The organism is Ligilactobacillus sp. LYQ60, from assembly GCF_045033015.1.
In the GTDB taxonomy this organism is placed as follows: Bacteria; Bacillota; Bacilli; order Lactobacillales; family Lactobacillaceae; genus Ligilactobacillus.
On sequence record NZ_JBJFZV010000005.1, the window covers coordinates 1 to 115,343 of the forward strand.

At 47.2% G+C, this 115,343-nt stretch carries 96 protein-coding genes and 1 riboswitch (1 of these 97 running past the window's edge); of the genes, 81 read left to right on the plus strand and 15 right to left on the minus strand.

The window, feature by feature from the left end; all coding sequences use genetic code 11:
- Positions 1–217: glycerophosphodiester phosphodiesterase family protein (locus ACI3EZ_RS05480; protein WP_405025569.1), on the minus strand; the 217-nt coding region annotated here is incomplete at its 3' end.
- Between the two features lie 343 nt (positions 218–560).
- On the opposite strand from ACI3EZ_RS05480, the gene glpK reads away from it, so the two are divergent.
- The 18 genes from glpK to ACI3EZ_RS05570 all read left to right on the plus strand — a co-directional run bounded on the left by glpK (position 561) and on the right by ACI3EZ_RS05570 (position 24,931).
- Complete coding sequence (gene glpK, locus ACI3EZ_RS05485) at positions 561–2,084, plus strand: glycerol kinase GlpK (RefSeq protein ID WP_405024701.1); 1,524 nt, start codon at positions 561–563, stop codon at positions 2,082–2,084.
- A gap of 2 nt (positions 2,085–2,086) precedes the next feature.
- Positions 2,087–2,812, plus strand: a complete 726-nt coding sequence (locus ACI3EZ_RS05490; RefSeq protein WP_405025775.1) for an MIP/aquaporin family protein — start codon at positions 2,087–2,089, stop codon at positions 2,810–2,812.
- 56 nt (positions 2,813–2,868) lie between these two features.
- Positions 2,869–4,683: an FAD-dependent oxidoreductase gene (locus tag ACI3EZ_RS05495; protein ID WP_405025776.1), complete on the plus strand. Its 1,815-nt coding sequence runs from the start codon at positions 2,869–2,871 to the stop codon at positions 4,681–4,683.
- A 968-nt stretch (positions 4,684–5,651) separates the two neighbouring features.
- The gene (locus ACI3EZ_RS05500) at positions 5,652–6,449 is read left to right on the plus strand and encodes an MBL fold metallo-hydrolase (protein WP_405025830.1); all 798 of its coding nucleotides are present in this window, start codon (positions 5,652–5,654) and stop codon (positions 6,447–6,449) included.
- A 144-nt stretch (positions 6,450–6,593) separates the two neighbouring features.
- Complete coding sequence (locus tag ACI3EZ_RS05505) at positions 6,594–7,805, plus strand: S1C family serine protease (RefSeq protein WP_405025777.1); 1,212 nt, start codon at positions 6,594–6,596, stop codon at positions 7,803–7,805.
- A 311-nt stretch (positions 7,806–8,116) separates the two neighbouring features.
- Complete coding sequence (gene rlmH / locus ACI3EZ_RS05510; protein WP_405025778.1) at positions 8,117–8,596, plus strand: 23S rRNA (pseudouridine(1915)-N(3))-methyltransferase RlmH; 480 nt, start codon at positions 8,117–8,119, stop codon at positions 8,594–8,596.
- Between the two features lie 78 nt (positions 8,597–8,674).
- Positions 8,675–9,166, plus strand: coding sequence for a hypothetical protein (locus ACI3EZ_RS05515; RefSeq protein ID WP_405024695.1), 492 nt, complete (start codon positions 8,675–8,677; stop codon positions 9,164–9,166).
- Between the two features lie 171 nt (positions 9,167–9,337).
- Complete coding sequence (locus tag ACI3EZ_RS05520) at positions 9,338–12,004, plus strand: YfhO family protein (RefSeq protein WP_405025779.1); 2,667 nt, start codon at positions 9,338–9,340, stop codon at positions 12,002–12,004.
- 29 nt (positions 12,005–12,033) lie between these two features.
- Complete coding sequence (locus tag ACI3EZ_RS05525; RefSeq protein ID WP_405025780.1) at positions 12,034–13,050, plus strand: LacI family DNA-binding transcriptional regulator; 1,017 nt, start codon at positions 12,034–12,036, stop codon at positions 13,048–13,050.
- Between the two features lie 227 nt (positions 13,051–13,277).
- Complete coding sequence (locus tag ACI3EZ_RS05530; protein ID WP_405024692.1) at positions 13,278–14,636, plus strand: SLC45 family MFS transporter; 1,359 nt, start codon at positions 13,278–13,280, stop codon at positions 14,634–14,636.
- A 92-nt stretch (positions 14,637–14,728) separates the two neighbouring features.
- Positions 14,729–15,724 carry an aldose epimerase family protein gene (locus ACI3EZ_RS05535; RefSeq protein ID WP_405025781.1) on the plus strand — a complete coding sequence of 332 codons (996 nt, stop codon included), beginning with the start codon at positions 14,729–14,731 and terminating at the stop codon, positions 15,722–15,724.
- A gap of 91 nt (positions 15,725–15,815) precedes the next feature.
- Positions 15,816–18,089, plus strand: a complete 2,274-nt coding sequence (locus ACI3EZ_RS05540; RefSeq protein ID WP_405025782.1) for a glycoside hydrolase family 65 protein — start codon at positions 15,816–15,818, stop codon at positions 18,087–18,089.
- A gap of 27 nt (positions 18,090–18,116) precedes the next feature.
- Positions 18,117–18,785 carry a beta-phosphoglucomutase gene (gene pgmB, locus ACI3EZ_RS05545; RefSeq protein WP_405025831.1) on the plus strand — a complete coding sequence of 223 codons (669 nt, stop codon included), beginning with the start codon at positions 18,117–18,119 and terminating at the stop codon, positions 18,783–18,785.
- A 284-nt stretch (positions 18,786–19,069) separates the two neighbouring features.
- Complete coding sequence (locus tag ACI3EZ_RS05550; RefSeq protein ID WP_405024689.1) at positions 19,070–20,386, plus strand: aminopeptidase C; 1,317 nt, start codon at positions 19,070–19,072, stop codon at positions 20,384–20,386.
- A 154-nt stretch (positions 20,387–20,540) separates the two neighbouring features.
- Positions 20,541–22,547 (plus strand): KUP/HAK/KT family potassium transporter, encoded by a 2,007-nt coding sequence (locus tag ACI3EZ_RS05555; RefSeq protein ID WP_405024688.1) that lies wholly within the window; start codon positions 20,541–20,543, stop codon positions 22,545–22,547.
- A gap of 102 nt (positions 22,548–22,649) precedes the next feature.
- The gene (galE, locus tag ACI3EZ_RS05560) at positions 22,650–23,648 is read left to right on the plus strand and encodes a UDP-glucose 4-epimerase GalE (RefSeq protein WP_405025783.1); all 999 of its coding nucleotides are present in this window, start codon (positions 22,650–22,652) and stop codon (positions 23,646–23,648) included.
- A gap of 165 nt (positions 23,649–23,813) precedes the next feature.
- Positions 23,814–24,509, plus strand: coding sequence for a hypothetical protein (locus tag ACI3EZ_RS05565; protein WP_405025784.1), 696 nt, complete (start codon positions 23,814–23,816; stop codon positions 24,507–24,509).
- Positions 24,510–24,526: 17 nt separating this feature from the next.
- Positions 24,527–24,931 carry a hypothetical protein gene (locus tag ACI3EZ_RS05570; RefSeq protein ID WP_405024685.1) on the plus strand — a complete coding sequence of 135 codons (405 nt, stop codon included), beginning with the start codon at positions 24,527–24,529 and terminating at the stop codon, positions 24,929–24,931.
- A gap of 75 nt (positions 24,932–25,006) precedes the next feature.
- Here ACI3EZ_RS05570 and uidA (ACI3EZ_RS05575) read toward each other — a convergent pair whose 3' ends face one another.
- From uidA (ACI3EZ_RS05575) to ACI3EZ_RS05585, 3 genes are all read right to left on the minus strand, one after another.
- Complete coding sequence (gene uidA / locus ACI3EZ_RS05575) at positions 25,007–26,788, minus strand: beta-glucuronidase (protein WP_405025785.1); 1,782 nt, start codon at positions 26,786–26,788, stop codon at positions 25,007–25,009.
- A 102-nt stretch (positions 26,789–26,890) separates the two neighbouring features.
- A complete protein-coding gene (locus ACI3EZ_RS05580; RefSeq protein ID WP_405025786.1) occupies positions 26,891–27,766 on the minus strand; it encodes a LysR family transcriptional regulator in 876 nt (291 codons plus the stop codon).
- A 144-nt stretch (positions 27,767–27,910) separates the two neighbouring features.
- Positions 27,911–29,320: an MFS transporter gene (locus ACI3EZ_RS05585; RefSeq protein ID WP_405025787.1), complete on the minus strand. Its 1,410-nt coding sequence runs from the start codon at positions 29,318–29,320 to the stop codon at positions 27,911–27,913.
- Between the two features lie 218 nt (positions 29,321–29,538).
- Between ACI3EZ_RS05585 and ACI3EZ_RS05590 the strand changes: the two genes are divergently transcribed.
- The 28 genes from ACI3EZ_RS05590 (at position 29,539) to ACI3EZ_RS05725 (ending at position 63,099) form a co-directional block, all read left to right on the plus strand.
- The gene (locus ACI3EZ_RS05590) at positions 29,539–32,031 is read left to right on the plus strand and encodes a TIM-barrel domain-containing protein (protein ID WP_405025788.1); all 2,493 of its coding nucleotides are present in this window, start codon (positions 29,539–29,541) and stop codon (positions 32,029–32,031) included.
- 389 nt (positions 32,032–32,420) lie between these two features.
- Positions 32,421–34,157 (plus strand): beta-glucuronidase, encoded by a 1,737-nt coding sequence (uidA, locus tag ACI3EZ_RS05595; protein WP_405025789.1) that lies wholly within the window; start codon positions 32,421–32,423, stop codon positions 34,155–34,157.
- A 272-nt stretch (positions 34,158–34,429) separates the two neighbouring features.
- A complete protein-coding gene (locus ACI3EZ_RS05600; protein WP_405025790.1) occupies positions 34,430–35,866 on the plus strand; it encodes an MFS transporter in 1,437 nt (478 codons plus the stop codon).
- The gene (locus ACI3EZ_RS05605; protein ID WP_405025791.1) at positions 35,856–37,616 is read left to right on the plus strand and encodes a glycoside hydrolase family 3 protein; all 1,761 of its coding nucleotides are present in this window, start codon (positions 35,856–35,858) and stop codon (positions 37,614–37,616) included. Before ACI3EZ_RS05600 ends, ACI3EZ_RS05605 begins: the two co-directional genes overlap by 11 nt.
- Positions 37,617–37,629: 13 nt before the next feature.
- Positions 37,630–38,433 carry an HAD family hydrolase gene (locus ACI3EZ_RS05610; protein WP_405025792.1) on the plus strand — a complete coding sequence of 268 codons (804 nt, stop codon included), beginning with the start codon at positions 37,630–37,632 and terminating at the stop codon, positions 38,431–38,433.
- A gap of 17 nt (positions 38,434–38,450) precedes the next feature.
- Positions 38,451–40,088 carry a mannitol dehydrogenase family protein gene (locus ACI3EZ_RS05615; protein WP_405025793.1) on the plus strand — a complete coding sequence of 546 codons (1,638 nt, stop codon included), beginning with the start codon at positions 38,451–38,453 and terminating at the stop codon, positions 40,086–40,088.
- Positions 40,089–40,094: 6 nt separating this feature from the next.
- Positions 40,095–41,180 carry a mannonate dehydratase gene (gene uxuA / locus ACI3EZ_RS05620; RefSeq protein WP_405025794.1) on the plus strand — a complete coding sequence of 362 codons (1,086 nt, stop codon included), beginning with the start codon at positions 40,095–40,097 and terminating at the stop codon, positions 41,178–41,180.
- A gap of 28 nt (positions 41,181–41,208) precedes the next feature.
- The gene (gene uxaC, locus ACI3EZ_RS05625; RefSeq protein ID WP_405025795.1) at positions 41,209–42,636 is read left to right on the plus strand and encodes a glucuronate isomerase; all 1,428 of its coding nucleotides are present in this window, start codon (positions 41,209–41,211) and stop codon (positions 42,634–42,636) included.
- Between the two features lie 32 nt (positions 42,637–42,668).
- Positions 42,669–44,057, plus strand: a complete 1,389-nt coding sequence (locus ACI3EZ_RS05630) for a sugar porter family MFS transporter (protein ID WP_405025796.1) — start codon at positions 42,669–42,671, stop codon at positions 44,055–44,057.
- Between the two features lie 16 nt (positions 44,058–44,073).
- Positions 44,074–45,066 carry a sugar kinase gene (locus tag ACI3EZ_RS05635; RefSeq protein ID WP_405025797.1) on the plus strand — a complete coding sequence of 331 codons (993 nt, stop codon included), beginning with the start codon at positions 44,074–44,076 and terminating at the stop codon, positions 45,064–45,066.
- A complete protein-coding gene (locus ACI3EZ_RS05640; protein ID WP_405025798.1) occupies positions 45,053–45,700 on the plus strand; it encodes a bifunctional 2-keto-4-hydroxyglutarate aldolase/2-keto-3-deoxy-6-phosphogluconate aldolase in 648 nt (215 codons plus the stop codon). Before ACI3EZ_RS05635 ends, ACI3EZ_RS05640 begins: the two co-directional genes overlap by 14 nt.
- Before the next feature lie 164 nt (positions 45,701–45,864).
- Entirely contained in the window at positions 45,865–46,020 is a 156-nt protein-coding gene (locus ACI3EZ_RS05645; protein ID WP_405025799.1) for a hypothetical protein, read from the plus strand.
- A gap of 510 nt (positions 46,021–46,530) precedes the next feature.
- Positions 46,531–47,640 (plus strand): alanine dehydrogenase, encoded by a 1,110-nt coding sequence (locus tag ACI3EZ_RS05650; RefSeq protein ID WP_405024753.1) that lies wholly within the window; start codon positions 46,531–46,533, stop codon positions 47,638–47,640.
- A 24-nt stretch (positions 47,641–47,664) separates the two neighbouring features.
- Positions 47,665–48,693 carry a bifunctional threonine ammonia-lyase/L-serine ammonia-lyase TdcB gene (tdcB, locus tag ACI3EZ_RS05655; RefSeq protein WP_405024678.1) on the plus strand — a complete coding sequence of 343 codons (1,029 nt, stop codon included), beginning with the start codon at positions 47,665–47,667 and terminating at the stop codon, positions 48,691–48,693.
- An 85-nt stretch (positions 48,694–48,778) separates the two neighbouring features.
- Positions 48,779–50,107, plus strand: coding sequence for an APC family permease (locus ACI3EZ_RS05660; RefSeq protein WP_405025832.1), 1,329 nt, complete (start codon positions 48,779–48,781; stop codon positions 50,105–50,107).
- Between the two features lie 41 nt (positions 50,108–50,148).
- On the plus strand, positions 50,149–50,652 hold the full coding sequence (locus tag ACI3EZ_RS05665) for an ECF transporter S component (protein ID WP_405024677.1): 504 nt from the start codon (positions 50,149–50,151) through the stop codon (positions 50,650–50,652).
- A 90-nt stretch (positions 50,653–50,742) separates the two neighbouring features.
- Positions 50,743–51,477, plus strand: a complete 735-nt coding sequence (locus tag ACI3EZ_RS05670; RefSeq protein ID WP_405024676.1) for a deoxynucleoside kinase — start codon at positions 50,743–50,745, stop codon at positions 51,475–51,477.
- Positions 51,478–51,614: 137 nt separating this feature from the next.
- A complete protein-coding gene (locus ACI3EZ_RS05675) occupies positions 51,615–52,544 on the plus strand; it encodes a CPBP family intramembrane glutamic endopeptidase (RefSeq protein ID WP_405025800.1) in 930 nt (309 codons plus the stop codon).
- A gap of 103 nt (positions 52,545–52,647) precedes the next feature.
- The gene (locus ACI3EZ_RS05680) at positions 52,648–53,184 is read left to right on the plus strand and encodes a universal stress protein (protein WP_405024674.1); all 537 of its coding nucleotides are present in this window, start codon (positions 52,648–52,650) and stop codon (positions 53,182–53,184) included.
- Between the two features lie 280 nt (positions 53,185–53,464).
- Positions 53,465–54,556: a pyruvate dehydrogenase (acetyl-transferring) E1 component subunit alpha gene (gene pdhA, locus ACI3EZ_RS05685; protein ID WP_405025801.1), complete on the plus strand. Its 1,092-nt coding sequence runs from the start codon at positions 53,465–53,467 to the stop codon at positions 54,554–54,556.
- 2 nt (positions 54,557–54,558) lie between these two features.
- The gene (locus ACI3EZ_RS05690; protein WP_405024672.1) at positions 54,559–55,536 is read left to right on the plus strand and encodes an alpha-ketoacid dehydrogenase subunit beta; all 978 of its coding nucleotides are present in this window, start codon (positions 54,559–54,561) and stop codon (positions 55,534–55,536) included.
- A gap of 17 nt (positions 55,537–55,553) precedes the next feature.
- On the plus strand, positions 55,554–56,876 hold the full coding sequence (locus ACI3EZ_RS05695; protein WP_405024671.1) for a dihydrolipoamide acetyltransferase family protein: 1,323 nt from the start codon (positions 55,554–55,556) through the stop codon (positions 56,874–56,876).
- A gap of 3 nt (positions 56,877–56,879) precedes the next feature.
- Entirely contained in the window at positions 56,880–58,283 is a 1,404-nt protein-coding gene (gene lpdA / locus ACI3EZ_RS05700) for a dihydrolipoyl dehydrogenase (protein WP_405024670.1), read from the plus strand.
- Positions 58,284–58,402: 119 nt separating this feature from the next.
- Positions 58,403–59,416, plus strand: a complete 1,014-nt coding sequence (locus ACI3EZ_RS05705; RefSeq protein WP_405024751.1) for a lipoate--protein ligase — start codon at positions 58,403–58,405, stop codon at positions 59,414–59,416.
- Positions 59,416–60,537 carry a hypothetical protein gene (locus ACI3EZ_RS05710; protein WP_405025802.1) on the plus strand — a complete coding sequence of 374 codons (1,122 nt, stop codon included), beginning with the start codon at positions 59,416–59,418 and terminating at the stop codon, positions 60,535–60,537. Before ACI3EZ_RS05705 ends, ACI3EZ_RS05710 begins: the two co-directional genes overlap by 1 nt.
- Positions 60,538–60,608: 71 nt before the next feature.
- Positions 60,609–61,934 (plus strand): APC family permease, encoded by a 1,326-nt coding sequence (locus ACI3EZ_RS05715; protein ID WP_405025803.1) that lies wholly within the window; start codon positions 60,609–60,611, stop codon positions 61,932–61,934.
- Between the two features lie 17 nt (positions 61,935–61,951).
- On the plus strand, positions 61,952–62,527 hold the full coding sequence (locus ACI3EZ_RS05720; RefSeq protein ID WP_405024667.1) for a TIGR01440 family protein: 576 nt from the start codon (positions 61,952–61,954) through the stop codon (positions 62,525–62,527).
- 80 nt (positions 62,528–62,607) lie between these two features.
- Positions 62,608–63,099 (plus strand): nucleoside 2-deoxyribosyltransferase, encoded by a 492-nt coding sequence (locus ACI3EZ_RS05725; protein ID WP_405024666.1) that lies wholly within the window; start codon positions 62,608–62,610, stop codon positions 63,097–63,099.
- A 162-nt stretch (positions 63,100–63,261) separates the two neighbouring features.
- Here the strand turns inward: ACI3EZ_RS05725 and ACI3EZ_RS05730 are convergent, their stop codons facing one another.
- Complete coding sequence (locus ACI3EZ_RS05730; protein ID WP_405024665.1) at positions 63,262–63,567, minus strand: hypothetical protein; 306 nt, start codon at positions 63,565–63,567, stop codon at positions 63,262–63,264.
- A 278-nt stretch (positions 63,568–63,845) separates the two neighbouring features.
- Between ACI3EZ_RS05730 and ACI3EZ_RS05735 the strand changes: the two genes are divergently transcribed.
- From ACI3EZ_RS05735 to ACI3EZ_RS05790, 12 genes are all read left to right on the plus strand, one after another.
- Positions 63,846–64,889 (plus strand): aldose epimerase family protein, encoded by a 1,044-nt coding sequence (locus ACI3EZ_RS05735; protein WP_405025804.1) that lies wholly within the window; start codon positions 63,846–63,848, stop codon positions 64,887–64,889.
- Between the two features lie 182 nt (positions 64,890–65,071).
- Positions 65,072–66,136, plus strand: coding sequence for an AI-2E family transporter (locus tag ACI3EZ_RS05740; RefSeq protein WP_405024663.1), 1,065 nt, complete (start codon positions 65,072–65,074; stop codon positions 66,134–66,136).
- A 9-nt stretch (positions 66,137–66,145) separates the two neighbouring features.
- On the plus strand, positions 66,146–67,330 hold the full coding sequence (locus ACI3EZ_RS05745; protein ID WP_405025805.1) for a MalY/PatB family protein: 1,185 nt from the start codon (positions 66,146–66,148) through the stop codon (positions 67,328–67,330).
- Positions 67,331–67,409: 79 nt separating this feature from the next.
- Positions 67,410–68,096, plus strand: coding sequence for a 2,3-diphosphoglycerate-dependent phosphoglycerate mutase (locus tag ACI3EZ_RS05750; protein WP_405024661.1), 687 nt, complete (start codon positions 67,410–67,412; stop codon positions 68,094–68,096).
- 95 nt (positions 68,097–68,191) lie between these two features.
- Positions 68,192–69,310 (plus strand): exonuclease SbcCD subunit D, encoded by a 1,119-nt coding sequence (locus tag ACI3EZ_RS05755; protein WP_405024660.1) that lies wholly within the window; start codon positions 68,192–68,194, stop codon positions 69,308–69,310.
- Entirely contained in the window at positions 69,300–72,368 is a 3,069-nt protein-coding gene (locus ACI3EZ_RS05760) for an AAA family ATPase (RefSeq protein WP_405024659.1), read from the plus strand. The genes ACI3EZ_RS05755 and ACI3EZ_RS05760 overlap by 11 nt, the downstream gene beginning before the upstream one ends.
- A gap of 12 nt (positions 72,369–72,380) precedes the next feature.
- Positions 72,381–72,965 (plus strand): metal-dependent hydrolase, encoded by a 585-nt coding sequence (locus ACI3EZ_RS05765; RefSeq protein WP_405024658.1) that lies wholly within the window; start codon positions 72,381–72,383, stop codon positions 72,963–72,965.
- Between the two features lie 58 nt (positions 72,966–73,023).
- A complete protein-coding gene (locus ACI3EZ_RS05770) occupies positions 73,024–73,473 on the plus strand; it encodes a Fur family transcriptional regulator (protein ID WP_405024750.1) in 450 nt (149 codons plus the stop codon).
- Positions 73,473–74,222, plus strand: coding sequence for an SAM-dependent methyltransferase (locus ACI3EZ_RS05775; protein ID WP_405024657.1), 750 nt, complete (start codon positions 73,473–73,475; stop codon positions 74,220–74,222). Before ACI3EZ_RS05770 ends, ACI3EZ_RS05775 begins: the two co-directional genes overlap by 1 nt.
- A gap of 72 nt (positions 74,223–74,294) precedes the next feature.
- The gene (locus ACI3EZ_RS05780) at positions 74,295–75,062 is read left to right on the plus strand and encodes an AzlC family ABC transporter permease (RefSeq protein ID WP_405025806.1); all 768 of its coding nucleotides are present in this window, start codon (positions 74,295–74,297) and stop codon (positions 75,060–75,062) included.
- Between the two features lie 16 nt (positions 75,063–75,078).
- Positions 75,079–75,414 (plus strand): AzlD domain-containing protein, encoded by a 336-nt coding sequence (locus ACI3EZ_RS05785; protein WP_405024655.1) that lies wholly within the window; start codon positions 75,079–75,081, stop codon positions 75,412–75,414.
- A 163-nt stretch (positions 75,415–75,577) separates the two neighbouring features.
- On the plus strand, positions 75,578–76,390 hold the full coding sequence (locus ACI3EZ_RS05790) for an alpha/beta hydrolase (RefSeq protein WP_405024654.1): 813 nt from the start codon (positions 75,578–75,580) through the stop codon (positions 76,388–76,390).
- Between the two features lie 125 nt (positions 76,391–76,515).
- On the opposite strand, the gene ACI3EZ_RS05795 is transcribed toward ACI3EZ_RS05790, so the two are convergent.
- Positions 76,516–77,163 carry a phosphatase PAP2 family protein gene (locus tag ACI3EZ_RS05795; RefSeq protein ID WP_405024653.1) on the minus strand — a complete coding sequence of 216 codons (648 nt, stop codon included), beginning with the start codon at positions 77,161–77,163 and terminating at the stop codon, positions 76,516–76,518.
- Between the two features lie 99 nt (positions 77,164–77,262).
- On the opposite strand from ACI3EZ_RS05795, the gene ACI3EZ_RS05800 reads away from it, so the two are divergent.
- Positions 77,263–78,147: an RluA family pseudouridine synthase gene (locus tag ACI3EZ_RS05800; protein WP_405025807.1), complete on the plus strand. Its 885-nt coding sequence runs from the start codon at positions 77,263–77,265 to the stop codon at positions 78,145–78,147.
- A gap of 96 nt (positions 78,148–78,243) precedes the next feature.
- The gene (locus ACI3EZ_RS05805; protein WP_405024651.1) at positions 78,244–78,891 is read left to right on the plus strand and encodes a metal-dependent transcriptional regulator; all 648 of its coding nucleotides are present in this window, start codon (positions 78,244–78,246) and stop codon (positions 78,889–78,891) included.
- Between the two features lie 160 nt (positions 78,892–79,051).
- On the opposite strand, the gene yjeM is transcribed toward ACI3EZ_RS05805, so the two are convergent.
- A complete protein-coding gene (yjeM, locus tag ACI3EZ_RS05810; RefSeq protein WP_405025808.1) occupies positions 79,052–80,590 on the minus strand; it encodes a glutamate/gamma-aminobutyrate family transporter YjeM in 1,539 nt (512 codons plus the stop codon).
- Between the two features lie 112 nt (positions 80,591–80,702).
- Positions 80,703–80,876: riboswitch (Lysine riboswitch) on the minus strand.
- Positions 80,877–81,040: 164 nt separating this feature from the next.
- On the opposite strand from yjeM, the gene glmU reads away from it, so the two are divergent.
- The 3 genes from glmU (at position 81,041) to ACI3EZ_RS05825 (ending at position 84,046) form a co-directional block, all read left to right on the plus strand.
- Entirely contained in the window at positions 81,041–82,450 is a 1,410-nt protein-coding gene (gene glmU, locus ACI3EZ_RS05815; protein WP_405025809.1) for a bifunctional UDP-N-acetylglucosamine diphosphorylase/glucosamine-1-phosphate N-acetyltransferase GlmU, read from the plus strand.
- A gap of 69 nt (positions 82,451–82,519) precedes the next feature.
- Positions 82,520–83,500, plus strand: coding sequence for a ribose-phosphate diphosphokinase (locus tag ACI3EZ_RS05820; RefSeq protein WP_405024648.1), 981 nt, complete (start codon positions 82,520–82,522; stop codon positions 83,498–83,500).
- A gap of 48 nt (positions 83,501–83,548) precedes the next feature.
- Positions 83,549–84,046, plus strand: coding sequence for a GNAT family N-acetyltransferase (locus ACI3EZ_RS05825; RefSeq protein ID WP_405025810.1), 498 nt, complete (start codon positions 83,549–83,551; stop codon positions 84,044–84,046).
- 73 nt (positions 84,047–84,119) lie between these two features.
- Here the strand turns inward: ACI3EZ_RS05825 and ACI3EZ_RS05830 are convergent, their stop codons facing one another.
- A complete protein-coding gene (locus ACI3EZ_RS05830) occupies positions 84,120–84,482 on the minus strand; it encodes a HesB/YadR/YfhF family protein (protein ID WP_283582503.1) in 363 nt (120 codons plus the stop codon).
- A 178-nt stretch (positions 84,483–84,660) separates the two neighbouring features.
- Between ACI3EZ_RS05830 and ACI3EZ_RS05835 the strand changes: the two genes are divergently transcribed.
- Positions 84,661–85,365 carry a glucosamine-6-phosphate deaminase gene (locus ACI3EZ_RS05835; protein WP_405025811.1) on the plus strand — a complete coding sequence of 235 codons (705 nt, stop codon included), beginning with the start codon at positions 84,661–84,663 and terminating at the stop codon, positions 85,363–85,365.
- A gap of 124 nt (positions 85,366–85,489) precedes the next feature.
- Here the strand turns inward: ACI3EZ_RS05835 and ACI3EZ_RS05840 are convergent, their stop codons facing one another.
- On the minus strand, positions 85,490–86,455 hold the full coding sequence (locus ACI3EZ_RS05840; protein WP_405025812.1) for a biotin--[acetyl-CoA-carboxylase] ligase: 966 nt from the start codon (positions 86,453–86,455) through the stop codon (positions 85,490–85,492).
- Between the two features lie 224 nt (positions 86,456–86,679).
- On the opposite strand from ACI3EZ_RS05840, the gene ACI3EZ_RS05845 reads away from it, so the two are divergent.
- The 6 genes from ACI3EZ_RS05845 to rpoC all read left to right on the plus strand — a co-directional run bounded on the left by ACI3EZ_RS05845 (position 86,680) and on the right by rpoC (position 99,511).
- Complete coding sequence (locus ACI3EZ_RS05845; RefSeq protein ID WP_405024644.1) at positions 86,680–87,798, plus strand: YibE/F family protein; 1,119 nt, start codon at positions 86,680–86,682, stop codon at positions 87,796–87,798.
- Positions 87,785–88,561: a YibE/F family protein gene (locus ACI3EZ_RS05850; RefSeq protein ID WP_405024643.1), complete on the plus strand. Its 777-nt coding sequence runs from the start codon at positions 87,785–87,787 to the stop codon at positions 88,559–88,561. The genes ACI3EZ_RS05845 and ACI3EZ_RS05850 overlap by 14 nt, the downstream gene beginning before the upstream one ends.
- A 500-nt stretch (positions 88,562–89,061) precedes the next feature.
- Positions 89,062–89,529: a CtsR family transcriptional regulator gene (locus ACI3EZ_RS05855; RefSeq protein WP_405024642.1), complete on the plus strand. Its 468-nt coding sequence runs from the start codon at positions 89,062–89,064 to the stop codon at positions 89,527–89,529.
- An 18-nt stretch (positions 89,530–89,547) separates the two neighbouring features.
- A complete protein-coding gene (locus ACI3EZ_RS05860; RefSeq protein WP_405025813.1) occupies positions 89,548–91,941 on the plus strand; it encodes an ATP-dependent Clp protease ATP-binding subunit in 2,394 nt (797 codons plus the stop codon).
- Positions 91,942–92,184: 243 nt separating this feature from the next.
- Positions 92,185–95,811, plus strand: a complete 3,627-nt coding sequence (locus tag ACI3EZ_RS05865) for a DNA-directed RNA polymerase subunit beta (RefSeq protein WP_405024640.1) — start codon at positions 92,185–92,187, stop codon at positions 95,809–95,811.
- A 31-nt stretch (positions 95,812–95,842) separates the two neighbouring features.
- Positions 95,843–99,511: a DNA-directed RNA polymerase subunit beta' gene (rpoC, locus tag ACI3EZ_RS05870; protein WP_405024639.1), complete on the plus strand. Its 3,669-nt coding sequence runs from the start codon at positions 95,843–95,845 to the stop codon at positions 99,509–99,511.
- A gap of 78 nt (positions 99,512–99,589) precedes the next feature.
- Here rpoC and ACI3EZ_RS05875 read toward each other — a convergent pair whose 3' ends face one another.
- The 4 genes from ACI3EZ_RS05875 to ACI3EZ_RS05890 are packed head-to-tail and all read right to left on the minus strand — an operon-like array spanning position 99,590 to position 104,636.
- Complete coding sequence (locus ACI3EZ_RS05875) at positions 99,590–100,435, minus strand: hypothetical protein (RefSeq protein WP_405025814.1); 846 nt, start codon at positions 100,433–100,435, stop codon at positions 99,590–99,592.
- Positions 100,432–102,282, minus strand: a complete 1,851-nt coding sequence (locus ACI3EZ_RS05880) for an ABC transporter ATP-binding protein (RefSeq protein ID WP_405025815.1) — start codon at positions 102,280–102,282, stop codon at positions 100,432–100,434. The genes ACI3EZ_RS05875 and ACI3EZ_RS05880 overlap by 4 nt, the downstream gene beginning before the upstream one ends.
- Positions 102,260–104,011: an ABC transporter ATP-binding protein gene (locus tag ACI3EZ_RS05885; protein ID WP_405024636.1), complete on the minus strand. Its 1,752-nt coding sequence runs from the start codon at positions 104,009–104,011 to the stop codon at positions 102,260–102,262. Before ACI3EZ_RS05885 ends, ACI3EZ_RS05880 begins: the two co-directional genes overlap by 23 nt.
- A complete protein-coding gene (locus tag ACI3EZ_RS05890; protein ID WP_405025816.1) occupies positions 104,004–104,636 on the minus strand; it encodes a TetR family transcriptional regulator in 633 nt (210 codons plus the stop codon). The genes ACI3EZ_RS05885 and ACI3EZ_RS05890 overlap by 8 nt, the downstream gene beginning before the upstream one ends.
- Positions 104,637–105,023: 387 nt before the next feature.
- Here ACI3EZ_RS05890 and ACI3EZ_RS05895 point away from each other — a divergent pair, with 387 nt between their 5' ends.
- The 9 genes from ACI3EZ_RS05895 (at position 105,024) to ACI3EZ_RS05935 (ending at position 112,201) form a co-directional block, all read left to right on the plus strand.
- Positions 105,024–105,584 (plus strand): LemA family protein, encoded by a 561-nt coding sequence (locus tag ACI3EZ_RS05895; RefSeq protein ID WP_405025817.1) that lies wholly within the window; start codon positions 105,024–105,026, stop codon positions 105,582–105,584.
- Between the two features lie 13 nt (positions 105,585–105,597).
- Positions 105,598–106,497: a zinc metalloprotease HtpX gene (htpX, locus tag ACI3EZ_RS05900; protein WP_405024633.1), complete on the plus strand. Its 900-nt coding sequence runs from the start codon at positions 105,598–105,600 to the stop codon at positions 106,495–106,497.
- 313 nt (positions 106,498–106,810) lie between these two features.
- Positions 106,811–108,193 carry a UDP-N-acetylmuramoyl-tripeptide--D-alanyl-D-alanine ligase gene (gene murF / locus ACI3EZ_RS05905; RefSeq protein ID WP_405025818.1) on the plus strand — a complete coding sequence of 461 codons (1,383 nt, stop codon included), beginning with the start codon at positions 106,811–106,813 and terminating at the stop codon, positions 108,191–108,193.
- Positions 108,194–108,202: 9 nt separating this feature from the next.
- Positions 108,203–109,675, plus strand: coding sequence for a DEAD/DEAH box helicase (locus tag ACI3EZ_RS05910; RefSeq protein ID WP_405025819.1), 1,473 nt, complete (start codon positions 108,203–108,205; stop codon positions 109,673–109,675).
- A 21-nt stretch (positions 109,676–109,696) separates the two neighbouring features.
- Complete coding sequence (gene acpS, locus ACI3EZ_RS05915) at positions 109,697–110,074, plus strand: holo-ACP synthase (RefSeq protein ID WP_405025820.1); 378 nt, start codon at positions 109,697–109,699, stop codon at positions 110,072–110,074.
- On the plus strand, positions 110,071–111,189 hold the full coding sequence (alr, locus tag ACI3EZ_RS05920) for an alanine racemase (protein WP_405025821.1): 1,119 nt from the start codon (positions 110,071–110,073) through the stop codon (positions 111,187–111,189). Before acpS ends, alr begins: the two co-directional genes overlap by 4 nt.
- A gap of 72 nt (positions 111,190–111,261) precedes the next feature.
- Entirely contained in the window at positions 111,262–111,510 is a 249-nt protein-coding gene (locus ACI3EZ_RS05925; RefSeq protein WP_405024628.1) for a hypothetical protein, read from the plus strand.
- A 25-nt stretch (positions 111,511–111,535) separates the two neighbouring features.
- Positions 111,536–111,919 carry a type II toxin-antitoxin system PemK/MazF family toxin gene (locus ACI3EZ_RS05930; protein WP_405025822.1) on the plus strand — a complete coding sequence of 128 codons (384 nt, stop codon included), beginning with the start codon at positions 111,536–111,538 and terminating at the stop codon, positions 111,917–111,919.
- A gap of 66 nt (positions 111,920–111,985) precedes the next feature.
- Positions 111,986–112,201 carry a hypothetical protein gene (locus ACI3EZ_RS05935; protein WP_405025823.1) on the plus strand — a complete coding sequence of 72 codons (216 nt, stop codon included), beginning with the start codon at positions 111,986–111,988 and terminating at the stop codon, positions 112,199–112,201.
- Positions 112,202–112,205: 4 nt separating this feature from the next.
- On the opposite strand, the gene cbpA is transcribed toward ACI3EZ_RS05935, so the two are convergent.
- Positions 112,206–112,841 (minus strand): cyclic di-AMP binding protein CbpA, encoded by a 636-nt coding sequence (gene cbpA / locus ACI3EZ_RS05940; RefSeq protein ID WP_405024625.1) that lies wholly within the window; start codon positions 112,839–112,841, stop codon positions 112,206–112,208.
- A 150-nt stretch (positions 112,842–112,991) separates the two neighbouring features.
- Complete coding sequence (locus ACI3EZ_RS05945; protein ID WP_405025824.1) at positions 112,992–113,954, minus strand: L-lactate dehydrogenase; 963 nt, start codon at positions 113,952–113,954, stop codon at positions 112,992–112,994.
- Positions 113,955–114,180: 226 nt separating this feature from the next.
- Here ACI3EZ_RS05945 and pth point away from each other — a divergent pair, with 226 nt between their 5' ends.
- Together pth and mfd are read left to right on the plus strand one after the other, a co-directional pair.
- Entirely contained in the window at positions 114,181–114,741 is a 561-nt protein-coding gene (pth, locus tag ACI3EZ_RS05950) for an aminoacyl-tRNA hydrolase (RefSeq protein WP_405024623.1), read from the plus strand.
- 11 nt (positions 114,742–114,752) lie between these two features.
- On the plus strand, positions 114,753–115,343 hold the start of the coding sequence (gene mfd / locus ACI3EZ_RS05955; protein ID WP_405025825.1) for a transcription-repair coupling factor. It continues 2,931 nt past the right edge of the window; 591 of the gene's 3,522 nt are visible here — the first part of the coding sequence; it begins with the start codon at positions 114,753–114,755; its stop codon lies off the right edge, out of view.

Here is a 115,343-nt window from a genome sequence, read left to right on the forward strand (position 1 = left end):
CATTGAACATGATGTCCGTTAACGGCCCGCTTCCCGAAGTTGTCCGGTCAAGGTAGTCATCGTGCAACACCACGACGTGTTCATCCTTGGTAATGCCTAAATCGGTTTCAAGCCACCGTACCCCGTACTTAGTCAACAGCTCAAAGGCTGGCATGGTGTTTTCAGGGGCTAAAGTTGACATTCCCCGGTGGGCTAAAATGTTACGTGGACTAGCCATCAATACTGCATTCCGGGTGGCAGAAACCGAAATGCACACCTTCTTTCATATGAAATTACTTCCCACTGCCCCGGAAAGTGAACGGATTTCACGAAATTTCCCTAATGGAAACAAGCACTGCTTTTAGTGAAATCGCTTACAGGTATAGAATATCATAAATATAGTAAATGTCATCCGAAAGTTTTCCGGAGAAGTCCCGGTTAGTTCTGAGCTAAACGGGCGAGGGGAGCATTTTAGTGAAAGCAACACGATTTGTGAATTTGGGGATTTGCAAACTAAAAAACCGATGTTACAATGATTTGTGTAAGCGTTATCACAAAGCGATCATAAGGAGGCGAGGTTGATGAATCAACAGCAAAAGTACATTTTGGCGATTGATGAGGGGACCACGAGTACCCGGGCAATTTTGTTTGACCATGACGGTAAGAAAGTCGCAGATAGTCAACGGGAATTTAAGCAGTATTTCCCGCAGCCGGGATGGGTGGAGCACGATGCTAACGAAATTTGGAATGCGGTGCAATCCACAATTGCCAACGCCCTGATTAAGTCAGGCATCCGCCCGGATCAGGTTGCCGGGATTGGGGTAACTAATCAGCGGGAGACGACCATTATTTGGGATAAGAAGACGGGGCTGCCGATTTACCACGCGATTGTTTGGCAATCGCGGCAAACCGAAGAAATTGCTAACCAGCTGATTGCGGACGGGCATAGCGATGAGATTTACGAAAAGACAGGATTGCGAATTGACCCGTATTTCTCCGCTACCAAGATCCGGTGGATTTTAGATCACGTTCCGGGTGCCCAGGAACGAGCTGAGAAGGGGGAACTTCTTTTTGGAACAATTGAAACCTGGATTGTGTGGAAACTAACAGGTGGCGATGCTCATGTTACGGACTACACGAACGCCGGGCGGACGATGTTATTTAATATCCATACCCTGGAATGGGAAAAGAACATCCTTAAGATGTTGAACATCCCCGAACAAATGTTACCGGAAGTGCGGAGTAACTCTGAGGTATACGGATACACCAAGGATTACCATTTCTACGGTTACAACGCTCCAATTTGTGGGTTAGCCGGGGACCAGCAGGCGGCTTTGTTCGGTCAGCTGGCTTTTGATAAGGGGATGGTGAAGAATACCTACGGGACTGGGGCCTTTACCCTGATGAACATCGGAGAAAAACCGCAGCTTTCCAAGAACAACTTGGTGACGGATATTGCCTATGGAATCAATGGTAAGGTCAATTACGCTTTGGAAGGATCGGTCTTTGTGGCGGGGTCTGCCATCCAGTGGCTCCGTGACGGGCTGGAAATGATTAGCAATGCCGCGGAATCAGAAGATCTTGCTAACGATTCCCATAATGATAACGAAGTATACGTTGTGCCGGCCTTTACTGGCTTGGGAGCACCATATTGGAACTCTGATGCCCGGGGGGCCATTTTCGGATTGACCCGGGGGACTACGCGGGCTGACTTTGTAAAGGCGACGCTGCAGTCGTTGGCTTACCAAACCCGCGACCTGGTTGATACGATGGTGAAGGATTCTGGAATTGCCATTCCAGCACTGCGGGTTGACGGGGGAGCCGCCCGGAATAACGCCTTGATGCAGTTCCAGGCAGACATTTTGAATGTTCCGATTGTCCGTGCTGCTGACCTTGAAACCACGGCCTTGGGAGTTGCCTTCTTAGCTGGATTGGAAGTTGGTTTTTGGAAGGACATGGATGAACTTAAGACGTTAAACGCTGCGGGGACCCGGTTTGAACCGCAGATGGGCGATGCTGAACGGGACCGCCTGTATGCTGGGTGGAAAAACGCCGTTCAGGCGACGCTGGCATTTGTGCCTCAAAAAGACGGTAAAGGAGAATAGCCATGAGCGGATTTATCGGTGAATTTTTTGGAACGTTAGTTCTGATTGTTTTGGGAGTAGGTTGCTGTGCAGCTACCAATCTTAAGCAAACTTACGCTACCAAGCAAAACTGGACATTTATCTGTTTGTCCTGGGGGATGGCAGTTACCTTTGGGGTGTATGTGGCTGGGATGCTCGGTTCGCAGGGACACTTAAATCCGGCGGTAACCATCGGCTTTGCTTTATTTGGTTACTTCCCGTGGAGTCAGGTATTGCCGTACCTTGCAGGGCAGTTTCTCGGTGCCTTCATGGGCGCGGTGTTAGTCATTATTCAGTATTACCCGCACTTTAAGGCTTCCCACGGAGCAGAAGAGGGCAACGTTGTGAACATTTTCGCGACAATGCCGGCAATCAAGAATCCAGTGTTTAATTTTCTTAGTGAAGTAATCGCTACGGGTGTGTTCATCTTTGCGCTGTTAAACCTGGGAACATTTACGACCGGATTAAAGCCAGCGATTGTTGGACTTTTGATTATGGTAATCGGGCTGAGCCTTGGTTCTACCACCGGATTCGCGTTAAATCCAGCGCGTGATTGGGCGCCGCGGCTAGCGTACACTATCTTACCGATTCCGGGAAAGTCGAGTGCCCACTGGGAGTATGCGTGGGTCCCGATGCTTGGCCCGCTAGCAGGCGGAATCATCGCTGCGGGGTTACAGTTTATTTTGCAGGCGGTGAACTTTGTAAAGTAGTATTGTTTGAGGAAAAGTGGATTTAATTTAAAAGGAATAGAAGAGGGGTCTTTTCAATGGCATTTTCAAGTAAGACACGGAAGAAGGACATTCAGCGGTTGGCAAATGGTGAGGAGCTGGACCTATTGATCATCGGTGGGGGGATTACCGGTGCCGGGGTTGCGCTTCAGGCTGCTGCAACCGGTATGAAGGTTGGTCTGGTTGAAATGCAAGACTTTGGTGGTGGAACGTCTTCGCGGTCAACACGGTTAGTTCACGGGGGGATCCGGTACCTGAAGACGTTTGACGTGCAGGTGGTTTCCGACACCGTTAAGGAACGGGCAGTAGTACAGCACATTGCGCCGCACTGTACGTACCCGGACCCGATGATCCTGCCGATTTATGATGAGCCGGGGACAACGTTCACAATGTTTGAGTGCAAGGTGGCTATGGATTTGTACGATCACCTTGCTGGAATTAATGAAAATGAACACTTAAAGCGGTTTGCCAACTATACGTTGACCAAGGATGAGGTGCTTAAGCGGGAACCACAGCTGAATGCTGATAAGTTGGTCGGTGCCGGGGTTTACTTGGATTATCAGAACAATGACTCGCGGCTGGTAGTGGAAAACATTAAGGCAGCTGCCGATAAGGGAGGAATCATGTTGTCCCGGGTTAAGGCAAATGAGATTCTCCATGATGAGGATGGTACCGTTAACGGTGTTTCCGCGCAGGACATGATTGACGGGTTCCGTTTTGAAATTAAGGCGAAGGTTATTCTTAATGCGGCTGGGCCATGGTCTGACAAGGTTAAGGGTATCGATCACGATCTCCATGATGCCCCACAGATGCGGCCGACAAAGGGAGTTCACTTTGTGGTTGACCAGTCCCGCTTGCAGGTTCCGCAACCGACATATTTCGGTTCCGGAACGGATGATGGCCGGATGATTTTCACTATCCCGCGGGAAGGAAAGACCTACTTTGGAACGACGGACACCGACTACAAGGGGGATTACGAAGAACCGCACGTAGAAATGAGCGACGTGGAATACTTGCTGGGGATTATTAACAAGAAGTACCCAACAGCCCACTTAACAATTGATGATATTGAATCGAGTTGGGCTGGGTTACGGCCATTGTTAGGGGCGCCAGCAGGTGAAGAAGATGAGGACGAACCAGATGCCGTATCAGGAGCAAGTAAGGCACCGGATGCTTCCGCACCATCAGCGGTTTCCCGTGGAAGTTCCCTAACGATGGCAGATGATGGACTTATTACCCTGGCCGGCGGGAAGTTGACCGACTACCGTTTAATGGCCGCTGGTGCCATGGACATGATTCAGGATGTTCTTGATAAACGGTTTGGTGAACAATTTACACTCGTTGACTCCAAGGAATTACGGGTTTCCGGGGGTGACTTTGACTCTAACCATGTTGATGAGGCGCTCGAAGCGTTTGCTAAGGAGGGCGAGCAGCACGGTCTGAGCCACGATGATGCCCTCCGGATTGCCCGTGAATTTGGATCAAACGCTCCGCAGGTTTATGCCTTAGCGGACGAATTAGAGGCAGCACCGGGATTAAGTTTGGCCGAAACAATTACGTTACGGTACTCCTTAGACAATGAGATGGTCTTAACGCCAGTTGACTATCTGCTTCGGCGGACGTATCACGTTCTGTTTATGCGGAGCAGTCTTGACGGATTAATTGATCCGGTGATTGCCTATATGAAGGACTACCTGGAATGGAGTGATGCCGATGAGGCAAACTATCGGGAAGAACTTCAGGAAATTTTGGATGAATCAGATTTGAAACACTTGAAGGCTGAAGCTCATGCTGGTAATCAGGAAACAAGTGAATCGACTGATGCGGTGAGCGGGGCTAGCAAGCACGAATAGCTAGTTAGTTTAAGATAATAAAAGAGCGCGTGACTACTTGTCACGCGTTCTTTTGTACAAAAATTAGTTTCGTTTCCACAATGGCTTTAATCCTAGACTACCGCCGTCAAGCAGGACGAGGGTTTCTAAAGAGGAGCTCCACTTTAACCGTTCTCGTTGTGGGGAATTGGGAGGTTGTTTGTTTTTTCATGGCGCCCCCTTCTTTCGGGGGCTTTTTTGGTTTGTCACGAGGATCCTCTACCCCACCAACTGATTCCAAGCCGCCGTATGTAAAGATAGCATAAATCGTGAAGAGTGGGGATTTAAGCCGGGGTATGGCTTCATAAAAGCGGTAATGGTTTGAACTAGCCGGGCGAGGTGAAAATGGTAGGTAAATAAAATAGTAACGCTGGTAATGACTAACGCGGCATTCAGCACCATGACGGCGTGGCTTTCGCTCGTTGAAATCTTGGTGGCGGCGGAAGCCATTTCGTGGGATACAATTCACGTAATGGTAACTATCATCGGCATAAAAATGAGAGCAACAGTTACGGGAGCCTCATTCTGGTGGATTCCACGAACCCGTTGTGTTTATAACTAAATAACACAGTCGAAACCGTAATGCAGACTTTTATGAAGAAAAGCAAAGAAAAACGCAACCGTTACAGCTGCGTTTCGCTTTACTTGTAGATAAAAGAAATAATACTGACCCTTGGGAAGGGCTGTATTGAAAACGATGTACATGTAATCTAACAGGTTACACCGTAAGTGTATCTAATTAAAACATTATCGTCAAGCTTAAACCCCGTATTCTAGTGCGATTGTAATCGTTTGCTAATGTTTGAGGAAATACGTTAATGGGGTAAAAGGAATAGTAATGAACTGTAATTATTTGGCACGAATGAATACGGGTTTATTCGTGGTTGTGCGGGGGAAAAGCGTGCTATGATTATGAACGGATTGATAAGCGGGGTGATTACGTGGAAGTGATGGACGAGTTAAAAGTTAGTGTTCTTGCAAGCGGGAGTGCGGGAAACGCTACTTATGTTGAGACTCCCCGTGAGCGGATATTAATTGATGCGGGATTATCAGGCAAGAGGATTGAGGCCCTTCTTGCATCGATTAATCGGGATCCCCATGACCTAGATGGAATCTTTGTGACCCACGAACATACGGATCACTGCCGGGGCGTGGGGGTGCTTGCGCGACGTTACGGGGTAGACGTATATGCAAATACCGCAACGTGGGGAGCAATGGCCACTAAGATTGGCACCGTTCCAGAAGAGCAAAAGCATGCCTTTGAAATGGGAACAACGCTGGGGTTAGGCGATCTTGATGTGGAAAGCTTTGGGGTTTCGCATGATGCGGCGGCTCCGCAGTTTTATGAGGTTCATCACCGGGATCACGGCTTTGCGATCGTAACGGATACAGGATATGTTTCTGAACGGGTTGCAGGGGTAATTCGGGATGCGGATGGTTACTTAATTGAATGTAATCATGATCCGGAAATGCTTCGGATGGGGACCTACCCGTGGGCGCTGAAGCAGCGGATCCTAAGTGATACGGGACACCTATCAAATGCAGATGGGGCAATGGCCCTCATGAGTGTGATAGGAAATCGGACAAAGCATGTTTATTTGGGCCACCGCAGTAAGGAAAACAACGTTAAGGAACTTGCACACCTAACCGTGGCAACGATGATGAAGCAGCATGATTTTGGGGTTGACCAGGACTTCGCGCTGTTGGATACGGATCCTGATCAGGCTACCCCATTAACAGTGATTTGAAAAAACAATAAACGTAATGGATAGGCCCGCCGTTTTTATTTGTAAGGAACAAAACCTCATAATATTATTAAGCCCGGTGAAATGGGGTGCATTTTGGGAAATTTTCCATTTATAATGGTGGAAACTATTTAGGGAGGATTACGAATGACCAGTAAGCACGATGAACCAGTTAAGTTAACGGTCCGGCAAATTTTTGTAACGGGCTTAGTCGGTGGACTTTTGGGAAGCGGCCTGGTCGTGGGAGGGGTTGCTGCCTATCAGCACTTTAGTAATTCAGCTGTTACGCCGGATAATGCGGTAGGAACGACCCGTACGGCCCGGATGAAAGTTAACATTTCGACGCAAACTACCCGCGCATTTAATAAGGTAAAGGGAGCTGTTGTATCGGTAACGGCATATTCTTCGGGAAATAGTGATACCTTGCAGGCCCTTTTGGGCGGCGCTCAGGAGACTACGGAAAGTGAAGGCTCTGGGGTAATTTATAAGAAAGCCAACGGGACTGCTTTTATCGTTACTAATAACCACGTAATTCACGGCGCCAAGCAGGTGAACGTAATTTTAAGTAACGGGAAGAAGCTTCCGGCAAAGGTAGTAGGGGCCGATGGCGTGACGGATTTAGCCGTTTTAAAGATTAACGGACGAGACGTTCATCAGGTAGCAACGTTTGCGGATTCAAACGCCATTAAGGTCGGGCAACCGGCGCTAGCAATTGGGTCGCCGCTCGGGTCGAAGTATGCCACCTCGCTTACGGAGGGAATCATTTCAGCGAAAAAACGGACTATGACCGTTAAAAATGAAGATAACGGCCAACCCGCCCAGGCGACCGTTATTCAAACTGATGCGGCCATTAACCCTGGAAATTCAGGAGGTCCGTTAATTAACGTGGCTGGTCAAGTTGTGGGAATTAATTCTATGAAGCTGGCTAGTACGGGGAACGGAAGTGCCACCCCGGTGGAAGGAATGGGCTTTGCGATTCCGAGTAACGAAGTGGTGACGATTATTAACCAATTAACCACACACGGGAAGGTAATCAGACCAGCTTTGGGAATTGAAGCAGCTAATTTGAGCAGTGTTCCGATTAACCAGCAACAGGCGACCCTTAAATTACCGGATGATGTCACTAAAGGAGTGGTGGTTATGAAAATTATGGATAATTCGCCATTAAAGGGAGTAGGGATTAAATCCGGCGATGTGATTACTAAGATTGGAAATGCCAAAACTAGTGACATTGCGACCCTCCAGGAAGTGCTGGATCAGCACAAATTAGGAACGCGGGTTCCGGTTACGTACTACCACCACGGGCAGCGCGAAACGGTGACGGTGAAATTAACCCTTGAAAGTGATAATCACAACTAGGGTTATCCCCAGTGTGGGGATAAAAAAGTAAGCTGAATTGACTTAGAAGGGGGGTACATGCCCCAATGAAGCACAGTTTTTAAGACTTATCCTCAGATTTTGTGGATAAACTGGGGATTATGGGGCAAACCACAGTTATTTATCCCCAATGGTTGTGGATGATGTGGAAAAGTAGTGTTAAGGCCTCCTCCTTGAAAGCGAAAAACAGCCGAAATTGGGGATTTAGTGGATAATTTTGTGCAAAACATGCGTTCGTATGGGGTGCATAATTAGTAAAAATGGGGGATAACTTGTGGAAAAGGAGTAAAAGCATGAATATTAAGGTCGTGGTTGTGGGAAAATTAAAAGAAAAGTATCTTAAGCAGGGAGTTGCGGAGTACGCGAAACGGCTTTCGCGGTTTTGTAAGTTTCAGGTGGTTACGGTGGCTGATGAGCAGGCTCCGGAAAGCCTTAGCGCAGCGGAAATGGAACACGTAAAGGAGGTTGAAGGGACGCGAATCCTTGCGAAGATTAAGGCGCGCGAGTACGTTTATGCGTTGGCGATTGAGGGTGAGGAGCGAACTTCGCCGGAGTTCGCCCGTGAACTAGCTGACCTTACGACGTATGGGCATAGTGACATTACCTTTGTAATTGGCGGTTCGCTAGGATTGGGTCCTGTGGTAATGAAGCGAGCGGATGCGGCTATTTCGTTTGGTAAGTTTACCCTTCCCCACCAGCTGATGCGGCTGGTTTTAGCAGAACAGATTTATCGGGCCTTTATGATTAATGCCGGGGCGCCGTATCATAAATAGTTGTTTCTCCGAATAGTGGAAACGTTTTTTTGAATTAATGTTATAATAAAAGCGAGTAAAATAAAGGAAGCGGTTAAAATGACACTACGGAAGCTTAATATTGCGCTGGGACCAAAGCAGACCCTAACGGATATTCGAACGACGCACCCGGACCGGAAGATGATTATGCTGCGGGAAGCGGACGATCACGCCAAGTATGCACTGGTTGATCAGTCCGGGAAAGACAGTGTCTTTGCAACGGACCTCCATTTTCAGTTACTACGAACCCTCGATTTTCAGGATTGGCAGGGGTACATTGAATTTCGATACTTAACGCTTGATAACGATGAACGAAAGGTGTTTGATTCGCTTGTAACAACGTGGGATGATCCGGCTAAGCGGCCAGTGGGGTTACAGGGAGCTGCGGTTTTTGAACAGGATGATCATAATTACCAGTACCTGATGATTAACGAGTGGGAAAACGAAGCGGCTTACGTCACGTGGGCGAACGCCAGCGATAATCCGCTTGCCCGGTTCGGGTATTCAGGAAATAAACGTGCGGTGGTTAACCGGTACGAACGGGTTAGGTAAACGAAGAGAAAAAGATTAACAATCTTGGGAGAACCTGGGGTTGTTAATCTTTTTATAACGAAACGGGAAAGCATGTTTCTTTAACAATTTGTCCTGTGAAATGAATTATACTTATCTACAACCGTGATTTTTGCACTTAAAATCATGGAATCTATGAATGAGGAAGCATAAATGAGGGAAAAGATAACGCAGTTCTTAGGGCGCCACCGAGCGCGAATCGTTGATTTTATTTTGCCGGTGGTAGTGATGTTGACTTGTATGATCGCATTACGGATGACGCCGTTCGGCCCCAATACGTTATTAACGTATGATATGCAGGAACAATACGTTAAGTTTTATGCATTTTTCCGAACAACGTTTTTGCACCCAACGCAGTTCTTGTATTTCTTTGGAAAAGGACTCGGCGGCGAAACGATTGGCATGTGGGCTTACTACCTACTAAGTCCGTTTAACCTGGTACTACTATTTTTTAACAACCGTTTATTGCCGCTTGGAATTATGATTGTCATGCTCTTGAAGCAGGGGTGTGCAGCAATGGCGCTCGGAGCGTGGCTTGACCAGCAACACCACGTTGATGCTCCGTGGCGGATTATGCTTACGCTGGGATACGCGCTGATGGGCTGGACGCTTGCCAATGAATTGAACCTAATGTGGGTTGATGTTCTGATTGCCTTGCCATTCGTCTTATGGGGACTTGAACGGATCTATGACGACCATAAGGTATTACCGTTCTCTTTGGCTTTAGCGGCTCTGTTTTTCGTTAATTTTTACATGGGTTACATGGTGGTTCTTTTCTCAGTACTATACTTCTGTTGGCTGGCAATTCAGCGGTGGGTTAGCTGGCAAGAATTTGGTCACGCAGTACTGCGCTACGTTGGCGGTGGCCTTCTTAGCGGGGCCCTAACAGCCTTTTTACTGTTACCAACGCAGGCGGATATTGCGCAAAGTAAGGGACAGTTTATGGTGACGCAGTTGCCGTTAAATTTTGACTATACTCCATGGCATATGATTAGTAAGTTCATGATGGGGGCGTTAAATGACGCGCAAATTCAGGCGGGGATTCCAAATTTATTTATCCCAACATTATTGCTTGTCCTTGTAGTAGAGTACTTCCTAATGAAGCAAATCCCTATTCGGGAACGGATTGCATCAGGGTGTATTTTGGCATTCATGCTGTTTTCCGTATGTTATGCACCGCTTGATTTAGCATGGCATCTTTTCCAGCCTCCCGTATTCTATTCCTACCGGTTCAGTTATCTAGTTAGTTTTTGGCTCCTCTTTTTGGCAGCCCGGGCACTGATGCACGTCCGTGATATTCAAGGGTGGCAGATTGGTACAGGGTTTGGCATTGTTGGGGCAATCGTGGGGATTGTTTGGCTTAACTTGCGGCAATTTGACTTTTTGGATAAACCCAAAATGATCACAACGGCATTCTTCGTTGGGAGTTCACTTGTGTTAATCTTGTTGATGCGGTTCGTTGTTCCTGCGCAACGTAAGACTCTTTTGAGAGTATTGCTGCTGGTAACAATTGTACAGGTTGGCGCGAACGCATACATGACAATCAGGTTCTTTGGGTGGGAACCAGTTAAGACGTACCAACGGTTTGTTAAGATAATGGGAGAAAACAGTTCATTTTATACTGATAATGATCAGCCATACCGCTTAGAAACGACTTTCGATGATGGCTCGGAAAATAATAGTTTCCAGTTTGGTTATAAAACTGTTTCTGATTTTAGTTCAACACAACGGGCAACAGTTACTAACTTTATGAATGATTTAGGGCAGCCGACTTACACGGGAAAGGTTGTTTATCAGGAAGGAAACATTGTGACAGATTCGTTGTTGGGGGTTAAATACTACTTGGCACCAGCGAACCAGTTCCATAACCTGATAACCCAAGTCCTTCCGGCTGATAGTTACCGGCCAGACTTTAAGCAATACCGAATAGTTGCGAAAAACGGCATGGTTGAGCGGTATGAAAACCCGTACGTTCTCCCGATGGCGTTTGCTGCTAGTCAGCAAATCATGCAGCCGTTTAGCCCGAATCAGGCGACGGCAACGACGAACATTGAGACGGTGATGCAACGGTTAGATAACAAACCAGTTGATGGGTTGTTTATCCCCGTTCGTTATGCTGGCGTTCTCCAGCAAAGTTTATTGGTGGGCGGTAAAAATGGTTTGCTTACCCCTGACGGGGATAACAGTAGTGGAGGCGCAGCGTACAATATTACGCTTCGTTTAAAGACAAATGATCCGTACTACGTTCAACTGGGAAGTAATCTGTTAGGAACAGCTACCGTTTTAATTAATGGTGTTCAAATTCCGGCAGTTGGGAACTTAACGGAACCACTTCTACAGTGTGTGGGGGCTAGCCAGAAAGGGCACAAAGTGGTTATTTCGATTCAGCCGCAGGGGAACCAAAACGTCCCGTTGGATTCCGTACAAATTTACCGGCTTAACGTAAAAAAGGCGGAACGGCGGCTTCAGGGTCTTCAGCACAATGGGCTTCAGGATGCGACAGTGAAGGGCCTTCACCTGCGGGGAATAATCACGACTACCGCCCATAAATCAGTTATCATGACAACAATCCCGTATAACGAAGGCTGGCATGCTTACGTTGATGGCAAGCGAGTGCCGGTACACCAGGCCCTGGGGACGTTTGTTGCCTTAAAGGTTACCCCGGGGAAACACCGTCTTGTGTTATCGTTTTGGCCACCGTTACTTAACGTGGGATTATTGATTTCGCTTTTGGCATGGAGTTCTCTTGCTGGGTGGACCTACTGTCGGTACCATCGTTTTTCAAGAAAGCGTAAGCAATCTACCAGTATGCTAGAATAGGACAAGACGTTAAGTTGGGGGGACAGCAAATGGTAACCATTAAGGATGTTGCACGGTTAGCGGGAGTGTCGCCGTCAACTGCCTCCCGGGCCTTGCATAACAGCAGGTTAATCAGTGCGGCAACAAAGGAAAGAATTTGGGCGGCGATGAAGGAATTAGATTACTCGCCTAACTTCGCGGCGCAAAACTTGGCAAACCGTGAAGCGAATATTGTTGGGGTGATTTTTCCGCCCCGTGAAAGCTCAGTTGGAAACGATCCGTTTTTCGTACAGGTGATTCAGGGAGTCGAGGCGTTTTGCAGTTCCCGGTCATATTTAGTATCTGTGGCAACGGCGCCAACGGTTGATAAATTGATTCATAACATCGAAATTATGATTAAACAGGGGAGCATTACGAAGTTTATCTTTGCGTATTCCCAGGCGAACGATCCGGTGCGGGATTACGTGAGTGCGCAATCAGGCGTCCGGTACGTTGTGATTGGAACCCCGCCACAAAGCCATGATCACGTGATGTACGTGAATAACGACAATATTACAGCTGGAAGCGATGCAACGGCCTTTCTGATGCGTAAGGGGTACCGGCACCTTGCCTACGTTTCGACTAACTTACAGGAGTTTGTGCAAAACGATCGCTACCTTGGCTATCAGCGAGCGATGCGGGCAGCGGGATGCGAGCCGGTTGCGGTTCAACTTGAAACAGACCGCGCGCACGATCAGACGACGTTTGCGCATTTCCTTAACCAGAACCCACAAGTCGATGCGTTTGTGGTGTGCGATGATATTACCGGGCTACACGTTCAAAATATGCTGAAGTCGTTGCGCCGGGATAGTCGCGAGTACGGGATGATTGGGTTTAATAACTCTGTTTTTGCAGAGACGGCTAACCCAACGATGACTTCAGTTGAGATTTTCCCCCGGTTTCTCGGGAACGAAGCAGCCGTGCTGGTAATGGATAGTCCAGAAAAAGAAAAACAAAAATTAGGATTAAACAGCTCGATGGTAATAGTTCCGCATAAGATTGTGGAGCGAAACTCTTCACGGGGTTAGGTTAATTTTATAAGGAACAGGCTATTTGGCGTGAATGCCGGGTGGCCCGTTTTTAATATGTTTTACGCAACCGGTTGTTATTTATTTAAATAGAATATGTGGTAGAACGCTAAGATAATACGTAAAAAGTAAATGCAACCGGTTGCGGATGTTTGAGAAAGCGCTTATAATATGGGTGTAAGCGTTTTGCAATTATATTGGTTTTGATTTTAAAGGAGGATGCTTTCATGAATAATGGACAGCAGAAGGCGGGGCTTCCGAACCTAAATCCAAGTACAATTTGGATGATTAACTTCGGGTTTCTTGGGGTCCAAATGGCCTTCACGTTACAAAGTTCGCAGATGAGCCGGATTTTCCAGACTATTGGGGCGAACCCTAATAACCTGGGATGGTTCTTTATTCTTCCACCGCTAGCTGGGTTAATCGTTCAGCCGTTAGTAGGGTACTTTTCTGACCGGACTTGGGCACCTAAGCTTGGCGGCCGGCGGTTGCCATACCTGTTATTAGGGGCGATTGTTGCCGTTGTTGTTATGTGCTTGCTTCCAAACTCAGGGAGTCTTGGTTTGGGATACGCTTCTATGGCCGCAATGATTTTTGCTGCTGTTACCGTGGCGTTCATGGACTTATCATCAAACGTTGCGATGCAACCATTTAAGATGATGATTGGGGACATGGTTAATGATAAGCAGAAAAGTTACGCTTACGGAATTCAGAGTTTCTTATCAAACACTGGGGCTGTGCTGGCTGCCATTTTCCCGTTTGTATTGACGTGGTTGGGGGTTCACAATACTGCGGCTAAGGGTGTTGTGCCGATGTCCGTTAAGCTCTCGTTCTACATTGGGGCCGCAATTTTAATTATCACGAGTCTCTTTACGGTAATGCGGGTGCACGAATACGACCCGAAGACGTATGCTCAATACCATCAAATCAGTGAGGAAGACAACAAGGATAAGGTTGGGATGTTTACCCTGCTGCAAAAGGCCCCGAAGGCATTCTGGACGGTCACGCTTGTTCAGTTCTTCTGCTGGTTTGCATTCCAGTACCTGTGGACGTACTCTAACGGGGCCATTGCGTTGAATGTTTGGCACACAACCGTTGTTTCATCCCAAGGGTTCCAGGCTGCCGGTAACTGGTACGGAATTTTAGCCGCCGTTCAGTCAATTGCTGCTGTTGTTTGGTCATACGTTTTGGCTAAATTACCAAACACGTGGCACCGGATTGGTTACGCAGGAAGTCTAGTCCTCGGAGCAATTGGGTTCGCATCAGTCTTCTTTATCCATTCAAAGATGCTTTTGATTGTTTCATACACGTTGGCTGGGGTTGCATGGGCTGCCATGAACACGTACCCGTTGACCATTGTGACAAACGCATTATCAGGAAAACACATGGGAACGTACCTGGGATTGTTCAACGGATCAATTTGCTTACCGCAGATTATCGCTTCGTTGGCTAGCTTTATCCTGTTCCCGATGCTGGGACATAACCAGGCAACGATGTTCTTACTGTCTGGGGTAGTTATGCTGCTCGGGGCAGTTGCGGTTTACACGATTAAGGAAACTAGTGCAGAAGCCGCTCCTGAAGAATAAGTAAGCTAAGGTTATTAGTTTAATGGTGAGAGAGGGAATTGCCGGAATTGTTTTCGGAAATTCCCTTTTTCGGTATTCAAGGGAGGAATTTAATGATGAAATGGGGCACATATGATGGTAAGGCGGTCGAACGCTTTGTACTAACGAATGCTAAGAAAACACAAGTTGCGGTTCTAACTTTAGGTGGAATTGTGCAGGAATTTTCGGTGGTCCGTGATGGTCACCGTGAAAATATGGTGGTTAACTTTGATTCTGTTGAGGATTACGTTAAAAATCCGTATCAGGTTTGTAAGCAAATCGGCCGGGTTGCCGGTCGAATTGAGAACGGCCAGTTTATGATTAGCGGGCAGACAGTAAGCGTTCCAACTAATGAAGGTCCTAATACACTTCATGGTGGTGATCACGGGACGAGCACTCAACTTTTTGAAGGATATCAGACGGCAGACAATGAAGTGACGTTGTCATTGCGGATGAAGGCGGCCACGGATGGGTTTCCGGGAGATGCTGTTGTTAGCATCAATTATTTATTAACTGACGATGACCGGTTAACCTTGACGTATGACGTGACGGCACAGGGTGATACTGTTTATGATCCCACCCTTCATATCTATTGGCAGTTGCCGGAAGGCCTGCAAGACACTGATCTTCGGTTAAACGCTTTGCGGCACATGGTAGTGGACAGTGCTAAGCTGCCAACCGGTGAATTAGAACCAGTTAGGGGAGCGTTTGATTTTACTACAACGCGGTCGCTTAGTGCGGCGGTTGGTAACCTTCGGCAGGAACAAAATCAACAGGGATATGATGATGGGTTTAACGTTGAACCCAGCATGATAACGCCGATTGCCGAAATAACGGAACATAAGCGAAATTTAAAAGTTCAGGTCTTCAGTGACCGGAACGGATTAGTTATTTTTACTGCTGATCCTAAAAATGGGAATGATGATGCAGAAGGAATTTACAATTCGTTAGCAACGGAACCGCAAACCCTTCCGGATGCACTCCATCATCCAGAATTTGGTGAAATTCGGTTGCGGGCTGGTGAGCACAAAACGATACGGATGGCATTCCAAATAGTTGATGCAGAATAGGATTAGCATCTTGTCAATGCAACCGATTGCATATATAATATAAAGCGTTGATGAAATCGGTTACTCTAAACTTACAGGAGGGACGAATCACATGAAACGAATTTTTGAAATTGATCCGTGGAAGGTTGTTACCCATGAGTTTAACCCGGAAGATAAGCGGCTTCAGGAAAGCATGACCAGTATCGGAAACGAGTACATGGGAATGCGGGGAATGTTTGAAGAACAATACTCCGGTGACACTCACCAGGGGATTTACCTTGGCGGGGTATGGTACCCGGATAAGACGCGGGTTGGTTGGTGGAAGAACGGCTACCCGAAGTATTTCGGGAAGGTGCCGAACGCCATCGACTTTGTCAGTGTTGACATCAGGATTGATGGTGAATCCGTTGACCTGGCCAAGGATAAGTTTAGTGACTTTGAGCTGTGCCTTGACATGAAGCGGGGAGTGCTTGACCGGTCATTTATCGTTGAAAAGAACGGTCATCGGATCAAGGTTGAGTCCGAACGCTTTGTTAGTGTGGCCTTTAAGGAACTATACGCTAACAAACTGACGTTCACCAACCTTAGCAACGACAACGTTCAGGTTGAAGTGACATCCTTTATTAATGCCGATGTTTATAACGAAGATTCCAATTACGGCGAGCAGTTTTGGACGGTGTTGGACAAGCAAGTTGTTGCCGACCACGGCAAGCTGGTGGGGGAAACAGCACCAAACAACTTTGGAACGCCGCAGTTTACCACTGAAATGGCAATGGCGCACGTCACGGACCTTCAGCCGGCCGAAGCAGAAGAGACGGACAAGCACGTGGCCAACCGGTTTGGTGGTACGTTATCGCCGAACAGCCCGGTAACGTTTGAAAAGCGGGTTGTTGTGGTTACGTCCCGGGACTACGATACACGAGAAGCTCTCGATGCTGCCGCTGATAAGCTGTTAAGCCGGGTTCAGGAAAGTTCGTACGCTGACCTAGTAAAGGCGCAGGAAGACGGATGGACTGCCCGGTGGGAGAAGTCTGACATTACGATTGACGGCGATGATGCGGCCCAGCAGGGAATTCGGTTCAACCTTTTCCAGCTGTTCTCAACCTACTACGGGAACGATGCGCGGCTGAACATTGGGCCAAAGGGCTTTACCGGCGAAAAGTACGGTGGGGCAACCTACTGGGATACTGAAGCCTTCTGCCTCCCGGTTTACCTGGGAACGGCCAAGAAGGAAGTGCCGCGAAACCTGTTAATGTACCGGTACAACCAGCTTGACGGGGCGTACCATAATGCTCAGGAACAGGGCTTAAAGGGGGCGCTTTACCCGATGGTGACGTTCAACGGGGTTGAGTGCCACAACGAGTGGGAAATCACATTTGAAGAAATTCACCGGAACAGTGACATTGCCTATGCCATTTACAATTACACAAAGATGACTGGTGATGAGAGCTATGTTCTGAACGAAGGAAGCAAGGTTCTCGTTGAAATTGCCCGTTTTTGGGCTGACCGGGTTCACTTCTCTAAGAGGAACGGCCAGTACATGATCCACGGGGTTACCGGGGCTGACGAGTACGAAAACAACGTTGACAACAACTGGTACACCAATTTCATGGCCCAGTGGGAATTAAAGTACACGTTGGAAATTCTTGATAAAGTCGCTGCTAATCAGGCCGCTAATCTAAACGTTTCGGCGGACGAAAAGGCTAAGTGGCAGGATATTGTTGATAAGATGTACCTCCCAGAGGACAAGGAACTTGGTATCTTTGTTCAACACGATGGCTTCCTTGACAAGGATATTACGTTGGACGACCACAACAACCCAATTAACGAAATTCCGGCGGACGAATTGCCGATCAACCAGCATTGGTCATGGGACCACATTTTACGGTCACCGTACATTAAACAGGCTGATGTCCTCCAGGCAATGTGGTACTTCATGGACGAGTTTACGGCCGAGCAAAAGAAGCGGAACTTTGACTTCTACGAGCCGCTGACAGTCCATGAATCCAGTCTGTCCGCATCAATTTACGCCATCATGGCAGCTGACCTGCGGTATCAGAAAAAATCCGTTGAGTTGTACGAACGGACAGCCCGGCTGGACCTGGACAACTACAATAACGATACGGTTGATGGGCTGCACATTACGGCCATGTCTGGTGGTTGGCTGGCGATCGTACAGGGATTCGCTGGGATGCGGGTAGTTGACGGTCAGCTGCAGTTTAAGCCGTTTGTTCCGGAAGCGTGGAACGGTTACCACTTCCGGCTGAACTTCCGGGGGCGGCTGTTAAACGTTGCTGTTGATAAGACGGGAACGAAGATTGAATTACTGTCCGGTGATGACCTGGCAATCAAGGTTGATGGCAAAGACGTAAAGTTAAGCAAATAGTTAGGGACGAAGGGAATGATAATGATGATGAAGGGATGCGTATTTGACCTGGACGGGGTCATTACGGATACGGCGAAGTTCCACTTTGCAGCATGGAGTCAGCTGGCAAAGGAAAAGTTGAACCTAGAGCTTCCGGCTTCGTTTGAAACGGAGCTCAAGGGGGTTAGCCGGATTGACTCCCTTAACCGGATTCTGGAATTCGGCGGGGTGAAGGCCGATTACACGACCGAACAGGTGCAAGCGATGGCGGCTGAGAAGAACGGCTACTACCTGAAAGCAATTGAGAAGCTGACGCGGGATGACATCCTGCCGGGAATTAACGACTTAATTGCCCAGTTAAAAGAGCATCAGATATTGATGGCCCTCGCATCAGCTTCCAAAAATGCCCCAGCAATTCTGGAGAAACTGGGGTTGATGAATGCTTTTGATGCGATCGCTGATCCGGCGAAGGTTGCGCATGGCAAACCGGCTCCGGACATTTTCCTAGCTGGGGCGGCTGCCATTAACCTTGACCCGAGTGAATGTGTTGGGGTGGAGGACGCCGTTGCTGGGGTGCAGTCCATTAAGGATGCTGGCATGGTGGCCGTAGCTGTTGGTGATGCTCATGAGCTTGCTAAGGCGGACAAGGTTGTTCCAACTACGGCCGACTTTAGTTACGACCTGTTCGAAAAAACGTACGAGCAGGCGCACAAGTAGAAAATTCCATAACTAACAATTATTTCGTTGAAGCCGTTGGTAGGGATGCCAGCGGTTTTTATGTCAGAACAAAGAAAAGGGGCGTGATGGAAGGAGTAAACTGGACGAGGCATGAAGTCGTCGGCTGGTGAATTTTCGTTTAGTTGGTTGTTTTGGCGGCGGATTATGTGGATGTTCAGTGAATAAGTACATCATGACGCAAGTTAGTGGGCTAAGGAAGCATTGTCTTTAAATAAGAAAAGAATTAGAATATACTTAACCAAACAAAAGAAGAGGCGGATCAAATGACAAGGGACATTACACTAGAGGACCTTCGCCGGTTCCAGCAAGACTTTGACCAGCGTCCGGCTGCAGCCGTGGTTGCGCGGGCGGTCCAAAAGAACGGTGTGACTAGCACAAGTGAAAATTACGCAGCAAAGCGGCATCTCGACCCAACGTTTTCCGTTGAGGTGGAGACAGGAAAAGTTGCTAATCAAAAAAAGAGCGGTCGGTGCTGGTTGTTTGCAACATTAAACACACTCCGGCATGAGTTTGCCAAGAAGTACAAGATGAAGGACTTTCAGTTCTCGCAAAATTACCTGTCGTTTTATGACCGGTTGGAGAAGAGTAATAAGTTTTACGAGGATGTTCTTGCAACAGCCGATTTGCCACTCGATAGCCGTGAAGTACAGTTTCTGTTAAAGTGGGGGAACGGCGATGGCGGCCAGTGGGCAAATGGTCCAGCCTTAATTGAAAAGTACGGATTAGTGCCGCAGTATGTAATGCCAGAAACCCTAACGAGTGATAAGACGGCGGAGCTTAACCCAACGTTGAACTTAAAACTCCGAAAGGATGCTATGACGTTACGGAACCTTGTGGCGGACGGGGCTGATAAGGCAAAGTTACGCGAAACAAAGATGCACTTTCTAAACGAGATTTACCGGATTCTCGTTGATGTCTTCGGCCAGCCGCCGGTAAAGTTTGACTTTGAGTACCGGGACGATGAACGTAACTACCATATTGACCGCGACTTAACGCCGCAGTCGTTCTATCAGAAATATGTGGATTGGCACTTTGATGACTACGTGTGCTTGACGGATGCCCCAGATCATGAGCAGGGCAAACTGTACGGCTTACCAAGTCAAGACTACATCTTTAATGGCAAGAAGATTGAATTCTTAACGGTTGATACGCAGGCATTAAAGGATGCGACGATTAAACAGCTGCAGGCGGGTGAAACGGCCTGGTTAGGGTGTGATGTTCTCAATAAGATTGACCGGCAAAAAGGGATTCTGGATCCAGATTACTTTAAGGAAGACGAATTATTTGGGGTTGACCTGGAGATGAGCAAGGCGGACCGACTAGCTTCTGGTGAAGGGACGTGTTCTCACGCTATGACGTTTACCGGGGTTGACCTGGTTGACGGTCAACCAACGAAATGGAAGATCGAAAATAGTTGGGGCGAAAAGGTTGGTAAGGATGGTTACTTCATCATGACTGATGAGTGGTTTGACAAGTACATGTATGAGGTTATCATCAATAAGAAGTATTTGACGGATGAACAACGGAAGCTGCTTGACCAGCAGCGAGTTGACCTCAAGCCGTGGGATTCACTGGCATAAGTTTTCAAATTAATTTGAGGATGGGACGTTAGTTTCATCCTCTTTGTTATTTCCCGGGAAATTTGTCGTTTTGTAATACGAAATTAATGGTCGTTCGGGAGAATAAAGTGTATGATGGACCGTATTAGGTAGAAAAATCAATGAGGTGGCAAAAATGACGAAACACCGCAAGGGAATCCTGGTGGGGGCATTAATCACCATCGGGGTTGTATACGGCGATATCGGAACATCTCCGCTATACGTAATGAACGCGTTAATTGGGAACGCCGGGGGAATGAAGTATTTAACCCCTGATTACGTAGTCGGATGCTTATCATTAATCTTTTGGACGTTAATGCTGATTACGACGATCAAGTACGTATTGGTTGCTCTCCGGGCGGACAATAATGGTGAAGGGGGAATCTTTGCCTTATACGCCCTTGTTAAAAATAAGGCGAAATGGTTGATTCTCCCAGCGTTGATTGGGGGAGCAGCTTTGTTAGCCGACGGGACATTAACCCCGGCTGTGACGGTCACCAGTGCGATTGAGGGACTAAAGGGCGTGGCGTTTCACCATGCGGTTCCCGTACACGACCAAAACGACGTGGTGATCATCACACTTACGATTCTATTGGTACTGTTTTTAATTCAGCGCTTTGGAACAAGTTTCATTGGCCAGGCGTTCGGACCAATTATGCTGGTTTGGTTTGGTTTCTTGGCATTCTTTGGAATTTACAACATGTCTGGTAACCTTGGAATTCTTAAGGCACTTTCACCGGTTTATGGTTTGCGAGTGTTATTCTCACCGGTAAATAAAGACGGGCTCTTTATTCTCGGGAGTATCTTCCTGGCAACGACTGGAGCGGAGGCCTTGTATTCTGATATGGGGCACGTTGGCCGGCGGAACATTTACATCACTTGGCCGTTTGTTTTCCTAGCCTTAATTTTGAATTATTTTGGTCAGGGAGCTTATCTGATTCGGCATATGAGTGAGTTCCATCACATGTCCGGAGCAATTAACCCGTTTTATACAATGTTACCGGGGAAGTTTTACATGTTCGGGGTCATTATTGCGACATTGGCTGCCATCATTGCTTCCCAGGCGTTGATTACTGGGTCGTTCACCCTCGTTGAAGAGGCGGAAGGACTCAAGCTACTACCGCGGATGTTTGTTGAACATCCAAGTATGTCCCGTGGTCAGATTTATATTAAAGATATTAACTGGCTGCTGTGCATTATCACCTGCTCGGTTTTGTTGTTCTTCCGGACTTCGGAGCACATGGAAGCGGCGTATGGATTGGCCATTACGGTCACGATGTTAATGACGACCATGTTGCTGTTTAATTACCTCGAGGATACGATTAAAAAGGGCGGCGCGATTCTTTTCTGCGGCCTCTACGTTGTTATTGAAACAATGTTCTTTATCGCAAGTATGAGCAAGTTCATTCATGGCGGGTACGTCACCCTATTCATCATGGGGATGATTATTTTCGTTATGGTTATTTGGTATTACGGAAGTCAGGTGCGGAAACCAATCCGGAACGTGTCACAGAAGGTCTCGCTTAAGGATTACCTCGATCAATTGGTTAAGTTGGCAAATGATAATTCGGTCCAGCGGTATACGGATAATCTTGTGATGATTTCCCGGGTGAAGGACGATTACTCAATTGACCGGGAAACACTTTACTCGATTTTGGATAAGCACCCCAAGCGGGCCCGGGTATACTGGTTTGTAACGGTTAATCAAACGGATAAGCCGTTTACCAACTATTACACTGTCGATATGATGGGCACCCGGAACGTGGTTAACTTGCAGCTATATGTTGGGTTTAAGATGCGGCCGCGGGTAAACCTCTACATCCGGAAGGTGGTGCATGATCTGATGGATAAGGGCATGATTGACGAACAGCCGCAGACGTACACAACCACGCCAGGGCGGCGCGTCGGAGACTTTTGCTTTATTTTGATTCGGGAATTATTGCCCGCAAACGTCATGATTCCAAATTGGAAACGGTTCTTGATTTCGGCGCGGATTTTTCTGCAAAATCACCTTACTAACCTAGTGCAGTGGTTTGGGCTGGAATTCAGTGATGTCCGGGTTGAAAAGGTGCCGCTTTTCTTGAAGCAACGGCAGGATACTACCATTCACTTGCGGGAAGTTAAGAATTCCGCTGAAAAGTAAATAAGGAGTTATTTGTTCCACCGGTAGTAATTTGTGGTATACTATCGGTGGAATATTTAGTTAATGTTTACCTAATGTTTACTTAATAAAGGAGGAATCGTTATGGCGATTATGGTATTAGGGGGGGCCGGCTACATCGGTTCTCACATGGTTGACTGGCTACTAGATTACGGCGAGGAACCTGTAGTGGTCGACAATCTAGTAACGGGACACCGGGCTGCCGTTAACCCGAAGGCAAAGTTTTATGAAGGCGATGTAGCTGATAAGGACTTTATGCGGCACGTCTTCAAGGAAAATCCGGACGTGGATGCCGTTATTCATTTTGCCGCCTACTCACTGGTTGGTGAATCAATGGGCAAGCCGTTAAAGTACTTCGACAACAATGTTACTGGATTAATTAAGTTGCTCGAAGTGATGAAAGAAGTAGGTGTTAAACGGCTTGTCTTTTCATCATCCGCTGCAACCTATGGGATTCCGGACCACATGCCAATTAAGGAAACGGATCCGCAAGAGCCGATTAATCCGTACGGTGAGAGTAAGTTAATTATGGAAAAGATCATGAAGTGGGCTGACGAAGCATACGGTATTAAGTACGTTGCTTTGCGGTACTTCAACGTGGCTGGGGCTAAGCCGGATGGTTCTATTGGGGAAGATCACAATCCTGAAACCCACCTGATGCCAATTATTTTGCAGGTGGCTGAAGGAAAGCGTGATAAGCTCCAGGTTTACGGGGATGATTACGATACGCCGGATGGCACAAACATTCGGGATTACGTTCACCCGTTTGACTTGGCCGCAGCGCACATGTTGGCCGTTAAGTACCTGCGAGAAGGTCACGATTCTGACGCCTTTAACTTGGGGTCAGCCACTGGGTTCTCTAACTTAGAGATGCTGAAGGCGGCCCGGGAAGTAACGGGGAAAGAAATTCCGGCTGAAATTGCTGGCCGGCGAGGCGGCGATCCCGACTCACTGGTTGCCGCTTCGGACAAGGCCCGTAAGATTCTTGGATGGAAGCCGGAGTATGACGATGTTCACAAGATCATTGAAACGGCATGGGCATGGCACTCAACGCATCCGAATGGTTACGATGACCAGAAGTAGGATTGCTTGATAAAAAAGTAATAGGAACGGTCGCTAGGGAACTAGCGGCCATTTTTGTGTTACAACTTAAATGCGACTTAAATTATGCAAAAAATGCAAAAGCAAAATAAAATGCAAAAAATGCAAAAACAAATTATAATAAGGGCACAAGTGGAGGTGAGCGAGATGAAAGAGCGGTCGCCATTTAACCCTAATTTTGGGAAGGTTCCGCAGTTGTTTTTGGATCGGGAACGGATAATTACGGATTACGTTGATGAATTAACCAATGCGGGTGCTGAAATTGACACACCATATCAGACAACGATGATTTGTGGCGTCCGGGGATCAGGCAAGACGTCCGTTTTAACTGGGATTATTGGTCAGATTGAGCGGCATGATGATTGGGTTGTCGTGGATCTGTTAAATAATCAATTGATTGTTGATAACCTAATTGAAAATTTACAAATGCAGCCGGAGCTGAAATTAAAGAGCTTTTTCAGTAAGATTGATAAGGTCAAAACAAGGCATTTTAATTTTAAATTAGCTGCCGGAAACGCTACACAAATTGGGCTATTAATGGAAATATTTAAGCAGCTGAAGGCGCACCATAAAAAGGTATTGATTGCGATTGACGAAGTTTCGTCAACCCCGCAAATTCGGGATTTAGCAATGATTTATCAGCAGCTTATTCGGCAACGTTTTAGGGTTGCGCTGGTGATGACTGGCTTACCGGAGAATATTTCTGAACTACAGCATAACAAAGTGTTGACGTTTCTACTCCGGAGTAATCAGCTGGAACTTCCGTTTTTGCACGGAAAATCAATTGAACGGGCATTTCGAACAAACTTCGCGCAGGGGGGCGGCAAATTTCTGATGAAATAGCTACCCGGTTAACATTGATGACGCGAGGATATGCTTATGCTTTTCAACTATTAGGATACCTGGTTTGGAAAAGTACGGCACCAGGGGATGAAATTAGTGCTAATGTAGTCAACCAAGTGGTTAATGAGTATCAAGACACGTTGGCGAGAAAAGCATACGCGCTGGTTTACCAGCAACTAACTGCGGGCGATAAGGAATTTTTGCGTGCAATGGCCATGAGTGAAAGTGAAGGCGGACAGGTTAAAATGGCAGAGATTGCGCGGCAAACAGGGAAGCCTTCTAATTACTGGTCAACGTACCGGAAACGATTAATTAAGCAGCAGATTATTAGGGATAAGGCATACGCCTACGTAGCGTTTAAGTTGCCGTACTTTAAGGACTTTGTTTTGGAAGAACAAAGGATTGAGAAATACGATTTCTAAAGGAATATATGACTTCAAAAAGGACCCGACCGTAGGTGATGCGATCGGGTCCTTTTTGAATATTCGCGTTATTAATTACTTATGAGCCCAGCGTTCCCGGAGAAGTGGCACAATTTGCTTTGGTTGCCGGTCACGCGTAAAAACACCTTTCTTGTTGCCATCAACCCGAATAAGTGTTGGTGCGGTGGCAAAATCGGCAATGTTCCATAGATGCTCGCCGATGAAGTACGGGCACTCATCGAAGACTTCAAAATTAGCCTTGTAGTAATCGACCTGATATTCCTCAGAGTATGGGTCATGATAACGGGAATGTAGTCCAGGCTGAGTATCTGCCCCAAACTCGGTAAACATGATGGGTTTGTCGGGGAAGTGTTTGTGCCAAGTGGCTAAATCGTTCCGGAGCGCCTTTTGGGCTGCTTCTAGGTCGTTGTATTGGAGGTACCAGCCATAGTACCGATTAAGGCATAGCAGGTCAACGAGCGGCGCCACTTCGTCCTTTTCTGGAGTGGAGGAAAGGATGTTGGCAGAGACCCGTGGTCGGTGTTCCCAATCGAGTTTGTGGGCAAATTCAAACAACGGCTTAAAGTATTCGCCAGCGCCTGACTCGCTTGAAGCTGGTTCGTTGGCAATTGACCACATAATAACGGACGGGTGGTTCTGGTCGCGGGCGATGGTCTCCCGGAGGACCTGTTCGTGAGCTTGACTTGTCCTCATTACATCCCATGTGTTTGTTTGGGGAGTTGCGGTATCGTTGGTGAAATTGCTACTTACATCAACGTTCATGTTGGCGTATAACCCCACTGCGGGAACTTCGTCAATGACGATGAAGCCATCCCGGTCAGCAAGCCGCATTTCCTCTTCAGAATACGGGTAATGGGATGTCCGGAAGGAGTTGGCGTTTAAGTCCTTCATCAGGTTGTGGTCTAGGTTGGAAACGGCCATGTTCTGTCCTTTCCCGAGGACCGGGAAATCTTCGTGGCGACCAAAGCCCTTCAAGTAAACGGGGTGGTCGTTGATAAGGAGCTGGCAATCCTTAATCTCAATGGTGCGAATACCGAATGGCTCAGTATAGTCATCGAGGAGCTGACCGTGATTATCGAATAATTCAATTGTGAGGTTGTACAGGTAAGCATCCCGGACATTCCAGCGATGGGTTTTGTTAATTGTTAGTACTTCTCTGAGTTGATTTGCCGTGGCAACAACCCGATCATCTTCATCGGTAATGGTAACCTTTGCGCTGGCATAGTCCCCCTTGACCGTGATGTCAGGGTTAACGGTCGTTGTTTCGCCGGCAACGGTGTACTTAACGGTGATTTTTTCGGTGTACGTTGTTGCGGTGGAATACAGCTTAACTGGCCGGTGGATTCCCGCGTAGTTATAGAAGTCGAAATTTGGCACAACGACATCTCGGCCGTTAACTTGCGAATGGTTACCGACGGGAAGGGTGGAGTAGTCGAGAATGTTGCTTAACCGCACTTTAAGGTTATTTTTCCCGGGGTGAACGTAATCATTAATAACAAATTCAAAGGGGGTGAAACCGCCTGTATGCTGGCCGACTTCTTGGCCATTAATGTAGATCGTTGCACTATGGGTAGCTGAGCCAAACCGTAAAACAAGACGCCGTTTTAACAGGACTACGGGGACGGAAAAGGTTGTTTCATACCAAAAATAACCGGCGTGGTCACGGATAGCGTTATCAACGACCTGATCGTTGAATGAACCAGGAACAGCCATCGGGATTGGGGCGGGAAGTGGTTTTGTTGCCGATAATGGGTGACCTGGCTGTTCAATCTGAAAGTTCCAAATACCGCTGAGGTCGCTCAGCGTTCGGGTTGCCGTTTGTTCTGGGAAAAGCATAGAATTAACTCCTTTTAGTAAGCGTTTTCTTTACAATTGTAATTATATTATTATTCACAAGCATAAAAACAATATAATTACTAATAGATTGATAATAAATAATTATGATAGTTTTTGAGCCGCGGTTTGGAGTGATTTAATTACCGGTTTTAAACGTTTTGTGTTGGATGAACGCCAGCAAAGAAAAATTTTAACGCCAGATTCGAGATCATCAACATGTCTGAAGACTAGTTTATTAGAATATTTGCAAGTGTTCATATATTCAGGGATAAGGGTTACCCCTGAGTTAGTAAGTACAGCAAAGAGGACGGAGGTGTAATCTTTTCCGGTATGAATAATATTTTGTGAGCCAATAGATGTAGCGACTTCGTGTTGTTGTTTTCCGAATTCATTGGCAATGGTAAGAATATATTGCTGGTGGAGATCTGTTTTATGAATAACATCTTTTGTGGACAATGGATTATGTTTATTAATTGCGAGAACTAAATCGCCGGAATATAGTTGAAGCCGTTCGATTGATGAAGGGAAAACCTCTGCTTCTTCTTCGGTAGTGGTGATTAAATCGACCTTATTGTTGAAAAGAAGATCGACGGCTGTTAACGATGAAGCTGAGACGAAATTTACAGGAATGTCAAGGGTGTCAAGATCGCTGTGTAAAAGGAGTTGCGATAAAAGATCACCCTTAGCGCGTTGTGAATATCCGAGTTTAACAGCATTTGTATTGACGTCGCGAACATTACTTAATGCTTGATGATACGAATTAAGAATCTTGGTGGCATCATGATAGAAAACAGTTGCAGCAGTAGTCGCAGTAACGGGTTTTTTAGACCGGTCAAAGAGTTTAATGCCGAGTTCATTTTCGAGTTTAAGGATTTGTTGGCTGATAGCTGTTTGTGTAACAAAGTTAATCTTAGCTGCACGAGAAAAACTATGGTTCTCATATGTATCAATGAAGTACTTAAGCGTATTAAAGTCCACTGTGGTCCCTCCCTGAATTACAATATTTGCTTATGATTATAACATTAATACATGTTTTTTGTTTCACAAAGGGGCGCTTGATAATAGAAGATATACAAAAAGGCCGCATGAACAATGCGGCCTTAAAAATTTTAATCGGTAATGTTATTTATTTTTAGCGTTCTGAGCATGAATTGCTGCTAACTTCTCGGCATTTTCATTAACGCGTTTTTTGTTTAATGGGTAGACGAGTAACAGCAAGAAAGCAATGCTTGAACAAACTAGTGGTACTAATACGGCGATATCATACAATTTGTTGGCAACGGTGGCAGTTTGGACTACGCCCCCGGTTGTGGATGACTTGTATCCAATGATCGATAGCAAGAATCCGCCCGCACCGCCAGCAATCGCTTGAGCGACTTTCCGGGCAAATGAATTGATGCCGTAAACCACGCCGTCTTCGCGCGTACCCGTGATGATTTCGTGGTTGTCAGTAACGTCAGTAATGAATGCCCATACCATTAAGTTGAAAACGCCCATTCCAATTGTTCCGAAAAAGTTAAGGATGATAAACAACACAACGCTATGGGTATGCACTAATAGCAGAGCGCTGTAAAAAATAATCGCAATTACTAATCCCGCCATTGTACATTCTTTCCGACCAAATGTTTTGGTTAACCACCGGCTAAATGGAGCCAGGATAAAGGTAACGGCCGTATTGAGAATTAAGCAAAGTGAGAGCGCTGCCTTATTGTTGAAGTAGGTGTTAAAAAGGTACGTAAAGGTCGTTCCGTTCATCATTAAGCTAATAACAAGGGTCATATCAATCAGAATTAATGCAATCAATGCCCGGTCTTTGAGTATGCCTTTCATTAATCCGCGCAGAGGAACTTTTTCTGTTTTGTGTGTCCGAATCCGTTCGGTTGTGAGGTTAGTAGTAATCGTGTAACAGAAGTATCCCAAGACGGCACAAATAACGGCACACATGAAGAAGCGATTACCAGAAACTTGCTTGCTGACGCCAACGTAAATCATCATTGGAACGATGTATGATACGCACATGTTTCCTAAGGCCGATCCCATTGAACGGAACGTAGATAATGATGTCTTGTCATCAGGCTTATCACTAATTGCTGAAGCCATTGAACCGTAAGGGATATTAACTGATGAATAGAAAATTCCCCATAGGATATAAATGATGTAAACATAGCAAAGGCGAAGTGTTAACGCAAAATGGCGAATAAACGGGGCATACATCAAAATTACGGTAATGAGTAATGGCCATTTCATTCGATCCATCCACGGAGCGAATCGTCCTTTTTTATGAAGACTACTATTATCAACTAACCGGCCAACGGTGACGTCGGCAATTGCATCGACAAAGCGGGCGATTAAAAATGCGAGCCCGACCTGTGCACCGGTCAGTCCAAGAACATTAGTGCAAAAAATCATGAAGAACGAAGAAACGATAACAAATGTAAAGTTATTGCCAGTATCACCTAACATATATCCAATTCGATCACGGATATCAAATGGGTGTGTTTTAACGGTAACGGTTTGTTGTGAAGTTTCCATATCGTAAACACTCCTTTGCAAAAAAATATTGTGAAAATAAGTTCATATTCAGCTTAAATAAAATTGAATACGGTTTCAATATGCAGGATCGAATTTATCTTATCTTATCGTAATACGTGAATAATAAACACTTATAATGCCTATTTGTAGCCATTTGTAAGCGAATTAATTTGACTGAAGTTATCAGAATTATATAATTACGACAGGAGGCGATGATAGTGAAACGAACTACAAAGTTAGAAAAAATAAATAATAAGGGCGATTATCTCGAAGTAAAAACAAATGGAGCGCAGTTTCAGATTTATGTTCTTGACGAGAATATTATTCGCTTTCGCAGTACGTTTGCTGATGAATTTCCTCCGGAAGAATCGTATGCACTTGTTAAAACGGCGTGGAATGATCAAACGGATGATGTCTTGGCTGATGAGCGACAGCGGGTTAACCCTTTGCCGTTTACAATTTCGCCGACAGATATCGGATATGAGGTCGATGTTGGAGACTATATAGTCGTTATTCATAGCGATCCGTTTAGTTTTGAGGTTAAAGATCGAAATGGTAATGTGATTCGGCAGGATTTACCTGGAAGGGCTTTTGTTCAAGATAATAATGGACGGGTAATTCATTACAGTAGAATGCAAGACGGACATCACTTTTATGGCTTTGGAGAAAAGTCCGGTGAATTGGATAAATATAGACGGCGGATGCGGATGCATAACACTGATTCGTTAGGGTGGAATGCTAAGAAAACTGATCCATTATATAAAATGATTCCATTTTATATCGATTTTGACCCGGATAACAATATTGCGAGTGGGATGTTTTATAACAATGCTGCTGATTCTGTATTTGATATGGACTGTGAACATAGTAATTACTGGCTTCGATACAGTTACTTCCAGTGTGATGCGGGCGATATTGATGCGTTCTTTATTGGAGGCCCAACAATCAAAGATGTTGTTCGCCACTATACAGATTTGACAGGAAAGACGGTAATGATGCCTAAGGCTTCCCTGGGATATATGGGATCAACGATGTATTACACAGAACTAGATCAGGGATCTGATCGGGCAATTTTAGATTTTGTTGATGAATGCCGGCGTAATAATATTCCGTGCGATGGTTTTTTTCTATCGTCTGGTTATACCGCTCGGGATGACGGAAAACGATACGTCTTTAATTGGGATAAAAAGCGTTTTCCTAACCCGCGGAAGTTTGTAGATGAACTGAAGAAGCGGGGCGTATTGCTTGCGCCAAATGTTAAACCTGGAATGTTGACGACTCATCCCTTAACGCAGCAATTTTCAGCAGGAAATGCATATGTTAAAAACGCCTCTGGAGATGGCGATCAAGAAGATCGCTATTGGGGCGGAGCAGCGCACTTTGTTGATTTTACGAGTGCTGATGGTCGTAAGCAATGGATGAGTGCGATGAACGAGGCGTTGCTAAAATTCGGGGTTACGAGTATTTGGAATGATAATAACGAATATGAAATTAATGATGATTCGGCGATAGTTTCGGCTGACGGCCTTAACCGTCCAATTGGTGAACTGAAGCCGGTGGAGCCGACGATGATGGCAAAAACGGCGCACTTAGCGTTAAAGAAATACTCGCCGGGAATGCGGCCGTACGTAATTAACCGTGCGGGATTTGCGGGAATTCAGCGGTATGCTCAAACGTGGGCGGGCGATAATTATACGAGCTGGACCAGTCTCAAATATAATATTCCGACAATTCTTGGGATGGGGTTATCCGGAGTTGCGAATAACGGCTGTGATATTGGTGGCTTTGATGGCCCGCTTCCTGAACCGGAACTTTTCGTTCGGTGGGTTCAAAACGGTATTTTCCAACCACGGTTCTCGATTCATTCATGTAACAATGATAATACGGTTACTGAGCCGTGGACATATCCGAAGTATCTTCCGTATATTCGGGCGGCCATTCAATTACGGTATCGGCTAGTTCCGTACATGTATTCGCTTCTTGCTGAAGCGGCACGTACTGGTGATCCGATTATGCGGCCGTTAGTTTATGAGTTTCAAGATGATCCGCAAGTAGCGCAAGAAAGTTTTGAATTTATGCTTGGCCCTGCACTATTGGTTGCAAATGTTGTTGATAAGGGGCAAACGCATAAGGATATTTATCTTCCTGCGGGAACAAATTGGATTGATTTGACGACGAATAAAAGATACAGCGGAGGACAGACGGTTACTGTTCCTGTTGATCTTTCGAGTATTCCGCTCTTTTTGCGGTGCGGCGCAGTGTTACCGCAGTGTCCGGGACTGATGAATTTGCATCGGGATAAAACGGATCATCTTCGAATTTTGGTTGAACCAAGTGAGCCAACGAAATTTACGTTATATGAAGATGATGGGACAACGTTAGATTATCGTGATGGTAAGTTTTTGCGGACAACTGTACGAGTAAAGGCTAATGATAAAGGGATTAATATTGGATTTACAACTAATGGCGATTATCAGACCCAAGTGCAAAGTGTTGGATTAGCTGTATATTGTCCGGATAAGGCACCATTAAGTGTTATGTGTGCAGGTAAAATACTTCCGCAATTTTTGAATAAACAAAAATTTGACCAAAGTGATCGGGGGTGGATTTTTGATGGTGATTTGCGGCGGGTAATTATTAAATACCCTAACCCGGTGGGAAATTATGATTTGAAGCTAAATACCCAAGTAAAGGATTTGATTTCCATTTGAAGTATGTAATTATAAAAAGTACAACCAATAACTAAAGTTATTACTTCTTTAGAAATATATTGGTAGTGATATTTGGGATATTTCCGTGGAAAAATTTATAGCGGTGTGGTGATGATAAGTCAACCATAAGTTGATTTTATCGTCACTATGCTTTTTGTTTCTAGCTAGAAATCGTATGATCTTTCAGGTTGGTAATAGTAATCTAACGGTAAATGAAGCAGTGTTCGAATTATCATATTTCGTTAATTATCTTTAATTAAGAAGATATTGAAATTAGACGTTTTTGGTCAAGAGACTGACGTTATGCGGTATTGAAACAGTAAATTTAGTTTTAGAAAAATAATTAGTGTGAGATGTCTATAAAACATATATTACGAGGAGGAATTAAAATGTTAACACCCCAATCCACAAAGACACGTCTTATGATTTCGTTAAACGGGCGATGGAAGTTTAAAGTTGATGATGGCAATCAACAAGTAGATACTAAATTATCTAATTATAAGTGGGTAGCAGTTCCGGGTTCGTATAATTCGCAAATTATTGACGTTGATATTGATGAACACGTTGGTGATTTTTGGTATGAGACTGAGTTTCAGGTTCCTAAGGAAAATGATCGCCGTTATTTTATACATTTTGGGTCTGTTAGTCATAAAGCTATAGTATACCTAAATGGATATAAGATAGTCGAACATACGGGTGGTTTTACGCCGTTTGAAGCAGAAGTGACTGAGTATTTACGGGATGGTAATAATATATTGAAAGTTAAGGGTAATAATATTCTAGACGATACGACGTTGCCTAGTGCAGGGTATCATAACGGCAAAGAAGAATATCGCTTTGACTTTTTTAATTTTGCTGGGATTCACCGTTCGGTAAAATTATATGCAACAAATTTGACGCGGTTAAAACAAATTCACGTTAAGTATAAAACTGATTTAAGAAGCACAACTGTTATCCCAATTGTTTCGGTTGATGGGCCGTATGATTACTGTGAGTACACTATCTTAAATCAAGAAGGGAAGGCTGTGAGTGAAACCACTAATGGAGAGCCACTGAAGATTAAAGAGACACATTTATGGTGGCCAGGTAAACCATATATGTATTCACTTCTCGTTAATGTATACCGTGATGGGAGAATGGTGGACAGTTATACAAAGGACTTTGGAGTTCGCACCGTTGAAGTACGGAATAATAGTTTTTTGATTAATAATAAACCGTTTTATTTTAAGGGGTTTGGTAAACATGAAGATTTTATTGGGAGTGGTAAGGGATTAAATGAACCAGCAATAATTTTAGATCACGAAATTTTAAAATCTATCGGTGCCAATTCCTATAGAACGGCGCATTATCCTTATTCTGAGGAACAGTTGGACCAAGCGGATAAAGATGGAATCGTTATTATTGATGAAATGCCCGCTGTTGGTCTTTTTGTAGGTTTTAATGTTGATTTATCTCAGCGGGGAATGCAAACTTGGGATACGTTGAAGACTGGTGAAAACCATAAAAAGGTAATAAAGGAAGTTATTGAGCGTGATATGGATCATCCGTCCGTAGTCATGTGGTCGTTAGCAAATGAGACTGCAGGCCATGTTAAAGGAGCTCGGGAGTATTTCGAACCGCTCGTAAAGCTTGCTAGGAAATTAGATTTTCAACATAGGCCATTAACATGGGTAAGTATAGTAAACGATGATTATGATACGGATTTAATTGGAGATTTATTTGATGTGGTGTGTTTAAATCGGTACTATGGCTGGTACATAGATCATGGAGATTTAAATCAAGCAACTTGTGATCTAAGAAAAGATATACAAGGATGGCATAAGCGCTTCCCGGATAAACCGATTATCTTTACTGAGTTTGGCGCAGACACAGTTCCAGGGATGCATAGTTTGGAACACGCCCCGTATTCTGAAGAGTATCAAAAGGATCTGTACGAAGCTTATTTTAAAGTTTTTGACGAATTTTCTTATGTTGTTGGTGAGCAATTATGGGCGTTTGCTGATTTTAAGACGTCGAATAATTTGCGACGAATTGACGGGAATTTAAAGGGTGTATTTACACGCGATCGGCGGCCTAAAGCAGTCGTGGACCTTTTGAAAAAAAGATGGTTGACGACCTTAAAGTAATTATATGTTAGTAAAGCAAGGATAGCCTGTTGATGTGGATTAATCTGCATTAACAGGTTTTTATTTGATAATTATGAAATCAATCACAAATTGGATGGATATATTAATTATAATGCGGAATATTTTGGTTGTTTTTCTTCGATAAGAATTAACTATATGTATACAAGAAAGAGGAATCTCAAATTGATGGCTAATCATTGTTAGCGGTTACACGTTGGGTTACACTATCTTATGTGAGATAGTTATTAAAATCACAATGTGAGGTGTTAAGTATGGGTGGATCTCAACAAACTATCAGAGTGGCAACTCGCCCATTCGGATTACGAGATAAATTGGGATACATGTTTGGCGATGCAGGTAATTGTTTTTCGTTTATGTTGATCTCATCGTTTTTTATGATTTTTTGTACGAATGTTTTGGGGTTAACGGGTGCACAGGTTGGATTGGCATTCTTAATTGCCAGATTTGTTGATGCAATTGCGGACGTCTCTGTGGGGCGTTTCGTTGATAATAGTAAGTTGCATAAAAAAGGACGTTTTGCACCTTGGATGGATAGGATGAAATATCCGCTTTTGGTTTCGATTATTCTGTTGTTTATGCCTTATGTACGCGCTCTCAACATAACGTTTCGTTTATGTTATGTTTACGTTTTATATATTCTATGGGGAATCCTGTATTCTTCGGTTAATATTCCGTATGGTTCGATGGCATCGGTGATTAGTGATAATCCTGACGATAAAACATCACTTTCAACGTTTAGATCTGTTGGGTCGTCACTTGCTAATATGGTCGTTTCATATTTGTTACCGATGTTAATTTATGTCGGAGCAAGCAGACAGGTTTCTGGTAGTAGATTTTTATTGTGTGCAGTAATTTGTGCGTTGTGTGCATACTGTTGCTACACATTAACAACTACTTTAACAACCGAGCGTATACGTACTAATAAAACGAGTAAGGTTCCGCTAGGGCGCTTGTTAAAGGGATTTTTGAAAGACCCTGCCTTGGTTATATTAGTATTTATTGATATGTCACTGGTTGTTAATTTAATGATGTCAGGGACAACGAGCACGTACCTTTTTTCTGTTTACTTCCATAGTAAAGTGGCGTTGTCGATTAATATGATGTTGGGAACTGGAGTTACGTTTATTTTAGCTCCATTTAGTCGTTATCTTACAAAAACATTTGGAAGAAAAGAATGTTCTGCAGCAGGATTAGCTCTTTCAGTCATAGTTTATTTGGTTCTTTTCCTTATTCATACCCGGAGTATACTTGTTTTCATTATTTTAAACTTTATAGGCACAGTCGGTATGGGTATTTTTAACTTAATGGTATGGGCATTTATTACTGATGTGACGGATAATCATGAAATAATTACGGGTACTCGTGAAGATGGTGTTGTTTATGGAGTTAATTCATTTGCTAGAAAGGTAGCTCAGGCGATTGCCGGGGGTGCGGGTGGTTTTATGCTTTCGATTATCGGTTATAAATCATCTACGGTTGGAGCGATTGTTCAAAATGCAAGCGTTGCCAATAGGCTGTATGACATGGCTGTAATTGTACCGTTGGTTTGTTCGTTAATTGCTTGCATTTTACTTGTAATTTATCCGTTGAATAAGCAAAAAGTAACGGAGAATGCTAAGAAATTAGCAGAGATTCATGAAAACAATATGATAAAAACGAATGAAGGAGGAGACAGGAATGAGCGTTGATTTAACGGCCAAACCGTATTATTTAAATGAAGAACAAATTAAGTGGGTTGAGGATACAATTGCCGGAATGTCACTTGAAGAAAAGATTGGACAATTGTTCATCAACATGGGATCTTCGCGGGAAGAAGGATACCTTAAAGGGGTGTTGGACAATTACCATATTGGCGGAGTGCGGTACAACCCTGGAACAGCCGAAGAGGTGTATGACCAGAATAAGATTTTGCAGGAAAACAGTAAAATTCCACTATTGATTGCCGCTAATACGGAAGCTGGTGGCGATGGGGCCTGCACTGATGGCACCTACGTTGGTCATGAAATTAAGGTGGCTGCAACCCGTGATGAGCATTTGGCGTACCGGATGGGACAAATTGCTGGTGAAGAGGCAGCAGCAATCGGATGTAATTGGAGTTTTGCACCGATTGTTGGGTTGTTAAAGAACTGGCGTAACCCGATTTTGTCGGTGCGGACATGGTCAGATGACCCGGATTTGAACATTAAGTTGTCATTAGCATACATGAAGGGAATTCAAGAGTTTGGCATTGCTCCGGCGGCCAAGCATTTCCCGGGTGACGGTTCTGATGAACGTGACCAACACCTGTCGTTTGCTCCTAACCACAGTACGGTTGAGGAGTGGGACAACAGCTTTGGGAAAGTTTTCCAGGCACTGATTGATGCGGGAGTGCCGTCCATTATGGCGGGGCATATTGGTCTTCCAAGTTACGTGCGGTACTTTAAGCCGGACGCAACACTGCAAGAAGCCAACCTCCCAGCAACGTTAAACAAGTACCTGATTACGGATCTTCTCCGGAAGAAGATGGGCTTCAACGGAGTAGTGGTTACCGATGCCAGTCACATGGTCGGGATGACCGGAACGATGAAGCGGCGTGACCTGTTACCAACGGCGATTGCTGCTGGTGTTGATCTTTTCCTCTTCTTTAACGATCCGGATGAAGACTTCCAGTGGATGATGGATGGATACAAGAATGGGGTTATCACGGACGAGCGGTTGAACGATGCGCTTATGCATATTCTGGGACTAAAGGCTCATATTGGACTAAATAAGGGCTTTAAGTTCCTGGAGCACCCCAAGAAAGAACAACTTGCGCATGTTGGTAAGCCGGAAAACAAGCAGGTTGCTCGGGAAGTGACGGATAAGGCAATTACGCTGGTTAAAAACAAGGAGCACATTTTCCCAATTAGTCCGGCTAAGCAGAAGCGGGTGCTTTTAGTGGACGTTAAGGGGCATGAAGGTGGTTTCGGGATGATCATGGGTGGCGCAAGTAAGCGGCCGGTCGACGTCATGAAGGAACTCCTGGAAAAGGAAGGCTTTACGGTTACGATTTGGCAATCACTTGAGGATCAGATTAAGGACCTTCCGCCGGAGAAACGTCGGGCTGCAGTGGCAAATGTCTATGCCCAGAAGCGGCCAATCGCTGAATTAACGGATAACTATGACCTGATTATTAACATGGCAAAGGTGGTTCCGAATACGGACCAACGAATTCAGTGGCCTGCTTCCAAGGGAACGCCGGATATTCCGTTCTATGTTCATGAAGTACCAACCATCTTTGTTTCCGTTAACAGTCCGTTCCACCTGGCAGATGTGCCTCAGGTGCAAACGTATATTAACTGTTACGACGATCAGCAGGGCACCCTAGAAGCGTTGGTTGATAAGATGCTTGGGCGGTCCGAATTTAAGGGGCAAAGCCCAGTTGATGCATTTTGCGGCTTTGAAGACACCCGGTATTAATGGGGTGAATAAGATGACAAAAAACATCGTATGTATTGACTCGGACGGCTGTGCGATGGACACCATGACCCCCAAGCACCAGCAGTGTTTCGGCCCGGATCTGGTGGACGTGTTTGCAATTAAGGACCGAGCGGAATTTCTGAAATACTGGGATCAACTTAACTTGTATTCTCGCACCCGAGGGATTAACCGGTTTAAAGGATTGGCGACGGCGCTCGAGCACATTAATTATCCGCACTTAACGGCATTGAAAAAGTGGGTTGAAACTACTCCAGAATTTTCAGAGCAGTCGTTGGAAGCAGCAATTGCTAAGGAACCGGATGACCAAAATCTCAAGCGGGCATTAACGTGGTCCAGAAGGGTAAACAGTGACATTGCAGCTAAGAGCGCTTCCTTTAAGGCGTTTGCCGCAACGAAGAAGAGCCTTGCTGCGATTAGTAAGGTTGCTCAGGTGGTAATTGTGAGTTCGGCCAATAAGGCGGCGGTACTTGCGGAGTGGAAACGAAACGGACTACTTGCATTTGTCGATACCGTTTTTGGTCAGGAAGATGGTAAAAAGGCAACTTGCTTGGCTCGCTTATCCCGACAGGTGCCTGCGCACCGAATAATGATGGTGGGTGATGCGGTGGGTGATTATCAGGCTAGCCAAAAGGCCGGTACCCTGTTTTTCCCTATTCTTGTTACCAAGGAAAATGAGTCGTGGCAGGTATTGGAAGAGATTGCGTTACCAGCGTTTGTAGCTGGGAAGTACCAACCGCTGCAGGTTGATTACGTAGCACAGTTCAATGCCAATTTTGAAGAATTAGCGGCACGTTAGCAAAAAGGAGGATTACAATGGTTAGTTTAAACGATGACTATTTAACGGCGGCGCAAGCTTTTAATGCAGCAGGAATTCAGGTTCCAACTTACAGTCAACGGCAAATAACGATCGAAGGAACTAAGCACCCTCGGTGGGTGCACTTCGGTGGGGGAAACCTTTTTCGGTGTTTCCATGCGTTGATTGCGCAGGATCTCATTGCACAGGGTGAAATGACCGGCGGGGTCATTGTTGCCGAAACCTACGATGATGAAGTCATTAGTGACATGTACCACAAGTACGGGAACCGGTTTGTGGACGTTATTATGAACAATGACGGAACGTTTGATAAGCAGTTAGTGGCAAGTGTTGCGGAAAGTATCTACTACAACGCTGCAAATAAAGCTGGATGGCAGCGGATGACCGCAATTTTTGAAAATCCGGAACTACAGTTGGCAACGATGTCGATTACCGAAAAGGGATACGCTCTCCATAACATTGACGGTTCGTTAACTGCCATGGCGGCGGCTGACATTAAAAATGGCCCAGAAGCGCCTAAGACGAACATGGGTGCCATTGCCCACCTTTTATATGCGCGCTACCAAGCAGGGGCCTTTCCAATCGCGATGGTTAGCACGGATAACTTTTCGCAAAACGGGAAGACGTTCCAGGACGGTGTAATGACCATTGCTAACGGATGGCAAAAGCAGGGGTTGGTTGATGACGGGTTCATTGCTTACTTAAATAATCCGCAAAAGGTTTCCTTCCCGTGGACGATGATTGACCGGATTACGCCTAACCCTGCGGAAAACGTCGGGGCTAATTTGAAGAAAAACGGGTTTATTGATACGACAATTTTGCACACGACAAAGCATACAAACATTGCGCCGTTTGCTAACACTGAGGAGGTTAAGTACCTTGTGATGGAAGACAGCTTCCCAAACGGTCGGCCGGCTTTTGAGAAGGCGGGCGTTATGATGGTTGACCGGGAAACGGTGAATGATGCCGATCAGATGAAAGTGACGGCGTGCTTAAACCCACTACACACTGCGCTGGCCATTTATGGCTGTCTGTTGGGGTACACCTCAATTTACGACGAAGTGCAGGATGACGATGTGGTTGCACTAATTAAGAATTTGGGGTACGGCGAAGATTTACCGGTTGTTAAGGATCCGAAGGTAATCAACCCGCGGAAGTTTTTAGCCGAGTTCATTGATGAACGGCTTCAAAATAAGAACGTACCAGATATGCCGCAGCGGATTGCAACGGATACTTCCCAGAAAATGAGCGTCCGTTATGGGGTTACGCTCAGCCATTACATTGATGACCCGCAACGAAATCCGGAAACGCTTGAGTTCATCCCATTTGTAATTGCTGGGTGGTGCCGGTACCTGACGAGGATTGGAGATAACGGTAAGCCATTCACCCTTAGCCGTGACCCGTTAATGGATCAGCTTCAGGCTTCCTTAAAGGGGATTGAGTTGGGAGCAACACAACCGGCAATTCACCAAGCGTTACAACCAATCATTTCTAATCAGGAAATTTTCACGTACGATCTTTATGCAATTGGCTTGGGTGACAAGATTGAGCGTGATTTTGAGCAATTAATTGCGGCTCCGGGCGCAGTGCGGCAGACGCTTCATGAAATGGTAACAACGAAGAACTACTCATTCTAGGGGGATATGACGATGAAGAACATGGGATTTCGGTGGTACGGCTCCAAGTCGGACGCCATTAAGTTAAAGGATATTCGGCAAATTCCAGGGACCACGCAGGTTGTTGGGGCGTTATTTGACATTCCAGTTGGAGATGTTTGGCCGGAAAGCGAAATTAAAGCGCTGAAGGATGAAGTGGAAGAAGCAGGGTTAAAGCTTGAGGTAATTGAATCGGTCAATATCCATGACGACATTAAGATTGGGTTACCTACTCGTGATAAATACATTGAAAACTATAAACAGACCATTCGAAATTTGGCAAAGTATGGGATTAAGGTCATCTGTTACAACTTCATGCCAATCTTTGACTGGGTGCGCACAAACCTGCATTACCCGCTTGCTGACGGGTCAACGGATTTGGCATTTGAACACAAGATGGTAGAAGGTTCTCCGGAGGACATTATCAAGTCCGTTGAGGACAATTCTAACGGGTATGTTCTTCCGGGATGGGAGCCTGAGCGGTTAGCGGAAGTTAAACGGCTTTTCAAGTTGTATAAGGATGTGGATGCTGAAAAGCTGACGGCAAACCTGAAGTACTTCTTAGACGAAATTATTCCGGTGTGCGAGGAATGCGATGTGCGGATGGCGATGCACCCGGATGACCCGCCACGGCCGCTGTTCGGCCTTCCCCGGATTTATAAGAACCGGGAAGACATGTTGAAAATTGAACAGCTTCACGAATCTAAGTATAACGGGTTTACGATTTGTACCGGAAGTTTAGCGGAAAATCCTGAAAACGACGTTCCTGCATTGATTCGGGAGTTCGTCGGTAAGGACCGTGCACCTTTTATCCATGCCCGGAATATCAAATTCTTTGGCAATGAAGGCGATTTTCACGAGGCAGCCCACCTTTCAAGTGAAGGAGATCTCGACATGTATGAAGTAATGAAAGCTTTGCATGATGTTCATTTTGATGGCTACATTCGGCCGGATCACGGCCGGGACATTTGGGGTGAACAAGGGCGGCCAGGGTACGGGCTGTATGACCGGGCCCTGGGGATTACCTATCTGAATGGCTTATGGGAAGCAATTGATAAGGAGGAACGGGCATAACCTGTTCGGTTAATTAGGGGGGAGACAAATGGTTTTACTAAATGATGATTTCTTGTTAACAAATGAGCCAGCAAAACGGTTATTTCATGACTACGCGGAAGGGATGCCGATTATTGATTATCATTGTCACCTAGTTCCGAAGGACATTTATGAAAATAAAAACTATCCAAATATTACCCGGATTTGGCTAAACGATGGGTTGTACGGTGACCATTACAAGTGGCGGCTCGAACGGGCGAATGGTGTTCCCGAGGAATTAATTACCGGCGACGGGGATGAATATGAGAAGTTTCTTGCTTGGGTCAAAACGATTGAAAAAGCCATTGGAAGCCCGTTATACGAGTGGACTCACCTGGAATTGCGGCGGTTTTTCCATTATGACAAACCGTTAACGGAAAAGAATGCTCGCGAGGTGTGGGAGAAGGCTAATGCCCTCCTGCAAACGGATGATTTTAAACCCCGGGCATTGATTAAGCGGATGAACGTTAAGGTAGTTGTTACTACCGATGACCCCGCTGATGACTTACATTACCACCAATTACTGCGGCAGGAAGAGGCAACCAACGGGTTTAAGGTTTTACCCGGATTACGGCCAGATAACCTCGTGCGGATAAACGAGGGTGACTTTGGGGCGTATGTTGAGCGGTTAAGTACAGCAGCTGATGTTCGGATTACTGATTACGAATCGCTTGAAGAAGCTTTAGACAAGCGGTTTGCTTATTTTGCCCAGCTTGGAGGAAAATTATCCGATCACGGATTAAACAGTTACACGTATGAGCAAATTACCGAGGAAGAATTTAACTCAATTCTTCAAAAGGCTATTCGGGGCGGTGAACTTAGTGCACACGAGGTAAACGGCTATCAGACGTTATTGATGGAAATGCTGATGAAGCTTAATAGGAAGTACGACTGGACGATGCAGTACCACATGAACGTTTTACGGAACGCCAACGGCCCACAATTCCGGAAATTAGGCCCAGATACCGGATTTGATTCGATGGGGTCCGAACCAGGAATTGCCGGCGAAATCATGAAATTGTTTGCCGACGCCGTAGAGGAGGATTTAATTCCCAAGACAATCCTGTATTCGACTAATCCGAACGACTGGATGGAACTAGCTACTGGGATGCAAAGCTTCCAGGAAGCCGGGATCAAGCAAAAGATGCAACTAGGATGTGCTTGGTGGTTCAACGATACGCGTGAAGGGATGCATGAGCAGCTGCGAATTATGGCCCAACAGAGCTTACTGGGGAACTTTGTTGGAATGCTGACTGATTCCCGGAGTTTCCTTTCATATCCGCGGCACGAATATTTCCGGCGGGTGCTGTGTGACTTAATTGGCGAGTGGGTCGTCCGGGGACAGGTTCCGGAGGACTACGACTACCTTGGTCAAATTATTCAGGACATTTGTTATAACAACGCCCGGGAGTATTTTCAATTTGATAGTAAGGGATAGGTAGGAGTGACTTAGGTTAGGGGGACTTAATGATGGGTGATGAAAAAATTCATGCGAACCGTTACTTAATATGGATTATCTTCGCAGCGGCCTTTGGTGGCTTGTTATTTGGATACGACCAGGGAGTAATGTCCGGAGCAATTAACTTTATCGGACATACTTTTAAGATGACGAGTGGTTTGGAAGGGTTTATTTCAGGGTGCATTCCCTTAGGAGCGGTTGTTGGCTGTCTCATTGCGGGGTGGTGTGCTGATAAACTTGGCCGCAAAATCGTCCTTTTTATCTCAGCATTGCTATTTACGATTTCGACGTTGGGGTGTGGGTTTGCCCCGTCAATCGGAATTTTAGTGACGTCCCGGTTAATCGGTGGTTTAGGGGTTGGAATGTGTTCCACTTTGGTGCCATTGTACATCGCTGAAATTTCGCCGAAAGAAATCCGGGGCCGATTCGTTGGGAGTTATCAGTTAGCCATTGCCACCGGGATTTTCATTGTTTATCTGGTAAATGCATTAATCACCAATACACATTCGGCGGCATGGAACAACGATGTTGGTTGGCGGATGATGTTTTTCGCCGGTGCCATTCCGGGAATTCTGTTCTTTATCATGATGTTCTTTATCCCGGAAAGCCCCCGGTTTTTGGTGAGCCAGGGAAAGGTCGATGCAGCTAAGCAGATCCTGTTAAAGGTTACTGGTAATCAGGAACAGCGGGTGTCGGCTACGCTTGGTGGTATTCAGCATACCGTGAGTGAAGAACGGAACAATAGTGCTGGCTGGGGCGAGCTCTTTAAGAAGGGGGTTCGCTGGGCTTTGTTCGTTGCAATTATGTGCTCGGTATTCCAACAGTTAACTGGAATTAACGCCGTTGGGTATTATGCTCCAATCATTTTTCGGAATGCGGGGGCTGGGATTCACGCGGCAATGATTGAGACAATTGGTATTGGGTTTGTTAAAGTGATCTTTGTGGCCTTCTTTATGGGGTTGATTGATAAACTTGGCCGGAAGCGGCTTCTTGTTTGGGGCGGATATGCCATGGCGGCATGTATGTTTCTCCTGGCATTTGCCTTTGATCAGACAAGTATTAGCCGGTTATTCGATATCTTTATTTTTGCACTAATCATTATTCATACGAGTGCATTTGAAATGTCCTGGGGTGGCGGTACCTGGGTCTTAATTTCTGAAATGTTCCCGAACCGGATTCGGGGGCGGGCTTCATCAATTGCATCAGCAGCGTTGTGGGCCGCAACGTATGCTGTAACGCAGCTATTCCCAATGATGCTTGCCCATCTTGGTGATGTGTGGACGTTTATTATTTTCGGAATTTGCTGTGTTACTATGGGGTTGTTTGTTAAATTCTGTTTCCGTGAAACGGCTGGTAAGTCCCTCGAGCAGATTGAGGCTGATACCGTTCGGGATGAGTAACGAGTAGGTGAAGAAAATGAGTGAAATCTTAACGATGGGCGAACCACTTGCTGTTTTGGCATCAACGGAAAGTGATGTGCGGTTAGAAAACGTGACCCACTTTGATCGCTACCTTGGTGGTGCGGAATTAAACGTTGCGGTTGGTGCCCGGCGGTTAGGGCACAGTGTCTCTTACGTTTCACAAGTGGGAAATGATCCGTTTGGCAACTTTGTCCGGAATCAAATTCAGGCACAGGGAATTGATGATCAGTATCTGTTTGTTGATCCGGATCACTGGACGGGGCATCAAATTAAGGACCACGTAACCCACGGTGACCCAGCGGTGTATAATTATCGGTCTGACTCAGCCGCATCCCATTTTAAATTAAAAAACGTTGACCGGGTGAGTCTCAGAAACGTTACGGTAGGACACTTAACAGGAATTTTTCCGGCAATTTCGATGGCAGCAAACTGCGCATTTACGGCTTTATTAGATCGAATGCAGCGCGAGGGTGTTTTTATTACGTTTGACACTAATCTTCGCCCTGCGTTATGGGCAACCCGGGAAGTGATGCGCTTGCAGGTGAATGCGTTTGCTCGTCAGGCAGATATGGTTCTTCCAGGGGTTACGGAAGGAAGGCTGTTAGTCGGAACTGATGATCCGGAAAAAATTGCTGACTTCTACCTTAAAGGACGGCCGCGAATCGTCATCGTTAAGGTTGGTGCCCGGGGAGCGTTTGTAAAAACGAAGTCCGGGGAAAAGATGATGGTGCCCGGTTTTGCCGTTAAGCACGTTGTTGACACCGTTGGTGCAGGTGATGGGTTTGCATTGGGGGTGATTACGGCATTGCTTGAAGGAAAAACGTTGCGAAGCGCTGTTATGCGGGGAAACGCAATTGGTGCAATGCAGGTGCAGGTTGCTGGTGACGAAGGGGGATATCCGTCCCCGGCAGAGTTAGCGGCCTTTTACCGGGCGGAAGGTGTTCAGGAAGAAGTTTTTGAAGGAGGAGAAGAGAATGAAACGTGTTGACGTGTTAAATCAAGTTGTTCAATCAGGAGTTGTTGCGGTAGTTCGTGGAACTCGGGAACAGGCCTACCAAACGGCAAAGGCATGCATCGCGGGGGACGTTAAGGCAATTGAATTGACATTTACGGTTCCGGAGGCTGATAAAGTAATTGCTCAGTTGAATGAGGAATATGGCGATGACGATGAGGTAATTATTGGTGCTGGAACCGTCATGGACGCAATTACTGCGCGAATTGCGATGATTGCAGGCGCTAAGTTTATCGTTAGCCCGACCTTTGATAAGGAGACGGCGTTGTTGTGTAACAAGTACCAAGTGCCATACATGCCAGGGTGTATGTCCGTTACCGAAATTCAAACGGCCATGGAGTATGGTTCAGACATTGTCAAGGTCTTTCCTGGGAGTGTTGTTGGGAACGGGTTCGTTAGCGCTGTGAAGGCCCCAATTCCGTACGCAAACATTATGCCAACCGGGGGAGTTGCCTTGGAAAACATGAAGGACTGGTACGCAAAGGGTGTTGTTGTTGTCGGGGCTGGAAGTAACCTGGTTGGACCTGCTGATCAAGGTGATTATGCCGCGGTTACCGCTAATGCTAAGAAGTACCGGGCCGAGATTCAGCGGATTAAGGGGACAAAATAACCCTTAGTGATAGTAGAATAAGATATTAATGTAGTAACCGTTTTATTGAAAGTCAGGGTAACGTCCCGGGCTTTTTTTATGGCTATCAGTAGGATGCTTTTCTTAAGTATGGGTGGTAGAATAGGCGACCGTAAGAGAGTTTAGTTTAAAAGGAGGAAAGAGAATTGTTACACCGGTTATTTGCATTAATTGCGGTTTCAATGACCCTGCAAGCGGCACCGGCTGGGGTGGTTCTTATAAACTACGGCCACACGCACTGGTCACCGGTTGACCAGGCACAATTGCGGGAAATCAAAAACCATCACCATCATCGGAAGTAGATGGACGGTTTTATGTTTGATTCCATTGACATGGTTGGTTACTGAACTATGTTGGTGGAATCTTATTGGGTAATAGTATAGAAAAGTGCAATTTTGAAGTTTTAGTGGTTGTGCTACCGGGGATTGTTTTTACGATAGTTACAATATTAATTGCATGATTAACATCGTATTAGTTTGGACTATCGTCATAGCTTTGGCTAAGGTGCATCGCGGGTTTTCCGTGATGTGCTTTTTAAATTGAACCATTTTAAATGACATTTTAGCATGATTTGATAATTATTTCACATATAAAAATAGGCGATTTAGATTTACATTTTGTAAATTCAATCAACATTATTAGTACGCTAAATCACTCGTTAATAAAATTTTGCCGCTGATTGATTTATTTTCCAGAAAACGCTTGCACGTATATATATATATACTGGGGTTGTAGGCATGTAGACGACTTTTGGATCCAGATAAATTTGCAGCCTAAAAGTAATTGATTATGCGGGAGTGATTACTATGAGTATGACTATTTCGGTCATTAAGGAGCAAAAAGAGGGAGAGGCTCGTGTTGCTGCTACCCCCGAGAATGTGAAAAAAATGGTAAACTCTGGGAACACTGTCTTAGTAGAAAAAGATGCTGGTATTGGATCGGGTTTTTCTAACCAGGAGTATGAAGAAGCTGGCGCCAAGATTGTGAGTCATGCAGAGGCATGGAATCAGGGTAATTTGATGATTAAGGCTAAAGAACCAGTTGAAGAAGAGTACAAATACTTCAAGGAAGGAAAAATTGTCTGGGGATTCCAGCATTTAGCGTCAGCTCCACAAACTGTAAAGGCGATGATGGATGCTAAGATGACCGCTATTGGGGCAGAAACCGTTGTGCATAATGGAAAACTTGAATTATTAGCGCCAATCAGTAGGATGACCGGACAACGTTCTGTGATTATGGGGGCGTATTATCTAGAAGCACAACACCAAGGTGAAGGGATTCTTATTACTGGGTTAGACGAAGGCGATATTCATATTCCTGCCGGTCGGGTAGTAATCTTTGGCGGTGGTAATGCGGCTGAAGGCGCCGCTCAAGTTGCCCTTGGATTAGGAGCATCTGTTGTAATTATTGAATTAAATGATGACCGGATTAAGGAACTGCAGAACATGTATGCCGGTAAGGATGTTCGGGTGGTTAAATCAAACGAGGAAAATCTTGCTAGGGAGATTAAAGAAGCAGATATCTTTGTTTCGACTATCCTTATTCCGGGGGCTCGGCCACCAAAGCTGGTAAAGGAATACATGGTTAAATCAATGAAAAAGGGATCGGTGATTGTTGATATGTCGATTGACCAGGGGGGGTCAGTTGAAACCATGCATGCAACGACGATTGATGATCCGGTATACGTAAAATATGGTGTTGTGCATTATGGTGTTCCTAACCAACCGGGTGCTGTTCCCCGGACATCTACCATGGCACTCGCTCAAGGTAATTTGCCATATCTGTTGGAGATTGCGGATAAGGGAATTGATGCAGCAATCCGTGAGGATGGATCACTACGTTCAGGCGTGAATGTATACAAGGGTGATGTAACTAATAAAGGGTTAGCGGATTCATTGAATTTGCCATACACAGAATTATAAAGATCAAATTTGGGGGGATTTGAAATGAGTAATTCTTTGGTTGAAAAAACCGCAAAGTACTGTAATATTAAAGACATCATGGATGCACGGGCACACATTAGTAAGTATGCCCGGCGGACGCCCTTGTTACGCTCGTGGTTTTTGGGCGAAGAGGTAACTGGTGGAGAGGTATACCTTAAGCTTGAAAATATGCAATTAACTGGGTCGTTTAAGTTCCGTGGTGCTAATAATTTTATGCAGCATTTATCATCAGAGCAAGCAAAGCGTGGGGTAATTGCAGCCTCAGCTGGTAATCACGCTCAAGGGATTGCACTTTCTGGCTCAATGTTGGGAATTGAAACGTATATTGTAATGCCGGAAGAGGCGCCGCAATTAAAGCGGGACGCTACAGCAGGATACGGTGGACACGTTGATATTCATGGTGCAACCTTTGATGATGCGCATGAGTGGATGTTTGAACGTGCAAAAAAGGAAGGACTAACCGTTGCCGATCCCTTTAACGACCGCCTTGTAATCGCTGGTCAGGGAACGATTGGATTAGAAATCTTAGATGATCTGTGGGATGTCGATACAGTGATTGTTCCTGTTGGTGGTGGCGGATTAATGTCGGGGATTGCAACTGCTATAAAATCGTTTAATCCGGATGTTCACGTGGTAGGAGTTCAGTCGGAGAATGTTCACGGAATGGCCCGTTCGATTGACAAAGGTAGTCGGACATATCATCATGATGACTTTACCATCGCTGATGGAACGGATGTTGCAATGCCAGGTACAATAACATTCCCAATTTGTCAGAATCTAGTTGATGAAATGGTAATCGTCAGTGAAGAGGAAATTGCGCGTGCAATGAAAGATTTGTTAGTGCGGACAAAAATCCTTGCAGAAGGTGCTGGGGCATTGCCAACTGCTGCGCTCGAAGCGCATAAAATTGATGATAAATTCATCAAAGGAAAGAAGGTTGTTGGTTTGGTTTCAGGAGGAAACGTTGACCTTGAACGTGAAGAACAGGTTATTGATTTCTTCTCGAACCCAAATAGTAAAGTTAAGTTTTAAACAACTTGTCTATTGGAAATGTACGGGATGAAGGAGTACTAATTAATCGGTTAGTACTCCTTTTTAAGAAGGAAGGTTAATAATGATGGCTGGTAAGACACAAAGTGGGATGAAAAAGTCAATTGGTAGTGTAGCAGCGCTTGCAACCGTTGCTGGTACTGTAATTGGTTCGGGAGTTTTTTTTAAGGCGGGTGCTGTTACAGAATATACAGGTTCATCAAGTTTAGCGATGTTTGTGTGGCTTCTCGCGGGGTTCATTACTATTTGTGCTGGATTGACGTGTGCAGAGTTAGCGGCGGCATTTCCTGAAACGGGCGGATTGACGCGTTATATTGAACACTCATATGGGAGCTTTTGGGGTTTCTTAGCTGGCTGGGCACAAGCGATTATTTACTTTCCGGCGAACGTAGCGGCGTTAGCGATTGTTTTTGGGACGCAGTGCGTCAACTTATTGGGAATATCGGCGGTTTACATTATTCCAATCGCATTTATTACGGCTGCTTCAGTTTTTCTTCTTAACTTTGTTAGCGCCAAAGTTGGTGGAACAATTCAAACCATAACGTTAATTATTAAACTTATTCCGCTGATATTAATTATTGTATTTGGATTTATGCACAGTGGGCATACGGGGTTTTCGTTGTTTCCAATTGTTCCCGGTGCTCATAAGGGGTTAGCAACTGCGATTGCAAATGGGTTACTTGCAACGATGTTTGCGTATGACGGGTGGATTCATGTTGGTAACATTGCTGGCGAAATGAAGAATCCTGGCAAGGATCTTCCACGAGCTATCGCTGGTGGCCTTGGCATTGTCATGGCTGCATATTTGTTAATTAATGCTGTCTTTCTTTTTGTTCTCCCGATTAGTGTAGTGATGGGAAACCTTAATGTGTCTGCAGCGGCAGCGACTAAGATTTTTGGTGGAATGGGTGGCAAGGTTGTCACAATTGGCATTTTAATTTCGGTTTACGGAACGTTGAATGGCTATACGATGACCGGGATGCGTATTCCATATATTATGGGAAAGGAAAAGAAACTACCATTTGCTGACTTTTTTGCTAAGTTAAATACTGCCGGAGTACCTTGGGCATCGGGTGTAGTGCAATACGTGATTGCAGGGATTATGATTTTATCGGGTTCATTTGACGCCGTCACTAATATGTTGATTTTTGTCATTTGGTTTTTCTACGTAATGGCATTTATTGGTGTGATTAAACTACGGCGAACGATGCCTAATTTAAAACGACCGTATAAGGTTCCTGGGTATCCGGTTATTCCAATAATTGCAATTTTAGGTGGATTATTCATTCTTGTAATGACCTTATTTACCCAGATGGTAACTACCCTGATAGGAATTGTAGCAACTTTAATCGGAATACCGTTTTATTTATATCTAAAGAATAAATATTCTTTTTAGGTTAACTTTAAGGGTGTTGTTTATTATGTGGAGGTTGGTCTATGAAGCGCAATAAGATAAGAAAAATAATTTTTTTAGCAATTTTCACAGCACTAAACGTTGCAATAAGTCGAATAATTCTTATCCCTGTGCCTTTTACGCATGGATATATTAATTTATGCGATGCGGGGATAATGTTAATTGCTGCTCTTGTTGGACCGGAAGCGGGGTTATTAGTCGGAGGTTGTTCGGGATTTTTGCTCGATCTGATATCAGGGTACGGTCAGTTTATGTTGTTTTCATTAGTAGTCCACGGATTAGAAGGATATCTCGTTGGAAAATTATATAATAAGCAACATTATTGGTGCTTATTATTGGCTAACCTTAGCGGAGCGGTGATTATGGTATTGGGATATTTCATCGCTGATATCGTTTTATACGGAATAACAGCAGGGGTCCTCGGGATTTTTACTAACGTTGTGCAGGGAATTGCCGGTTCAATTATTGCTGTGGTATTAGTTCGTGTCTTAAAGGACGTTAAGTTTAGGAGACGGCCAGAATCATGAGTTTGTTTTGTAAATTCTGCTCGTTCGCTCCCCCAACATGTGGTAGAATGGGAAGGCACAAACCACAATAGAAAGGATGCTTCAGTCATTTTGATTACGTTATCAGGGATTATTGGTTCGGGGAAGACAAGCCTAACCAAGTTATTATCCGCGGAGTTAGGATCAACGGCTTTTTACGAGCCGGTCGAAGATAATCCGGTACTTCCGTTATTTTATAAGGGAAATGAAATTGCTGCGAAGAAACGGGCAGCAGGTGACAAGGAAGCGACTAATCCGTATGCTTACTTACTTCAGACGTTCTTTCTTAACCGGCGCTTTAAGATGATTAAGCAGGCGATGCGGGAGGATAATAATATTCTCGACCGGTCGATTTATGAGGATGAAATCTTCATGAAAATGAACACTGAGATGGGGAACGCTACGAAAGTTGAATACGATATTTATAAGAGCCTTCTTAATAACATGATGGAGGAACTCCCGATGGCGGCACATAAAAAATCCCCGGATTTGATGGTTAACATCAAGGTTTCATATGAGACGATGATGACCCGGATCCGGAAGCGTGGCCGGGATTACGAACAGATTGAGCAGGATCCGTCGCTAGTTGATTATTACCACCGTCTTCTTCGTCAGTATGATGAGTGGCGGAAGACGTATGATGCTTCCCCGTTATTGATTATTGATGGTGACCGGTACGACTTCATGGCTAGTTCACAAGATCGGGTAACTGTTTTGGAAGCCATTGAGCAAAAACTAGTTGACCTTGGGAATCTCGATGAAGCAACGATGGTAAATCTCCGGAAGAAGCACCAGCAGACTTTGTAGTAATAGTTTATTATTCGTCCTCAGCGCTAATTAAGGGGTGCTGGGGACGTTTTATTTGGGTGGAGGATTAATAATGTTTTTCTTGCGAAATTATTGCAGTCCAGTATAATAAACTTACTATAATTAGGAGGAGAATTATGATGGGCGAAAGAGAACGACAAGTACGTCGAACTATGAGTAAGGCTGGCTGGGGCGCAATTGTTTACATTTTTGCGTTGAACATCGGGGTGTTCCTTATCACGACAATAATAATGCTGCTTCGCGGGCAAGCTTTTTCGATGCGGGCGGTATTGTCTGCGGTACTCAGCAACGGTTGGGCGTACATGATTGCTGTGGGAGTGGGGGTTGGAATTTTGATTTTGGGATCGAATCATCAACTCCGCCACCAGTACCTTCATGCACACGAAACGCAAATGACGTTGCGGGCAGGGGTGGTGATCATTGCAGCCAGCATTGCGATTCAATTAATTATTGGAATCTATGGAGTGGGAATTGAAGCCATATTGAACCAGCTAGGCTTATCTGCAATGGATCAGATAAAAGAGGCTAGCCAGCTGGGAATGCGGTCGGTAAGTATGCTGCTGTATGCGGGATTGTGTGCCCCGGTTTGCGAGGAACTTGTTTTCCGTGGATTTGTGATGCGGCGGCTCCAACCGCTTGGAGCAAAGCTAGCAATCGTAGTATCAGCCGTATTGTTTGCGTGCGCTCATGGGAATATTATTCAAACCCCGTTTGCGTTTTTAATGGGACTGCTGTTGGGTTACATTGCCTTTCGTTACGGAATTAAGTGGTCAATTGCGGCCCATATTTTCAACAACTTGGGGCTAAGTATTGGTTTACAGCTAATTGAGCGGTTGCACATTCCGTTCTTTATGGTGGCTTTTACGTTATTGAGCGGTATAGCGCTAATTTGGATAATTGTTCGTTACGGCCGGCGGGCAATCTCCTGGTGGCGAGGGGAGCGGATTCAGCGTGGTAACTTACTGGCTGCTTTAAGTCGACTGCCCGTGATTATAATGTATGCTTACGCCCTTGCGACGATTATCGGAGGAATTCAGGTAAAGTAATCGATTTTTTTGAATTTATTGGGGGAAATCGCCGACCATCCCTTGAAGTATCATTGTGAAAACGTTATCCTAAAAGTAGGTAAAAGAAAGATGGTGAGTCGTGATGGAAGAACAAACGTATGACCGGATTTTGGTTTGTATTGATGGTTCGGACAACTCCTTTGTTGCCCTCAACACAGCGATTGAGACGGTAAAACGGACAGGGGCCGTCCTGGACGTTTTGCGGGTGTTGGACTTGAATGCCTTGGAATACGGCGGGGCAGGGATTGCCCTTGACGGGGAAAAGGTATACGAGATTGAGCACCGCAACGAGGACTTCATGACAAAACTTAAACGGATTATTGTGGAGAAGCGGGGCCTTGATGCCGATAAAGTTCATGTTCATTTGCGGTTTGGGAATCCTAAGAACGTTATTGTGAAGGATTTTCAACCAGAATACCAAAATGACCTGATTATTGTTGGAACGAGTGGGAAGACGCTTATTCAGCGGATTGTTGTTGGATCGGTGGCTTCGTACGTGGTGCGAGCAGCGCGGTGCGATGTGTTGATGGCGCGGACAACCAATGCTGATTACCAGCAGGTTCGCCAGCAGGTTGATGAGTTAGAGGATGACTTGGACATTGAGCACAAGCGGCGGTAAACGTAAAAGCAGATATTGATGGAGGAGCTACAATCTAGGTTGTGGCTCCTTTAATTTATGTAATTAAATTAGTAAGACTTAAAAGGAAGATGTGCTAATTATCACAAATTATGGTTAAATCATCTTTTTATGCTATGAAAATCCCTATAATTGTGTATTTTTGTTGAAAATAGAAATGAAGAAAATTCACAAAATTTACGAACACGAAGAAGCACGCTATAATTAGGATGTAAACGGTTACTCAATAAAAGGAGTTTCACATAGACGAGGAGGCAGTCAGATGGCAAAACTTGATTTTGATAAACTCAACGTTTCCCCAGAGATTAAGACCTACCAGGTGTTAGACAAAGAGGGAAAAGTAGTTAATCCAGATTTAATGCCCGACTTAACTGACGAGCAGTTGGTTGAATTATATAAGCAAATGTTGTGGTCGCGAATTTTAAATGACCGTTCCACTAAACTTAACCGGCAAGGACGATTAGGCTTCTTTGCGCCGACTTCAGGAGAAGAAGCTAGTCAAATGGGATCGAACTTTGCGATGGAAAAGGAAGATTTCTTGCTCCCGGCATACCGGGATGTACCGCAGTTAATTCATCACGGTCTACCGCTTGAGAAGGCCTTTTTGTGGTCGCGGGGGCACGTTGTTGGAAATGAGTATCCGGAAGGCCTTAACGCAATGCCGCCGCAAATTATCATTGGAGCCCAATACGTCCAGACGGCCGGGGTTGCTTTGGGAATTAAGAAGAATGGGAAGGCAAACGTTGCTTACACCTACACCGGTGATGGTGGGACCTCACAAGGGGACTACTACGAAGGAATGAACTTTGCGGGAGCATTTAAGGCGCCAGCAGTTTTCATTGTTCAAAATAACGGGTACGCAATTTCCGTTCCGCGGAAGAAACAGACAGCTGCGAAGACATTAGCGCAGAAGGCCGTTGCTGTCGGAATTCCTGGTGTTCAGGTTGACGGAATGGATGCCCTGGCTGTTTACGCCGTGACAAAGGCTGCCCGGGATTGGTCAGCAGCTGGGAACGGGCCGGTATTGATTGAAACGTTAACGTACCGGTATGGACCGCATACGTTATCTGGAGATGACCCGAAGCGGTACCGCTCAAAGTCTGAAGAGGATGAGTGGCATAAGAAGGATCCGGTTATTCGGATGCGGAAGTTCCTTGAAAGCAAGAAACTATGGGATGATAAGCAGGAGGCCGCTTGGAGTGACGCGGTCAACCAACAGATTGATGCTGCGATGGAAAAGGTTGAAGCTACTCCGGCGCAGAAGATCAGCGAATTCTTTGAGAATGAATACAATGATGTTCCTGCTAGCGTTCAGGCAGAAGCGGACAAATTCAAAGCAAAGGAGGCCAAGTAACAATGACGAAGACAACGATGATTAAGGCGATTACTCAGGCGCTTGACCAGGAAATGGCGCGGGATGATAAGATTTTAGTTTTCGGTGAAGACGTTGGGAAAAACGGCGGTGTGTTCCGGGCCACTGAAGGGTTACAGGCAACGCATGGTGAGGAGCGTGTTTTTGATACACCGTTAGCCGAATCAGGAATTGGCGGTTTGGCCTGTGGCTTGGCTCTTCAAGGATTCCGGCCAGTTCCAGAGATCCAGTTCTTTGGGTTTGTTTATGAAACAATGGACGAAATCGCTGGTCAAATTTCCCGGGAACAGTTCCGGATGGGGGGAACGCGGAAGATGCCAATTACCATCCGGTCACCGTTTGGTGGAGGGGTGCACACACCAGAACTGCACTCCGACAGTTTGGAAGGATTAGTTGCTCAGTGTCCGGGATTACGGGTGGTTATTCCAAGTGATCCATACGATGCGAAGGGATTGTTAATTTCTTCCGTACGGTCGGATGATCCGGTTGTTTTCTTGGAACACATGAAGTTGTACCGGTCATTCAAACAGGATGTTCCGGACGAAGAGTACACTGTTCCGCTGGACAAGGCAGCCGTTAAGCGCGAAGGAACGGACGTTTCCATTATCGCGTACGGTGCAATGGTGCGGGAAGCCTTAAAAGCAGCTGACCAGCTTGCGAAGGACGGGATTAACGCCGAAGTTGTAGACCTGCGGACGGTTGCACCATTGGATGAAGAAACAATCCTTGCATCAGTTAAGAAAACAGGCCGGGCTGTATTAGTTCAGGAAGCTCAGCGACGTGCAGGAATTAGTAATCAGGTCGCTGGGTTAATTGCTGAAAAGGGAATTCTGTCATTATCAGCCCCGATTGCTCAGGTTACGGCGCCAGATACTCCGTACCCGTTCGGTGAAGCAGAGGGTGCGTGGATTCCAAATACCCGGGATATTGTTGCCCAGGTTAAAGAAACGGTGAATTTCTAGAACTGAGGAGGAACGATATGAGTAAGTATGAATTTAAGCTCCCTGATATTGGGGAGGGAATCGCCGAAGGAACAATCGGCGAGTGGCATGTTCAGCCAGGCGACAAGGTCGAAGAAGATGGTGACCTAGTTCAAATCGAAAACGATAAATCTGTTGAGGAAATTCCGTCACCAGTGAGTGGGATTATTAGTAAGATTTTGGTTCCTGAAGGAGATACTGCCAGTGTTGGTGACCCGTTGGTTGAAATTGAAATTGATGGGGATGTTCCAGAAGATGCCGCTCCAGAAGAAGACGATGCGTCATCCGCGGCACCGGCCGTAGAAGAGTCAGCATCGTCCGCACCTGCGGCACCGGCTGCCGAACAACCAGCAGTGAAGCCGGCGGCATTTGTAGCCCAGGACCACAGTTTACCGGTTTTGGCAATGCCCGCTGTTCGGGCCTTTGCACGCGAGCATGACGTTGATATTGCCCAGATTAAGGGAACCGGAAATCATGGTCAGGTTCTAAAGAGCGACGTGGAAAACTTCTTGCAGAATGGTGGGGTTCCACAACCGGGAGCTGCTAAAGCTGCTGAAAGTGCTCCGGTAGCTACAGTTTCGGCATCACCTGCACCACAGCCGATTGCAACTGATGCTGACTGGCCTGATCACCGGGAAAAGATGTCCGGTGTTCGGAAAGCAACCGCTAAGACAATGGCAGCCAGCTGGTCCCAGATTCCACATTTCCACTTGTACGATGATGTAGTGGTTGATAAACTGTGGGATCACCGGAAGAAATACAAGGAGATGGCCGCTGACCGAGGAATTCACCTGACATTTATGGCCTACATTACGAAGGCGTTGGCAATTGTAATGAAGGAATTCCCGGTATTAAATGCGTCCCTTGATCTGACAACTAACGAAATTGTTTATCACGACTACGTTAACGTTGGAATCGCAACGGATACTGACAAGGGGTTATTCGTACCAAACGTTAAGGATGCGGATAAGAAGAGTTTGTTTGCCCTTGCACGGGACATTGCCGATAATGCCACGAAGGCCCGGGATGGCAAACTGACGTCAGGTGACATGGCCCACACAGGAATGTCAATTACAAATATTGGCTCTCTTGGTGGTGGCTTCTTCTCACCACTGATTGCACCGCCGAACGTTGCAATCCTTGGGATGGGAAAGATTGTTAAGGAACCGGTTGTAGTGGATGATCAGATCCAAATTGCCCGGGTACTGAAACTCTCGATGGCCTTTGATCACCGGATTATTGATGGTGGAACGGGTCAACGAGCAATGAACCGGCTGAAGGAGTTACTGAGTGACCCGGCACTGCTGTTAATGGAGGGATAGATAATGGTTGTTGGTGATTTTGCAATTGACTTAGATACAGTTGTTATCGGAGCGGGCCCCGGCGGCTATGTCGCTGCTATTCGGGCCGCCGAAATGGGCCAAAAAGTCACGGTTATTGAACGTGAATTTTTAGGTGGTGTTTGCTTAAACGTTGGGTGTATTCCATCTAAGGCACTTATTGAAGCTGCTCACCGTTATCAAAGTGCCATGCACTCACAGGATATGGGATTACGGGTGACGGCTGCTGAATTGGATTTTTCAAAAACCCAAGAATGGAAGCAGTCTGTGGTTGATAAAATGACCGGTGGTGTTGGAATGCTTTTTAAGAAGCACAACATCGACGTAATTTGGGGCAATGCTTACTTGAAAGATAACCACAGTCTCCGGGTAATTACGGATGACAAGGCGCAAACGTACACGTTTAATAACTTGATTATCGCAACCGGAAGTCATCCAATTGAAATTCCGCACTTTAAGTTTGAGGGACGGGTTATTGATTCAACTGGCGCCCTGAGTCTTCCAGAAGTGCCGAAGGAATTGGTTGTTGTTGGTGGGGGTTACATTGGAAGTGAACTAGCCTCCGCATACGCTAACTTAGGGGCTCACGTAACGATTCTTGAGGGTTCGGATAGTATTCTTGCAAACTATGAAAAGGACCTTGTTAAGGTGGTTGAGCACCATTTCAGCAAGCAGGGAGTTGACATTTATACGAACGCTCTGGCAAAAGATGCTGATCAAGATGACGCCAGCGTTACCGTGACAGCCGAAATCGACGGTGAGGAACGGGAATTGAAGGCGGACTACTGCATTGTATGTGTTGGGCGGAAGCCAAATACGGCTGATATGGGAATTGAACAGGTTGGTATTCAGTTAGATGACCGGGGCCTAATCCCTGTTGATAACCAGGGGCGGACAACGATTCCAAACATTTATGCGATTGGGGACGTTGTTAAGGGCTTTGCGCTTGCTCACAAAGCTAGCTATGAAGGCAAAGTTGCGGCTGAAGCAATCGCCGGGAAGAAAACGACGGTTGATTATCATGCAATGCCGGCGGTTTGTTACACGGATACGTCGATTGCAACCACTGGATTGACGGCCGATCAGGCCCGGGAACAGGGCTTAGACGTTAAGCAAGCGAAGTTCCCGTTAGCTGCCAATGGTCGGGCAGTTGCAATGGACGCTCAAAATGGGTTCATGCGGCTTGTTTACATCAAGGGAAGCGGCATAATTGTCGGTGCCCAAATGGTTGGGGTTCATGTCAGTGAAATCATTAGTGAAATGACACTGGCGATTGAGTCTGGGGCCACGGTGGATGACATTGCCCTGACGATTCACCCACATCCAAGTGTTAGCGAATCCGTGCAGGATGCAGCGGACGTAGCAACGGGTTACCCGACAAATATTTAAGAAGGTGCGAACCATAAAAAAACCTGATTAAGGGCGCACCGCACCGAAGCATTAGAACAGTAACCGGGGAGCTCAGGATGATCCTGGGCTCCCCTTTAGGAATGGAGGAACTAACAATGATGCAATACTTAGCAATGGATACCAACGATATTCGAACCAACCTTGCAACTGAACAGTACTTGATGAACAGTGATCGGATGACCCCTCCGTTTATGCTGTTTTATATTGAGGACCCGTGTATTATTGTAGGCCGCAATCAAAATACCCTTGAAGAAATTAATAAGCAATATTGTGAGGAACATAATATTACCGTAACCCGGCGATTATCTGGTGGGGGAGCCATGTATCAAGATCGCGGGAATATGTGTTTCAGTTTTATTGTTCCCGCCAATGATGCGCAGTTTGGTGATTTTAAGAAGCTGGTTCAACCGGTCGTTGATGCGCTTCACCGGATGGGCGTAACGGGCGCAACTGTTACGGGGCGGAATGATATTGTGGTTGATGGTAAGAAGTTTTCTGGTAATGCGATGTATACCCGGGACGGCCGGACGTTTTGTCACGGAACGTTAATGTATGATGTTGATACATCAGCGGTAGCCGACGCCCTTCATGTACCGGAGGATAAAATTAAATCCAAGGGAATTAAGTCGGTTCGTAGTCGGGTAACGAACATTAAACCATATCTGAAGCCGGAGTACCAGAACCTCACAATGGAGCAGTTCCGTGATGAGTTAATTAAGCAAATTTGGGGCGTGGATACGTTAGCGGAAGCGCAAAAAAATGAATATCACCTTACGGATGAAGACCGCAAGGCAATTCAAAAGATTGGTGATGACTTGTATTATAACTGGGATTGGGTTTACGGGAAATCACCTGAGTTTACGGATAAAAAACGGCGCCATTTTACCGGAGGAACGATTGATGCGCGGTTCTTTGTAAAGGCGGGCCAAATTAAGGACGTAAAGATATACGGGGACTTCTTTGGGACGGCGGAAGTAACTGAAATTGAAGATGCACTTCGTAATCAGCCGTACACAATGGAGGCGATGCGGACCGTCCTGGGTAAATTTGATCTCACCAAGTATTTTGTGGGGATTGACCCCCAAGAAATTGTCCGGCTATTGGTTGGCTAATGGGGGCGAAGCAAACAGACGGGTGGCAGGTTGCTTGGCAGAAAACAAGCAGTGATTTTACTGCGTTACCATTTCAAAGTGACCAACTCGTTCAGGTGATTAAGGTAACCCCGCAATTAACGGGAATGGCGTTTAGCTTGGAGTTGAGTAACCGGTTTGGTTCGCAGGCGGTTGTTTTTAATCACGTGTGGGTTGCGCGGGATGCACGGTTTCAACATGAGTGCATTGCCGTTACCCAATGTGGAAACCAGCAAATTGTTCTTCCCCCGCACACGGTTAGTTGGTTGGACGACATGACTTATCCGGTCACGGCCGGTGAACCAATATACGTTCAGCTGGTTGCAACCCGAGCGCAAACGTACGTTGATTATAATTTCACGATTTTGCCTGGCTTAGTGAATGCCGCAATAGCGCGAAGGAGGGTGATCCCATCGCTCTCATCCCGAACAGGACGAAAAAACTGGTATTGTCTTACGGGACTGGCGGTTAAGGGGGCTTTCCGGGCAACAACCGTGATGGGGGTTGGCGATTCTGTGATTGAAGTGGGGACAATTACGGATGCATTAATTACCCACTACATGCATCGTCCAGTCGTGGTGACTAACGCTGCGACTGCGGGACGGCAGTTACTTGCTGACGCTCTTCCTCTTGGGAAAGTGCCCCGAACATTCGGAGAGAGCCTATTGCATCAGCTTCGCCGGTTAACCGCTTGGCCACCGGTAATGTGGTGTTCAATTGGAGCGAATGACCTAATGCTACAGGCGATTGCTGGAAATCAAGTGCCAACTAGCCAAGCGTTAATTGCGGGATTAAAGCGGATTCAAATACTCGCCCAACAGCACGCCACGTGGCTAATAATGAGCACACTACCACCGTTTGTAATTGACCGACGGCGGGTCTCACTGGCCGAGCAACGGCAGTTATGGCACATTCAGTCCCGGGTTAATGAATGGTTACGTAACCAGCCGCATACCGTGGATGTTTTTACGCTTCTTGCTGATCCGCAGACGGGGCGGTTACGCCGGGAATATGATCTAGGCGATCGTTTGCATCCAAATAAGGAAGCAGGCGAACGGGTGGCAGCTGCAGTGCAGTTTGTTCTTGACCAATACCTTTCATGATGAAAAATTAGTTGTTTTGTAGCAAATAAAGGGGTAAACTACGGGAAAGAATTAGTGAACGGAGAAAGAGAATGCCAGAAATTAAACGTGACATGCAACAATCAATTGGTGGAATGGCCGCCCTCGCAACCGTTGCGGGAACGGTTATTGGTGCCGGGGTCTTTTTTAAGGCTGGCGCTGTGACGGCAGCTACGCACTCCCCCCTCTTAGCCCTCGGGGTTTGGCTCTTGGCGGGAATTATTACTGTCTGCGCGGGGTTAACCTGTGCTGAGTTGGCTGCTGCATTCCCGGAAACGGGCGGTCTGATGAAGTATATTGAGCATGCGTATGGTCGTTTCTGGGGATTTTTAGCGGGCTGGGCCCAATCATTCATCTATTTTCCGGCAAACATTGCGGCGATAGCTATTGTTTTTAGCACCCAACTTGATAATTTAATGGGATGGTCGTCACGGTGGATTGTTCCCGGGGCGATAGTAACTGCAGTGATTGTTCTGGCGATTAACTTGGTTAGCGTGAGGGCCGGTGGGATTGTTCAAACGGTCACGTTAATTGTTAAATTAGTCCCCCTGGCATTAATCGTAGTGGTTGGTTTGACACACGGGCGGGATTTATCCTTTGCCCAGCTTGGGACGCCGGCCCACGCCGGTCATCATTCATTGGCCACTGCGTTGGCGAACGGTTTATTAGCGACAATGTTTGCCTATGATGGATGGATCAACGTCGGCAACATCGCCGGTGAGATGAAGCGGCCGGGGCGGGATCTCCCGCGGGCGATTGGTTGGGGATTAACCCTCGTTACGGCAGTGTATGTTATGGTTAATTTGGTTTTTCTGCTGGTTCTTCCATTTAGTCTAGTAACGGGGAACCTGAATGTTGCGGCCTTGACAGCGGAACGATTATTTGGCTCTTTGGGTGGTCGAATTGTGACGGTAGGTATTCTGATTTCGGTGTATGGTGCGTTGAATGGGTATGTTATGACGGGGATGCGGGTTCCCTATGTTTTAGGTCAGGAACGGCGGTTGCCTGGAAGCAGTTGGTTTGCCCGGCTTAACCGTGGAGGAGTGCCGTGGTTTGCTGGAGTGATTCAGCTGGTGATTGCTGCGCTGCTTGCCCTATCTGGCTCATTTAACGCGGTGACAAATATGTTGATATTTGTCATTTGGATCTTTTATCTGTTAGCGTTTTGTAGCGTAATTAGGTTACGCCGGACCCAACCAACGTTGGCTCGACCATACCGTGTTCCCGGATACCCGATGATTCCATTGGTTGCGATTGCAGGGGGCTGTTTCATTCTTGGGATGACGCTCTTTACTCAAACACAGATAACGGTATTGGGGATTTTAGCAACGTCTGTTGGAATTCCAGTTTATTGGTGGTCCCGGCGAGTAAAGCAGTGAGTATCAAAGGGGGAAAAATGATGGATGTTCGGGCTGATTTGCAGCGGGTGCTGGACGATTATTTTAACAACGAGAAGTTTACCCTTCAGGCAGGCTCCTTATTTGTCGTGGGATGTAGTACGAGTATGATTCGTGGTGAGTGGATGGGAACCGATTCCGCGTTGGCGGTTGGGGTAACCGTTTACGAAACGGTAATGGCGTACTTGCGTCCCCGTCACATTGACTTGGCTATTCAGGGATGTGAGCACATTAACCGGGCATTACTAATGGAGCGAGACGCAGCGGTGCGGCATGGTTTTGAAATTGTTTCGGTGTGTCCGACGATGCATGCCGGTGGGGGGACCCAGGTCGCTGCTTACGAGCGAATGAATGATCCGGTTGAGGTGGAGCACATCATTGCGGATGGTGGCATTGACATTGGCGGAACGGCGATTGGGATGCACATCCGGTTTGTTCAGGTGCCAGTTCGCTTGTCTCATCACACGGTCGGTGCAGCAACGGTTACTGGATTATACTCCCGCCCAAAGTTGATCGGTGGTCAGCGGGCACGGTATACTTTTACCGCTCAGAATAAGGTTGATACTTGGAAATAGGTATTAATTATGATGATTATGTTGTTATTGTTCATGTGCTCATGTACAATAACAACATAATTTAGTTGGAGGATAAATAATTGGCAAATGAATTACCGGGTGCACCCGTCCGGGCATATATCGGGTGTTGTTGGTTTAACGAACAGCAGCAGGCCCACATGAAAGCGGGACTCGCTGCGATTGAGGCAAATCCAACCGTTTCACGAGAGTTATCGCATTATCCGCTTGACTTTGCGTATAACGGGATTGACGTTACTAAGCATCCCGAAGCAATGAAGGAGGTTGAGTGGCAAGCGCGAACTTATACCGCTGACATTGAGGGAATTATGGGGGCTGATTTGGGCATTATGCTGTTTACCCCTCAGTGTCCGGACGATGGGATGGCATTTGAGATGGGGTACCTGCGGGCATGCCATAAGCAAACCGTATTGGTTATCCCGGATGAGGACCAGAAGACAACGTTAAACCTGATGATTGCTTACGGGGTGAGCCGGATTATCCCATTATCTGAACTGGCAACGTTTGATTTTCGGCACGTGGTAAGTGGAACGTACCACGGAACGGTAATTTAATCCTTAAAAAAGAAGGCGGGACACAGGGTCCCCCTTCTTTTTTATATAGAACAACTGGGCGAAGGGGATGATTGAAAGCTTTAGCATTGGTCTTTTGTATTCGTTATCCCCGTCTTTGATGTTGGTATCTTTTTATTATTTCACAAGGAGTAATGGCGTGGCTTATTCAGTCGGGGTCATTAATTGCTTGGCCTGTTTGCTTGAAAGCGGCATGAATGCCACGCCGACTGTTTCGCAGTCAAGGTTAAGGGCGTAGTTAGTGTCAAGCTCGGCTACAAGCGGGCATAGGCGATTAAGCTGTTCGGATTCAAACCGGTTGAACGAAAATGTCCGGTGCACTTTCATCGTTGTCTCCAGATTGCGGTCAAAAGTTACGGTAATCGAACGGCTGGTTGTTCGGTCGGTCAGCCGCCACTGTTTACTATGATCAACGCGTGCTTCGGTCTGTTCAATGAGAATGTCGTTCATTTAAAAAATCCCCCTATTAAGTAGTGAACGCTTATACCATAAAACGGTTTCAGATCATCGTCAAGTGTTTTTTGGAAAATAATAATTAAATCAGAATAAATCATTATTAAAAGTGCATTTGTCACGCGGATATAATGATAATTGTATAAAATAAGGTAACTAATCCTTATTAATCCTTAATTGTAAGGATATTTATTTTATTGATTATAGTCTTTATTTCATTTTTGAGTCGCTGTAAAATGATTATGAGAACGATTACATTAATTGGAGGGTTCCGTATGAAAATTAGTACGTACAAGTTTGACACCTATAATGGTGAAGACGTTATGAAAATTACGGCAGTTAACGATAACGGAGTGGCGATTTCGTGCCTTACATTGGGGGCAACCTGGCATAGTTTTACCGTTCCAACGGTTGGTGGGGGGACCCAGAACCTATTATTGAGTTACGATAATGTTACCGACTACCTTAATGGCCTGTGTACTTGTCAATCAATTGGACGAGTTGCTGGCCGGATTGCCCATGCCCGGTGTACGATCAATGGTCAAGAGGTAACCCTCCCGGCTAATGAAAATGGAAATACACTCCATGGCGGGGGACATGGATTTAATACCCTTAATTGGAACTACACGACAACTACCCGGAAGAACGAAGTCAGTATAATTTTTCAGCGGACGATTAGCAGCGAAATGGACGGATTTCCGGGAAACATGTTAGCAACGATTATCTTTACGTTGAATAATAATAATCAAGTAACGATTGCGTACAGTGCCCTGAACGGGAAGGTTGATACGCTCTTTAACCCAACATGTCACGTGTACTTTAACTTGAGTGATCATCAGGATCTTGAAACGCATGAGTTGCAAATTAATAGCTCGAGTTACCTTGATTTAGATGAACATAACTTACCAACTGGTCGCGTTCGGGAAGTAGCCGGAACGCCCCGTGATTTCCGGGCGCCAACAAACATTAAAGAGGCAATCACCAAAACGCCAAATCAAGAAGGGTTCGATGATGCGTTTGTTGTGAATGAGCCGGGAAAGGGGAGTCAACCGGTTGCTGTCCTTCGGGATACAGAAAGTGGGCGGCAAATTACGATTGATTCTGACCGGAATGCTCTGATTATGTACACGATGGGTGGATCACAAGAAGGCAACCGGTACCCCCGGGACAATGGTAAGCCAGCGGTTCCAGGGGAAGGAGTTGCCTTGGAAGCCCAGACGTTACCGGATGCCATTAACCAGGAAAACTTTGGTGATATTGTGCTTCCGCGAGGAGCTAAGAAGACATACCGGATTAAGTTTAGTTACAAAGAGGCGTAATGGTTGGTTTAAGGTAACAGGATAAGGCCAGGAGGGTGCGGTACAAGGCGCAGCCTCCTTGTTATTTATATTGCACTCGTTTCTTTATTTTGGCGTACCGCTAGCATTTAATGGAATCACGGCAGACATTTAGCCCGATAAATTGTAGAATAGGGGTAAAACGTTGATGAAAGGAAACGGCTATGTGGGAGAAGTTTGTCCGAAACGTCCGGTTGCGACGGTTTGTCGTCTTGATGGCATTGATTGCTGGACTATTTATGGCGCATAAATTAATTAATGTTATTTTATTAACGTTCATCTTTACGTACATGATTTCACGGTTAATTGGCTTTGTTCAGCGGTATGCTCGAATTTCAGATAAGATTATCGTGGTGACCCTGTACGGGGGAATCATTGCCGGGTTATACTTCGCCGTTACAGTTTATCTGCCCAAAGTTATCCGACAGGTTGAACACCTTGTTCGGCATCTAATCCACTTTTATAAAAATCCCCCAACGGACGAAACGGTGCAGCTAATCCATATGATCAATCATTATTTGGGGAATGCAAGCATCCTTCATCAAATTCAGGGGAGCTTTGGGATTATCATGAAATACCTTGAAGGAATTGGAACGTTTGGTTTCATGTTTGTGATGGCACTCTTGTTAAGCTTCTTCTTTTCGATTGAGCGGGATGAGCTTGCGGTCTTTGCAAAGAGTTTTTTGCATGGTGGATACTACTCGTGGATTTTCCGGGATATATATTATTTTGGAGCAAAGTTTGTTAATACGTTTGGGGTAGTTTTGGAGGCTCAACTGATGATTGCAGTCTGCAATACGATGATTACGACGATTTGTTTGGGAATCATGCGGATGCCCCAGCTGCTAAGCCTGTCCCTAATGATTTTTATCCTGAGTATGATTCCGGTTGCGGGAGTCATTATTTCTGCGTTTCCATTGTGTTTGATCGGTTTTTCGGTTGGCGGGATTAACTACGTCTTCTACATTATCATTATGCTGATTTGTGTGCACGCCTTGGAGTCGTATGTATTAAACCCACACTTAATGGCCAGCAAGACCGAATTACCAATTTTCTTTACGTTTATGGTATTGTTTGTTGCGGAACACCTCTTTGGTATTTGGGGGTTGATTGTCGGGATCCCCGTCTTTACGTTTATTCTCGACATTCTTGAAGTTAAGCCAATTAGTAAAAAGCACGAGGCGTATAAACGACGGCGCGCCCGGCGGCAGAATGGTCATGAAGGTTAGGTGAGTAAAATGAAAGCAAAGGATTTTGTTGAACGGTTTGCAGTTGAACGCAAAAATACGCATGCCGTTAAATGGGACGGAATGGTAGAAAAGTTTGGTAATAATGATTTACTACCAATGTGGGTTGCTGATACTGAATTTAAGGTTCCACCTGCAGCCACGACCGCCCTTGAGCAACGAATTCAGCACGGGGCGTATGGTTATTCCATCCCGAGTGATGGCTACTTTGAGGCATATGCTAACTGGCAACGGAAACGGTACGGAACGGAATTGCACTCGGAATGGTTTCGTTTCGGGGGAAGCGTAGTGGAATCCATTAGTACCCTTGTCCAAACGCTCACGATGCCGGGTGATGCCGTAATGGTGATGGAACCGGTCTACTATCCGCTCATGAACGTGGTTGAAAAGAATAACCGGCAACTGGTAGTAAGTGAGCTTCAGCGAAACGGGATGCACTACACGATGGACCCGATTGCGATGCAGCATGAAATGAACATTCGAAACGTTAAGTTGCTTTTACTATGCAGTCCGCACAACCCCGTTGGTCGGGTTTGGCGTGAAGAAGAGCTTACGCAGCTCCTTGATATTTGCCGGATGCAGAACGTTATTGTGGTGGCCGATGAAATTCACCATGATTTACTGGTAGAAGCGGATAAGTTTACGTCTGTTTTAAGCGTTCAGGATGGTTTTTACCGGGACAACGTTGTCATGCTAGACTCGCCGTCTAAAACGTTTAACATGGCGGCTTTGCAGAACAGCCACGTGGTTATTCCGAACCCGCAACTTCGGGAGCGGTACGATGCTTACGTTGATCAGCTCCACGCAAGTAAGGGAAGTCTTCTTGGCCAGGTCGCAGCTCAGGCAGCGTACGAAGACGGCGCCGATTGGCTGGACGGACTATTAAATACGATTCGGGAAAACTACGCTACTGTGAAGGATGAACTTGCGGATTACCGGGTAAGGGTTGGCGAACTTGAAGGGACGTACCTTCTATGGATTGATATGCGCCCAACAGTGGATCCCGTAAATCTTGAGCGCTTTATGATTCGGCAAGCACAGATTGCCGTTGATTTTGGAAAATGGTTTGGCGTAGGCGGTGACGGCTTCATCCGGATGAATTTGGCGACTACGCCGGCAAATGTTAAGCGGGCCATGAAGCAGTTGACGGCCGCATTAGATACTTACGAAGAATGATTGACTGATTGACTTGCAAGAATGTTTTTTTTCAGTGTAAAATGAAACCGTAATTTCATTAAGAAAGAGGTCATTATTAATGGCAAAGTTAGTCTTTATTCGTCACGGGCAGAGTGAATGGAACTTAAAGAACCTGTTCACCGGCTGGACGGATGTTCAGTTAAGTGATAAGGGTGTTGAAGAGGCCAAGGAAGCCGGCCGGAAGATTAAAAAGGCGGGTATTGAATTTGATCAGGCCTACACATCAGTTCTGACGCGGGCCATCAAGACGTTACATTACGCCCTGGAAGAATCAAACCAGCTCTGGGTTCCAGAAATGAAGTCATGGCGCCTAAACGAACGTCATTACGGCGACCTGCAAGGTCAGAATAAGGCAGAGGCTGCTGAAAAGTTTGGTGCTGAACAGGTTCACATTTGGCGGCGGTCATACGATGTTCTGCCACCGCTTTTGGACGAAAATGATGAACGGTCGGCGGCACAGGATCGGCGGTACGCTAACCTTGATCCGCACATCATTCCTGGTGGGGAAAACTTAAAGGTTACCCTTGAGCGGGTTATGCCATTCTGGGAAGATCACATTGCTCCGGATCTGATTGCCGGCAAGAACGTGATTGTTGCTGCTCACGGGAACTCCCTTCGGGCTTTAACAAAGTACATCGAAGGAATTTCTGACGAAGACATCATTAACCTGGAAATTGCTACGGGTCAGCCGATTGTTTACGAAATGGACAAGAAGCTGAACATTGTTTCTAAGGAAAAGCTTTAATTATTAGGTGATTAAGAAACGGGAAGTCGGCATGTAAGCCGGCTTCTTTTTTATGGTACGATATGGATGATCAATCATGATGGGGGAGAAGTACGGTGCGGTTTTTGCATACGGCTGATTGGCATATTGGAAAACAACTTCATGGCTATTCACTTGCCGCGGAACAGGCGGATGCCTTTAATCAAATTGAACAGCTTGCGCTTTACCACCACGTTGATGCAGTAGTCGTTGCGGGTGATATTTATGACCGTGGCATTGCGAGTGAAAAAAGCGTGCAACTTGGCAACCAAATGTTTGCGCGGTTAAACCGGGAAGATCACCTGCCACTATTAGTGATAAGTGGGAACCATGATTCGGCCCCTCGCCTTGCTACGGGGGCACCATGGTACGCCGATCAGGGGTTTGTTTTACGCACGACGCTTGATGAGTGCCTGACGCCCGTTACTTTAGGGGACACCCAGTTCTTTTTACTGCCGTTCTTTGGCCTGCAGGCCGCCCGCAACTTTTTAGACCAACCGGTGAGAACCATGGACGAAGCGGTTGGTCAGCTAGTGATGCGGATGCAGGATAACTTTAACTCAGCCATGCGCCACGTATTAGTTGCCCATCTTTTTGCAGGGGGGAGTATGCGCACTGAATCAGAAACTCCCTTAGAAGTTGGCGGCTTAGGCCCGGTTAGCCTGTCGCGATTGGAGTGTTTTGATTACGTAGCGCTCGGCCACTTACACACACACACTGCTCTGCAACATTCCCGGATTAAATATAGCGGGACACCATTAAAGTTTTCGGTAAGTGAGGTTCACGACCAAAAGGGGTGCTGGTTGGTGGACACTACCGCAGGGACGCAGGAATTTCTCCCGCTGACTCCGTTGCACGACGTGATAGTGTTACGGGATAAATTTACTACGTTGGTTGGGCCGGCGCACCCGCACCTTGATCCAAATACGTTTGTGGCAGTACAGCTGACAGATAAGGGAATTATTCCGGATGCAATGAATCAGCTCCGGCAGTTTTATCCCCGAATTATTGAAATGACCAGGGTAAACGGAGTGACGTCAGCATCCCGAGAAATTAAAGGAGTTAAACGGATGGCGCCCCTGGACGTTTTGACCGCCTATTATGAGGACGTCGCTGGCGAACCGTTAAGTACTCTTCAGCAGGAAATTGCGACAGAAATTCTTGGTAAGGTGGAGGCGATGCACGATGCGCCCTGAGCGGCTTGTCCTTGATAATTTTGGCCCGTACTCTCACGAGAAAATTGACTTTACGGCGTTTAGTGGGCAGGAACTCTTTTTAATTACCGGAAAGACGGGGAGCGGGAAAACGACCCTCTTCGATGCACTTGTGTATGCGTTGTATGGGGAACTCCCGGGAGAACGTACGCCCAAGCAAATGATGGCGGCGTTTGCCCCGGATGGTCCGATGAAGGTTCGGTTCACCTTTAGTGAAAAGGGGACGCAGTACAATATTTCCCGGGAAATTCACCGTACGAAATCGGGGAACTGGAGTGGTAAACAGTTACTTTGTTACCACGATCAAAACGGGGTCAAGCAAACCCTAGAAAAAATTACCACGATTAAACAGTTTATTCAGGAGTTACTGCACCTCACTGCGGTCCAGTTTACCCAGATTGTGTTGCTTCCACAGGGAGAGTTTCGGCGTTTTTTACTTGCCTCGAGCGATGAAAAGGGTCAGATCCTGCAGTCGTTGTTTCAAACGGAGATGTACGCCCAGTGGAGTACGGCAATCAACGACCAGTACCGGCAGGAGCGGCTTGCTAACCAGCAGCTGCAAGAAGAACGGGAACGGTTATTTGCAGGTGTTTCGTGGCCAAAAGAAGCCCCTGTTACTGGTGAAGCGGAGGCGCACCTGGAAGCTCTCGTTGCTGCGGGTGACAAAGAGGTCGCGACTCTTCAGCAAGAGTATAAGCAAGCTAATGCTCAAGCGACAAAACTGGCAGAACAGCTCGGGCAGGAGCGGGAGTTGGTTCACCGGTTTGACCGGTTAGCTAAACTGCACCAACAAGTTATAACGGATGATACCCTACGACCAGCGGTTCGCCGGTGGCAAGAACAACTTCAAGGATGGGAATGGTTGCTTAGCAAACAGCCGGCGGTCACTCAGTTGAATGCCCTTATTACGCAAGGAATCGATGCTGGTGAACGGATTCAGCATTTAACGACGGAGCGAGCAGCCATTAAGCGCCAGGTGGAAGAAACTATGGCCCAGGCGAAAAAACTAACCGCCCGGCAGGATGAAATGACCACGCGGGCGACCCGGCTTGCCCAGCGAACGCCCCAGCTCGCTTTATACGACCAGGCTGCCCAAGCTGACCGGGAATGGCAAGCGGCTAAGCAGGTGCAGGTTCAGGCTGAAGAGCAATTGGCTGAGCAGGAGACGTACCTGAAACAGTTGACGGTAAATCAGCAGGAAATTAATAAACAACTCCAATCACTGGGGAACCCCGCAGCCCGGCTGGCAACGGCCGAACGAGATTATGCGGAAGCCCAACATTTGAGCAACCAGGTTACAGATGCGCACCAACAGGAAAATGACATTGCAACAATGCAGCGCCAAATTGAGCAGTTAACGGCGCAGGTTAGCGCCCAGCAGGAGGTTGTCCAGGCGACCCAGCAAGCGGCTAAGCAAGCCCACGACCAGTTTATTAGCAATCAAATCGCGGCACTTGCCCGGCAACTCAGCCCAGGAGCGCCATGTCCGGTGTGCGGGGGAACAACGCACCCGCACCCGGCGACGAATGCGGCCCCAGTGGTTACGCAGGATGAAGCTGATCAACTACAAGAGCAGGCCCAGCAGGCCGCTCAACAGCTCCGGGGTCTTCAAGAGCAACTGGCTGCCCAACAACAGCAGGTGAATGAAGCCCGGGCAAAGGTTGCTTCCCGGTGGACGACGCTTCAACAAGCGGTTGGCCAGCAGACACCGGCAGCGGTTGTTGAGGAGGTTAAGGCTAAGATAATTGCGACCCAAGCCGCAAAGGAGCAAGCACACCGTGATCAGGAGAAGGGTCAGCAGCTCGAGCAACGTCAGGCGGTTCTTGTTGAGCAGGTTGGAATGGCCCAGCGCGCCGTTGATAACCAGCGCCAGGCGGTTACGGACGCGCACCAGCGGGTTAGTGCGGCTGAGGTGAAGGCGACAACGACGCGGCAGGCTCTTCCCCAACAATACCCGACGAAGCAGGACTTACAGCAGTTCTTAGCGGAAGAAGAGCGGGCGGTGCAAGAGTACCGCCAGGCCGTTTCGGATAACCAGGAGTGCCAAAAGACGCTTGCCCAGCACCAGGCTCAGGTTGTGGCGGACTTTCAGGCGGCGGTGCGGGAACAACAACGGTTAGATCAGCGGCGGCAGGAGCAAATGGAACAACTTCAGTGGGAAGCAGCTCAGGTTGTGCCGACGCTTAGCATGGCGGAGTTGTTAGCACTGCGTGTCGATGCTTCCCGGGTAGCTCAGGTTAAGCAGCGGCTCGCAGCGGTGGTTGAAACACACCGGACCACCCGTGCAAAACTACAAGAGTTACAAGAGCAATTAGCTAACCAGAAACAGCCGGATCTTGCAACAACCCAGTGCCGGTTTGAGGACGAACAAGCCCGGGCAGGACAAATTAATCACGCCCTAAACGATGCGGTTTTCCAGGTACAACAGTTGAAGGAGACTTTGCATCAGGTGAAGGCCATTGATAAGAAAATGACTGCTGGGGCAGCCCACTTGGGTGAACTAGAAAAACTAGCCCAGGTCATGGCAGGGACGTCTGATAATTCCCGGGTTAGTCTGGAAAAGTACGTGCAGCGGCACCTCTTTCAGACCGTTCTTACGAATGCTAATCAACGGTTGGCAGTTCTTTCACGCGGTCGGTACCAGTTAACGCTTGCTGAAGCGGAAGGATCGTACCGCAAAAATAGCGGGCTGGAACTGAACGTCTACGATGACCATTTGGGACGGGAAAGGAGTGTCCGAACCCTTTCAGGCGGGGAAAGCTTTATCACTGCATTAGCCTTAGCTCTTGGATTGGGGGAAACCGTCCAGGAGCAAAGCGGTGGGGTTACGATGGAAACGTTGTTTATTGATGAAGGGTTTGGTTCTCTTGACCAAGACGCCCTAGCAACGGCAATTGCGACCCTCTGCCAGATAGAAGGGCAACACCGAATGATTGGAATTATCAGCCACGTAACCGAACTGCGGGCAACGATTCCAGCCCAGTTACGGGTGGTAAGTCAGGCCGGAAGGAGCCGCGTTGAAGTGCAGCAACCATTTTAGGAGGTAAACCAGATGCAGTACCAAACGCACCTAGTAACAACCGCGGCGCTCGGGGTGCCGCTAATGGCAGTTAATCATCAGTTAACCATCATTAATTTAGGGGCCTTAGCGGTAGGTGCTCTGCTGCCTGATATTGACCAGCCCACCTCGCACCTTGGCCGGCGGCACCGGATGGTGAGTAAGGTAGCACACGGTGCGTTTGGTCACCGGGGGATGACTCACTCAATCGTTGCGTTGGTCGGGGTTTATTTGATTGCTGCCCTTCTTCAACGGCACTACTTAACAGCGGCTGCAGGGGTGTTGCCGTTCTGGCTGGCTTTTGGCTACCTGGCACATTTGGTAGAGGATGCTGGTTCAAAGGATGGGGTTCCGTGGTTATGGCCGTTTGGTAAACGAGGTATGCGTCTTTTTGGCGGGGGGATTTACTATTCGACGGGTAAAATCAGCGAGTATCTGATTCTAGGATTTATGGGGTGCTTGTTATTGATCGAATTTCGGTTGATGTGGTTGGGGACCTTGTCTCACCTGATTCCTGGAGGATGGCTAGTAACAGTCGGTCATTGGATTCGGGAATGTCAGAGTTTTTTGCCCCGGTGAGGGCGGTTTTCAGTATAATGTAAAGTAGAAAAGAAAAAGCGGGGAGTGAAGAAAAATGATGCATGATCAAAAAGTGATGACGCGTGCCGCCCGGATTCTTAAAGAACATGAAATTAAGAGTACCCCCCAGCGGCAGGCAATTTTAAGTTGTTTGTTAACTTCCACGGCGCACCCAACAATTGATATGATTTATGATTACGTTAAGAAAAACGGGCTCGGAGTTAGTTTAGCAACGGTATACAATACCCTGGAACTGTTGTTGAAGACAGGAATTGTAATTGAAGTTGAAAATGATAATAACGGTCATGTGCGGTATGATTACTACGGTAAGCCGCATTACCACGTTATTTGTACGCGGTGTAATCGGATTGTTGATGTTTTTGACGATTCCTTCCGGCAGTTTGAGAGTGCAGCCCGGCAGGCAACTGGCTTTGCGGTTGAGAGCAGTCAATATGAGGTATATGGCTTGTGCCCAGACTGTCAGCAAGCGTTAGGGGCAAATCATTAGTGGATACGCAAACTACGCAATCCCTTGCAGCATACACCGCTGCAATAGCGCAGGCTCGGATTACTGCTCGGATGGTGCGGCCAGCGTGTCAGCAAATTGATCAGGTTCAAGCGGCACTCTGTGCAGTGGCAAAAAAGCAGTTACCGCAGCAGCTTCCCAGGCTGGGGTTTAGTGATGAACTGATTTGGCAACACCTTGATGACTGCCCTAAGCTAAGCATGGTAGGTGATTTACTGGCTGATTTCAGGCAGGTAATGGTAACCTCCTTTGGGTTGTGGCATCTTTTTACGGCACAGTGGGTACATGATTTGGATGAATACCTTGGTCCGGGTAATCGGTTAGAATTGATGGCGGGCAATGCCGCACTTTCCCGGTATTTACCGCGAACGGTGGCAACAGATAATCTTGACTGGCACGGACAGGATAATGAGCATCCCGCGCCGTGGACAGTGGTTGAACCGCTTGATGCGGTAGCTGCCGTGGACCGATATGCGCCAGAAGTCAACGCAATTATTATGGCATGGGCGCCGGACCAAGTTACGGGTGATGTGGCGGTAATTCAGCGATTAGCGACCCTGGGCTGGCACGGCCGGTTAATTGTGGTTGGTGAAAAAAACGGGGCAACTAACAGTTCTCAATTTTGGCACCGGGTTCCCGTGCGGTTGGTTTATGCGCTTAACCGGCACCACCATCCAGTTGATGTTATTCGTGACCGTGTTTATCAAGTTAGTTATTTTAGCAATCGTTAATCGTTGGGAGTACAGGTTGATATGTTATAATCACGTTGTGAAGGCAAAAAAGCATTATTTGGAGGTTTTTTTGTGGAAAAAAGGGAACCACGGTGGCTTGAAGTTCTGAAGGTCTCGTTGCCATTATGCTTGAGCTACATTGCGATCGGGTTGGCTTGCGGAATCTTGTTAAATAAAGCAGGGTTTATGCCGCTCCTAGCATTGTTAGTGTCGTTGACGGTTTTTTCAGGCGGGGCGCAGTTCTTAATTGCTTCAATGGTGTTAGCGCATTCGCCGCTGCACACAATTTTAATCATGCTGTTTTTCCTAGAATTACGGTATGCCTTACTGGGTTCAAGTTTGTCACAGTATATTCGCGGAAAGAGTAAGCGGTTTGTATGGGCCTTTGCGATTTCCATGAACGATGAAAACTACGCGGTTAATTACTTGAAGTTCATAACTGATAAGAAGTGGACCCCAAGTGATGCGCTAATGGTTGAGCATTATTCGCTTCTGTTTTGGTCGGTTTCTAACTTGGTTGGGTGCATTATTGGCGGGGTCATCCACATTAACCTGACAATCGTTGATTTTGCGTTAACATCACTGTTCATATACATGATTGTGATGCAAATGCGGAGCCGGCTGACGATTGTTATCAGTATGTTCTCAGGAGTGATTGCTGCTATTGCGATGGTTGCTCTTAAGAGTACGATGGGATTAGTTGTTGCAACGATCATTGCTTCGCTAACCGGTTTCTTTATTGAGGACCGGTTACGGAAGGCCGGGAAAGCAAAGGGCTTCTGGTTAAAGCATATTATTAGTCCTAGAAGTGATCAAGAAGAGGTTGCCAAGGAAGAGTAAGTGAGAGGAGCGCGTGATGACATCAACGGATCACCTGATTTTAATTTTATTGGCAGCGGGCGTGACGTTTTGTCCCCGCTTTTTCCCGCTTCGGATTTTTACCCAGCACCATATCCCCCAGTGGTTTAATGAATGGATGAAGTATGTGCCGGTGTCGTTGTTTACAGCGCTGGTAGTAAAGGATTTGTTTTTAAACTCAAGTTATGCTTTTGTGGGACTCCATAGTGGGGCAAAGTTAGTTGCTGCCTTGTTGGTCATTCTTGTGGCGTACCGTAGCCGCTCCATGGGGTTATCGGTTATCTGCGGCTTAATCGCGGTAGCATTATTAACATGGGCGTTTGGGATGGCGTAGGTTGTTAGTTAAAAAGGATTTCAAATATCTTAAAGAATTTCCGGTGGTGAGGGTGAGTATAACCAGCGGAGATTTTTATTTCGTTTAAGAGTGGTAAATGTACCAGGATGAATTTGAAAAGCGGTATAATAAATGGGAAATATCGAGTAAGGGGAGGATAATGATGCAAGTTATTACACAAACACTAACAACGCCGCTTACCAAAACGGCGAAATTGACGGGTTATGTTTTGGACAATACTCCAGAAATTGATGAGAATCGGGTCCGGCCAGCCGTTGTGATTTGTCCGGGGGGCGGTTATGCTTTTGTTTCGCAGCGAGAAGGACAGGCCGTTGCAAATCAAATGAACGCGATTGGCTTACAGGCGTTCGTTCTTGATTATAGCTGCACCCCAACGCATTTTCCGGCATCATTGGCTGAACTAGCGACGGCCGTAAAGGTGATCCGGGAGCATGCAAATGAATGGCACGTTGACCCGCATAAGATTATTGCAATGGGCTTTTCAGCTGGCGGTCACTTAGCTGGGTCCCTAGCAACAATGTGGAATCAACCGGTGCTTAAGGATCTTGGATTTGACCCGGAAGAAATTCGGCCAAACGCTTTAGCGTTGGGTTACCCGGTAATTACGAGCGGAGAGAAGGCGCATCGGGGATCATTTGATCACTTACTTGGTGAGAACCCGTCTGCTGAATTATTAGAGCAGGTTTCACTTGAAAAGCAGGTTTCGGCAGATACCCCGCAGACGTTCATGTGGCAGACGTATGAGGATCAGGCGGTGCCGGTTGATAACACTATTATGTTTGCACAGGCACTTCGGGATCACGGGGTTAACTGTGAGTATCATATGTTCCCGCACGGCTCACACGGGTTAGCGCTGGCTAGTGCAGAAACGGCAGCGAAGGACGACCAAATTGTTCCGGCAGTGCAACAGTGGGTTGGTCTGTTTAAGACGTGGGTGACAACTAACGTGATGTAATTAAGGGTTAATTCAATACAAAAAACAACGGGGCTATGATTTAGTCATAGCCCCGTTGTTTTTTGTTCATCGTTTCTGGAAGTAACAAAGGAATATAAATTATCTTAATGATTCACGGTTCACTATTATTTAAAATATTTGGATGTCCCAATAAACTTGGTGTAGCAGAGCAATGATACTTCCCATAATCCGCCAGCAAGGAGGGCGCTTCCGATTGTATCGGTAGCGAAATGGTCACGCAGGTAAATCCGGGTAAAGGCAATAAAGATCACCCAGCAGATTAGTGCAATTCGCAGTATTTGCCGGCGTTCCTGGTTTTTCATGTGGGGTAAGATAAACGTTAAAACAACTAGCACAAGCAGCATGGTAGTAAAAACATGACCGCTGGGGAAGCTGAAACCATCTGCTGGAGCCAATTTATCTAGGGGACGTGGTCGGGCAACAACATGTTTCATGATAAAGGCTATGCCCATGCATATAACGGTTGTTCCAAAAGCCCACATCCCATCAATGTGGTCGTACTTGAAAAAGATCCACGCACTTGCCCCAATAGTGAGGAGAAGGGCGAGTGGGGGACATCCCAGGTATGTAACGAGGTGGATAAGGCCGGTTAAAGCAGGGAAGGTAATGGGTTGCAATAGTCGCTGGATAGCGTAATCGAACCCATACACCAGGCCGTTTCCGGTCTTAACTAAAAATGCTAGAATTAAGAATAAAATGATGAGGACCAGCGCGCGCATTGAGCGGCGGGAATCATCCTGAATGTTAATCATGAGAATCCTCCTTGTGTATGTCGGATAGTAATTCACCGCTAATTCTATCAAGCTTCCATGGAGGGTGCAAACGACTATTAGTCGGCGGGGGGAATGCGCGTGAAATTTTCGTGGCAAAAAGGAATAACGCAAGGAATAACGGTCCGGCGGTTTTTACGTGACCGGGGGTTAAGCCACCGAATACTAAGTAGGATTAACCACCATGAAGGTCAGGTCCGCGTTAACGGCCGGAAGGTACGGCTGCAAGCGGTGGTTGATGAACCGGCGACGGTGACGGTAATGCTTCCCCCCGAGTACCCTGATGAAAACGTTCCTCCGAGCAAGGGGCCATTGTCAATTATTGCTAGCGATGATAATTGGATGGTAATCAATAAGCCTGCGGGGTTAACGAGTGTACCCGGCCCACATGATCGGGTAGATACGCTGGTAAACCGAATTAAAGGATACCTAATGCAGCAGGATGCGCGGGACCTTGTTCCCCACGTCATCACCCGACTTGATCGGTTTACGAGTGGTGTAACGCTGGTTGCCCGTCATCGAGTGGCGCAGGGATTAATAAACCCGCAGGTTGAACAGCATACGTTACGAAAGGAATATTTAGCGGTGGTTCAGGGGATTCTGCCGAACGACCATGGCTTTTTTGATGGCCCCCTTGAGCGGCAACCCGGGACGAGCCGACAACGGGTGAGTGCAACTGGTAAGCCGGCGCGGACAGAATACTGGGTGATAACCCGGTTTTCGGCCGCAACGCAGGTTCGTGTGCGGCTCCATACCGGCCGAACCCACCAGATCCGGGCGCACTTTGCAACGGCGGGTTATCCACTTTTAGGCGATGAGTTATACGGGGGTTCTACCGCTTTAATTGGGCGGCAGGCCCTGCACGCTTATACTCTAGGTTTTACCGACCCGTTTACTGGTCAAGCCGTTACCTATCGTGCTCCCGTCCCGGTGGATTTTCAGGACCTGGTTACTATTTTGCAGTAAAAGTTATTTTTGGGATACCCAAAAAAGCGTTTCCCTGAAAGATAAAGATTGCTATAATGGAAGCGGTAATTGAAGCGGAGTACTGGGGGATCAAGCATGACGCCGAAGAAACAGGACTATTTGAAAATTATCTTTGAGTTGGGTGGAACCAAAAAAGAAATTACAAATAAACAGATTGCGGTGGGGTTAAACGTTGTTGCGGGCTCTGTAACTGAAATGGTAAACAAACTTGCCGCAGAGGGATTGGTGCACTATGTTCCGTACGCGGGAGTGCGGCTAACAAAGACGGGCGAACGCCTTGCGGCTGCACTAATTCGGCGGCACCGGTTATGGGAGACGTTTTTAGTAGATAAACTACATTATAAGTTGGAAGATATTCACGCCGATGCGGAAGTCCTCGAACATGATATGAGTGAAAACTTAATGAATCACCTTGATGAATATCTCGGTCATCCAACGCGGTGCCCGCACGGGGGCGTAATTCCTGACAAGGATGGCCGCTATGTTGAGGAGAGTCACCAAACGCTGGTGAGTGTCCCGGATGGGATGAGCGTAACGGTGGAGCGGTTTACGGATAACCATGAACTCCTAACGTACTTAGACGGCAGTGGCCTTGACATCGGCGATCAACTAACTGTTGAACAGCATACACCGTTTGAAGGCCCCGTTGTAGTTCGGTTAGATAATGGCAAACAATTTGATGTTGGTTACAAAGCAGCAAATTATATTTTTGTCCGGGAGTAATCGTGGACGAAGAAAACGGGTGATGGGCAAGCAGCGTGAATCGCAAGGGAAAGATTCGGCGGTTAGTACTTCTATTTGGCCCGGTTGCCTTGGCACCGAATTAACGAAAATAGTAATGAGGGTGTGACATTCATCACACCCTCATTTTTTATTATGGTAACTAATCGTTGCTGTTTAGCTCTTCTGCAACGGGGATTCCCGTTGCAGTTCGGTGGCGCTGCCGGTAACCAGCTAGGGAGTAGAAGCTCCAGCCAACGATGCCGAAGAAGACTGGGCCAAAGACCGTCCAGAAGGCGGTATAAAGGTCGTGTTGAAGGAGTGGTTGGATAACCGTAAAGACGATCCCCATGAAAACGGTAGTCCAGCTAATAAACGAAACTGTTGTGGTCAATGCCCGGTTGGTGTAGATCTCAAATGGCCGTTCTAAGTCATGCCGTTTCTTAAAGAACGGGAAGGCCGCAATCAAGAAGAGATACGGCACGGAGGTTGTGACGTTGTTCATATCCTGCAGAACAGTGTAGAATGCCTGCGCGGATTTACCCCCAAAGGAAACCCCGAGGATAATCAGCACAACCATAATGGTTTGGAGCCACATGGCAGTTGCTGGCATTCCGTGTTCATTGAGCTTGGTGAGTTTAGTTGGCCATAACCGTTGCGGGGTTCCAATAATCATTGTCTTTAACGGGGAGTAGATGAGGATGAAGATGGCCCCAAAAATTGAAAAGATTTCTTCAATCCCGATAATCCGGTCGGCCCATAATCCCCATATTTTTGCGGTGGCAACGGATGTGTGGAGAAGAGTGTGCGCAATTGAATATCCAAGGTTACTCATTAATACCAGGGTAATGTTCCCTAGGTCAACGTTGCTGCCACTTAAAACCCGGTGCCAGTTAGCGGTAACCCCCCAAGCAAGGACACCGATGCAGTAGATTACAATCATGCCGATAGCGGCAATGATAATCCCCCGTGGGAAATTTTTGTCTGGGTCCTTTACCTTATCGATGGTGCTGCCCATCGTTTCCATTCCGCCATACGCAAAGACCGCGTAAACAAAGAACGACATTAGTGCGATGGGTGAGCCGAATGCGGGATTCGGGGATCTTACCATACTCTGGGTGGTTAATGGTTGAGCGAGGTGACCATGAACGACTACCAGGTAGATAGCACTGACAATAAGAAAGAAGATGGCTACTCCAATAATAAACGTTCCACAGAAACTGGCGATTTTTTCAATCTTATCAAACCCGCGGGTTGATACGAACGTCGCGAAGACGAGGAGGGTAATTCCGATTAACCCAAGTGTTTGGTTGGACGTTAATCCGAAGAGGTGCCATGACTGGGTAGTATCCCTTCCAAAAATAGCCCCCGAGATTGAAACTGAAATCGTTGAGAAGTTTGTCACCAGCCAGATAACCCATGCTGCGTACCAGATAAAAGTTCCGATGAACGCGGGCTTTTCGCCGATGCTAGCTTGGAGCCACGAGTAGATTCCTCCTTGGCTGTCTTGGAGGGCGGAACCATATTCCGCGAACATAAGTGAACTAGGGATGAAGAAGAATAGTGCCCCTAAAACGTACCAGAGCATTGCACCGTATCCCATTTGGTAGAAGCCGACGGTCGTATTACCAAGCCCATAAATGGCGGCAAAGATCATTAAGACCAGGCTCCACATTGACATTTTGCGTTGACTGTTTTCCATCAGTAACCGCTCCTTAATTAATTGGATTAAATAATTAATAAAGGTTGGCTAACACTACTGGTGAAGAAAACCCCTCCGGGCACCACATGCACCAGGAGGGGTTTATCCGTTCCGTGTGAATAGCGCTCCGCATTACTGCGACAGTCCGTAGCTTATTCAACTACGTCCCAGCACTCAGCTCATCCCAAGAACTGATGCTTCGGCAACCGCTCCTTTCGCTTTTCATCATCGGCGTGGGCAAGCCTCCGAAAAGGTACTCTTATTGGTCGCGACCTCTATTACCTTATTTACCAACTTTATACTACGTTCATTCGTGATCGTCAAGGAAAGGCGAATATTTTTTCAATTATTCTATTAAATGTTGGAATTATGATTTGAAGCTAAAATTGCGTCTCTTCAGGACATGGAGTAAGATTAAGATTAGTTAGTTAATAAAGGATTTGAGGAATTATGACAGAGAAATATGCAGTGATTTTAGCAGCAGGTCAGGGAACCCGAATGAAGTCGAAGTTATATAAGGTCCTCCACCCCGTTTGTGGGAGGGCAATGGTTGATCACGTATTAACTCAACTGGAGCAGGTTGGAATTGACCAGATTGTGACTATTGTTGGTCACGGTGCGGATCAGGTTAAGCGCCTTCTTGGTGAGCGAACCACCTATGCTTTGCAGGCGGAACAGCTTGGAACGGGGCACGCCGTGATGCAAGCGGAGGATGTTTTGGGTCCCAAGGATGGCGTTACCCTCGTAACGTGTGGTGATACCCCATTATTTACCGCGACGACGTTTAAACAGTTGTTTGCTTACCACGAGCAACAAGGAGCGGCAGCCACGGTTTTAACGGCGCATACGGAACAACCGTTTGGCTATGGACGGATTATCCGGAATGCGGATGAAACGGTTGCCAAGATTGTTGAACAGAAGGACGCAACTTCAGAAGAAGCAGCTGTTCAGGAAATTAACACGGGTGTGTATTGTTTTGATAATAAGGAATTATTTGCCGCACTTCACCAGTTATCCAACGATAACGCGCAGGGTGAGTACTACCTCACGGATGTCATTGGTATCTTAAAACAGGCTGGTAAACAGGTCGACGCCTTCCAAATGGACGACTTCACGGAATCAATGGGCGTTAATGATCGGGTGGCGCTGGCAAACGCAACGCGGGTGATGCAGCAGCGAATTAACACCCACCACATGCAAAACGGGGTTACCATGATCGACCCAGCGACCACGTACATTGATGCGGATGTCCAGATTGGGAACGATACTGTAATTGAACCTGGGGTGGTGCTTAAAGGGAAGACAATCATTGGGAGTGATTGTGTGGTTGGTGCGCACTCCGAGATTCGGGATAGTGTCATTGAGAATGGCGTAACGGTAACGGCATCATTCCTTGAAAATGCGGTAATGCATAAGGATAGTAATATTGGACCGTACAGTCACCTCCGGCCAAAGGCAGAGATTGGTGAAGGGGTTCATATCGGAAACTTCTGCGAAGTTAAGAACGCGCAGATTGGTCAAAACACCAAGGTGGGGCACCTTACCTATGTTGGGGATGCCACCCTGGGGAAAGAAATTAATATTGGATGTGGGACGGTCTTCGTTAACTACGATGGTGAAAACAAACACCATACGAATGTTGGCGATTATTCGTTCATCGGAAGCGGATCAAACATTATTGCACCGGTTGAAATTGGGGACCATGCATACGTTGCAGCGGGGTCAACGATAACGGATGACGTTGCGCCCCACGCCATGGGGATTGCTCGTGGTCGGCAAGTTAATAAGAAGGGATATTACGATCGTTATCCGGTGGCGGAAGCCGCAAAGAAAAATGCTGAAAAGTACGGTGAAAAGTAGGAATCTGCTTGCTTGAATGGCGGTGCATGAATTAGAATTAACCATAGATTTAAACATATGGAGGCTACCATGTCGGGACATAATTCAGACTCAAAGATTAAGCTGTTTGCGTTGAATTCTAATAAGCCGTTAGCACAGAAGATTGCTGACGCCATGGGGATTCCGCTGGGGAAGACGTCGGTTGACCGGTTTAGTGACGGAGAAATTCGGATTAACATTGAGGAAAGTGTCCGGGGGGACGAAATTTTTATCGTCCAGTCAACGTCGGCGCCGGTGAACGATAACCTGATGGAACTGTTGATCATGATTGATGCTTTGCGGCGGGCTAGTGCGGCAACGATTAATGTTGTAATTCCGTATTATGGTTATGCCCGGCAGGATCGGAAAGTGCGCTCCCGGGAGCCAATTACCGCTAAGTTGGTGGCTGATATGATTGAAAAGGCAGGGGCTAACCGGGTGATTGCGCTTGACCTCCACGCTGCTCAAATTCAGGGCTTCTTTGATATACCGGTTGACCACCTGATGGGGGCGCCGCTGTTAGCAGATTACTTTTTAACTAATAATTTAGATAAAGATGCAGTGGTTGTTTCTCCTGATCATGGGGGTGTTTCCCGAGCCCGGAAACTTGCTGAATTTCTCAAAGCGCCAATTGCAATTATTGATAAACGGCGGCCGCGGGCAAACGTAGCAGAAGTGATGAACATCATTGGTTCCGTTAAGGGCAAGCGGTGCATTTTAATCGATGATATGATTGATACGGCGGGGACTATTACGCTTGCGTCCCAAGCATTAATGGATGCAGGTGCCACCGATGTGTATGCCTGCGCAACACATCCGGTCTTATCCGGGCCGGCAATTGAACGGATTGAGAATTCACCGATTAAGCAGTTGGTTGTGACTGATTCCATTCAACTGCCAGAAGAAAAGCAGATTGATAAGTTAATCCAGGTTTCGGTTGGCCCACTTATTGGGGATGCCATCAGCCGGATCCATGAAAATGAATCAGTTAGCCCGTTGTTTAACACCCGGTTTGAGAGTGCTAAGCATTAATGAATCACCGGAGGTGCCAGTAAGCACCTCCTTTTTTGGAGGGATGAGGTGAAAACACCGGTAACAATTAGTCGGGTTCGTCCCCAGGATGCAAGGGTTTTGTACCACTTAATTAAGCAAAGTCGGGCCCAGTTGGAACGGTGGCTCCCTGCATTACGGGCAGTTACCACGCTCGCTGCGGCCCAGCAATTCGTTAGCCAGTACGTTGACGCTTGGCGCCAGAGAAGTGGTGTGGGGTATGTTATCCGGGTTAACGGGCAAGCCGTGGGAATGCTTACGCTGGAAAACATGTCCGCAATAACGGCGGATGTGGGGTACTGGTTGGAGAATGCGGCGTGGGGGAACGGCTATGTCATTGCGGCTTTGAGACAACTTTTTCCCCGGGTTCAGCAAGCAGGGTTAACCAGTTTGCAGTTAATTACCGCGGCTGATAACCTGCGAAGCCAACGCGTTGCCCAGCATACGGGATTTTACTTACGCCAGCAACTGGTTGGCGGGACCCACGGAGAAGTGAGAATGCTTCTTTACGAACGGCGGTTAGACTGAGTGGAAGGGTAATGAGCACAATAAAAAGGAGGGTGGAATATAAATTCCAGCCTCCTTTTTAAATAACGCACTGCTACTCCCCGTGATAGGATGCACTCGAAACCCCATCAACATCACCAACAACCGTGTCGGTAATGCCGTCGGTGTGGCTAAACGTGAATTTAGGCCCATCATACTCTGCGTCGAGGTCAATGCTGAGGTCGAGACCGTCAAAAAACCACGCGTCAAATGCCTCCACGTAATAGTGGATACCGTCAATCACCTGATCAAAAACCGGATCAACGGGTTCGTCACAGCGTTGAAAGGCTTGTGAGAAACCCTGATGAACGTTGGTGTTACCGTAAACCTTACCGAACAGTTTGACGCCCCCTCCAGCAGGAACGTGAAGTTCGGTGCGGAACCATTCGCTGGCCGCAGGAGTAATTGTAAGTTTCATTGTTTTTCCTCCGTATAACCTTTCTTTTAATCTTACTATATTACGTTTTATCCGGGACTGCCACTCAAAAGATGAAACCGGTTTAATTTAAAGCATAAAATGGTTGCATTTCAGCGTTTGAATAGTTATAATTGGACTATACCAAAAAGGACTATACCAATTTGAAAGGGGCGAAACCATGAAAGTTATTCGGGTTGCAAATGAAAATGACGGGGGCAAGGAAGCCCTGAAGATCTTTGCAGCAGCACTCACAGACGGTGCCCGGACGTTCGGGTTAGCGACAGGGGGGACCCCTGAGACAACGTACAAGGAATTGGTTGCCAGTGACCTGGACTTTAGCCAGTGTACGTCGGTTAACCTGGACGAGTACGTTGGGCTAGGGCCGGACAACCCGCAAAGCTATCACTATTATATGCGAACGCATCTTTTTGACGCCAAGCCGTTTAAGGCTAATTATCTGCCCAATGGGTTAGCAACGGATCCGGATGCTGAGATCGTCCGGTACAATAAGGTGATTGCGGCGCATCCGGTTGACTTACAGCTTTTAGGGATTGGGCGAAACGGTCACATTGGGTTTAATGAACCGGGATCGCCGGTTGACGGGAAGGTCCGGAAGATTGAACTGACAAAGTCAACGATTGAAGCGAATGCCCGCTACTTTGATAACGAAACGGACGTGCCGCGGTACGCTTATTCGATGGGAATTGGGCAGATTATGGCAGCGAAGCAAATTTTGCTGGAGGCATTCGGTGAAAAAAAGGCAGCTGCTGTCGCGGCGATGGTTGCCGGCCCGGTGATACCAGAAGTTCCGGCAAGTATTTTGCAACGGCACCCAGACGTTACGGTGATTGTTGATGAAGCGGCTGCGGCTAAATTAAAGTAGGTTATTACAGGAAACGGAGCATTCTCCAAATCCATAACTAACAAAGTTTTCCGTTGACTGTTTAACTAAAATTAATAGTGGGTAGTCCCTGATAGGGGCTACCCACTATTGATTATGCTTATTTTTATTGTGGGCGTACTTTGGTTACTTCACCCGCACTAAATACTTGTCCGGTTGTAAGGACTAGTTGTCCTACGTTGTTAATGGTTTGGACGGTACCAGTAATCTTAGTTGTTCCCTGTTGAATGGTGATGGCCTTCCCGATTAAATCACACCGTTTACGGTATTCGTCCATGTACTTACCGGTAGTATAACTGTTTAGCATCCCCAACAAACCGTCGAGGTACGCGCCGATAAAGACGTTCCGGGAGACCCCTGCTTTTTTGGCGGCTTCTTCCAGGGTACCGACGCCCCTGCCGGCCACCTCAGGGGGAAAGGCGGCAGCGGGGGTGAGATAATTGATGCCCGTTCCGATAATTATCGCGCCAAGACCGCGGGTTTCAAAGTCGGCAATTCCCTCTGTTAGAATACCAGCAACCTTTTGGCCGTTAACGTTGACATCGTTAACCCACTTAATTGTTGGTTCAACGCCTAGAAGGCGACTAATTGTTTGACTTAGGACAACGGCCGTACTGGTCGTAAGAAGCCCCGGGTTAAGAGAATTCGTTAGGTGCGGCAGAAGAAGCGTAACGTAGATGCCCGTTCCTGCGGGGGAAAAAAACGTTCGCCCCTGCCGGCCATATCCTGCGGTTTGGGTATCCGCAATAATGGCAATGGGGGTGGTGGGGTGTTTTGTACTGAGCTCCTTTGCTTTCGCGTTTGTCGATGGGAGAGTTGCGGCAACCTCGATTGATAGGGGGGTGGTGGAATGCATTGCCCGCTGGATTAGGGGGACGGCTAGTTTGCCATTATCGGCTAAGTGATAGCCTCGTTTTCCCCCACTTTCAATGACATAGCCGTTATCGCGGAGGGTGTTAATTCCCTTCCATACCGCAGTGCGTGAGCAGTTTAACTGGTCAGCAATGGTTTGCCCCGAGATAAACCCATCCGTGGTTGCAAGTAACTGAAGAATTTGATGATAACTTTCCATGAGAACCCCTCCCTGTTACAAACATTATAGGAAAGGAAAGAATTGGGTTCAATATGGGATTAGACCTTTCCAAGTTATGCGGATAATGGTATTTTGTGAAAGTAACGGTGGCGCTGAGAAGTGACCGGGCGAACCTTGAACACCCTAAGTTCCTTAAGGCGTTCGCCGCTCCAGCAGACGCCCGGTGATAACGAACCGGAACATTTTATGAAAGCTGGGATTTGATGAAGTTAAGACGACGAACATTAATTGAAATTATGGTGATTATCCTGAGCGGATTAGCCCTTTTTCTTTTTAGTACGCACGATGATTTTATGTATCACCAAACAATTGGTGAAGTTATCGCGGTAAAGGACGGGAAGGCAGTCCGGCAGACCGACGAGTACAAAAATGTCGACTACCAAACCCGGCAACGACTTACGGTGGTACAAACAAATGGGCGTCACCGGGGACGCCGGATCATCATTCATAACACGTTTTCGCGGTCAGGTGCGCTTGATCAGGATTTCCATCGGGGACAGCATATTTTTCTGACGAATATTCGGCGGGTTCACGGAACGTATTACGCGACGGCTTCGCGGTTTAAGCGTGACACGGCACTGTTAATGCTAGCGTGGTTGGTGGTTGTTCTTTTATATCTTGTGATGCACGCCCATGGATTGCGTACGTTATTAAGCGTAGCGGTTAACTTTATTTTGTTTTTATTTTTTGTTCGGCTAGATGTGAACCTAAACTTAACCCATTTTTTCTGGCTGTTTGCATTGAGTGCGCTTCTTTTTACGGGATTAACGCTGTGCTTGGTAATTGGGATTAACCGCCAATGTTTGGTAACGTTTCTGGCGATTGTTACCGGGACCACGTTGGCATTCGTAATCGGAATCGGGACACTCCAGTTTACGCATAACGCAGGGGTGCACTATGAAGCGTTGGGGTATGCTACCCAATCACCACAGGAACTGTTTTTATCGGCGACCGTGATTGGGCTCTTAGGGGCGGTCATGGATGCCGCAACCGATATTGTTTCAACCCTGTTTGAAATGCACCGGGCGGACCCGGACATTTCCCGGCTGCAACTGTTCAAGTCGGGGCAGGAAGTCGGACGGTCGATTTTAGGCCCGTTGATTAACGTTTTGCTCCTGATCTTTTTTGCGGAGACAATTGCGGTGGCCGTTCTTTACTTTAGAACGGGGAACCCAATTGGGTATACGTTCCAGTGGACGATGGAACTGGGGATTATTCAAGCCCTAATTAGTGGGATTGGGATTGCGCTTGTAATTCCGTCGGCCAGCTGTTTGGCAGCGGTTGTGTTAGGAAAGAAGGGACGGTTAAATGGCATCAATTAGTGCGTTAACGGTTGTGATGGCGGTGTTGATGTGCCTTGTTGGCGGGAAACGAGGAATTGCTGCTTTTGGCAGCGTTGCCCTCAATTTTGTGCTAATGTTTATTGCGATTATTTTGATTTCAGCTGGGTTTGCCCCGATTTGGGTGGCATTATTTGTTGGGATTGCAATCTTGGCGATTACGATTTATCTGGGAAATAACGATGAACAAACGGCGCGGATTGCCTTTATTGCAACCCTCATTGTACTGTGCGCCATGATTATCTTGATCGTTCCATTGGACCATTTTGCCCAGATTAAGGGGTTTGGTAACGAGCAAACGGATGAAATTGAGCAGTTTAACCTCCTTGTGGGGGCAAATTTTGAGGCCATTACGATTGCAACAACGATGCTTAGCACCCTTGGCGCAATTTCAGAGGCCGCAATTGCCATTGCAAGCGGGTTGCGGGAAGTGATTGAACAAAACCCAGGAATTAGTGTGGCAGCTGTACGGCGGAGTGGTCGGAATATCGGGTTCCAAATTATGGGGATGACGTTTAACACGTTGTTTTTTGGGATGTTTGGGGGCGACTTGGCCCTGTTTGTTCTGTTGTATAAGTTAAAGGCAACGTTTGGTTATTATTTAAATTCTAAGATTTTTGTCGCGGAAAGTATGATGGTGTTATATTCGGCTATTGCGGTTATCCTGGTGATTTGGATTACGACACAGATGATGGCCGGAAAGGTTAAACGGGAAACCCGGAGAAGAGAGAACTTATCCAAGTGAATGAAGGCCAACGATTTTCACTATATAATGGGTTGGTGTGCGGCGGTTTTAATTATTAGTGGTGCTGGCAAGTTATTAGGATGGAGAGAAATCCCTGGGGCAGGTTGCTTGGGTTTGGGGGTTAGTCCTCTTAGTTGGAGCGGTTTTGATAATTGTTGCATTAATTTTAAAATAAAGAGGGAAGCGACCTGTAAATTGGGTTGCTTTTTAGTTTGCTAGCGACCTTCTTAAGAAGAATTGATAAAAAGCTTGCAACGGTTTGGGTGAGATGGCTAGAAAAAGGGTGAGAGCCGTTTATGCTGATATGACAGCGTAAACGGGACTGGTAACGGTGCGATTTAATAAAATAGAAAAAGCGGCGGAAAACTGCTATGATTTCGGTCATTGATGGGAAGCGTGATGTAAGTTACGGTTCTTTTTAATAGCTAGGTGCGTCTTTTCATCCGGTTGAAAATCATCTATAATTTAGTCAAAAATAGTCAGACAAGGGGGTGACTTTGATGCAGAGCAGAAACGTTTCTGATATTATTGAGCGGTACTTAAAGGAAATTTTGGCAGAAAGTCGGCAGGTCGAAATTAAGCGTTCAGAAGTTGCTGAGCGTTTTGACGTCGTCCCGTCACAGATTAACTATGTAATTAAAACCCGGTTTACTGTTCAGGATGGATACCTGGTTGAAAGCAAGCGGGGCGGAGGTGGTTACATTCGAATTGAAAAAGTCGACCTGGTGAATGACACTCAAATTATTGATCAGTTGATTGAGATGGTGGGCGACCGGTTAAGCTCAGTGGATGCGCTTCACATCGTCCAGACGTTGTACGAGAATAAGTTGCTGTCACGGAAGGAAGGAAACCTTTTGTTAACGGTAATGGGACACGATGCGTTAAATGTAGGTGACCGAATGGTTGAGGCAGCGGTGCGGGCCCGGATGATGATTGCCCTGCTTAACCGGCTGCGGTGTGTGGACTAAGGGTGAGGTGGTAATTGGATGATAGTTAAGTATACAAAGAGTGCTCAACAAGCCTTGAAGATGGCGGAAACCCAGACGCGGCGGTGTCATCATGATACTGTAGCTACTCCTCACCTCCTATTGGGGTTGTTAACCGAGGAAGATGGGGTTGCAGGACTTGTTTTGCGGCAAGAGATTATTACACCTGCTGATGTGATTGAACAGCTTAGCGGGATGATTCGCTCGGGACAGCATTGGCGGCGGGCCCAGCACCCAGAATCCCCCCGTGTTCAAATAATCCAGAAACGGGCGCTAACGATGGCCCGATTATTAGACCGCGCAGAGGTTGATACTGGTTTGTTATTATTAGCGTTATTACAGAACGAACAAACCCTTGGCGTTCAGATTCTGGTGAACCTGGGAGTTAACGTTCGCCAGTTACGACGGCGGGTTTTAAAGCAGCTTGGAATGACGGAGACAGATTACCGGCGGCTACAAAAAAAACTCCACCAGGAGAATAAAGCAGCCCAACGTTCTGCCACCCCAACACTGGATAAGCTTGCAACCGACATGACGGCCCAAGCGCGTGCAGGAGAGTTAGACCCTGTTTTAGGCCGTGAGGCGGAAATTGACCGGTTGATTCAAGTTTTAAGCCGGCGCACAAAGAATAATCCAGTGCTCTTAGGAGATGCGGGGGTTGGTAAAACCGCGGTTGTGGAGGGCCTCGCTCAGCAGATTGTTGCGGGAAAGGTTCCGCCATCCCTATACTCGGTAAGGTTAATGGCCCTTGAGATGGGGGCGCTTGTTGCGGGGACAAAGTACCGGGGAGAATTTGAAGACCGATTAAAAGAGGTGCTGGCTGAGGTGAACCGGGATGGGCACGTTATACTTTTTGTTGACGAACTACATACCCTCGTTGGTGCTGGAGGCGCGGAAGGAGCAATTGATGCGGCGAATATCATGAAACCCGCTTTGGCTCGGGGCGCTGTTCAGGTAATCGGGGCAACTACCCAGGCAGAATTTCAAAAGTACGTTGCAGCGGATCCCGCCCTCGAACGGCGGTTTGCCCGGGTTCCGGTGGCGGCGCCAAGCGCGCAACAGGCAAGAATGATTTTACGGGGGTTGCGTCCCCGGTACGAACAGCATCACGGGGTAAGAATTAGTGATGCTGCCTTGGATGCAGCGGTTCGCCTTAGTGTGCGGTACCTCCCTGCCCGGCAGCTGCCGGACAAAGCGATTGATTTGATGGATGAGGCAGCAGCCCACGTTCAGCTCCGTGTTGCTCAACGTAAGAATCAGAATGATGGCCGGGATGATAAGAGCCAGCAGTTCCAAGGGGCACTTGAACAGGGGGATTTTTCCCGGGCAATGCAGCTAAGGAGAGCGTCTGGTCGTAGAAAACAGCCCCGGGTACATGGAACCGTTACGGCGGAAGATGTTGCGGCAGTAGTTGCGGCGTGGACGGGGATTCCAGTTACCCGAATTACCCGGAGTGAGCAGCAGCGTCTTGTGCACCTTGAACGGGAACTTCACCGGCAAGTAATTGGTCAGGATGAGGCGGTCAGTGCGGTTGCCCGGGCAATTCGGCGGGCCCGGAGTGGGATCAGTTCATCCAAGCGGCCCCTTGGTTCATTTATGTTTTTAGGACCGACGGGGGTGGGAAAAACAGAACTCGCAAAGGCGTTAGCGGCAAGTGTGTTTGGTGATGCGGCAAGTCTGATTCGGATCGATATGAGTGAATATATGGAACGGTTTAACGCAAGCCGGTTAGTTGGATCCCCGCCCGGATACGTTGGGTTTAATGAGGGAGGACAGCTAACCGAACAGGTTCGCCAACACCCGTATTCGGTGGTATTGTTTGATGAGGTTGAAAAGGCTCATCCGGACGTGTTTAACCTTTTGCTCCAGGTCTTGGATGACGGCTTTTTGACTGACTCAAAGGGCCGGAAAGTTGATTTTCGAAACACGATCATCATTATGACGTCAAACCTTGGTGCCACCACGCTGCGCGACGAAAAAAGCGTTGGGTTTGGCGCGGTTAACGCCGCTGATGATTACGATGCGATGGCGACTGCGGTGCATGCGGCGGTGAAACGCCATTTTCGTCCTGAATTTATTAACCGGGTTGATGACGTGCTTGTCTTTCATGCACTAACTAAACCACAGCTCCGGCAAATTGTGCGGTTGATGGTGAAACCATTGGCGGCGCGCCTTGACAATCAGAAAATTCGGCTTCAAATAACTCCGGCAGCCGTTGATGCGGTTGTGGATGCTGGTTATAAACCGGAGTACGGGGCACGGCCATTGCGGCGTGCCTTGCAGCGGTTGATTGGGGACCGGTTGAGTACTGCAATTTTAGCAGGAACGGTAACTGCAGGAATGACGGTGACCGTTGGTGCCCGGCGGGGGCAAATTACGGTAACGCCTAAGTAAGGATACCGTTGACTTATTAGTAGATTCAAGGTAGAATACGTAGTTGAAAAAACTGTGAATTTAGCAACTCAGTGTGATCTATTGTCCATGCTGGGTTATGAAGAAGCAAAAATAGTGATGGCGGGATGGACCGTTTGAAACTGTTTTTGGTTTTTTTTTGCTACAAAAGCCCTGGTAAGGGTGATTTTTGGAGATTTGTAACAAAAATGTAATATTGCTAAATTTGCGGAATCTTAATGAGGGGTGAACAGCTTGGCAGGACACTTGGTAAAATACGGCAAGCACCGTGTACGGAGAAGTTACTCCCGAATCAAGGAAGTTTTGGATCTCCCGAATTTGATCGAAATTCAGACGAATTCGTACAATTGGTTCCTCGATGAAGGGTTACGCGAAATGTTCGAAGACATCATGCCAATTGAAGATTTCGCCGGGAACCTATCGCTTGAATTTGTTGATTACCAGTTATTGGAACCAAAGTATACGGTGGAGGAAGCGCGGCAGCACGATGCTAATTACTCGGCGCCGTTACACGTTACCTTACGCCTAATTAATAAGGAAACTGGCGAGATTAAGTCCCAGGATGTTTTCTTTGGGGACTTTCCGCTGATGACCAAGCAAGGAACGTTTATTATCAATGGGGCTGAACGGGTAATTGTTTCCCAGCTGGTTCGTTCTCCAGGGGTGTACTACAACTCTGAAGTTGATAAGAACGGCCGGACAAGTTACGGGACGACCGTAATTCCTAACCGGGGTGCCTGGCTTGAATACGAAACGGATACCAAGGATATCGGGTACGTGCGGATTGACCGGACGAGGAAACTTCCAATTACCGAGCTGATTCGGGCCTTGGGGTATGGCTCTGATAGTGAAATCATTGAGATGCTCGGAGAAACTGACAGCTTAATGTTGACGCTGGAAAAGGATATCCATAAGAACACGGAAGATTCCCGGGTAGAGGAATCACTAAAGGACATTTACGAGCGGTTACGGCCGGGGGAACCGAAGACGGCGGACTCAGCACGGAGCTTGCTGACAGCCCGGTTCTTTGACCCAAAGCGCTATGATTTGGCAGCTGTTGGTCGTTATAAGATGAACATGAAGCTTGATTTAAAGCGGCGGCTGTTAAACAAGCGGGTTGCCGAAACGTTAGCAGACCCGGATACGGGTGAAATTCTTGTTAAGAAGGGCGATTTGCTGGATAAGCGGGTAATGGATAAGTTGGCACCGTACCTGAAACGGGACGACTTCAAGATGGTTACGTTCCATCCGGCTAAAGATGGTGTTGTTCAAGAGCCGATGAAACTCCAGATTATTAAGGTCTACTCTGAGCAAAATCCAGAGCAAGAATTAAACATGATTGGTAACGGAAACGTTGACTTGAACTACAAGCACATTACGCCAGCTGATGTTGTGGCATCCATTAATTACTTCTTTAATTTGCAGGAAGGGATTGGGACGACGGATGACATTGACCACTTAGGGAACCGGCGGATTCGTTCCGTGGGTGAACTGCTCCAAAACCAGTTTCGGATTGGGCTTTCCCGGATGGAACGGGTTGTTCGTGAACGGATGTCCATTCAGGATACCGCTACGGTAACGCCCCAGCAATTAATTAACATTCGGCCGGTGGTCGCTTCAATCAAGGAATTCTTTGGGAGCTCCCAGTTATCCCAGTTCATGGACCAAACGAATCCGCTTGGCGAATTAACGCATAAGCGGCGGTTATCAGCCCTTGGACCGGGCGGGTTGACGCGTGACCGGGCTGGATACGAAGTCCGGGACGTGCACTACACGCACTACGGCCGGATGTGTCCGATTGAAACACCTGAAGGGCCAAACATTGGTTTGATTAACAGCTTGTCAACCTACGCGCGGGTCAATAAGTACGGATTCATTGAAACACCATACCGCCGCGTTTCATGGGATACTCATAAGGTTACAGACAAGATTGACTACCTGACAGCTGACGAGGAAGATAACTACGTTGTTGCTCAGGCTAACTCACCGTTAAACGACGACGGTTCCTTTAAGGACAAGGTGGTTATGGCCCGGCATAAGGATGATAACGTTGAAATTTCCGTGGATAAAGTTGACTACATGGACGTGTCACCGAAGCAGGTTGTTGCCGTTGCAACGGCATGTATTCCATTCCTGGAAAACGATGACTCTAATCGGGCCCTAATGGGGGCTAACATGCAGCGGCAGGCTGTGCCTTTAATTGAGCCGCACGCTCCGCTTGTTGGAACGGGGATTGAATACAAGGCAGCGCACGACTCTGGAGTAGCCTTACTATGTAAAAATGCTGGGACGGTTGAGTACGTGGATGCGAAGGAAATTCGTGTTCGGCGTGAGGATGGGTCCCTGGACACGTACAAGTTAATGAAGTTCCGCCGGTCAAACGGAGGAAAGAACTACAACCAGACTCCGATTGTCCGTGTGGGTGAAAAGGTCGACGCTGATGAAGTGTTAGCAGACGGGCCAGCAATGGATCAGGGTGAATTAGCGCTGGGGCAAAACCCGCTGATTGCGTTCATGACTTGGGACGGGTACAACTTCGAAGATGCCATTGCTATTAACGAACGGCTGGTCAAGGAAGACGTGTACACGTCAATTCACATCGAAGAACACGAAAGTGAAGCACGGGATACTAAACTTGGGCCGGAAGAAATTACGCGTGAAATTCCAAACGTTGGGGAGGATGCCTTAAAGGACCTCGATGAATTTGGAATTGTCCGGATTGGAGCGGAAGTGCACGATGGTGATATTCTGGTCGGAAAGGTGACGCCAAAGGGAATGACAGAACTATCCGCTGAAGAGCGGTTACTGCACGCTATCTTTGGTGAAAAGGTTCGGGAAGTTCGGGATACTTCCCTGCGGGTTCCTCACGGTGGTGGCGGAATCGTCCAGGATGTTAAGATTTTCACCCGGGAAAACGGCGATGAACTTTCACCAGGTGTTAACATGATGGTTCGGGTTTACATCGCCCAGAAACGGAAGCTCCAAGTTGGTGATAAGATGGCTGGTCGGCACGGAAACAAAGGGACGGTCTCAATCGTAATCCCCGAAGAAGATATGCCGTTTATGCCTGACGGAACGCCGATTGACATCATGTTGTCACCAATGGGGGTTCCATCCCGGATGAATATCGGGCAGGTATTGGACTTACACCTTGGAATGGCTGCAAAGGAACTTGGTGTGCACGTGGCATCACCAGTCTTTGACGGAGCAACCGACGAAGACATGTGGGATGCGCTTCGGGAAGCTGGGTTACCGGACGACGGGAAGTCAGTCTTGTACGATGGCCGTACCGGGGAAGCATTTGATAACCGAATTGCTGTCGGGGTCATGTACTACATGAAACTTGCCCACATGGTTGAAGATAAGATTCATTCCCGGTCAATTGGACCGTACTCACTAGTTACCCAACAGCCACTTGGAGGAAAAGCTCAGTTTGGTGGCCAGCGGTTTGGTGAAATGGAAGTGTGGGCGCTGGAAGCTTACGGGGCTGCATACACCCTGCAAGAAATTCTAACGTACAAGTCAGATGACGTTGTGGGGCGTGTTAAGGCTTACGAGGCGATCGTTAAGGGCGAACCGATTCCACAGCCAGGAGTACCAGAATCTTTCCGGGTGCTTGTTAAGGAACTGCAAGCATTGGGACTAGATATGCAGGTTCTAGATCCTGATAAGAAGGAAATCGAACTGCGCGACATGGACGAAGAAGACGATAACATCGTTAACGTCGATGCACTGAGCCGGGTAGCCCGGGAACAGGCTGCAAAGAAGGCAAAGGAAGAAGCTGCAAAGAAGCAGGAGACCGAAGGAAACGGTGCTTCTGATGATGCGGCAACGGATAACGATGCAGAATAATGGATAACACAACGAAAGGGAGGTTGGTTCAGTGATCGATGTTAATAAATTCGATAGCATGCAGATTGGCTTAGCTTCCTCCGATAAGATCCGGAGTTGGTCTTACGGGGAAGTCAAGAAGCCTGAAACAATTAACTACCGGACGTTGAAGCCCGAAAAGGATGGGCTGTTTGACGAGCGGATTTTCGGGCCAACAAAGGACTGGGAATGTGCCTGTGGAAAGTACAAGGGTATCCGGTATAAGGGTGACGTTTGCAACCGGTGTGGGGTTGAAATCACGAACGCCAAGGTTCGGCGCGAACGGATGGGCCACATTGAGTTGGCTGCACCAGTAACTCATATTTGGTACTTTAAAGGGATTCCAAGCCGGATGGGACTTGTCCTGGATATGAGCCCCCGGGCACTGGAAGAAATTATCTACTTTGCGTCGTATGTAGTTACGGATCCGGGAGAAACACCGCTTGAAAAGAAACAGCTGCTAACCGAGCAGGAGTACCGGGAAAAACGGGAAGAGTTTGGCAGCGAGTTCCAGGCTAGCATGGGAGCGGAAGCAGTGCGGACATTGTTAGCCGACGTTGACCTGGAAAAGGAATGTGCCGAATTAAAGGATGAACTGCGTGAAGCAACGGGCCAGAAGCGGACCCGGGCAGTTCGCCGGTTAGATATCCTTGAAGCATTCCTGAAGTCGGGAAACCGGCCGGAGTGGATGGTAATGGATGCTATTCCAGTAATTCCGCCTGACTTACGACCGATGGTTCAGCTTGAAGGTGGGCGGTTTGCAACGTCTGACCTTAACGACCTGTACCGGCGGGTTATTAACCGGAATAACCGGTTAAAGAAATTGCTAGACCTAAACGCCCCGGGAATCATCGTCCAAAACGAAAAGCGGATGCTGCAAGAAGCCGTTGATGCCCTGATTGATAACGGGCGGCGTGGCCGGCCAGTTACCGGCCCGGGAAACCGGCCATTAAAGTCCCTTTCCCACATGTTAAAGGGAAAGCAGGGACGGTTCCGGCAGAACCTGCTAGGAAAGCGGGTTGATTACTCCGGTCGTTCCGTTATTGATGTTGGCCCAAGCCTGCGCTTAAACCAGATGGGAATTCCGCATGAAATGGCACTTGAATTATTCAAACCATTCTTGATGCACGAATTGGAAAAGCGGGATATGGCTTCTAACATTAAGAATGCCAAGCGGAAAATTGAACGGCAGGATGACGATATTTGGGATGTTCTAGAAGATGTCATCAAGGAACACCCTGTTCTGTTGAACCGGGCACCTACATTGCACCGGCTAGGAATTCAGGCCTTTGAACCAAAGCTGGTTGATGGAAAGGCTATGCGGCTGCACCCGCTGGTATGTGAGGCTTACAATGCCGACTTTGATGGGGATCAAATGGCGATCCACGTTCCGCTGTCAGCGGAAGCTCAGGCAGAGGCCCGGCTGTTAATGCTGGCTGCTCATCATATTCTGGCACCTAAGGATGGGAAACCAATTATTTCGCCATCCCAGGATATGACGATTGGGAACTACTACATCACGACAGAAGAACGGGGTCGTGAGGGTGAAGGCATGATCTTTAAGGACGTTAACGAAGTTCGGTTAGCCTATCAAAATAACTACGTCCACCTGCACACGCGGATTGGATTGGAGACCGCTTCACTCGCTAAGCAAGGAAAGCCGTTTACTGCCTGGCAGAAGGAACGGATCATGGTAACGACGGCCGGGAAGGCAATCTTTAACGAGATTTTGCCAACCGATTTTCCGTACCTTAACGAGCCAACAGACGATAATCTGTACGGACAGGTTCCGGACAAGTACTTCCTTGAACCAGGGCAAGATATCATGGATTACATGAACAAGACGGACATTGTTCCACCATTTAAGTCTGGGTTCTTGTCGGATATCATTGCTGCCGTTTACAAGAAGTTCAAGGTGACAGAAACGTCCGAACTGCTGGACCGGATGAAGGATCTTGGGTATTTTGAATCAACAAAATCTGGATTAACCGTTGGGTTCATCGACGTAACGGAAGTTCCTGAAAAGCCAGAAATTGTGGCGGAAGCGCGGCAGAAGGTTGCAATGGTAGCTAAACAGTTCCGGCGGGGGCTTATTACGGATGACGAACGGTATAATCAGGTCATTTCAATTTGGAACGATGCTAAGGATCAGATCCAGCAGCGGCTGGTTGAAGATATTGACCCGTCTAATCCAATCCAGATGATGTCAGATTCTGGAGCGCGGGGAAACATTTCCAACTTCACGCAATTGTCTGGGATGCGTGGTTTGATGGCTGCCCCGAACGGGAAGACAATGGAGCTGCCAGTTATCTCAAACTTCCGGGAAGGATTATCCGTGATGGAAATGTTTATTTCCTCTCACGGAGCCCGGAAAGGAATGACGGACACCGCATTGAAGACGGCTAACTCTGGGTATCTGACCCGGCGGTTAGTTGATGTGGCCCAGGACGTGATTGTTCGCGAGGAGGATTGTGGCACCGACCGCGGACTGATTGTTACGGATATCCGGGACGACAACGGCGAAATCGTGGAACCACTGTACGATCGAATTCTTGGGCGGTACACGATGAAATCCATTCATGACCCAGAATCAGGCGAAACGCTTGTTCCGGCCGGTCACTTAATGGACGAAGATGACGCGCAGCGTGTCGTTGATGCGGGAATTAAGCGTGTCACGATTCGGTCAGCATTTACTTGCAATACTCGGCATGGGGTATGTAAGAAGTGCTATGGCCGGAACATGGCAACTGGGGATGCCGTTGAAGTGGGTGAAGCCGTCGGAACGGTGGCTGCCCAGTCAATTGGTGAACCAGGGACGCAGCTGACGATGCGAAACTTCCACCAAGGTGGGGTTGCCGGAGACGATATCACCCAAGGGTTACCGCGTGTCGAAGAAATCTTTGAAGCCCGGAACCCGAAAGGACGGGCAATCATTACTGAGGTTACAGGGGTAATTGACGCAATTGAGGAGAATCCGGCCGAACGGACAAAGACAATCACCGTTAAGGGTGAGACGGATACGCGGACGTATGACCTCCCGTTCACTTCTGTCTTAAAGGTCGCTGAGGGTGATGAAGTTCACCGGGGTGACCCATTAACGGTTGGTTCGATTGACCCGAAAGAACTGATTCAGGTTCGTGACACCCTTTCAACCGAAAAGTATATTTTGGCCGAAATTCAGAAGGTTTACCGGATGCAAGGGGTGGACATCGCCGATAAGCACGTTGAGGTTATGGCCCGGAAGATGTTGCGCAAGGTTCGTGTCATGGATCCGGGTGAAACTGATATGCTGCCGGGGACGCTACTTGATATCGGTGACTTTACCGATAATAACGAGCAGGCTTTGTATGCCGGTAAGACACCAGCAACGGCCCGTCCAGTCCTTCTTGGAATTACTAAGGCGTCATTGGAAACCAACAGTTTCTTATCCGCTGCATCATTCCAGGAAACAACCCGGGTACTGACGGATGCTGCTATTCGGGGCAAGAACGATCCGCTAGTTGGTTTGAAGGAAAACGTCATTATCGGGAAGCTGATTCCAGCCGGAACGGGGATGCCGAAGTACCGCAACATCGAGCCGGAAACGCCCGATGCAATTGCAACGGACAGCGTATACTCGATTTCCGACGTCGAAAGTCAGCTTAAGATGAACGATGATAATCAACCCGATTCCGTTAATTAGAACGAAATAAGGGGATAAAAAAGAGGAGCCAGGATTCCGTTATGGGAGCTGGCTTCTTTTTGTTTACCGTAAAGTTATTCACTTAGTAATGTAGACGTATAACCCGTTGGGGGAGAAGGCAACCTGGTAGTGGACGCCGTGGTTGGTAATCGTCTTAAGAGTTGTTTGTTGTTCTTTTTGGTGATCAGTGGCCCGTTTAAATGCCTGGAGAACTTGTTTACCATTCGCCCCGCATGCTTGACTAAGGGCCATAAAGGCGGTTCCAAATTGCCGGGCAGCCTGCTTATTTTTGAGATTGCGGAGGGGGATAATCATGGTTACGCCCATCAACTGGTTCTCTTGCATGTTCCCTCGCAGGGTGTAACTGGCCGTTTTAACCAAGGGATGGATGCCCTGGTGGTATGCGGGAAGCTGGGATGCACGGGCCTTTTGACGGGCTTGATTAAGGTTTTTTTGAGCCTGCTGTGTTTGCTGTAGAAGCTGTGGATTGTTTTGGGCCGCCTGGGGATTGTGTTTTAGCTGGGGAGTTGCCTGTAGTTGGTGTTGCTGTTCTGACGATAGTTGTGCCATTGTAATAACCTGGTTGTATCGCCGGGCAAACTGGCGGTAGTTTCCTAGTGGCTTAGCGGCCTTAACCGTTACCTTGTGTTGTGAGGTGTTAGGTGCACTTAGGGTAACGGTTTGTTGGTGCGTAGTTGGTGCTATTGAAACGACAAACGAATTATTGTGGATGGTAGCTGTGTGTATCGTTTCACTTCCAATCCGGTATTTGATGGTTTTGCCAGCAGCATGGCCCTTAATGGTCGCGACCATACCCGTTTGTTGGTACGTTCTTGCCGTAGTTGTAATCCGCGACTGGCAACCGGCAACAAGGCCGCTGAGGCTAAGAATCGTTGCGATGGTGATTATTAAGCGTTTATTCATGCTAACCCTCCTTCGTCCATTGTTACGTTCCCCTCAAATTGAGAATTATACAGGTCGGCGTAGAACCCATTTTGCGCTAAGAGCGTGTTGTGTGTTCCGGTTTCAACAATTTGACCGTGGTTCATCACGATAATTTGATCCGCACTTTGAATCGTAGATAGCCGGTGTGCAATTACAAAACTGGTTCGATTTTTTAAGAGCCGATTCATGGCATGTTGAATCTGCAGTTCAGTTCTAGTGTCAACACTGGAGGTGGCCTCATCAAGAATTAAAATTTCCGGATCGGCTACAAAGGCCCGGGCAATGGTTAGGAGTTGGCGTTGGCCCTGGGAAATGTTGGCTGAGCCTTCCGTTAGGACCGTTTGGTAGCCATCAGGTAGTTGACGGATAAACGCATCAGCGGAGGCTGCCTTGGCCGCGGCATAAATTTCCTCGTCGCGAGCTTCTTCCCGGCCGTATTTTAGGTTATCCCAAATGGTTCCGGTAAACAGCCAGGTATCTTGAAGCACCATTGCAAAGTGGGAACGCACCTTTTCCCGGCTCATTGTGCGAGTGTCTTGTCCGTTTAACCGAATGACCCCGTCAGTCACGTCGTAGAACCGTTCGAGGAGGTTGATGATGGTGGTCTTTCCCGCTCCGGTTGGGCCCACAATAGCCGTCATTTGTCCTGGTTTAATCGTTAGGTTGTAGTCGGTCATTAGTTCCGTAGCATTCGGATAGTGGAACCGGACGTGTTGGAATTCAATAATCCCAGCGGGCTCCTTTTCTGGGGGCATGGTGGTCGTTGGCTCTTTCATGTCCGGTTCATCGAGTACCCCAAAGACCCGCTCAGCCGACGCAATTGTCAGCTGAATGGTGTTAGCTAAGTTGGCCAGCTGCATAATTGGCTGCGAGAAGTTGGTCGAGTATTGCAGCATTGCTTGGACGTTCCCCAGTGAAATTTGGCCATGGGTGACCTCAATTCCCCCGACGATTGCCACTACCACGTAGCTAAGGTTGCTAACAAGCCGCATTAGTGGCTGCATGATACCTGAAAAGAGCTGGGCCTTCCATGATGCCTGGTAAACCTGCTCGTTTTCTCGTTCAAACCGGGTAATTACGTCCTCTTCACGGGCAAACGCCTGCACGACTTCCTGGGCGGCGTAGTTTTCTTCAATCTGGTTATTTAATAATCCCAGGTGATTTTGCTGAGCAGTAAAGTTCTTTTGTGATTGGGGGGCGATAATTCCTACCAGAATAGTGCTTACCGGAATGGCCAGGATAATTAAAAGGGTCAATTTCCAACTGATGGTCAGCATTAGCCAGAATGTTCCCACCAACTGGACAATGGCTGTTACTAACTGAGTGAGGGTTTGTTGGAGGGTTGATGAAATGTTATCCAGGTCGTTGATGGCGGTACTAATGATGTCCCCGTTATTGTGGTCGTCGTAGTAATGGACCGGCACGGTCATCATCTTATGTTTCATTTGTTTACGCATCTGGTAAACGGAGTGTTGGGCGAGTACGTTCATAATTAGGCGTTGTCCAAACGAAAGAATTGCTGCGATAACGTATAGGCTTAGGACAATTAGAAGGATGTGCTCGATCCGGGCAAAATCAATTGGCCAGTGCTTCATAGGAATTCCCGCCTTTTGCATCGCAGTTCCCTGCATAACTCCCTTAAAGATGGTTGTGGTGGCTTCTCCGAGGATCTTTGGTGTTTGAATCTGACAAACTTGACCAATTACCGCCAGGACGAGCACGATGGCGATGGTAAACAACCGGTTTTTCATGTAAATCAAAAGGCGTCCCGTTGTTTTCCAGAAGTTTTTGGGTTTTTGGACCTTACTGCGAACACTTTTCGTCACGGTGATCATCCTCCTTTCTTAATTGCGAGTAAACAATGTCCTGGTAAACGGTGTTGGTTGCCAAGAGTTCCTGGTGGGTTCCTCGGCCAATCATTTTTCCGTGATCCAACACGATGATTGGAGCGGCATCCGCTACGGTTGCAATTCGCTGACCGACGATGACGACCACGCGGTTCTTCATTCGTGGATCATGTTTAAGGGCGGCCCGCAAGCGGGCATCGGTTTGGAAGTCTAGTGCGGAAAATGAATCATCAAAAACGTAGATACTGGCGTCTTTCACCAGTGCCCGGGCAATCGCTAACCGTTGCCGTTGCCCTCCGGAGAAGTTAGCGCCTTCCTGGTCAACGGTAGCGTCAAGTTGGTCCGGCAAGGAGCGCACAAAGTCAGCTGCCTGCGCAATGGTTAAAGCGTGCCAGATTTCTTCATCCGTTGCGTCTTTATTTCCCCACAACATGTTGCTTCTAATTGTTCCGCTAAAAAGAGTCGCTTTTTGGGGGACTAGAGCAACTTGATTGCGAAGCTCGTGGAGGCTAATCGCTTGAACGGGGACCCCGTTGACCCGAATAGCACCAGCAGTTGGAGCGTAAAAACGCGGGATAAGGTTGACCAGGGAGGTTTTTCCTGAACCGGTACTTCCAATTACGGCTACCGTATCCCCGGCATAAGCGGAGAAGGTGATTCCGCTCAAAGCAGGAGCACTGCCGCCCGGGTAAGTAAACTGCACGGCGGTAAATTCCAGGGAGGCAACCTTATCTCTGATTGACGTTGGGTGCTGTGGATTAACAATTGAGCTAGTTGTGTCTAAAACGGCGTTTAGCCGTTTGGCAGAGGCTTGAGCGCGGGGAACGAGAACAAACACCATTGCAAGCCACATGAAGCTAATTAAAATCTGGGTAGCGTAAGCGATGAATGCCATCATGTTTCCGACCATCGTTGCTTGCACCGCAATGAGGCGGCTCCCCCAGTACGTGATAAGAACGTTGGTCGAACTCATAATGAGGGTTGCAATGGGGAGCATCAATGCAGTAATGCTGTATACTTTCACGGCATTTTGCGTATAATCCCGGTTAGCGTTGTCAAACCGTTCTTGTTCAAACTGGTCCTGGCGGAACGCCCGGATAACGCGCACCCCCGTTAAGCCTTCCCGGAAGACCCGGTTAACGGCGTCGAGTTTGTGTTGCATGGCCGCAAAAAGCGGGCTGGCAAAGTACACGATGATGCCGACTAGCAGGGCGAGGGCTGGAAGGACAATGATAAAGATTAGTGTTAGGGTGGGACTCTTAGCGTAGGCTAGGATGCTAGCACAGATTAACATTAACGGGGCCATCATCATTAGTCGCAGGAACATTAAGACGACGTTTTGAATCTGCATAATGTCGTTTGTTGTTCGGGTGATTAGGGATGACGTGCCGAAGTGTTCCCGTTCAGCACGGGAAGAGGTGATGACTTTTCGGAAAACAGCGCTTCGTAATCGTTGCCCGAGCTTTTGGGAACCTTGGGCAGAGAAAAAAGCGTTGGCCGCCGCCGCTCCCACACTGATTAGGGAGAAGAAGAGCATGATTATCCCAATGCGAACGATGGCATGTAAGTTCCCCCTGGCAATCCCGTTGTTGACGATGTTAGCCGTTAATGTTGGTAAATATAATAGGGTAATGACTTGGATCAGCATAAAGATAAATGACCCTACGATGGCTTTCTTGGGGAGCCGATTACGAATGAGCTTAATCATATGAATCCCTCCGTTTCACAACGCCGTTTTCTAGCCAGGATATTAACGTGTTGAATTGGTCAAGGGTTTGCTGGCGGGGATGTTCTTCCCCGCGGTAACTTGCCATGATATATAAGCGGATCCCAAAGAAAATGGTGGCGAATAACTCCTGTTGAAGTAGGGAAAGTTGATCAGCGGTAATCGCTAGGTGGTCAAGAGCGACGTTTTGTGTGGTGAGAATTGGTTTCTTGGCTAGGTGTCCCTTTTTTTGGCTGGGTTGCATTTGGTGATCGCGAAAGGTAATAAAGGTGTTTTGCCAGAAACGGTAGTACTGCGGGGATGTAATGTCGTCAAGAATAATGGGGAAGAGTTGCCGAATAGCGGCAAAGGGGTTCCCATGGTTTTCAATCTGGAAATTACGCCACTGGTTAATCCATGATGTGCGAAATTGGCCGATGATGTAGTGGTGCAAATCAAACTTATCCGCGAAGTACTGGTAAAAGCTTCCCCGGGGAATTTTCGCTTGTTTGATAATGTGGCTGATAGTTGCGTCGCTAACAGGAACACGGGAAAATTCTTGAATAGCCGCGTCAATTAAGCGGTGGCGTTTCTTCTGGGGAAGGTTTAAGAATGTTTGGGTTGGCATAAGCTCCTCCTTTAACGCTAACGTGTATTGTCGTATGACAATATGTCATACGACACAATGTCATGTTAACGCTCGGCTGAGGCGCATGTCAATTATTATCGTTGCGTTTTTCTTTAAAATAAGTTAGGATGGATCCTGATGCGATGAGTCGAGGTGGTCAGCGCTGCGGCGCACCGACCACACGTACTTGCAGGCTTTCGTACCACCGGATTGTGGGGAAGGGAATGACCGTTGTGGAGCGGTTATTCCGCTGTCTTTTAAGATGGTTCTGCGCGGGGAGCTTTTGGGCTCCCTTTTTTTTTTGTTAATAATTGTTTGGGTTTAGGATTAAATATGCTATGATTGGCCTACGTTCATTTCATAGTTAATTCCAAGGAGGTAGCTACGATGGAATGGTTATTCATCATCATTATTGTGTTGGCCGTTATTTTGATTGGCGGCTACATCGTTTTATATAACGGTCTTCAGCGGGCTAAGGTGTATACCGAAGAGGCGTGGAGCCAGATTGATGTTCAACTTCAGCGGCGAAACGATCTAATTCCTAATTTAGTTAACACGGTTAAGGGATATGCTAAGCACGAAAAGAGTACCTTTGAACAGGTTGTTCAGTTACGGAACCAGTTAGTCAACGTTCCGGCAGGTGACCATCAGCAAAAAATGGAACTCTCTAATCAGATTACTGATAGCTTAAAGTCGATCTTTGCGTTGTCAGAAAATTATCCTGATTTAAAAGCCAGCGCAGAATTTTCCCAGTTACAGGAAGAATTAAGTAATACAGAAAATAAAATTGCGTACTCCCGGCAACTCTTTAATAACCAAGCAGCTAATTTTAACCAGAAATTAGTTATGTTTCCAACGAATATCATTGCGCGGCTGAGTGGCTTAACTAAAGTTGACTACTTGCAGGCGCCGGCTGAGGCTCAGCAGGTTCCGGAAGTTAAGTTCTAGGTGGTGATGGGCCGTGTTGTTTCAGCAAATTGCGCAGAATAAACGACGGACAATTTATGTGCTTACGGCTTTTATCTTGTTAGTTGCGGCCGTGGGCGCAGCTGTTGGTGACTTATTCTTTGGAAGTATTAGTGCGGGATTAGTTGCTGCGGTGGTTTTGGGAGTCATCTATTTTATCGTTACGTGGAGTCAGTCAACCGAAATCGTCATGGATATGAACCATGCCCGGGAGGTTCATACAGCTGCTGAGTACCCGGAATTGTGGCACATAGTAGAAGATATGGCTTTGGCGGCGAACGTCCCCATGCCACGGGTGTTTATCATTGATGATCCTAGTCCCAATGCATTTGCGACGGGGAATCGACCGGAGAAAGCTGCCGTTGCGGTAACGCAGGGACTGTTAGCCCGGCTGAATCGCGAAGAATTAGAAGGGGTAATTGCCCACGAAGTTTCCCATATTCGCAACTACGATATTCGACTCCAGACCATTTCGCTCGCCTTAGTATCAGTTGTTTCTGTGCTAGTGAGTATGGGAATGCGTTTCTTTTGGTGGGGTGGCGGCCAGGGTGACCGGGATGATGAAGACAACGGGAACGGCGTATTAACAGTTGTGTTTGCCGTGGGCGCAGTGCTGGTTCTTATACTAGGGCCATTAGCAGCTTCCCTTGCGCAAATGGCACTCTCCCGGAACCGGGAATACCTGGCTGATGCCTCGGGGGTTGAACTAACCCGGAATCCGCAGGGGTTAATCAGCGCATTACAAAAGATTACTGATAGTGAACCAATGAAGGCGGCTGATGCTAGTAGTGCTGGATTATACATTGCTAACCCGTTCAAAAAGCGGTCATGGACTCATCTTTTTGACACTCACCCACCAGTGGCTGACAGAATTAAACGGTTGGAAGAAATGTAATTAAATGATTAATCGGTAAGGTAAGGAGACTGTTGCAAGAAACGCAGTCTCCTTGTTTTTGGGGTTAATTTGGCGTTAAAACGAACGGATTGAGTGGGGAAAATCAGTTGCCGTGTTTGTTGTAATTTGTGCTTTGTGTAGCTAGTAGCTTTTCATTACGCCCGGTTCGATATTGGGGGACGCGCCCTTTTTAATTGACTTTTACCGGTGAAGAGGATATAGTTAAGGCTCACTTTATCGGAGACGCGGTATGGTACAATAACGGGGAGAACGGGTGGGGAACCACCCTTGAAAAACGGAAGGAAAACATGACATGGACATGCAGTTAAGTGAGGTTGCTCAAGCACTTGCAACTCCCCAACCGGGGAATGCTGGTCAGGTGACAATCACAAGTGTGGGGTTTGATAGTCGCCAGTTAGATGCGGGATCGCTTTTTATTCCGTTGATTGGTGAGCACGATGGGCACGCGTACGTAGCGGCAGCAAAGCAGGCCGGGGCGGTAGCAACGTTATGGCAGGCTGACCACGGACCGGCTCCGGCTGATTTGCCCGCAATTGTTGTGCCGGATACGTTAGCGGCATTACACCGCCTTGCCCGGTATTACCTTAAACGGGTTAATCCGCGGGTGGTGGCCGTAACGGGGAGTAACGGGAAAACGACCACAAAAGACATGATTGCGGCGGTTCTAGGGACGACCTTTACCGTTCATAAGACAAACGCTAATTTCAATAATGAAATTGGAGTACCGATTACCGTATTGGGAATGGATGAACGGACTGAGGTGCTAGTTGTTGAGATGGGGATGGATCGCAGCGGTCAGCTTGATGCGCTGAGTAGGTTGGTTTCGCCAGACGTTGCGGTAATTACCATGATCGGAGAGGCCCACATTGAATTCTTTGGGACCCGAGAGCGTATTGCGGATGCTAAGATGGAGATTACTCACGGGCTAAAAGCGGATGGTACCTTGGTATACAACGGGGACGAGCCGTTACTACGCGCGCGGACGGCTAACCTAGTGCAGACCGTGCGTACGTTTGGAATGCAGAAAAATAACGACCTTGTTGCCCGGAAAATTGCGGGTAATGCGACGACGACAACGTTTACTGCGAGTGCATGGCCGGACGAGCCGATGACTGTTAACATGATTGGAACGTATAACGTGATGAATGCGTTAGCGGCGTTAAGCGTGGGTCAGTTGTTTAAGGTGCCGGTTGTTGATATGCGGCAGGCGTTAAGGACGTTTGCGCTTACCGCTAACCGAACAGAGTGGCGGATTGCGCCAAGTGGGATGCGTATTCTGAGTGACGTGTACAATTCTAACCCAACGGCGGTGCGTGAGGTGTTAGCGGCGTTTGCTCAGGTTCCGACAGCTGGGCGGCGGATTGCTGTTTTGGGCGATATGCTTGAGTTGGGTGAACAGGGCGTTGCCATGCATTCGGCGTTAGCTGATGCACTTGATCCTCGAAAAATCCAGCAAGTATATTTGTGCGGCAACCTGATGAAAAACCTCGCGGATGCTTTAACTGACCGTTACGGGAAAGATCAGGTTCATTGGTACCCCTTAGCACAACAACCAGTTTTAATTAGTGATTTATTGTCAACCGTGCAGGCCGATGACATCGTCTTGTTAAAGGGAAGTCACGGTATGCACCTTGAGAAGGTCTTGGCGGCGCTGATAACACCGTTAGTTGGTTAGGAGAAAAACGTGGAACAATTTGCAGATTTAGGTTTAGATCAAGAGTTACTTGCTGCGGTTGCCCGGTGTGGATATACCACACCTACTCCAATTCAGGCAAAGACCATCCCGCTGGAATTAGCAGGAACGGATGTTGTCGGTCAGGCCCAAACAGGGACCGGGAAAACGGCTGCCTTCGGGTTGGGACTTCTTCAGCGAATTAATCCGGGAAGGAATGTCGTTCAAGCGTTAATTATTGCCCCCACCCGGGAGTTAGCTAGCCAAACCCAGGAAGAGTTGTTCAAACTGGGGAAGGAGAAGTGCGCTCACGTGCAGGTTGTTTATGGGGGAGCAGATATTCGGCGACAAATTCGAAATTTACGGCGACCGCCCCAGATTTTAGTAGGAACACCGGGGCGTTTACTTGATCATCTTAACCGCCATACCGTTGATTTGAGTAACGTGCAGACGGTGGTGTTGGATGAAGCTGATGAGATGCTTGATATGGGTTTTCTGGACGATATCCGGCATATTCTTAAACATACCCCTGCTAAGCGGCAGACGTTACTATTTTCCGCAACAATGCCCCCAGCAATTATGCAGGTCAGCCAGCAGTTTATGATGCACCCGGCAATCGTAAAGGTACAGGCGCAGGAGTTGACTACGGACCTTGTTGATCAGTATTTTGTGCGGGTTCAGGAACGGGAGAAGTTTGATACCCTTACTCGGCTCTTAGACGTGCAACACCCACAGTATGCGATTATTTTTGGGCGTACTAAGCGGCGGGTAGATGAGCTTACCCGGGGATTACAAACCCGCGGCTTTAATGTAGGGGGAATCCACGGTGACTTAACACAGCAGCAACGAACACTTGTTATGCGTCAGTTTCGTGCGGGCCACTTAGCGGTTTTGGTTGCAACTGATGTTGCAGCGCGGGGCCTTGACATTTCCGCGGTGACCCACGTATATAACTATGATATTCCCCAGGATCCAGAGAGCTACGTTCATCGGATTGGGCGGACGGGCCGGGCCGGGAAACATGGGGTTGCGGTTACTTTTGTTACCGGAAATGAACGGCCATACCTCCGGGCGATTGAACAGCTTACTAACAAGCGAATGATGCCCCTTAAGCCGCCAACGCAGGATGAGGCGTTTGCGGGTCAGCTTACTCAGGCGCAGCGACAGATTCAAAAATTAGTAGCGCAAACTGATCATACTAAATACGAGGACGTTGCCCGGCACCTGTTGGCGCAAAATGATGCGGTTGATTTGGTAACTGCGTTTGTCGATGAATTAACTAAGGATCAGCAGCGGACACTCCCCGTTCGGATCACGGCGGAACGACCGCTTCCCCGGCGGCATCGTGAAGATAATCGCGGACACCGGCGCAGTGGCAAACAGCGGGGAAATTCTCCTCATAAATCTGCTAAGCAACGAACAGGGACACGGCAGGATAGTCGTCGCCGAATGGTAAGTGGATACACGATCCGTAAGAAGAAGTAATTTAGTTAAGGAGGGAACCGGATGATTTACGGAATTGGGATTGATGTTGCGCCGTTAGCCCGAATAAAGCAAGCCGCGGCTAAACGCCACTTTATTGATTACGTCCTAACTCCCCGTGAGCGTGAGCAGTATGATGCATTACCGTCAGCAAAACGCCGGATTGAATACCTTGCGGGCCGGTTCTCAGCAAAGGAATCATATAGCAAGGCGTTGGGAACGGGAATTGGCAAGTGCGTGGGCTTTCACGACCTTACTATTTTAAATGACGAGGCGGGCAAGCCATACTTTGCCGTTCATCCCCGAAAAGGAATGTTATTCGCTCACGTCAGCATTACACATACGGATGAGTTGGCGGGAACAGAAGTAATTCTTGAACGAAACGGAGGGGAAAGTAAGTGATTATTGGAAAGCACCGGAACTCAAAAGCGATTGTTGATTTAAGGGCGATTAAGGATAATATCCGGCAGGAACGGTCCCGGATGGCGGCAGATCAGTCATTGTTTGCGGTAGTTAAGGCCAATGCTTATGGTTACGGGTTGTTGCCGGTGGCCCAAGCAGCCGTGGAAGCAGGCGTTGATGGCTTTTGTGTTGCGGTTATTGACGAGGGAGTTGCCCTCCGAAATGCGGGGATTACTAAAACGATTTTGGTTCTTGGCGTAACGTCGGCTAATACTGCGGTATACAGTGCAATGCACGATCTCTCCGTTACGGTTGCCAGTACTGCTTTTTTAACCGCCGCACAATCGCTGTTAGCACGGGAACACCGGCGATTAAAGGTGCACCTGGCGCTTGATTCAGGAATGGGGCGGATTGGCTTTACCAGCGCAGACGAACTCCAAAAAGCTCTGCGGTTTATTGCAGCCCACTCCCAGGAATTTGACCTGGAAGGGATCTTTACCCACTTTGCAACGGCGGACGATCCGAATCCGGCTTACTACGAGCAGCAGATGACGCGGTTTAAGGAATTAATGGCAGCTGTTCCGGTTATTCCCCGGTTTATCCACGTTGCTAATTCTGCAGCTGCGTTGTGGCACAGAGAATGTGGCGGCAATGCAATTCGGTTAGGGGTGGCAATGTACGGAATGAATCCTGCGGGAACGGCTCAGGCAATGCCGGCGGGATTTCACTCAGCCCTGACCCTTGAGAGTGAGCTTGTTTTTGTTAAGCAAATTAACCCGGGAGATTCGGTTGGATACGGGAAGACTTATACGGCACAACGGCATGAATGGATTGGTACAGTGCCGATGGGGTATGCCGATGGGTGGCTTCGGCGAATGCAGGGGTCGCAGGTATTGGTTGATGGCCATTTTTGCGAGATTGTTGGGCGTGTATGTATGGATCAGTTTATGATTCGGCTACCTCACGCTTATCCCCAGGGAACGCGGGTTACGTTAATCGGGGAAAATAACGGGAGCGTGATTACCCCGCAAGACGTTGCTGACTACGCGCACACAATTAACTACGAAATTACATGTTGTTTATCAGATCGAATTAAACGGGAATACCGTGAATAAAAGAACCTTGACTGGCGTGCCGTTCCGTGGTTTATTATGGAATTGGAGAACTTGATAAGGGACAGAGGCGCCATGACTGAATACGGACAAAATAATAATCAAGCAGATATTACGGGTTACAAGCATTTAGCGGAATATTGTGATTTTTATGGGGTTACACGAGAGGATTTAATGACACACCCGGAATATGTGGCTCATATTTTAAAGTACCAGCCATACCTGGAACAATTGATTACTGGGTATGGAGCAATGGGGATAATTAATCGACCGATTGCGGAGGAAATTCAGCAAGAAGAGGTTACGGATCCCTGGCAAATTTAAGGTTACGGTAATTGGGGGATTTTAATTGACAGAGAATAGCGTGAAGCGGGGCGATGTCTTCTTCGCAAATCTTTCACCAGTTGTTGGTTCGGAGCAAGGAGGAAGCCGGCCAGTATTGGTGATTCAGAATAACATTGGTAATAAGTATAGTCCAACAGTAGTTGTTGCGGCAATTACTTCCCGGATCACGAAGCCGCGAATGATAACGCATGTTGCCTTGGAGGCTAAGAAAACCGGGCTTGAACGGAATTCCGTTGTGTTACTTGAACAAATTCGGACAATTGATAAGCAACGGTTGGCAGAGCGGGTAACCCACCTGGATTCACGGGTGATGCACGACGTTGATGAAGCGTTAAAGGTGAGCGTAGGGTTAGTACGGTTACATACCGGAAAATCGCGGGAACATTGAGTGTTTTGCCGCGCTTTTTTACCGTTGAAATAAAGTTAGCCCCAATAATAGTAAGGATGATGAAAGATGTGGCGAGTACAAATAAACGCAGATCAACCGCTTCGAGGGAATTCAGGGACAGTGACGGTCGAATTGGGAGTTCTTCCGGTTCCCGGGGATACATTAATTGTGGGGGATGGTAATGCCCAGTGGCGGGTAGCGGAACGGACAATTATTGTTCATGATGCGGCTCACCCCAAAAAAGAATACGTGGATGCTGTCCTCCGGGTAACGCGAATTTAGTGTGCTATTCCCGGAGATTTTCGATTTCAGGAACGTCAAAGTGTTTCCGTTTAAGGTTCGCTACAATTTTATTAAGTTTCGTTGGGGTGACATCGGCCGGCAGGGTAAACATTGTGCGACGGGGTTCCCCGTCCGTTCGAATATCAAGTGTCATACAGCTTGCGATGGCGGTGTACTTCGTGATGATTTTAGCGATGCTAACAAGGTCACCTCGTTCGTCTGGCGAAGTGACCGTTAGGACGTAGCTACCAATGTCAACGTTCCACGATTGGGAGAGCATTTTAAGGAGCCGGTTATGGGTGAGAATCCCGTAAAACCGGTTATTTTCATCTAAAACGGTAATGTATGGCAGGTCACGGATAGCGAAGAAGACCGTAAAAAACTGGGAGTTTAGGGTGACAAACTTTGTTGCATTTTTCAGCAAGTGGGTTACGGGGAGCTGCATATCACCGTTGCGAGATTTATGCCGGTAGATATGCATTTTATAGATGTTTCCGCGGTAGATATTCCCCGTTGCGTCAAGGATTGGAACACAGCGAAACCCGGATGTTTCCAAAATGGTGAGCGCTTCCGCTAACGTTGCGTCCTCCTTGACAGTTGTAAGTTTGTTCTTCGGCTTAATGAGGTCCTTCATTAGCATGGTTTATCCTCCCGGTACCTTAATTTCCCGTCTACCATACCATAAAAAACGCCTTATGAGACGGGTAAATTAAAAAGCGTCCTGTAATTCTGGCAATGAAGTTCATTGTGCCAGGGAAACAGGACGCTTTTGGCCTTTAATTAACGGGTATTAATCGGGAATACCGGCTTCTTTAAGTGCATCGTCTAAGACACCACGGAGGACCGTTGCGGAATGTTGCAGTTGAGCGCGCTCTTCGGTACTGAGATCCATTTCGATAATTTCTTCCAGTCCATTTCCACCAACGACACTCGGAACCCCCGTAAAGACGTTGTGAATGCCATACTGGCCGTCTAAGTAAGCGGACGTAATGATTACGCTTTGCTCATCGTTGAGAATGGCTTTGCATAGCCGGGCTGTAGCTGCACCAATGCCGTAGAAGGTTGCGCCTTTTTTGGCAATGATGGTCCCTCCCTTATGTTTAACGTCTTCTTCGATTTCGTGTAAACGACTAGTAGAAACGCCCTTTGCTGAAGCATATGTTAACAGCGGCGTGCCCCCAATGGTTGCGGCGGAGTATGCTGCAACTTGGGAATCACCGTGTTCTCCGAGGACGTATGCATGAACTGACCGGGCATCGGCAAGCCCTAATTCCTTAGCAAGGGCAACCCGAATCCGGGAACTATCAAGGGCGGTTCCTGCTCCAACGACCCGTTCCTTCGGGAATCCGGAAAGCTTCCACGTTGCGTACGTAAGAACATCAACGGGGTTCGCCACAACAACAAAGATACCATTAAATCCGGATTGGACAACCGGATCAACGATTGACTTTAAAATTGTGAGGTTTTTCCCAACTAACTGTAAGCGGGTCTCTCCGGGTTTCCGGGGAACACCGGCCGTGATAATCACCAGATCAGCGTCCTTACAATCAGCATAGTCGGCAGCATAGATGCTTTTGGGAGCGCTAATAGCCGTGGCGTCTTCCAGGTCAATGGCGTCACCGTAGCTGTGATCCTTCTTGATGTCGATGATTCCAAGTTCGGCCCCGATTCCTTCGAGGGTGAGGGCGTAAGCAATCGTGGAGCCGACTGCGCCGTCACCCACGAGCATAATTTTTGAATGGTGCTTGTTCATAGTGCGTCCTTCCTTCTATTAAGTAAGTATTTGTGACTGTTATCACTAGTCATAATGTACCATGCTTTAATTCCCGCGACAAGCAAAAAGAAAACGGTTTCGCTATCAATGGATCATCCGAAGACTTACGCGCCGTTGTATAATAAATGTACATAATAATGAGTCGCCCGCGGCACGGTTGTGTCTGGGCTTTTTGTGTAGGCAGTTAAAATTGGAGGAGTTATGGATGAAAATGATTGTCGGTCTGGGAAATATCGGGCAACAATATACGGGAACGCGGCATAATGTTGGTTTCATGGTAATTGATGAACTGGCGGCGCGGAATGACGTTGCGATTAACCGTGTGCAGGGGGATGCATTAATGGGAACTGCCCATATCGCTGGCGAGCGGGTTTTGCTGGCAAAGCCAACGACATACATGAACGAGTCGGGACGAGCTGTCCGGCAGTTAATGGATTATTACAAGGTAACTCGTGACGAATTAATGATCATTCAAGATGATATGGATATGGAACTAGGACGGTTACGCTTCCGGGCGAAGGGGTCGGCTGGCGGCCATAACGGCATTAAAAGTATTATTGCTCACGTTGGTGGGCAGGACTTTAAGCGCTTGAAGTTGGGAATTGGCCACCCCACGAAGGTGACGGTGGTTGATTGGGTGCTTTCTCGGTTTAGTGTTCCTGAACGGATTACTTTTGACGAGACAGTTACCAGGGCCGTTGATGGGTTGCAGGAGTGGATTTTAACGGGCGACTTTAACCAAATAATGAATCAGTATAACGGGTAGGAGGCTGGATTGTGAAGATTACAACGCTGTTAGAACAAAATAAGGATATCCGTCATTGGTTGGCAAACCTTAATAAGGGGCGGCGGCATATGATAACCGGATTGACGGGATCAGCTAAAACGCTTCTTCTAGCAGCGGCTTTTCGCCAATCCCAGCGTCCCATGGTGGTTGTATGCGATCAACTCTTTAGGGCCCAACAACTTGTTGATGACCTCCAAAACGTCGTAGCTCCTGATTCTGTGTTTCTTTTTCCGTTTGAAGAGGTACTGGCAGCTGAGATGGCAACCAGTTCACCGGAGTTTCGGGCGCAGCGAATTCAGGCGCTAAACGCGTTGATGACCGGGGAACCGCGAATCGTTGTGGCCGCAGTGGCGGGAATGCGGCACTATCTTCCAGCTCCAGCGACTTGGCAGGCGGCCCACATTACCATTACTGTGGGTGATGATCTTGATTTGGAGGCAACGGTTGCCCAGTTAACCAGGATGGGATACCAGCGAGAACAAATGGTTGGCCGCCCGGGTGATTTTGCAGTGCGGGGATCAATTTTGGACGTTTATCCTTTAAATTTACCCCATCCAGTACGGATTGATTTGTTTGATACT

Excerpts from the sequence above, each read along its gene's own strand:
- glpK (WP_405024701.1), top strand. The coding sequence starts at position 561 with ATGAATCAACAGCAAAAGTACATTTTGGCGATTGATGAGGGGACCACG.
- ACI3EZ_RS05490 (WP_405025775.1), top strand. The coding sequence starts at position 2,087 with ATGAGCGGATTTATCGGTGAATTTTTTGGAACGTTAGTTCTGATTGTT.
- ACI3EZ_RS05495 (WP_405025776.1), top strand. The coding sequence starts at position 2,869 with ATGGCATTTTCAAGTAAGACACGGAAGAAGGACATTCAGCGGTTGGCA.
- ACI3EZ_RS05500 (WP_405025830.1), top strand. The coding sequence starts at position 5,652 with ATGGACGAGTTAAAAGTTAGTGTTCTTGCAAGCGGGAGTGCGGGAAAC.
- ACI3EZ_RS05505 (WP_405025777.1), top strand. The coding sequence starts at position 6,594 with ATGACCAGTAAGCACGATGAACCAGTTAAGTTAACGGTCCGGCAAATT.
- rlmH (WP_405025778.1), top strand. The coding sequence starts at position 8,117 with ATGAATATTAAGGTCGTGGTTGTGGGAAAATTAAAAGAAAAGTATCTT.
- ACI3EZ_RS05515 (WP_405024695.1), top strand. The coding sequence starts at position 8,675 with ATGACACTACGGAAGCTTAATATTGCGCTGGGACCAAAGCAGACCCTA.
- ACI3EZ_RS05520 (WP_405025779.1), top strand. The coding sequence starts at position 9,338 with ATGAGGGAAAAGATAACGCAGTTCTTAGGGCGCCACCGAGCGCGAATC.
- ACI3EZ_RS05525 (WP_405025780.1), top strand. The coding sequence starts at position 12,034 with ATGGTAACCATTAAGGATGTTGCACGGTTAGCGGGAGTGTCGCCGTCA.
- ACI3EZ_RS05530 (WP_405024692.1), top strand. The coding sequence starts at position 13,278 with ATGAATAATGGACAGCAGAAGGCGGGGCTTCCGAACCTAAATCCAAGT.
- ACI3EZ_RS05535 (WP_405025781.1), top strand. The coding sequence starts at position 14,729 with ATGATGAAATGGGGCACATATGATGGTAAGGCGGTCGAACGCTTTGTA.
- ACI3EZ_RS05540 (WP_405025782.1), top strand. The coding sequence starts at position 15,816 with ATGAAACGAATTTTTGAAATTGATCCGTGGAAGGTTGTTACCCATGAG.
- pgmB (WP_405025831.1), top strand. The coding sequence starts at position 18,117 with ATGAAGGGATGCGTATTTGACCTGGACGGGGTCATTACGGATACGGCG.
- ACI3EZ_RS05550 (WP_405024689.1), top strand. The coding sequence starts at position 19,070 with ATGACAAGGGACATTACACTAGAGGACCTTCGCCGGTTCCAGCAAGAC.
- ACI3EZ_RS05555 (WP_405024688.1), top strand. The coding sequence starts at position 20,541 with ATGACGAAACACCGCAAGGGAATCCTGGTGGGGGCATTAATCACCATC.
- galE (WP_405025783.1), top strand. The coding sequence starts at position 22,650 with ATGGCGATTATGGTATTAGGGGGGGCCGGCTACATCGGTTCTCACATG.
- ACI3EZ_RS05565 (WP_405025784.1), top strand. The coding sequence starts at position 23,814 with ATGAAAGAGCGGTCGCCATTTAACCCTAATTTTGGGAAGGTTCCGCAG.
- ACI3EZ_RS05570 (WP_405024685.1), top strand. The coding sequence starts at position 24,527 with ATGACGCGAGGATATGCTTATGCTTTTCAACTATTAGGATACCTGGTT.
- uidA (WP_405025785.1), bottom strand. The coding sequence starts at position 26,788 with ATGCTTTTCCCAGAACAAACGGCAACCCGAACGCTGAGCGACCTCAGC.
- ACI3EZ_RS05585 (WP_405025787.1), bottom strand. The coding sequence starts at position 29,320 with ATGGAAACTTCACAACAAACCGTTACCGTTAAAACACACCCATTTGAT.
- uidA (WP_405025789.1), top strand. The coding sequence starts at position 32,421 with ATGTTAACACCCCAATCCACAAAGACACGTCTTATGATTTCGTTAAAC.
- ACI3EZ_RS05600 (WP_405025790.1), top strand. The coding sequence starts at position 34,430 with ATGGGTGGATCTCAACAAACTATCAGAGTGGCAACTCGCCCATTCGGA.
- ACI3EZ_RS05605 (WP_405025791.1), top strand. The coding sequence starts at position 35,856 with ATGAGCGTTGATTTAACGGCCAAACCGTATTATTTAAATGAAGAACAA.
- ACI3EZ_RS05610 (WP_405025792.1), top strand. The coding sequence starts at position 37,630 with ATGACAAAAAACATCGTATGTATTGACTCGGACGGCTGTGCGATGGAC.
- ACI3EZ_RS05615 (WP_405025793.1), top strand. The coding sequence starts at position 38,451 with ATGGTTAGTTTAAACGATGACTATTTAACGGCGGCGCAAGCTTTTAAT.
- uxuA (WP_405025794.1), top strand. The coding sequence starts at position 40,095 with ATGACGATGAAGAACATGGGATTTCGGTGGTACGGCTCCAAGTCGGAC.
- uxaC (WP_405025795.1), top strand. The coding sequence starts at position 41,209 with ATGGTTTTACTAAATGATGATTTCTTGTTAACAAATGAGCCAGCAAAA.
- ACI3EZ_RS05630 (WP_405025796.1), top strand. The coding sequence starts at position 42,669 with ATGGGTGATGAAAAAATTCATGCGAACCGTTACTTAATATGGATTATC.
- ACI3EZ_RS05635 (WP_405025797.1), top strand. The coding sequence starts at position 44,074 with ATGAGTGAAATCTTAACGATGGGCGAACCACTTGCTGTTTTGGCATCA.
- ACI3EZ_RS05640 (WP_405025798.1), top strand. The coding sequence starts at position 45,053 with ATGAAACGTGTTGACGTGTTAAATCAAGTTGTTCAATCAGGAGTTGTT.
- ACI3EZ_RS05650 (WP_405024753.1), top strand. The coding sequence starts at position 46,531 with ATGACTATTTCGGTCATTAAGGAGCAAAAAGAGGGAGAGGCTCGTGTT.
- tdcB (WP_405024678.1), top strand. The coding sequence starts at position 47,665 with ATGAGTAATTCTTTGGTTGAAAAAACCGCAAAGTACTGTAATATTAAA.
- ACI3EZ_RS05660 (WP_405025832.1), top strand. The coding sequence starts at position 48,779 with ATGGCTGGTAAGACACAAAGTGGGATGAAAAAGTCAATTGGTAGTGTA.
- ACI3EZ_RS05665 (WP_405024677.1), top strand. The coding sequence starts at position 50,149 with ATGAAGCGCAATAAGATAAGAAAAATAATTTTTTTAGCAATTTTCACA.
- ACI3EZ_RS05675 (WP_405025800.1), top strand. The coding sequence starts at position 51,615 with ATGATGGGCGAAAGAGAACGACAAGTACGTCGAACTATGAGTAAGGCT.
- ACI3EZ_RS05680 (WP_405024674.1), top strand. The coding sequence starts at position 52,648 with ATGGAAGAACAAACGTATGACCGGATTTTGGTTTGTATTGATGGTTCG.
- pdhA (WP_405025801.1), top strand. The coding sequence starts at position 53,465 with ATGGCAAAACTTGATTTTGATAAACTCAACGTTTCCCCAGAGATTAAG.
- ACI3EZ_RS05690 (WP_405024672.1), top strand. The coding sequence starts at position 54,559 with ATGACGAAGACAACGATGATTAAGGCGATTACTCAGGCGCTTGACCAG.
- ACI3EZ_RS05695 (WP_405024671.1), top strand. The coding sequence starts at position 55,554 with ATGAGTAAGTATGAATTTAAGCTCCCTGATATTGGGGAGGGAATCGCC.
- lpdA (WP_405024670.1), top strand. The coding sequence starts at position 56,880 with ATGGTTGTTGGTGATTTTGCAATTGACTTAGATACAGTTGTTATCGGA.
- ACI3EZ_RS05705 (WP_405024751.1), top strand. The coding sequence starts at position 58,403 with ATGCAATACTTAGCAATGGATACCAACGATATTCGAACCAACCTTGCA.
- ACI3EZ_RS05710 (WP_405025802.1), top strand. The coding sequence starts at position 59,416 with ATGGGGGCGAAGCAAACAGACGGGTGGCAGGTTGCTTGGCAGAAAACA.
- ACI3EZ_RS05715 (WP_405025803.1), top strand. The coding sequence starts at position 60,609 with ATGCCAGAAATTAAACGTGACATGCAACAATCAATTGGTGGAATGGCC.
- ACI3EZ_RS05720 (WP_405024667.1), top strand. The coding sequence starts at position 61,952 with ATGATGGATGTTCGGGCTGATTTGCAGCGGGTGCTGGACGATTATTTT.
- ACI3EZ_RS05730 (WP_405024665.1), bottom strand. The coding sequence starts at position 63,567 with ATGAACGACATTCTCATTGAACAGACCGAAGCACGCGTTGATCATAGT.
- ACI3EZ_RS05735 (WP_405025804.1), top strand. The coding sequence starts at position 63,846 with ATGAAAATTAGTACGTACAAGTTTGACACCTATAATGGTGAAGACGTT.
- ACI3EZ_RS05740 (WP_405024663.1), top strand. The coding sequence starts at position 65,072 with ATGTGGGAGAAGTTTGTCCGAAACGTCCGGTTGCGACGGTTTGTCGTC.
- ACI3EZ_RS05745 (WP_405025805.1), top strand. The coding sequence starts at position 66,146 with ATGAAAGCAAAGGATTTTGTTGAACGGTTTGCAGTTGAACGCAAAAAT.
- ACI3EZ_RS05750 (WP_405024661.1), top strand. The coding sequence starts at position 67,410 with ATGGCAAAGTTAGTCTTTATTCGTCACGGGCAGAGTGAATGGAACTTA.
- ACI3EZ_RS05760 (WP_405024659.1), top strand. The coding sequence starts at position 69,300 with ATGCGCCCTGAGCGGCTTGTCCTTGATAATTTTGGCCCGTACTCTCAC.
- ACI3EZ_RS05765 (WP_405024658.1), top strand. The coding sequence starts at position 72,381 with ATGCAGTACCAAACGCACCTAGTAACAACCGCGGCGCTCGGGGTGCCG.
- ACI3EZ_RS05770 (WP_405024750.1), top strand. The coding sequence starts at position 73,024 with ATGCATGATCAAAAAGTGATGACGCGTGCCGCCCGGATTCTTAAAGAA.
- ACI3EZ_RS05785 (WP_405024655.1), top strand. The coding sequence starts at position 75,079 with ATGACATCAACGGATCACCTGATTTTAATTTTATTGGCAGCGGGCGTG.
- ACI3EZ_RS05790 (WP_405024654.1), top strand. The coding sequence starts at position 75,578 with ATGCAAGTTATTACACAAACACTAACAACGCCGCTTACCAAAACGGCG.
- ACI3EZ_RS05795 (WP_405024653.1), bottom strand. The coding sequence starts at position 77,163 with ATGATTAACATTCAGGATGATTCCCGCCGCTCAATGCGCGCGCTGGTC.
- ACI3EZ_RS05805 (WP_405024651.1), top strand. The coding sequence starts at position 78,244 with ATGACGCCGAAGAAACAGGACTATTTGAAAATTATCTTTGAGTTGGGT.
- yjeM (WP_405025808.1), bottom strand. The coding sequence starts at position 80,590 with ATGGAAAACAGTCAACGCAAAATGTCAATGTGGAGCCTGGTCTTAATG.
- glmU (WP_405025809.1), top strand. The coding sequence starts at position 81,041 with ATGACAGAGAAATATGCAGTGATTTTAGCAGCAGGTCAGGGAACCCGA.
- ACI3EZ_RS05820 (WP_405024648.1), top strand. The coding sequence starts at position 82,520 with ATGTCGGGACATAATTCAGACTCAAAGATTAAGCTGTTTGCGTTGAAT.
- ACI3EZ_RS05830 (WP_283582503.1), bottom strand. The coding sequence starts at position 84,482 with ATGAAACTTACAATTACTCCTGCGGCCAGCGAATGGTTCCGCACCGAA.
- ACI3EZ_RS05835 (WP_405025811.1), top strand. The coding sequence starts at position 84,661 with ATGAAAGTTATTCGGGTTGCAAATGAAAATGACGGGGGCAAGGAAGCC.
- ACI3EZ_RS05840 (WP_405025812.1), bottom strand. The coding sequence starts at position 86,455 with ATGGAAAGTTATCATCAAATTCTTCAGTTACTTGCAACCACGGATGGG.
- ACI3EZ_RS05845 (WP_405024644.1), top strand. The coding sequence starts at position 86,680 with ATGAAGTTAAGACGACGAACATTAATTGAAATTATGGTGATTATCCTG.
- ACI3EZ_RS05850 (WP_405024643.1), top strand. The coding sequence starts at position 87,785 with ATGGCATCAATTAGTGCGTTAACGGTTGTGATGGCGGTGTTGATGTGC.
- ACI3EZ_RS05855 (WP_405024642.1), top strand. The coding sequence starts at position 89,062 with ATGCAGAGCAGAAACGTTTCTGATATTATTGAGCGGTACTTAAAGGAA.
- ACI3EZ_RS05860 (WP_405025813.1), top strand. The coding sequence starts at position 89,548 with ATGATAGTTAAGTATACAAAGAGTGCTCAACAAGCCTTGAAGATGGCG.
- ACI3EZ_RS05875 (WP_405025814.1), bottom strand. The coding sequence starts at position 100,435 with ATGAATAAACGCTTAATAATCACCATCGCAACGATTCTTAGCCTCAGC.
- ACI3EZ_RS05885 (WP_405024636.1), bottom strand. The coding sequence starts at position 104,011 with ATGATTAAGCTCATTCGTAATCGGCTCCCCAAGAAAGCCATCGTAGGG.
- ACI3EZ_RS05890 (WP_405025816.1), bottom strand. The coding sequence starts at position 104,636 with ATGCCAACCCAAACATTCTTAAACCTTCCCCAGAAGAAACGCCACCGC.
- ACI3EZ_RS05895 (WP_405025817.1), top strand. The coding sequence starts at position 105,024 with ATGGAATGGTTATTCATCATCATTATTGTGTTGGCCGTTATTTTGATT.
- murF (WP_405025818.1), top strand. The coding sequence starts at position 106,811 with ATGGACATGCAGTTAAGTGAGGTTGCTCAAGCACTTGCAACTCCCCAA.
- acpS (WP_405025820.1), top strand. The coding sequence starts at position 109,697 with ATGATTTACGGAATTGGGATTGATGTTGCGCCGTTAGCCCGAATAAAG.
- ACI3EZ_RS05925 (WP_405024628.1), top strand. The coding sequence starts at position 111,262 with ATGACTGAATACGGACAAAATAATAATCAAGCAGATATTACGGGTTAC.
- ACI3EZ_RS05935 (WP_405025823.1), top strand. The coding sequence starts at position 111,986 with ATGTGGCGAGTACAAATAAACGCAGATCAACCGCTTCGAGGGAATTCA.
- cbpA (WP_405024625.1), bottom strand. The coding sequence starts at position 112,841 with ATGCTAATGAAGGACCTCATTAAGCCGAAGAACAAACTTACAACTGTC.
- ACI3EZ_RS05945 (WP_405025824.1), bottom strand. The coding sequence starts at position 113,954 with ATGAACAAGCACCATTCAAAAATTATGCTCGTGGGTGACGGCGCAGTC.
- pth (WP_405024623.1), top strand. The coding sequence starts at position 114,181 with ATGAAAATGATTGTCGGTCTGGGAAATATCGGGCAACAATATACGGGA.